A 112683-nucleotide genomic window follows, 5' to 3' on the forward strand; every position below is an offset into this window, starting at 1 on the left:
GGCCGAGGGACGGGGTTGGATACGTGCAAGCCCTTATCGCGCCGCGCAATCGCCGCGGCCTAGCCTTCGCGCGGGGCGGCAACCCCGGGCACGGCCGTTCCGCGCCCGGGGTTCGCCCGGAACAGGGTGGGCTCGCGGTCTCATGACGCTTGATGCTGGACGCTACCGGATCGGCTTCGACATCGGTGGCACCTTCACCGACTTCATCCTGCTCGACCGCCGCAGCGCGACGATCCGGCTGCACAAGTGCCTCACCACCCCGCAGGACCCCTCGGTGGGCGCGCTGGCCGGGCTGGGGGAGCTGGTGGAGGGCGCCGGGCTCGCCCTGTCCGACATCGCCGAAATCGTGCACGGCACCACGCTGGTGACGAACGCGCTGATCGAGCGCAAGGGCGCGACGCTGGGGATGATCACCAGCGAGGGCTTCCGCGACATCCTCGAGATCGGCACGGAGCAGCGCTACGACATCTACGACCTGTTCCTGCAATACCCGGACCCGCTCGTGCCCCGCCGCCGCCGCCTGGAGGTCGCCGAGCGCATGGACCGCGACGGGCATGTGGTGACGCCGCTCGACCTCGCCGCCCTGCGCCGCGCCGCGGCGCGGCTGGTGGCGGAGGGGGCCGAGGCGATCGCGGTTTGCTTCCTGCACGCCTATCGCAACCCCGCGCACGAGAAGGCGGCGGCGGCGGCGATCCGGGCGGATTTCCCGGGCCTCGCCATCTCCGTTTCCTCCGAGGTCGTGGCGGAGCTTTGGGAATACCAGCGCTTCGTCACCACCTGCGCCAACGCCTATGTGCAGCCGCTGATGGACCGCTACCTGCAGCGGCTGGAGCGGGAGCTGTGGACGCGCGGCTTCCGCGGGGCGCTGCGCCTGATGCAGTCCGACGGCGGCCTCGTCTCGCCTGAGACGGCCCGCGCCTTCCCGATCCGCCTGCTGGAAAGCGGCCCGGCCGGCGGCGGCCTGGCCACCGCCTTCTTCGGCGGCCTGGTGGACAAGACCGACATCATCTCCTTCGACATGGGCGGCACCACGGCCAAGGCCTGCATGATCGAGAACGGGCGCTGCGAGATCGCGCCCATGATGGAGGCGGCGCGGCTGCACCGCTTCAAGAAGGGCTCCGGCCTGCCCATCAAGGCGCCGGTGATCGACATGATCGAGATCGGCGCCGGCGGGGGCTCGGTCGCCGCGATCGACGAGGTGGGGCTGCTGAAGGTCGGGCCGCATTCGGCGGGCGCCGATCCCGGCCCGGCCTGCTACGGGCGCGGCGGCACGGAGCCCACGGTCACGGATGCCAACCTCGCCCTCGGCTACTACGACCCGGGCTTCTTTCTCGGCGGCCGCATGGCGCTCGACAAGGCGGCGGCGGAGGCGGCGCTGGAGGGGGTTGGCGCCAGGCTCGGGCTTTCGGCGGTGCAGACCGCCTGGGGCATCCACCGCACGGTGACCGAGAGCATGGCGGCGGCCGCCCGGATCCACATCATCGAGAAGGGCAAGGACCCCCGCCGCTACGCCATGGTGGGCTTCGGCGGCGCGGGCCCGGCCCATGCCGTGGAGGTCGCGCGCATCCTGGGCGTGGAGGAGGTGCTGATCCCGCCCGCCTCCGGCGCCGCCTCGGCCCTCGGCTTCCTCGCCGCGCCGCTGTCCTTCGAGCAGGTGCGCTCCTTCCCGCTTTCCATGGACGATGCCGGCGCGCCCGCGGCCATGGAGGCGGTGCTGGCCGAGCTGTCCCGCGAGACGGCGGCGATGCTGACCGCGGCCGGGGTTCCGGCCGCCGAGGTGACGGTGGAGCGGAGCGCCGACATGCGGCTCGCCGGGCAGTTGCACGAGATCAGCGTGCCGCTTCCCGCCGGCCCGATCACGGCGGCGGCGATCCCGGCGGTGCTGAGGGCCTTCCGCACGGTTTATTCCGCCCGCTTCGCCTCGGTCTATGAGGGGGTCTCGGCCGAGATCATCTCCTTCCGCGTCCGCGCCTCCGGTCCCGTGCCGGCGCTGGCGGTGGAGCAGTCGGGCACGCCGGCCGGCGGTACCGCCCGCAAGGGCAGCCGCATGGCCTGGTTCGGCGAGGCCTTCCACGACACGCCCGTCTATGACCGCTACGCCCTGGCGATGGGCGAGAGGGTGCAGGGCCCGGCCATCATCGAGGAGCGGGAAGCGACCACCATCCTCGGCCCGAAGGACAGCGTGACGGTGGGCGCCGCGGGCATGCTGCGCATCGCGGTGGGCGTGCCCGCGCCGATCGCCGCGCGCATCACCCCGGCGACGCCGATGGCGGAGGCCCGCGCGCTGATCGAGGCCGATCCGGTTTCGCTCGAGATCATGTGGAGCCGGCTGGTCACGGTGGTCGAGGAGATGTGGCACACGATCTGCCGCACCGCCTTCAGCCTCATCGTCTCGGAGGCGCAGGACTTCGCCTGCGACCTGCTGGACGCGACGGGCGAATCGCTGGCCCATTCGCCGCGCGCCATGCCGGTGTTCAACCTGACCCTGCCGCGCGCGGTGAAGGCGATGCTGGCGAAGTTCCCGGCCGAAACGCTGCGCCCGGGCGACGTGCTGATCACCAACGATCCCTGGCTCTGCGCCGGGCACCTCTATGACATCGCCGTCGTGACCCCCGTCTTCCATGAGGGGCGGCTCGTGGGGCTGCTCGGCACGGTCGGGCATGTCGGCGACATCGGCGGCATCAAGAACGGGCTGCGGGCGGAGGAGATCTTCGACGAGGGGCTGCAGATCCCGCCCAGCAAGCTCTACCGCGCGGGGGAGGCCAACGACACGCTGTTCGACCTGATCGGCGAGAACGTGCGCAAGCCCGAGGAGGTGCTGGGCGACCTGCACGCCTTCGTGGCGGCCAATGCGCAGGGCGCCGACCGGCTGCTGTCCTTCATGCGGGACTACGGCATGCACGACCTGCGCGCCCTGGCCGCCGTGGTGCAGGGCCGCGCCGAGCGCGCCATGCGCGACGCCATCCGGGCGCTGCCGGACGGCATCTACCGCTCCAGCGTCAGCAACAACATGCTGGGCCGCACGCTGCACTACCCGCTGGCGCTGACGGTGAAGGGCGACGAGATCGAGCTCGACTTCGCCGGCGCCCCGCCGCAGCTTCCGGTGGGCGGGCTGAACTGCACGCTCAGCTACACCATCGCCCACGGCTCCTATCCGCTGAAATGCATCCTCAGCCCGCAGGTCCGCAGCAATGCCGGGTGCTACCTGCCGATCACGGTGAAGGCGCCGGAGGGGTCGGTGCTGAACTGCCAGCGCCCGGCGGCCGTCGCGCTGCGCACCCGCACCGGCTGGTACCTGGCCCCCAACATCTTCCGCGCCCTGTCCGGGGCCGCGCCGGACCGGGTGCAGGCGCATACCGGCCTGCCCGTCTCGGTGAAGGTGCACGGGCTGGACAAGGAGGGACGGCTTTATGCCGACCATTTCTTCATGGGGGGCGGCCAGGGCGCGGGGGAGCGGGGGGACGGCAAGTCCGCGCTGCTCTGGCCCACCTCCGCGGCCAACACCTCCGTCGAGCTGTTCGAGACGCGTTCCCCCGTGCTGGTGGTGGAGAAGTCGCTGGTGGAGGATTCCGGCGGGCCGGGCCGGCACCGCGGGGGGCTGGGCACGCGCACCCGGATGCGCAAGCTCTATGACGACGGGCTGCCCACCCAGGCCAGCGTCGCGGCCGAGGGGGTGGGGGTGGACTCCCCCGGCCTGTTCGGCGGGCTCCAGGGCGGTGCCGCGCGGGGTGCCGTGCTGGACCGCCGGGGCAACCTGATCCGCGACTGCGGCACCGGCGAGCTGGTGACGCTGGCGGACACGAGCGAGATGATCGAGATCCGCCTTTGCGGCGGCTCGGGCTTTGGCGACCCGTCCGGGCGTCCCGCCCGGCTCGTGGAACAGGACGTGCAGGACGGCTATGTGAGTGCCGGCACCCTGCAGGCGACACAGGCGGCCGAGTAGCGGCACCGCGGAACAGGAGAACGACGCATGCATCGCCGGAACTTCCTGCTGGGCGCGAGCGGCCTGGTGGCCGCATCCTCCCTCGATCCCGCCTTCGGGTTCGAGCGCGAGGGGAACCGCCGCATCCTCGTGTTCTCCGGCAACCAGCCGGTGCCGATCCTGGACCCGCACCAGCGCTACGACTGGTCCACGCGGATGATGCAGCGCTGCCTCTATGACGCGCTGGTGCGCTACGAGGGCAGCCCGGCCAAGGTGATTCCCTGGCTGGCCGAGCGCTGGGAAACCAGCGAGGACGGCAGGGGCTGGACCTTCCACCTCGTCGGCAACGCGAAGTTCCACAACGGCGACCCGCTGGATGCCGAGGCCGTGCGCTATTCCTTCGAGCGCGGGCTCAAGCTGAACAAGGGCATTTCCTGGATGCTGTCCAAGCACCTGCGCCCCGGCAGCGTCGCGGCGGTGGATGCGCGCACCGTGCGCTTCACGCTGGAGCAGCCCTATCCCGACTTCCTGTCCTTTCTGCCACTCTGGTTCGTGGTGAACCCCAGGCAGGTGGTGGCCAATGCGGAGGGCGAGGACGAGGGCCAGAAATGGCTCACCAACGCCGAGGCCGGCTCGGGGCCCTTCCGGATCAAGCGCTGGGACGGGCAGACCGTGATGTCGCTGGAGGCGGTGCCCGACTACTGGAAGGGCTGGCCGATGGCCGAGGCGGACCGCCCGGCCGGCGTCATCTACCGCGTGATGCGCGAATCCGCCCCGCGCAAGGCCGCCCTCCAGCGCGGCGAGGTGGACGTGGCCGCCGGGCTGACGCCGGACGACCTGGAGCAGCTGGAGAAGATGCCGGGCATGGTCGTGACCAACGACCCCGGCGCCGCGCCCTTCAGCATCATGCTCAACACCCAGAAGGGGCCGACGGCGGACGTGAACTTCCGCAAGGCCCTGGCCCATGCCTTCGACTACGAGGCGCTGATCACCATCCACAAGGGCGACGCGCAGCTGATGGACGGGCCCTTCCCGCCGGTCACCGCGGGCCGCATCGCCTGCGACATGCCCCGTCAGAACCTGGAGCTGGCGCGGCAGTATCTGGCGAAGACCCCGACGCCGGAGGGCGGGATCGAGCTGGAGTTCCTGCACATCGCCGGCCACGAGGTGCAGCGCCAGATCGGGCTGGTGCTGCTCGCCGCGCTGCGGCCGCTGAACATCAAGGTCAACCTCGTCGCGCAGCCCTGGCCCACCCTGATCGGCCGTGGCGCCTCTCCCGAGACGGCGGCGGCGATGACGGCGGTCTATGTCACCCCCGTCACCACCTCCCCCGACACCGTGGCCTCCCAGTACGCATCCTCCGCGGCCGGGCAGTTCTGGGGCATCCACCACCTGCGCGACGCCGAGATCGACCGCATGGTGGCCGAGGCGGCGGTGGAGCTGGACCAGGCGAAGCGCATGGCCACCTATGCCGCGATCCAGCGGCGGATCGTGGACCTGCAGCCAGTGATCTTCGGCATGACGGCCAACCAGCGCTGGGCGCTCCGCCCCTATGTGAAGGGCTTCGCCCACCAGCCCCTGAACCTGACAGGCGAGGTGGACCTTTTCCCGCTCTTCGCCGCCCGGGCCTGACCATGCTGCGCCTCCTCGCCCGGCGCATCGCCTATGTCGCGCTGATGCTGGGCGGGCTGGTGCTGATCACCTTCGTCATCTCCAACGTCACCCCGGCCGATCCCGCCGCCCTCGCGGCGGGGCCGGACGCGACGCCGGACATGGTGGCCACGCTGCGTCAGGAGTACGGGCTGGACCGCCCCTTGCCGGAGCAGTTCGTCCGCTATGTCGGCGACCTCCTGCATTTCCGCCTCGGCCGTTCCATCCAGAGTGGCAACGAGGTGACGGACGACCTGGCGCGCTATCTTCCGGCGACCCTGGAGCTCGTTCTGCTGGCGATGGGCTTCGCCTGCGTCGTGGGCATCCCGCTCGGCGTGCTCTCCGCGGTGCGGCGGCATTCGGCTTTCGACCACCTGATCCGCGTGCTGGCCGTCTCGGGCGTGGCTCTGCCGGCCTTCTGGATCGCGCTGCTGCTGCAACTGGTGCTGGCGGTGTGGATGGGGTGGCTGCCCACGGGCGGGCAGCTTTCCATCGCGGCGGATCCGCCGCCCGTGGTCACGGGCATGGTGCTGCTGGACGCGCTGCTGGTCGGGGAATGGGCCACGGTTTCGGACGCCGCGGCCCATGCGGTGATGCCGGCCTTCGTGCTGTCGCTGCCCTGCCTCGCCTCGGTGCTGCGCGTGAACCGGGCGGAGATGATCGAGGTGCTGGGTTCCGACCATGTCACCGCGGCCCGCGCCCATGGGGTGGCGCCGGGGCGCGTGGTCGGGTTGCTGGCGCTGAAGAACGCCATGCTGCCCACGATGGCCATGATCGGCCTGCGCTTCGGCTGGATGCTCGGCAGCACCGTGCTGGTGGAGACCGTGTTCGACTGGCCGGGCCTGGGCCTTTATGCCGTCAGCTCCGCCATCGCCTCGGACTTCAAGCCGGTCATGGGCGTCACCCTTTGCATCGGGTTGCTCTTCATGCTCGCCAACCTCCTTGTCGACCTCGCCTATGGCTGGCTCGACCCGCGGACGCGCGGCGCATGAGCGCCACGGCCGCGCCGGGCCCCCGCCTCGCACGGTTCCGCGCGGAATACGCGGGCGTGCTGCGCCAGGGGCGCTTCTTTGCCTGGACCTTCGCGCGCAGCCCCTCCGCGCTGCTGGGGCTCGCGCTCGTGGCCGCCTTTCTGCTGCTGGCGGCGATCGGCCCCTGGATCGTGCCCTATCCCGAGGACGCGCGCGGCGCGGTGCACCTGGCCAACCGTCTGCAGCCGCCCTCCGCCAGCCATCTCTTCGGCACGGACGAGATGGGGAACGACATCCTCACGCGCGTCATCACGGGCACGCGCACCAGCTTCTGGATCGGGCTGACCATCACGGGGCTGGCCGCGCTGGTCGGCGTGCCGCTCGGGATCATGGCAGGGTATTTCGGCGGGAGGGTGCGCTCGGTCATCATGCGGGTGACGGACGTGTTCCTCGCCGTGCCCGGCCTGGTGCTGGCCCTGGCCATCGTGGCGTCGCTGGGGCCGGGCATCCTGCATGGGGTGCTGGCGCTCGCGGTGGTGTGGTGGCCCGGCTATGTCCGGCTGATCGAGGCCAAGGCGCTGACCCTCCGTTCGGAGGCCTATGTGGAGGCGGCGCGCACCATGGGCGCTTCCCACCGCTGGATCCTCTGGCACCACATCCTGCCCAACTGCGTCAGCCCGCTGGTGGTCAAGGCGAGCATGGACATGGGCATGGCGATCCTGGCCGCCGCCTCGCTCGGCTTCGTCGGGCTCGGGGCCAAGCCCCCGGCGCCGGAATGGGGGGCGATGATCTCCGTGGGCCGGACCTTCATGCCGGACTGGTGGTGGTACCCGGCCTTTCCGGGGCTGTTCATCTTTCTCACCGTTCTCGGCTTCAACCTCTTCGGCGACGGGCTGCGCGACACGCTCGACCCGCGGAGCGCGAGGGGATGAGCCTGCTCGAGATCGAGGACTACCGCCTCGCCTTCGACGGCTTCGAGGGGCGCGCCCATGTTCTGGACGGCATCAGCCTTTCCGTGGAGGCCGGGGAGGCGGTGGGCGTCGTGGGCGAGACCGGCTGCGGCAAGTCGGTGCTGGCCCGCAGCATCCTGCGCCTGAATCCGGCGCCGCCCGCGCGCGTGACGGGCGGTGCGATCCGCTACGACGGCGCCGATATCCTGGCCATGGACAAGGCGGCGCTGCGGAGGATGCGGGGCTCGGACATCGGCATGGTGTTCCAGGATCCCGTCACCTACCTCAACCCCGTGTTCACGATCGGCCAGCAGATGGCCGAGGTGCTGCGGGCCCACGACCGGCGCCTGTCGCGCGCCGCCATCCGGGCGCGCAGCGTCGCGCTGCTCGAATCCGTGCGCCTGCCGGAGGCCGGCGCGCTGCTCGGCCGCTATCCGCACGAGCTGTCCGGCGGCATGCGCCAGCGCGTGCTGATCGCCGAGGCGCTGGCCGGCAACCCGCGCCTGCTGATCGCCGACGAGCCCACCACGGCGTTGGACGTCACCATCCAGCGCCAGGTGCTCGCCCTGATCGCCGATCTGGTTCGCCGCATGGGCCTGACGCTGATCCTGATCAGCCACGACCTCGGCGTGATCGGTGCCATCTGCCGCCGCATCGTCGTGATGTATGCGGGCAACATCGTGGAGGACGCGCCGGCGGAGGCGCTGTTCGGCCGCCCGCTGCACCCCTACACGCGCGGCCTGCTGGCCGCGATCCCCGACCTGAAGCGGCCGGACCACCTGCCGGCGAGCATTCCCGGCAGCATCCCCAACCTGCGGCAGCCGCCGCCGGGCTGCCGGTTCCACCCACGCTGCCCGCTCGCCATGCCGGTTTGCGCGAAGGTGAAGCCGGTGCTCGCCCCCGCCGGGGATGAGGCCTCGCACCGCGTCGCCTGCCACGCGGTGGCGACGGGGACGGCGCTGGGGGCGGCGGTGCCCAGCGCGGTTCCGGCATGACGGCGCCGCTGCTCAGCACGGAGCGCGTTTCCGTCCGCTTCGGCACGAAGCTGGCGGTGGAGGATGTCTCGATCGCCCTCGCGCCCGGCGCCACGCTGGGGCTGGTGGGTGAGTCCGGCTCGGGCAAGTCCACGCTGCTTCGTGTTCTGTTGAAGCTTCAGCCTGTCTCGGCGGGACGCGTGCTGCTGGACGGCGCGGACATCACCGGGATGCGGGAGCCCGACCTGCGGCCCTTGCGGCAGGCCGTGCAGGTGGTGTTCCAGAACCCGCACTCGGCCCTGGACCCGCGCAGCACGGTGCATGATTCGGTGGCGGAGCCGCTGCGGATCCTGGGCGGCCGGAACCGCCGGGCGCTGCGCGACGACGTGCTCGGGCTGCTGGCGGATGTGGGCCTTGGGGCGGAGTTCCTGTGGCGCTACCCCCACGAGCTTTCGGGCGGGCAGAAGCAGCGCGTCTGCATCGCCAGGGCCCTGGCGCCCAGGCCCCGCGCCCTGCTGCTGGACGAACCGACCTCGGCCCTCGACGTTTCGGTGCAGGCGCAGATCGTCGATCTGCTGCAAACGCTGCAACGCCGCCATCAGCTCACTTACCTGTTCGTTTCCCACAATCTGGCGGTGGTTCGGCTCCTTTGCCGGCAGGTCATGGTGCTGCGCGAGGGCAAGGTCGTGGAGGAGGGGCCCGTGGAACAGGTCCTGGAGCAGCCGCGCGAGGCTTATACGCGCGCTCTGCTGGATGCCGTGCTGTCTCCCGGGATCACGTCGCTCCCCTGAGGCGGCTTGCCGTGAGGTGAGGGTCGGATGGACTGTGCCCCGGCATTCCCGCACGTCCCGATTTTGCCATATCGGATCAACCCATTGTTTTGCGTAAAAAAAGGCCTTTGATGGAATGCCGATTGCGCGAGTTTATGTGAGATAATGCACGGACCGGTTGAAAATTAAAAAATGATAGAATACTGATCACATCTTGGAGATTGCGCTTGGGTTACGAGCGATGTCTGCTCGTTTCGTTCACGCGATCAGCAGGAGGTGCTAATGGCCTACATCGGACATGTTGCCCCGGCCAAGGGCCAACTCGCCTGGGGCAGCGCAGGCGTCAGCCCGCAGGTTATCCTCCCTTCTTCGGTTCGCTACGCCAACCTGCAAGGCGAGTTCGACGCATCCGCCGCGATCTGGTGGGCCCGCATGGCACCGCTGGGCCGGCCCAGCTTCACGGATGGCCTGCTGAGCGACATCGGCCAGATGCACCGCGACCTGACCCGCATGATGGAGGCCGCGCCAGGCTCCGTGCGGCACGTGGTGCTCGGCTCCTCCGTGCCCGGCATCTACAATCTCGGCGGCGACCTCGCCCTTTTCGCGCGGCTGATCCGCGCGGGCGACCTCGAGGGGCTGCGCCATTACGGCCATGTCGCCGTCGAGGCGATCCACCGCAATCACACGGCCTTCGGCCTGCCCGTGACCACCATCGCCCTGATCCAGGGCGACGCCCTCGGGGGCGGATTCGAGTGCGCGCTGGCGCATGACGTGATCGTCGCGGAGCGCAGCGCGAAGTTCGGCCTGCCGGAGGTGCTGTTCAACCTGTTTCCCGGCATGGGCGCCTATTCCTTCCTTTCGCGCCGCATCGGTCGAGTGGCGGCCGAGCGCATGATCCTTTCGGGAACGATCTACGGCGCCGCCGAGCTGCACGAGATGGGCCTGGTCGATGTGTTGGCCGAAGATGGGCAGGGCGAGCAGGCGGTGCGGGACTACACGGAGCGGACGGGACGCCGGTTCAACGCCCATCGCGCCCTTTTCGAAACCCGCCGGCGCGTGGAGCCCGTGACCCTTCACGAGCTGCGCCACGTGGTGGATGGCTGGGCCGAGGCGGCGCTGAACCTTGGCGAGGGCGACCTGCGGAAGATGCTCCGCCTCGCGGGCGCGCAGGACCGCCGCATGGCGGGCCTCGCTTCCGGCTGAAGCCCGGCTACCCGGCGCGGAATTGTGCCAGCGCCGCGCGCACGCGCTCGAACTCCGCCGCGATCGCGCCGGCGTCGTCCTGGCCGCGGCTGCGCAGCTCCGTCCCCGGGAGCTTCTGCGCGTCACGGCACAGCCGGTGCAGGCGGGCCGCGCCGATATTGGCGGAGATGCTGGACAGCGCGTGCGCCTGCCGTCGGAACGCCGTGTCGTCGCGGGAGGCGGCCGCGCTCGACAGCCCGTCCAGCAGCTCCGCGCCTTCGGCCAGGAAGTCGCCGGTCACCTCCGCCACGAAGACCTTGCCGCCCAGGCCGCCGAGCCGCTGCACCACCTGGGGGTCGAGCACGGGGAGGGGAGGTGGCGCGGCCTGCTGGGCCCACCCGCGCGCGTGGGGCGCGGCGGGCAGGGCGCCGTTGATCGCCTCCAGGAGCGCCTCGGGCTCGACCGGCTTGGTGATGAGCCCGTCCATCCCGGCGGCCAGGCAGCGCGCGCGCGTCTCCGGCGTCGCATCCGCCGTGAGGCCCAGGATGAGCAGCCGCGGGCCGGCCCCGACCTCGGTGAAGCGGTGCAGCTTCGTGGCCTCGATGCCGTCCAGCACGGGCATGTTGACGTCCATCAGGGCGAGGTCGTAGCCCGCCCCTTCGGCCGCCAGCGCCTCCAGCGCGGCTTCCCCGTCATTCACCAGCACGGCCTCGTGGCCCGCGCGCTGCAGGATGCGGGCCACCACCTTGCGGTTCACCTGGTTGTCGTCGGCGACCAGGAGGCGCAGCCGCGCGTCGGGTGGCGGAACGGGCTGTTCCCTGGCGATCGCGGGTTCTGGGGCGGCGCCCGCCATGCGAAGCGCCAGGGTGAGGTCCTGCGGCGTGCAGTCCGGCGGGACGACCCCGCCGGCCCAGCGGGCGGCCCCTCGAGGCAGGCGGTCGCGATCGGGCATGCCGACCAGCACGACCGGCCGGCCCGCCCAGGCGGGGAAAGCCAGGCTGGTCCCATCCAGGCCCGCCCCTGCCGCGACGGGCCCTGGCGGGAGGAGCCCGGCCTCGGCGATCAGGGGGCGGGCACCGGCCTCGGTGGCCTCCGCCACGCGCCGTGCGGCAATGCCGGCCTGCGCCAGGATGGGGTTGAGGCGTCCCGCGACGTCGTCCGAGGCGAGCAGCGCCACCTCGCCGGCCGGCGCGGCGAAGGTGGCGGCCTCCTCGAGCGGCTCGGCCTCGATCATGAAGCGGAAGGTCGCGCCCTGGCCGGGCATGCTCTCGACGCCCATCTCGCCGCCGAGCAGCGTGACCAGCCGGCGGCAGATCGCCAGGCCGAGCCCCGTGCCGCCGAAGCGGTGAACGATGTCCGCGTCGGCCTGGGCAAAGCTCTCGAAGATGCGGCCCTGCGCCTCCTGGGCGATCCCGATGCCGGTGTCGGAGACCTCGAAGAACAGCTGCACCAGGCCGCGGCTCGAGGGCGCGCCCCGCACGGCGATGGAGATGCCGCCCGCCTCCGTGAACTTGAGCGCGTTGCCGGCCAGGTTCAGCAGGATCTCGCGCAGGTGCCGGCGGTCCGCGCGAAGCCTCGCGGGCGAGCCGGTGGCCAGGTGAAGGCCGAAGGCAAGGCCGCGCTCCTGTGCCTGCGGGGCAAGGAAGCTGCGAAGGTCGAGCAGGAGGTCAGGCAGGCTGAACGGCTCCAGCTCGACCTTGATGCGTCCGGTCTCGATGCGCGACAGGTCGAGCAGGTCGTCCACGAGGTCGAGCTGCGCGCGCGCCGCACCGAGGATGGTGCGTGCCATGTCGCGCTGGTCCGCATCGAGGCGGCTGTCGCGCAGGAGGGCGCCCATTCCGACGATCGCGTTCAGCGGCGTGCGCAGCTCGTGGCTGACCGAGGCAAGGAACAGGCTCTTGGCCTGGTTCGCCTCCTCCGCCGCGCGGCGCGCATCCGACAGCTTGCGGATCAGCACGCCCGCATAGAGCGGCAGAACCACGAAGCCGCAGAGCAGACCGGCCGAGAGATGCGGCTGGCTGGACCAGAAGGGCGTTGCGGCGACGACCGCGGCGAAGCCTGTGACCGCCGCCACGGTCGCCACCCGCAGCCAGGGCAGGCCGAAGCGGAAGCCGTTGCCGAAGATGATCCAGAGATAGATGGGAACGAAGCTCGAATGCTCCTCCCCGCCGATCTGGAGGTACCAGGACAGGCAGCCGATATCGAGCAGCAGCGCCACGACCCGCCGCGGCGTGGATGTGCCGGGAAAGGCGAGGATATGGGCGAAGACCGCCGCCGCGGCGGCGCACCAGCCGGCCAGCGCGAGCAGCGCGGCATCCGGGTCGGGGCCGGGGAACAGGGCCTGGCACCCGAGCAGCAGGGCCGCGAAGCCGAGCCGGTTCAGGCTCATCTCGTGCTCGGAGTCCGGCCGTCCACGCAGGCGGGCCAGGCCCTCCCGCAGGCCGCGCATCGGGCTAGTCCCCTGCTCCGCGAAGGCCGGGCAGCTCCGAGGCCGGGTCCAGTTCGAGCGAGGTGCTGAGCACGCCGACCACCGTGCCGTCGGTCCCGCGCAGGGGAGCCTTCGTGGTCAGCAGGAAGGAGCGGTCCTCCGCGACCTCCCAGAAGGCGGCGACGCGCTGGCCGGTCTCGATCACGGCGCGGTCCTTGGCGCGGCTGAGGGCGGCGCGCTCGGCGCTCAGGAGCCGGGCCATGTCCTGCCCCACCAGCTCCGCGGCGGGCCGGCCGAGATGCCCGGCCATCCGGGCGTTCACGAACAGGCAGCGCCCGTCGCGGTCGGTCGCGGCGACGAGGGCGGGCAGGTCGTCGATTCCCGGGGACGCCACCGGCCGGGGCGCCACGGCCGCCGGCGGCAGCGCCAGCAGGTTGCGCGCCCGCGCGACGAACTCGAAGTGGTCCACGGGGCTCTGGAGGAAGTCGGTGGCGCCCGCCTCCATGGCCGCCTGCCGGAAGCCGCGGTCGTCATAGGCGGTGACCACCAGCACGGGCGCGGCCACGCGGGTGCGCAGCCCGCGGAAGCGCCGCGTGAACTCCGCGCCGTCCATTTCCGGCATCGAGTAATCGGTGATGACGAGGTCCACCGCGTTGCTTTCGAGCCACTCGAGCGCGTCGATCGGATTGGCGAAGCTTTCCACGATCACGTCGTCGGCGATCAGCCCGGCCAGGCGGGTGAAGATCGCCCGGTTGGTGGCGCGGTCGTCGAGGATGAGGATCAGGGGCATGGCGCGGACTCCTGTGCCGCTGTCTAGGGCTGCGCCGCGCCGGGCAGCGGGAGATCGATATGGCAGTCCAGCCCCGCTTCCAGCCAGTGCTGGGCCAGGTGCCCGCCGAGCTGGTTCTGAACCGTGGTCTGTAGCACGCGCGAGCCGAAGCCGCAGCGCGCCGGCTGCGCGAGCAGGGCAGGGCCTCCCGTCTCCTGCCAGCGCAGCGTCAGGCGGCGCCCGGCGTCATGGGTGACCGACCATTCGATCCGCACCATGCCCCCCGGCACCGACAGGGCGCCGTGCTTCACCGCGTTGGTCGCCAGCTCGTGCACCGCCATGGACAGGGGCTGGGCGATAACGGGCGGCACCATCACGGCGGAGCCCGAGATGACCGCGGTCGGCCCCAGGCCCCCGCTGGTCAGGAAGGGCGCCAGTTCCCCCTCCAGCAGCGTCCGCAGGTCGGCGCCGGACCAGCCGCTCAGCGTCAGCAGGGTCTGCGCGCGGGCCAGCGCGGCCACGCGGCCCTCCACTGCCCGCACATAGGTGGCCTGATCGGGCGCGCGGGTCAGGCGCAGGATGGCCTGGACCACGGTCAGGGCGTTCTTCGCGCGGTGATCCACCTCCCGGATGAGGAGGGTCTGGCGCATCTCGGCGTCCTTGCGCGCGGTGGTGTCCACATGCATGCCGACGATGGAGCCGCGGCTGCCCGCCCGGCCCGGCATCCGCCGGCCGCGGCCGTAGAGCCAGCGCGTTTCCTCCCCTCCGTCGCGGGTGCGGCGCCGGATGCGGAACTCGGCCTCGTATTCGCCGGTTTCGTCGGCATGGGCGAGGGCGGCGCGGAGGGGCGCCTGATCCTCGGGCACCACCAGAGCGACCAGGCGCTCCACCGTCGGGCGGGCCTCGGCCTCCAGGCTCGTGCCGAACAGGGCGTGCTGCTCGGGCGACCAGTCCTGCTCCTCGGTGCCCGGGTGCCACTCGAAGGTGCCGATCTCGGCCACCTCCTGCGCAAGGCGCAGCCGCCCTTCGGAGGCGCGCAGTTCCTCCTCCGCGGCCTTCAGGCCCAGGGCCTCGGTGCTCGCTTCCACGACCAGGGGTTCGGGCCCGCCGTCGCGCAGGTCCCAGGTCGTGGCGACGGTTGTCTGCTCCCCGTTGCGGCGGCGGTGGCGAACCTCGCCCTGCCAGCGGCCGGCCCGCATCAGCTCGGCCATCGCGGTGCGGCGGCCGCCATCCATGAAGCGCGTGCGGAGCAATTCATGCGCGACGCGGCCCACCGCCTCCGCCGCCGTGTAGCCGAACAGGCGTTCCGCCCCAGGCGACCAGTAGCGGATGACCCCCTCGGGCGTGCGGACAAAGACGGCGGCGGCTTCGAGCGCCATGCGTTCCGGCGAGGTCGGCAGGGCCTGGCCGCGGCCGGTGCGCGTGGCGGAGACGAGGCCGGTGCCGAGTGCGAGGCCGGCGACCGCCCCGAGTGGCGCGACGGTGGCGAAGGAGGCGGAGAGCGCCAGGCCGAGCGGCACCAGCGCCAGGCCGGTGAACAGAACCATCAGGCCGTGGCCATGGGACGCCGGGAGGAGCTTCCGGCCGTGGTCCGGGCGCGCCCGGGGCGGGATGGGCGTGGCGCGCCCTCCCGTAGGGCGCATGCCGGACATGAGGTTCCGCATCATCTCCGCCTGCCGCGAACGGCGTTGCCGGGAGCAGCAATGCCGTCCGGAGGGAAGAGGACGCGGGTCGTCATGCGGATGCACTCCTTGCGCGAAAGCCTCCGGGAGCACCGCCCACCTCCCCCAAAGCCGACAACTTCCAGAGATCAGAATCACAAGTTTGTGCAAATTATGCAAGTAAAAGCAGCAACGTTATATATTTAAAACAATCACAAGGACGCAATGAGGGGTGGGTGCTCCGCTCTCCGAACTCGGATGCTGGAACGCCCTTGTGGGGGAAAGGTCCGGTTCCGTGCGGCGATTCCTCGCGGAAGCGGCCCATGGTGGTTCCCTAAGGCGCGTTGCCGGCGTCGGTCATGACCGCGCGCCAGATCTGCGCCGGCAGCCCTCCGCCCGATACGCCGAGCATCGGCCTGCTGTCGCTGTTTCCGAGCCACACGCCGGCGACGTACTGCTCGGTGAAGCCGATGAACCAGGCGTCCCGGTTGGCGGTGGTCGTCCCGGTCTTGCCCGCTGCCCAGGCACCGGGATCCGCGGCCCTTCCGGTTCCCCGCTGCACGACGCCGGCGAGCATCTGCCGCATGAGTTCGGCATGCTGGGGCGGCATCACCTGCCGGATGTCCGACCGTGCCGGCGGGGTGCGGGTCAGCGTCTCGGTTCCTTCCGAGTCCTGGGCGCGGAGCACGGCGTAGGGCACGACCATCCTGCCGCGATTGGCGACGCTGGCGAAGGCGGCCGTGAGATCGACCAGCCTGGCCTCGTAAGTGCCGAGCGCGAGGTCACCCGCCTCGCCCGCCACCGCGCGCGCCACGTTCAGCCGCTCGATCGCCGTCCGGACTTCGGAGATGTTCTGCACCGCCAGGCGGACCGCGGCCGTGTTGGACGACTTTTCCAGGGCTTCGGCGAGGGTGATGTCGCCGAGGTAGCGGTTGTCGAAGTTCCTGACGGGCCGGCCTCCGAGCGTGAGCGCGGCGTCGCTCACCTTTGTCTCGGGGGTGCTGCCTTCCTGAAGCGCCGCCAGGTAGACGAACAGCTTGGCGATGGAGCCAGGCTGCCGCCTTGCCTGGGTGGCGTGGTCGAACTCCTTCAGCCTGTAGTCGCGCCCACCGACCAGCGCGACGACCGCTCCGTCGTACCGCATGACGACGACCGCGCCTTCCTCGATCTGCCTGGCCCGGGCGTTCTGCCGCAGGCCTTGTTCAAGGTGCCGTTCCGCCGCCGCCTGGATCCGCAGGTCCAGCGTCGTCGTGATGGTTCTCGTGCCCTTTCTGCCGGTGACCGTGGAATTGGCGCTGGCCTCGTTCTCCGCCCAGCGGGCGAACCATCCGATCTGCGTGCTGCGGGGATAAACGCCGCCCCAGGCGGACCTGGACGCGGCCACCGTCACGCCCTGTGCCTTGGCACGGTCCGCCACGCGCCGCGTCAGGTAGCCGGCGTCCACCATCTGCTCGATGACCCGGAAGCCCCGGTCACGCGATACCTCGAAGTTCCTGTGCGGATTGAAGCGGTTGGGTGCGGGCAGCAGCCCGACCATCATGGCGGATTCGAGGAGGCCGAGGTTGCGGGCATACTTGTTGAAGTACACGCGTGCCGCGGCCTCGATGCCATACGCGCTGCCGCCGAAGAAGACCCTGTTCAGGTAGACGAAGAGAATGTCCTCCTTGCTCAGGTTGAGCTCAAGGATCGGGGCGAGCACCGGCTCCTCCAGCAGCTTGCGGATGATCGGGCTGTGTTCCTTGAGGTAGATTTCCTTGATGGTCTGCTGCGTCAGCGTGCTGCCGCCCTGGGTGCGACCGGTGATCGTCGACCACACCGCGCGTGCCATGGCCCTCGGGTCCAGCCCCCAGTGCTCGTAGAAGCGGCGGTCCTCGCTGGCCACCAGCGCCTCGACCAGATGCTTCGGCAACTGAGCGAATGGCACGGGGGGGCCGTAGTACGCACCGCGCGCGCCAATGAAATCCCCTTGCTGGTTGAGCAGCCTCACTCCGTCCGCGCGGTTGTCGGTGATCAGCCGGCTTGCGTCAGTGAGCTCGAGCGCGTCGGCGGTGCGGGGAGCCGCGGCTGCGAGGCCCAGCAGCGCAAGGAAGCGTCTGCGATCCAAGGTGCTGTCACGTGGCGTGGACACGGGCTGTGCATGCCTATCGAGGAAGGAGGGATGTCGGAGGTTCTCAACACCATGCGGCATCGGACGGTGGAAGGCGCTACGACGCCGGTCAGCACATCGTGAAGTGATCATGGCCATGCCGCATGCGCCGGCTTGGATGCGGGGGCGTGGACCTGTTCGGCAGCCAGCCGGCATCAAGGATCGCAGCCGAAGCTCGGCCGGCGGCGCGGTGCCACATGGTTGCGTGGCGCCGGATGGGCCGCACCTTGCCCGCGACCGTGCCGGGCCGGTGCCGAAGGGACGCGGTGCCAGGTGCTGGTGGTTTTGTCAGCGTGGCGGCGACAGGCCTGCTGGCGCCTCACACAGGCGAGGATGCGATCTTCCTGGCCCTCGCGACGATCTCATCCCTCAAGGGCAGTCTGATCCGGTGATGGATGCCTGGAACCCCGTGGGCCCTCGGGGTGGCTGCGGCGCAGGCCTTCGCGGAGGCTGGCGCTTTGCTCATGCAGGGAAACGCCGCGCATGTGAGAACTGCTTCGGCGATCCAGCCAGGCAAGACGGCCATGGTGGACGGCGGAGCGGGAGAGGACGCGGCCCTCAGCGATCACCCGTCTTGCGGCTGCTTTGAGTGGCCTTGCTCACGCCGCCTTGCTTGCCGCCGTCGTTGTGGCTGCCGCCGGGGCGCGCGTCCTTGGCGTTCGGCTTGCCACCACTGGCATTCTTGCCGCCCTGAGGAGCGCGGCCCGCGGGCGGGAGCGGGGGAAGGTTCGCCATGATTGTGCCTCGTGAATGCCGTGGACGTGAAAGGCGCAGCCAACGAGGCGAAGATCGCCTTGTTCGAGCTGGAAACCGCCGCTGTGCGGGCGTGGGCTTGCAGGCGAACGCTTCACCATGGACAACCATAGCCTGCGTCATGCGGAACGCCAACTCGGACCGCGGCAGGCCTTGGACAAGGATGGTGCCGGAAGAGATCGGGAGGCCACGGGTTCGTCGCGGGCGGTGTGCCGCGATGATCGCGCACGGGCGCGAGTGGCCGTGATGAGAGCGGGGTCGTGCGGCGAGCTCGAACAGCCAGGCGGTGAGCATCGTTCAAGCTCCACCATCCGTCGCGCTGCGTTTCTCCGCCTGTTGAGCCAGCACCCCCGGGATGACGTTTTCCTCACGGTGCGTGAACAGGCCTTCCCGAGGATACCGCACGGGCGCGCAGCGCTTCGTTCTGCGGCATTCATCCCGGACTTACCTGCATCCACTCGCGAAGCTTGGACCACCTCCTTCGGGTGTTCCTGTTCTTGACGGCGATGCCGAGCGCGCGCCGTTGCCCCACGAGCACGACGAGGCGCTTGCCGCGGGTGACGCCGGTGTAGAGCAGGTTTCTGGCCAGCATGGCGTAGTGCTGGGTGGTGAGCGGGATCACCACGGCCGGGTACTCGGAGCCCTGGGCCTTGTGGATGGTGGTGGCGTAGGCCAGCACCAGCTCGTCGAGCTCCCCAAAGCCGTAGGCGACCTCGCGCCCCTCGAAGCGGACGGTGAGCTCGCCCTCCTCCAGGTCGATGCCCGAGATCACGCCGAGGTCGCCGTTGTAGACATCGCGGTCGTAGTCGTTGGCCACCTGCATGACCTTGTCGCCCGGGCAGAAGGTCCAGCCGAAGCGCTCCACCCGCAGCTCGCCCGGCGGGTTCAGCGCGGCCTGAAGCTCAATGTTGAGCGAGCGCGCGCCGAGGCCGCCGCGGTTCATCGGGCAGAGCACCTGCACGTCGCGCACGGGGTCGAGCCCGAAGCGGGCGGGGATCCTCTCCCGCACCACGGTCAGCAGCTTGCGCACGCCCTCCTCGGGGTCGGCAGCGTCCACGAAGAAGAAGTCCGACCCCTCGCCCTGGCGGAGCTCGGGCATCTGGCCCTGGTTGATGCGATGCGCGTTGACGATGACCTGGCTCTCGGCGGCCTGGCGGAACACCTCTGTGAGCCGCACCACCGGGAGGGCGCCCGAGCCGATGATGTCGGCCAGCACCTGCCCAGGCCCGACGGAGGGCAGCTGGTCCACGTCGCCCACCAGCAGCAGGGCGGCCTCGTCCGGCAGCGCCCGGAGAAGGGCGCGCATGAGCGGCACGTCCACCATGGAGGTCTCGTCCACCACCAGGAGCTGGCACTCCAGCAAGCGCTCCTCGCCTCGTTTGAAGCCACCGGTCTTGGGGTCGGTCTCCAGCAGGCGGTGGATGGTCCGGGCCTCCAGCCCCGTGCTGTCGGACAGGCGCTTGGCGGCGCGGCCGGTGGGGGCGCAGAGCGCCACCTCCACACCCTTGGCCCGGAGCACCCGCAGGACCGAGTTCACCAGCGTGGTCTTGCCCACGCCGGGGCCGCCGGTGATCACCAGCAGCTTGGAGCGGGTGGCCAGCGCCAGGGCCTCGCGCTGGCTGGGGGCGAGCAACAGGCCGGTTCTGCCCTCCACCCAGGGGATGGCGCGCCCGGCATCGATGGCGGGCCAGGGTGGCGCCCCCTGAGCAAGCGCCCGCAGCCGCTCGGCAATGGCCTGCTCGGCGCGGTACAGGCCCGCCAGGAAGACGCAGCGCTCGCCCTCCAGGGTGTCGGCCACCACCTCGCCGGCCTCGAGCTCCAGCTCGAGCGCGGTCTCGATGAGGGGAGGAGGCACCTCGATGAGGGCCGCCGTTTGGGCGGTGAGTTCCGCGAGCGGCAGGCCGCAGTGGCCCTCGCCGGTGGCCTCGGCGAGCGCGAAGGAGATGCCGGCGCGCACCCGGATCATGGCGGTGGGCTCGATGCCGAGTTTCTGCGCCACGAGGTCGGCGGTGCGAAAGCCGATGCCGCGGATGTCGCGGGCAAGCCGGTAGGGGTTCTCGCTGATCACCTGCACCGCATCGGCGCCGTAGGTCTTGTAGATCCGCACCGCCCGCGAGGTGCCGACCCCGTGGGCGTGCAGGAAGAGCATGATCTCGCGGATCACCTTCTGCTCGGCCCAGCCCGCGACGATACGGGACGCCCGCTTGGGGCCGATGCCCGTGACCTCGCGCAGCCGCCCGGGCTCGGCCTCGATCAGGTCGAAGACCTGCTCGCCAAAGGCGCGCACCAGCTTCTTGGCGTAGACCGGGCCGATGCCGCGGATCATGCCGGAGCCGAGGTAGCGCTCGATGCCCTCGAGCGTGGTGGGCGGGCTCGCCTTGAGGAAGCCGGCGCGGAACTGCAGGCCGTGGGCGCGGTCGTTGAACCAGGTGCCGGAAAGCTGGACCCATTCGCCTGCGGCGATGGTAGCGGCGTGCCCCACCACCGTGACCAGGTCCTTGTGCCCGCGCGCCTTGACCCGCAGCACGCAGAAGCCGTTCTCGCCGTTGTGGTAGGTGACCCGCTCCACCAGGCCAGCCAGCGCTTCGGTGGGCGCGGCCTGCGCGACGGCCTGGCTCACCTGCTTACCCAACCAGCAACAAGGCCTTCGGAGCAGGGGAGGGCAGGGATCTTGGCCATGTTGGTGGAAATGCGCCTGACGGGAATGCCATGTGATTCATCTCGCCTATGTGGGCTGCAGCGCCCTCTTCATCGAGGGGCAGACGGTCAACACCGTGGGCATGGTTTTGCTCGCTGCTTAAGAGCCTGACCGGGTGAGGTGCTTCAATGGCCGATCGGCAGCCGACTGATCTCACAGGTGGTCAAAACGCCTGTGCCACACGGCCTGCGCCTGTTCGGGTGCAGTCGGGTCTGACGCAGTTCAGCACGGCGCGGCAGCGTTGCGCGGCTGTGAGTGGTCCTTCCGATTTGCTGGCAGATCGCCCGTTATCTGACTGGTGGTTGCCGTGTTGAACAGACTTCTATCAACCTTAATTGGAACGCCCTGCCCCTATCCTGTTCCGCGCCGAGACGGCTTGTTCCATCACCGTTGTCACAACACCGGCCACGCCCGCTGGACAGAGTTGTGGTCCGTGATTGACGAGGTCCTGCGGTCGCCGTCGGTTCCGCAGGAAGAGGCTACGCTGCGCCGAACTCCTGAATGATGGCGGCCCTTACCAGGGGCTGGTCGCGCGGCGTGACCATGGAAGGGGAGGGTTCATCCTCCGCTTCCACCATGAAAGTGAAGAAGCCGACTTTGGTGCGGCGTGCCGCTGACCCAGGATAGCGGGGGCCCAGAGCCCGAATATTTATCGAGGCAGGTGGGCGTCTGTTTGAACAGGCACGATCAATGCGCCGGGGGGACGAGCAACGATGGTCGCCACCTCCCCGCCCCCCGATGCATCCCCGCCACATGCCAGGCCGCAAGCGGCGGGGCCGACCCTTCTCCTACTTGAGGTGCTGAGCCAGGTGCTTGTTCATCTCGAACATCGTCACCTTGTCCTTGCCGAACACCTTCTTCAACTTGTCGTCCGCAAGGATCTCTCGGCCGTCCTTCGGATTCTGCAACTTGTTTTCCTTGATGTAGGCCCAGACCTTGCTGACCACTTCGCCGCGGGCGAGCTTCTCGCTGCCCACCACCGCCGCCAGATCCTCGGACGGCTGGAGGGGCTGCTGGAGCGCGTTGGGCTTGTTGCCCTTCGCGGGCTTGGCAACCTTGGTCGCTTTCACGGTTCCGGCATCTTCGGATGCCTTCTTCTCGGATGCCTTGGGGGCTGCTTTGTTGGGCATTGTTGTACTCCTGCGCACTCATGCTGATGCTGCCCTGAGGTCCGCTGTCAGCAGGGATAGGAGCGCAACGGCTGCTCTCTCCGCCGGTTGCCCTTGCGTGGTGGTGGTCGCCAAATCCTCCCGAGAACCATGGAGGGGGGCCTGAAAGCGGGTCTGGTCGTGGCTGTTGATCACGGGGGTATGGCCCCGCGGCGCTTGCCGGATGTCGGAATGCAGCCAGCGCACCTCGTTTGCAACATCTGTCGAAAGGATCCTCGCCACCTCCCTGCGGTACGCACCTCCGCGACACGTGGTTTGATGATTGTTGGCGGCGGTGCTGCGTGGGCAGGGCGTCGGCGGGGGCAGATGCCCCGAGATGCGGTCACGGGCGCGAACTGGGCCGGGCCTCCCGACGCGGCTACCTCAAGCCAGGCGGACCGGCGTCGCCGGCGGCGATGGCGCCCGAGGCGGCCGCGGGGTCCACAGGCTCGCCGCCTCCCACAGGCGTGGCCTTGTCCGCCGCCGCGACGAAGCGGCGAACGCACAACAGGGGCACGGCTTCTGGCCGGCCTGGAATTCCACAGATGGTGCCGGGCTGAACGGCGGCCTGTTATGATCCAGTGCCCGGCGAGCCGGCGCGCCTGGTCTCCGCCTGTGCCTCCAGCTCGGCTGCGCGCGACAGTTCCTCGTTGAAGCCCATCAGCCGGAAGTCCGTCATCCGCATGGGATAGAGGATGCCGTCCAGATGATCGTTCTCGTGCTGGACGACCCCTGCATGAAAGCCGCCAACCTCGGCCGTGACGGTGCGGCCGTCACAATCCACGCCGGTGTAGCGCACTCTCTTGAAGCGGGGGACGGCGGCTCTCAGCCCGGGAATGGACAGGCACCCTTCCCAGCGGAGATGCTTCTCCTCCGTCGCGGGCTCGACCTTGGGGTTGATCAGCACCGTGTTCCCGACGGGCGTGTCATCCGGCACTCCCGTCGCACGGGATGGAAGGACCCGGAAGACGAACAGGCGCAGTGGCACATGCACCTGCGGCGCGGCCAGCCCGGCCCCGGGCGCATCCTCCATGGTCTCGATCATGTCCTGCACCAGCCGGCGGATCTCCGGGGCGCCGGGATCAGGGACCGGCTGACATTGTTCCAGCAGAACGGGGTGCCCCATGCGGGCAATCTTCAATATGGCCATGGGGGCAGCATAGGGTCCAATCGGTGTGCGCGCACCCAGGCGGAATGCCGCTCCGGACCGGCGCGGCGGGATTACCCGGGTCGCGCATCTCCGTCGGCCCTGAGGCTTGTTCCCGATCAGGGCTGCCGGGAGGCCCGCCGCGAACACCTGATGGCGCCCGGCTCCGCGGCCGTGGCGTGGAAGGAGAGGGAGCGCACCCGATGGATGCATGGGGCGGCGCCACCGGGGATGGCCGCCTCGTCGATCGATGCCGAGCCATCCCGGCCTGGGGCTCACCGGTCCCGGTCTAAGTTTCTGTGGGAAAGAATAAAACTGTCCCAGCCGATCGGGTGGGACAGTGCCCGGATGATTGTACCGAACTGCACCTTTCCCTGTCCCCGCCGGCGCCACACCCTGCGGGCAACCAACAAGCCAAACCGGGAAACGTCCGAACATGAAGCGCCGCATCCTCCTCGGCTCCACCCTTTCCCTGGCCGGGCTCTCCGCGCGTGCCCAGCCGGCAGGCTGGCCGGACCGCCCCATCACCATCGTCGAGGGCTATCCACCCGGTGGCGTCACCGATCTCGCCTCCCGCGCGGTGGCGGAGCCGATGTCGCGCAGCCTCGGCGTTGCCGTCGTCGTCGAGAACCGTCCGGGCGCGGCGACCTCCGTTGCCGCCACATACGGTGCGCGCGCCCGGCCGGACGGCAACACGCTGGTGATGGGCACGACCACGCTCGCCATCAACCAGACCCTCCAGCCCAACCTCACGCCCAAGGACCCGGCGAAGGAGCTGGACGCGGTCGGGATGGTGTTCCGCACCCCTTTCATCCTCCACGTGCATCCCTCCGTGCCGGCGCGGAACACGGCGGAGCTGATCGCCCACTGCAAGGCAAACCCGGGCAAGGTGCTCTTCGGCTCCCCCGGAACCGGCTCGGTCAGCCACCTGGCATTGGAGATGTTCCGCGCGCGGGCGGGCATCGACATCGTCCACGTTCCCTACCGTGGCGGTGCCCCGGCGGCGCTCGACCTGCGCCAGGGCCGCATCCACGCGGTGTTCCAGGCAATCCAGGAGGCGAAGACCACGCTGTCCGACGGCGGCACGCGCGGACTGGCCGTGACCGCCAGCGCTCCCATTGCCGGCTACCCGGACCTGCCGCCGGTGTCCGCGACGCTGCCTGGCTTCGAAGTGTTCTTCTGGCAGGGTCTCTTCGCACCGGCTGGCACCCCTGCCGCCATCGTCACCCGTGCTGCCGCGGCGCTGCGGACGGCCACCGATGATCCGGTGCTGCGCACCCGCATGGCCGAGCAGGGCGTCGAGCTGGTGAGCGGCGATGCCGCGATGCTGCGCGCGGCCCTGGCCGACGATACGCGCCGCTGGGGCGACGTGATCCGCGAGGGAAACATCAAGCTCGAATAGGCGGCGATGGCGCCTGCCTCCCTGCCGACCACTGCACCGGAACCGCTCCATGTCGATCAGCAATCTCACCGCCCGCATCCCGGGCTTCCACCGCATGAGCACGGCCGAGCGGCTGGAGGCCGTGGCGGCCTTCTCGGGCCTGGACGGCAGCACGGTCGCGCAGCTCTCGGCACCCGGGAACATCGACCCGCACCTGGCCGACCACATGATCGAGAACGTGGTCGCGACCCTCTCCATCCCCATCGGCGTTGCCACCAACATGCGCGTGGACGGGCGGGACGTGCTGGTGCCGATGGCAACCGAGGAATCCTCCGTGGTCGCGGCCGTCTGCAACTCCGCGCGCCAGTGCTACGATTCCGGCGGCTTCGTCACCTCGGTCTCGGGCAACCTGATGATCGCCCAGGTGCAGCTCACCGGCGTGACGGACCCGGAGAACGCACGGCTCCGGATCCTGGAGCGGCGCGAGGAGATCGCCGCGATCTGCGACGGCTGCGATCCCATGCTGGTGCAGCTCGGCGGTGGCTTCCGCGACCTGGAGGTGCGCGTCGTCGCCTCACGCGGCGGGCCGATGGTGGTGACGCATCTGATCGTCGACACGCGCGACGCCATGGGCGCCAACACCGTGAACACCATGGCCGAGACGCTGGCGCCCAGCATCGAATCCTGGGCCGGCGGCCAGGTCTTGCTCCGCATCCTCTCCAACCTCGCCGACCGCCGTCTCGCCCGTGCCCGCGCCACCTGGACCGCCGAGGCCATCGGCGGCGAAGCGGTGCGCGACGGCATGATCTCGGCCTACCACTTCGCCGAGGCCGATCCTTACCGTGCGGCCACCCACAACAAGGGCATCATGAACGGCATTTCCGCCGTGGTGCTCGCAACCGGCAACGACACGCGCGCGGTGGAGGCCGGCGCCCATGCCTATGCCGCCCGGCATGGGCGCTACTCCAGCCTCACGACCTGGGAGGTGACGGCCGATGGCGGGCTCGCCGGCTCGATCGAGGTGCCCATGCCTGTCGGCCTCGTCGGGGGGGCGACGAAGATCCATCCCACGGCCCGCGCCTGTCTGAAGATCCTCGGCGTCACCACGGCGGCGCAGCTCGCGCGCATCATCGCGGCTGTCGGGCTGGCGCAGAACTTCGGCGCCATGAAGGCGCTCTCGACCACGGGCATCCAGAAGGGCCACATGGCGCTGCACGCCAACAACGTCGCCATCGCCGCCGGTGCCGTGGGCGAGGAGGTGGCGCGCCTGGCCGCGATCCTCGTGGAGCGGCGGCAGGTGCGGCAGGACGTGGCGGCCGCGGAGCTGGAAAGGATGCGCGGCGGCTGACCGTCACGGCGCGGCGCGGAGATGCGCGCGCAGAAAGTCCAGGAAGCGGGGGTCGCTGGTATGCGCCACGTTCAGCCGCAGCATGGCCGGGCCCGGGCCGCGCTCCGGGCTGAACACCCCGCCCGGCGCCAGGAAGATGCCGTGCGACGCGGCTTCCCTCACGATCGCCGCCTCCTCGATCCCCGCCGGCAGCGGCGTCCAGAGATAGAAACCGCCGCCGGGCGGCCGCGGCGGGTGCAGGCCCACCGCCGCGAGCTCGGTCAGCGCGGCATCCGTGGCGCGTTCGACGCGCGTGCGCAGGCGGCGGAGATGCCGGAGATAGTGGCCGCCCGCGATCAGCCCCGTCACCATCCGCTCCGCGTATTGCGAGGTCGCCACCACCGTCAGGAGCTTCATGTGGGCGAGCGCCTGGACGGTGGCGGGTTGGGCCGCCACGAAACCGACCCGGAGCGAGGCGGAAAGCGTTTTCGAGAAGGTGCCGACGTGGAGGACGCGCCTCAGCCCGTCCAGGGCCGCGAGACGTGTGGCGCCCGCCGGCAGAAGGTCCGCGAAGGGATCGTCCTCCACGATCTGGAAGCCGTGCCGCTCCGCGGCCTGCAGCAGGCCGTAGGCAACGGCGGGCGACAGCGTGCCGCCGGTCGGGTTGTGGGCCAGGGACTGCGTGAAGAAGAGCTTCGGCCGCGCGAGCGCGAGCTTGGCCGCCAAATCCTCCAGATCCGGCCCGTCCGCCCGCCGCCGCACGCCGATGATCCGGGCGCGCGCCAGGCGCAGCTTGCCGAACAGCGGGTAGTATCCGGGATCGTCCACCAGCACGGCGTCGTCCGGCTCGACCATGTGCCGGACGATCAGGTCCAGGGCGTGGTTCGCGCCTTGCGTGAGCAGGATCTGCTCCGGCGCGCAGGGGATCGACCGTTCCTGGAGGGACAGCGCGATGCGCTCCCGCAGCGGCGCGTATCCCCATGTGCTGCCATAGTCATGGGCCGGCCCGCTGCCGCCCAGGCGCGCCGCGCGCGCGAAATGGGCGCCGAGCTCCGATTCCTCCATCCAGGCGGGCGGCGGCCGCCCCTCTCCCGGCCTGACGGTGTAGCGCGCCTCGGTCTGCTCGCGCAGGAGAGAAACCAGGTCGAGCGCTTCCTCTACCCCGGGGCTCGGGCGCTGGATGGTCGGCCGCGATCCGGTGGCGACGAAGTATCCGGCACCCCGCCGTGCCTCCAGGTGTCCCGATGCGACGAGCTGGTCGTAGGCGCCCGACAGGGTGTTCTTGGAGACGTTTTGCGTCCGGGCTCCTTCCCGTACCGACGGCAGGCGCTCACCGGGCCGCAGAACGCCGGCCTCGATGGCGCTGATCAGCCGATCCATGATCGCGCGCGTCTTGAAGCTGGAGGCCATGGCGCAGGGTGGGGCGGAAGGCCGTCGGTTGGAATACCCCTCGTTCGGGGTGCCGCCCATCCCGGGTGGCCGGCGAGTCCCGTTCCGGAAACGGGTCGTCCCCTGTTCGGCATGGGGCAGCGATGTCCGGCGGGTGGTGGATCCGGCATGGGGCCGGCGCGACGCGTCCCGAGGACGGGGTGCGCAGAGAAAGCGTGGGTTTTCGTTGGAGCCGCGTGCTTTGTCGCTCGTGCGCCGCGATCCTCGGAAAGCATGGACGTGGCGACGTGCAACGGCGGGGGCGGGGGCGGGAAGGAGGCGTGTTGCGCGGCTGCTTCCCGGTCATCATCGTGAGCGCAATCGGCTGATGCGAAGCGGACGCCCCGAGAAAAGGAGATTGTGCCTTGGAAACCATCCGGATCGGTGGGTTGGAACTGCGGTTCCTGCGGACGAAGGATGAGACCGGCGGCGGCCTCGATTTGTTCGAGATGACCGTTCATCCCAATGCGCGCATGCCCGTGCCCCACTATCACGAAACCTGGGACGAGACGATCTACGGGCTGGCGGGCATCACCACCTGGACTGTGGAGGGGCGTGACATCGAGATCGGCCCGGGCCAGTCCGTCTTCATTCCGCGAGGGGTGGTCCATGGCTTCCGCAACGCCACGCAGCAACCGGCGGATTGCCTGTGCATCCTGACCCCGGGTGTTCTCGGCTGCGGCTATTTCCGTGAGCTGGCGGCTCTTCTGTCCGCCGGTTCGCCGGACCCGGCGAGGATAAAGGAGACCATGATGCGCCACGGATTGATGCCGGTTCCTGCCGCCTAGGCAGCCGAGGGGATCAGGCCGCCTTCCGGAGCCTGCGCGCCTCGTCCCGGCCTGAGGCGAACGCGACGTCGCTCCCGCCCCGACATGGACGGGACCGATGAGCATCGGCGGGGACCCGGGCCTGCCGGGGCTCGCCCGGATTGGCGCATCAGGCCAGGCTCTGGCGACGCGGCTCCGGCTCGCCGGGGAAGTAGGCGGTGCGCGGACGGAGCCCTGCGGAGGATCCCTCGGCGGGGCACGGCACGGCTTGGCGGAGGTGGTATAACGGCGGTATACCAGTGCCGTGAAGTGTCTGGGATAGGAGGCGCATGCAGGCCAGGGAAGTCGCGACCGTTGCCGCGGCGTCGGCCGGCAGCATGGCCGATGGCGCCTACGCGCACCTGCACGAGATGCTCCTGACGCACCGGCTGCCGCTGGACCGGCCGATTTCCGAGCGGCACATCGCCGCCGAGCTCGGTATCTCGCGCACCCCGCTGCGGGAGGCGCTGCGGCGGCTGGAAGGGGAGGGGCTGCTGGAGCGCCTGCCGGGCGGTGTGCTCCGTGCCCGCCAGATCACGGTGGAGGAGTTCCTGGAAATCCAGCAGCTCCGCCGGCTGCTGGAGGGTGAGGCCGCCGCCGCAGCGGCCGGAGCCGTTGCGGCCGAGGTGCTCGCTTCCCTCCGCGCCCGCATCGCGGCCCTCCTCGCCGCGCCGGAGCGTCCCCGGCCCGACAGGGAGCGGGACCGCCTGGCAATCGACATCGACCTTCACCGGGCCATCGCCACTGCGGCCGGCAGCGCCACCCTGGCGCGCCTCCTCGATGATCTGCGGCGGCGGATGCTGCTTTTCGCCACGCCGCGGGGGCCGGAGCGGCTGGAGGAGGTCTGCGCGCAGTACGGCGCGATCATCGACGCCCTGGCCAGGGGCGACCGCGAGATGGCGCGGGCGGCGATGGCGTGTCACGTGGATTCCCTGCGTGCCGGCATTCTGCGCCACCTGACTGCGCTGTGAGGACGGTGCTGTGAGCGGCTGGACGTCGATTGCCACCCGTATGCCCCGGTCCCACCGCGGCGGGCTGCGCCGATGATACGCCAGGAGCGAACCGCCATGCCCGACGAGAATCCCGCCCCGCTCCTCTTCACGCCCATGGCGATGCGCGGCGTGACGCTCCGCAACCGGGTCGTGGTCTCGCCCATGTCCCAGTACTCCGCCGTAAACGCGGAGCCGACGGACTGGCACCTCGTGCATCTCGGCAAGTTCGCGATGGGCGGCGCGGGGCTGGTCTTCTGCGAGGAAACCTCCGTTTCGGAGCGGAGCCGCAAGACCTATGACTGCCCGGGCATCTACACCGACGCCCAGGCGAAGGCATGGCGCCGCATCACCGACTTCATCCGGGCGCAGGGCGCGGCCTCCGCGATCCAGCTTGGCCATGCCGGGCGCAAGGTGGCGACGCGCGCCCCTTGGGACGGCTTCGCGCCGCTGAGCGAGGAGGACGCGGCGCAGGGGCGCGCCCCCTGGTCCGGGCTGGCCCCCAGTCCCATTCCCTTCCGCGAGGGCGCGATGGTGCCCAGGGAGATGGATGCGGACGACATCCGTGCCGTTATCGGGGCCCATGTGGAGGCGGCGAAGCGCAGCCTCGACGCCGGCTTCGACGTGATCGAGATTCATGGCGCGCACGGCTACATCATCCAGCAGTTCCTCTCCCCCGCGACGAACCAGCGGAAGGACGGCTACGGGGGCGACCGCCAGGGCCGGATGCGCTTCGGGCTGGAACTGATCGAGGCGGTGCGCGCCGCCCTGCCCGATGCCGTGCCGCTCCTCTTCCGCGTCTCCTGCGTCGATGGCGGCGGCTGGGGGATGGACGACACGGTTGTGCTCGCGGCCGAACTGAAGGCGCGGGGCGTGGACGTGCTGGACTGCTCCTCCGGTGGCATCGAGGGACCGCTGACGCTGCACATCGTGCCGCGCGTGCCCGGCTACCACGTGCCTTTCGCGGACCGGATCAGGCGCGAGGCCGGCATCCCCACCATGGCGGTCGGCCTGATCACCGAAGCGCACCAGGCGGAGGGCTACCTCCAGGCCGGGTCCTGCGACCTCGTGGCGCTCGCGCGCGAGATGATGTGGGATCCCAACTGGCCCGTTCACGCCGCCGCCGCCCTGGGCGTGCCCAGGCCCCACGAGCTGCTGCCCCGCCCCTACGCCTGGTGGCTGCAGCGGCGCGAGGACGTGCGCGCGCTGGATCGCGGCGCCTGAGAGCGCTCCGGGCCGCAACGGGGCGAGGCACCGGCTGAGGCGCTCGATGCGCGCGGCCACCTGGCGCTGCCAGGCTTCGTCAACGCGCGCCACCACTCCCACGATGGGCTGGCGAAAGGCACGCCGGAGCCGTGGCGCCTTGAAGCCTGGTTCCCGCCGCGCGGTGGCGTGGCTGCGGGCGCGCATCACGCCGGGTGCGCGGGAATGCCGCGGGGCCGGACCTGGTGCGGGTGCCGGGCTTTTCCGGGCACCGGCTGCACATCGTCGCGCCCAAGGCGGGTGGCGGCCTTGGCGGGAAGAACCGGCAGGGGCCGGAGGAGACCGTGGTCTGCGCTCTCGCGTCGCAGTGCTGCATGCCCGTGCGATGGCTCGGGGCCCACGGGGAGAGCTTCCTCGCCGCCCTGGCGCTGCACGCGGAGGAAAACCTCCTGGCGCTCGAGGGCGAGGCGCCGATCGTCCCAGGCGCCTGCCATCGGAGGCTGAGGCACCGGCCCGCAGGCTGGGTGGCGTCGGCGCGCTGGCCGGCATGCGAAGCCTCTGGCCGGCCTGAAACAGGGCGGGGCATCGCGGCGCCGCGCGTGCCGCCGCATGGGCCAACGCTCCGCGAGCGAGCCCGGCGCCGCACCGGGCGGGCCGGGGAGAACCGGAGGTCAGCCGCTGGCCTGGCCGAGCCGCAAAGCCGTGGCCGGCTCCGCCGCGACCCGGAGGGGGGGCTCGCGGAGCGCCGTGGCGGCGGCGTCCAGGCCTTCCACGAGCCGCGCCAGTGGCGCGAGATCCTCGGCCGGCATGTTCAATCCGATGGCGGCGAGCCTGCGCGCCAGGGCGGCGGTTGCCGCGGGATCCGTCGTGCTCATGCCGCCATCGCCTCCAGTACCGGCCGCCGCGCCCGGGTGCCGAGAGCCCGTTCCACCGAATCGCCGATCCGCAGCACCGTCGCGTCCTGGAAGGGACGCGCGGCGATCTGCAGGCCGATCGGCAGCCCCTCGGCGGAGAAGCCGTTGCAGACCGAGAGCGCCGGCCCGCCGACCAGGTTGAAAGGGCGGGCATAGAAGGCGGGGAGGCCATCGGGAGACAGGGAGTCCACCCCCATCGGCCCCGCCGTGTCGCGTGCCGTGGGAAAGACCACGGCGTCCAGCCCCCGCATCGCCTGGAAGGTGCGTGCGATCACCTCCGCGCGCCGGCGCTGGGCCTGCAGGAGGTCGGCCGCGGTGAGGAAGGCGCCGGAGGCGAGGCGCTGGCGGCCATAGGCGCCGTAGCGTGTCGCGTCCTGCTTCAGCCAGGCCTCGTGGATCGTCCAGGATTCGGCGCGCGAGATGATGTTGCCGGGGGCGCCATACTCGTTGAAGGACGGCAGGGTCAGGTCGCTCACCGCCGCGCCGAGGTCGCGCAGCGCGCGGATGGAATCCTCCATCGCGGCCAGCACCGTGGGCGTGCAGGGCACGTCCGTCTCGAAGAAGTGGCGCACCACGCCGATGCGGAGCCCGGCGAGGGCGTGGCGCCGGCCTTCCCCGATGGCGGCCGCGAAGTCGGGGGCGGGAACATCGGCGCTGGCGGGGTCCTCGGGGTCATGGGCCGCGAGGACGCTCATCATCAGGGCGCAGTCCTCGGCGGTCCAGGCCATGGGGCCGGCATGGTCGAGCGACCAGGCCAGCGGCAGCACGCCCCGGCGGCTGACCAGGCCGTAGGTGGGCTTGTGGCCCGCGATGCCGCACCAGGCGGCGGGGTTGCGGATCGAGCCGCCCGTGTCCGATCCCATGGCGCCGGGCAGCAGCCCGGCCGCGACCGCGACGGCCGAGCCCGAGGAGGAGCCGGTGGGATCGCGCGTGCGGTCCCAGGGGTTGCGCGCGGGTGGCCAGGGCAGGTCGAAGGAGGTGCCACCGATGGCGAACTCCCAGGTGGAGAGCTTGGCCGGGATCACCGCGCCGGCCGCGCGCAGCAGGCGGACGGTGGTGGCGTCCTCGGCCGGGACATGGTCGCGCAGCACGGCGGAATGGGCGGTGGTGCGGATGCCCGCCGTTTCGTAGATGTCCTTCAGGCCGATGGGGATGCCGTGCAGCGGGCCGCGGCGGCGCCCGGCGGCGATCTCGGCCTCCGCCGTCCGCGCCTCGGCCATGGCGTTCTCCTCCAGCAGCAGGAGGACGCTGTTCAGGGCGGGATCGAGCGCCTGGATGCGGGCGATGCAGGATTGCGCCAGCTCGACCGGCGAAAGCTCGCGGGCGGCGATCCGGCGCGACAGCTCGGCGATCGTCGCCTCGTGCAGCGGGGCGGTCATTGCAGGTCCACCGTGGTCAGGTCCTGGAACCAGGACTGGGCGGAGGTGAAGCCGCGCACCCTCCGCGTCATCGCGCGCGGGTTCAGGTCGTGCACGATGTAGAGCCAGGGGGCGCCGTCCACCAGGCGTTCATGCGCGCGCGCGACGGCGGCAGCGGCCCTGGCCGGGTCGGTCGAGGTCTCGACCTCCGCGAAGGCGGCGTCGAAGGCGGGATCCACCCAATGGCCGGCGTTGGAGCCGCGCGGCGAGACGTTGGCGCCCAGGAACCAGCGCGCCATCTGCGAGGGATCGGATGAGACGAGGGAGATGTTCAGCGCGTCTGCCCCGAGCCAGGCGGGCTGGTCCGGCGCGGCGCGGAGCCCGGCGAGAAGCGTGTTCCACTCCACCGTGCGGAACTCCACGGCCACGCCGCAATGCTCGCGGAGCGATTCCTGCAGCAGCTCGTTCATCGGCAGCGGCAGCATCTGGCCGGAGCCGGAGGTGGAGATGCCGACGGTGAGCCGCAGCGGGCGCTGCGGGCCGTAGCCGGCCTCGGCCAGCAGCGCCTTGCCGCGCGCGGGATCGAGCCGGTAGCTGTTCTGCGGATGGCCGAAGAGCGGGTTGGACCTGTTGTAGAAGCCGGTCGAGGGCTCGCCCGTGCCGTTGAGCAGCGCGACCAGCCCGTCGCGGTCGATGCAGTAGTTCAGGGCCTGGCGCACGCGCAGGTCGGAAACCGGGCTGCTCGCGCGGCCGGCGGCGAAGACCCAGGGCCAGGCATGCGGGTAGGAGTTTGTCACGATGCTGAACCCGGCCGCGCGCAGCGGCGCGATGCCGTCGGGCGGCGGGACCTCGATCCAGTCCACCTGTCCGGCACGCAGCGCGGCGAGGCGGGTGTTCGCCTCGGGGATGGGCAGGAGCAGGATGCGGTCCAGCTTGGCGCGGTGCGCGGTGTCCCAGTAGTTGTCGTTGCGCGACAGCTCGACGCTCTGGCGCGGGGTGAAGCGGGAGATGCGGAAGGGGCCGGTGCCGGCGGCACCGTTGGCGGCGACCTTGGCCCAGTCGCGCCCCGCATCCTCGAAGGACTTCGGCGAGGTGAAGAGGATGAGGGTGGCGAGATAGGGGAAGTAGGAGAGGGGGCGGGCGGTCTCGATCTCGACCGTGCGGGCGTCGACCTTGCGGTAGGCCGCGAGCCCCGCGACGCGGCCGCGCACGATGGCGGCGGAAGCGGGCTCGGCCTGCGGCGCGCCGTCGCGCAGAAAGCGGTCGAGGTTCCAGATGACGGCATCGGCGTCAAAGGGCGTGCCGTCGTGGAACAGGACGCCCTGGCGCAGGTGGAAGCGCCACGTCCTGGGATCGGCCGGATCCTGTTCCCAGCGCTCGGCGAGGCCGGGGCGGAGGCCGGCGGGTGCATCGGCGCGGGAAAGGTCCCAGAGGACGAGGCTCTCGAAGATCGGATAGCCGAGGAAGCGCAGCCCTTCGTAGCCGTTGTTCGGCATGCCGTTGGTGGTCGGCACGTCGGAAGCGGTCATGGCGATGCGGAGGGTCTTGCCCCCGGCAGCGGGCGGGGCGGGCTGCGATGCCGCATCCCCGGGCGGAGCAAGAAGGCCCAGGGCCAGCAGGCCCATGGGCAGCAGGCGGGCGGCGAGGGAGCGCGGGCTGCTCAAGATCGGTCGTCCTTGCGCGGGTTCGGCGGCTTGCGGCCGGAGCCGAGCAAGACTCGTGCCCGTCGGGCGGACGGCGGCACGGCCAGGGGAAGGCGCGCGGAATGGCTTCCCGCGGGGCGGCCCAGATCCGGCCTCGCGAGCGGGGCGGGCGGGGCGTGCCGCGGATGGCGGGCAGGCAGCCGCAGATACGATGATGGAAGCCGATCAGGAGGCGGGATCGGTCCTGTGCCGCCTCGTCCTCCGGCACGCAGAGCGCGTCGGCGACGTGGTCCGCCATCTCGCCCGCGCGGAAGAAGCGCTGCTGCCGCCGATCATGCCGGGGGGCGCGGCCGGAGGATTCCTTGTCTTGGTGTTCGTCATGGCCAAGATGCCGGTGTCGCCGCTCCTGCGCTCGGCCGGGAACGGCATGCTGCCGATCGGCCTGTCGGGCATGGCATGATCCTCGCTCGGCATGCGCCTGACGGCTGCCTCCGGCGTGGCGATGGCCTTGGACTTCGTGGTGCTGGTGGTCATGGACGGGGTGATGCGTCTGGTGCGGAAGAGGGCGGGCTGATGCGGATCGAACCCCTGACCGCCGAGGGCTTCGCGCCCTTCGGCGAGGTGCTGGCGGTGCCGGACGCGCCGGGGCGCGCGGTCTTCGAGCGGGCGCTGCTCTCGACACGGCCTGAGGCCCGGCCAAGCCTCTCGCTCAGTCTCAAGGAACCGGCCGGTGGTCCGCTGGCCGTGCAGGTGATGGAGCGGCACGCCTTCTCCTCCCAGAGCTTCGTGCCGCTGGGGCCGGCGCGGTTTCTCGCGCTCGTCGCGCCGCACGCGGCGGATGGGACGCCGGACATGGCGCGGGCGCGGGCCTTCCTCGCTGGCCCCGGGCAGGGCATCACCTACGGAGCCGATGTCTGGCACCACCCGCTGGTGGTGTTCGATGCCCCGGCGCGCTTCGCGGTGTTCATGTGGCGGGACGGCACCGCCGGCGACGAGGAGTTCGTGGACGTGGCCCCTTTCACGCTGGAGTGTCCTTGATGGCCTATGAGGTGCGCCGCGACTTCCGCGGCTATGGCGCCAACCCGCCCGACCCGAAATGGCCGGGCGGCGCACGGATCGCGGTGAACTTCGTCATGAACTACGAGGAAGGTTCGGAACCCTCGATCCAGGACGGCGAGGGGTACACCGAGACGGGACTGACGGAGGCCCTGGGGCCGGGGCAGATCCCGAGGGGGCGCGACCTCGCGGCCGAGGGGATGTTCGAGTACGGCTCGCGGGTCGGCTTCTGGCGGTTGCTCCGCCTGTTCCAGGAGCGTGGCATGCCGATGACGGTGTTCGGCTGTGCCCTGGCCCTGGAGCGCAACCCGGAGGCGGCGGCCGCCATCCGCGCGGCGGGCTATGACGTTTGCTGCCACGGCTGGCGCTGGGTGAAGCACTTCGAGCTGCCCGAGGAGGAGGAGCGCGAGCACATCCGCCGCGCCGTTGCTTCCCTGGAGAGGACGGTCGGCCACCGGCCGGACGGCTGGTACTGCCGCTACGGGCCGGGCGTGAACACGCGGCGCCTGGTGGTGGAGGAAGGGGGCTTCCTCTACGACAGCGACAGCTATGCGGACGAGCTGCCCTGGTGGGTAACGGTGGAGGGGAAGGGGCACCTCGTCGTGCCCTATTCGCTGACGCACAACGACGGGAAGTATGCGGGCCCGGTCGGCACCTCGGACGACTGGTTCTCCTTTGTCCGCGACGGCTTCGACATGCTGTACGCGGAGGGGGCGAGGGCGCCGAAGATGATGTCGGTCGGGCTGCACATGCGGCTGATCGGGCACCCCGCGCGGGCGGCCGGGCTGGCGCGCCTGCTGGATCACATCCAGCGCCACGACGGCGTCTGGGTGACGCGGCGCATCGACATCGCGCGGCACTGGATGGCGACGCACCCCTATCCCGGGCGGGGACTGAACGAGGGCGAGGCGTGACGCGCCGCGTCCGGCTCGGGATGCTGACGCCGTCATCGAACACGGTGCTGGAGCCGGTGACGACGGCGATGCTGGCCGGGCTGCCGGAGGTGTCGGCGCATTTCGGGCGGTTCCGGGTCACGGAGATCGCCTTGTCGGAGGATGCGCTCGGACAGTTCGAGGATGCGCCGATCCTGGCCGCCGCCGAGCTGCTGTCGCACGCCAGGGTGGACGCCATCGCCTGGAACGGGACGTCCTCCGGCTGGCTGGGCTTCGATGTGGACGAACGCCTGTGCCGCCGCATCACCGAGGCCACGGGCATTCCCGCAACAACCTCCATGCTGGCGCTGAACGAGATCCTGGCCTCGACGGGCGTGCGGCGGCTGGGCCTGGTCACGCCCTATACCGATGACGTGCAGGCGCGGCTGGCCGCCAACTACGAATCCCTGGGATATGTCTGCGCGGCGGAGCGGCATCTGGGATTGCGCGACAACTTTTCCTTCTCCGAGGTGCAGGACGGGCCGTTGCGCGACATGGCGCGTGCCGTCGTGGCGGAGGGCGCGGAGGCGGTCGCCGTGGTGTGCACCAACCTGCGGGCGGCGCCACTTGCGGAGGCGTTGGAGGCCGAGCTCGGTGTGCCCGTGCTGGACAGCATCGCCACTGCGGTCTGGGGAAGCTTGCGGCTGGCCGGGCTGGATCCGCGGCGGGTGAGCGGGTGGGGGCGGCTGTTTCAGGGCGTCCGGCACCGGTTCTGACATTGGTGCGGCTTGTGAACCGGAGGCGCGGATCGCCGTGCGCGCGGAACTCGCGACGGGGGCATGGCCGCTGACGCGCGGGTTGTTCCGGTCGCCGGGACGCAGGGCCTTCGCAAGGCAGCGACCGTTTGCTCATGCGGCGCGGGGCCGGCCGTCGGGTGGGCGGGCGCAATGCCTGGCAGCGCATGGGCACGACCCGGATGCGCCGGGGGCTCATTCCCCGTTCTCCCTCCCCCCCCCCCGCACCGAGCACGGCCGGAGAGGTGGGTGGGCTGGCTGTGGCACAGGCGACATTGGTGCGCACCGGCAGCCTCGTCCGGTCCGTGTCGAGGACTCCCATCCCCTGGGTCCGGGTGTCGGGCGCGACCATCGTGTGCGGAAATCCCGTCACCGCGCCGATCTTCTTCAGGGCCAGCATGGTCACGCACCGCCTGCGCCACCGCTGGTGGCGAAGGCCTCCAGGACTTCGCTCAGGATCCGTACCCCCCGGTCGATGCTCCCCTCGCCGAGGCTGGCATACCCCATCACCAATCCGGCGATGCCAGGCCGGTCCGCCGCCGCAGCGGAGGCATACAGGGGGCTGACGGGATACAGGCCGAGCCCCGCCGCCTGCGCGTGGGTAACCAAGGCGTTCTCCTGCGTCTCCGGCACCCGGTTCAGCCAGACGACGACGTGCAGCCCGGCATCCGCGCCGACCACCGTCGCGGCATCGCCCAGCCTGGCCGACAGGGCGGCCAGCAGGGCGGCACGCCGCTCGCCGTTCCGGCGGCGAACGCGCCGGATATGCCGCTCGTAGGCACCACTGCCGATCAGCTCGGCCAGGGCTTCCTGCTCCAGGCCGGGCGAGTGCCGGTCCGCGAGGCGCTTGGCCCTGGCGAAGGGTGTGGAGAGCGCCGCCGGGACGACGAGATAGCCGAGGCGGATCGTCGGCGAGAGCGTCTTCGAGACCGTTCCGAGATAGATGACCCGCCCGGCATCATCCATGGCCTGCAGGGGCGGGATCGGGGCGATGTCGAAGCGGTACTCGCCGTCATAGTCATCTTCGATCACATAGGCGCCCTCGCGCCGCGCCCAGGCGAGGAGGTCCCGCCGGCGGGCGGCCGACATGACGCTGCCCAGCGGAAACTGGTGGGAGGGCGTGACATAGGCCAGCCGTGCCGCGGGAAGCCCTTCGGTCCGCATGCCCTCGCGGTCGACCGCGGCGGGGACCACCGCCGCCCCGGCCGCGTGGAAGACCTGGCGCGCGAGATTGTAGCCCGGGTTCTCCATCACGGCCTGGTCACCCGGGTCGAGCAGCAGCCGCGCGCAGAGATCGAGACCCTGCTGCGAGCCGCTGACCACGATGATCTGTTCCGGTTCGCAGCGAAGCCCGCGAGCCCGCCACAGATAGCCTCGAAGGGTCTCCCGAAGGCCGGATGAGCCGCTCGGATCGTCGTACCGCAGGCGTGGCCGGCGGCGCAGCAGGGCGCCGGTCATGGCTCTTTTCCAGGCGAGCAACGGGAAGTCGGCGGCCGCCAGGTCGCCGTAGCGGAAGTCCGCCACCAGCCCCTCCGCGCCGGCGGCGGGTGGGAGCGGGGCACCCCCCAGCCGCCGGGCGAAGGCCGACAGCCGGTCAGGGCTCGGCGGAGGAGCCGGGAGGTCGGGGGGCGCGGAAGAGCGGCCAAGGCCATGGGCCACCTGGGCCCGGGCACCTCGGCGGGTCTCCAGATATCCCTCCGCGATCAGTTGCTCATAGGCAGCCGTCACCGTCGTTCGCGAGACGCCCCAGTCCATGGCCAGCGACCGGGTGGAGGGCAGGCGGGCGCCGGGGCCGAGCAGGCCGGAAGCGACCTGTGCCTTGATCGCCTCGCAGATCCGACGGGTGACCCGTTCGGGTGGTTCCGATGCCACAGCCATGACTGGCCCACTCATCCTGCGGAGAACTGGACGTTTTTTGTGGGCCAATCCTGGGGCAAGGTCCAGGCATCCAGGAGCCACGCCGATGTATGTTCCGCCCGCCTTCCATGAGGATGACCTGACCGCCCTGCACGCGGCGATGCGGGACGCACGCCTGTCGAACCTCGTCACGGCCACGGCCGAGGGCCTGGTCGCCACGCCGCTGCCGCTCCTCCTCGCCCCCGACGAAGGTCCCTTTGGCACGCTCTACGGCCATCTGGCGCGCGCGAACCCGCAATGGACGCTGCCGCCGACGGGGGAAGCCATGGCCCTGTTCATGGGGCCGGACGCCTATGTCAGCCCCTCCTGGTATCCTTCCAAGCTGGAGCACCAGAAGGTGGTGCCGACCTGGAACTACGTTGCCGTCCATGCCTATGGCCCCATCGGGTTCTTCGAGGATGCCGACCGCCTGCTCGAGGTGGTCACACGGCTGACGAACCTGCACGAGCAGCCCCGTGCGAAGCCCTGGTCCGTCGCCGACGCGCCGGAGGCCTTCATCCGCGCCCAGCTCAGGGGCATCGTGGGACTGCGGATGCCGATCACCCGGCTGGAGGGCAAGCGGAAGATGAGCCAGAACCGGTCCGAGGCAGACCGCCGGGGCGTCGCCGCTGGCCTAGCCGGAAGCGAGCGGGCACCGGAGCGCGACGTGGCAAAGCTCATCCCGGTCTGACCCGTCCAACACGTCGCAACTCAACGAAGGCTCATCGCGGTGCCGGATCTTGCTCAGTTCGCCCTGTATTTCGCCGCGGCCCTGCTGCTCGCCGTCACGCCCGGCCCTGGCATCTTCTATGTCGCCGCGCGCACGCTCGCCGGCGGGCGTGCGGAAGGGATGGCATCCAGCTTCGGCACCGGGCTGGGCGGCATGGTCCACGTGCTGGCGGGCAGCCTGGGCGTGTCCGCCATCGTGCTCGCCAGCGCGGAACTCTTCACCGCGCTGAAGCTGGCCGGTTCCGCCTACCTCATCTGGATCGGCTTCCGCACGTTCCGCGCCGCGCGCCGCGAGGCGCTGGCGGCGTTGAACGGGGGAGCGGCGGCGCTGCCTGTCGGGCCGCGACGCGCATTCCGCGAGGGCGTGCTGGTCGAGGCGTTGAACCCGAAGACGGCGGGATTCTTCCTGGCCTTCGTTCCCCAGTTCGTGGACCCGGCCCAGGGAAGCGTGGCGCTGCAATTCCTGGTGCTTGGCTTCGTGTCGGTCGCGCTGAACACCCTCGCCGATGTCGGCGTCGCCTTGGCCGCCGGCGGGATCCGGGATGGCGCGGCAACACGCCCCGCGCTGGTCCGCCGCCTGCGGGAGGCATCGGGGGTGGCGATGATCGCGCTCGGCGCCGGCCTGGCCCTGGCGAGGCGGCCTGCGACCTGAGGGCCGGGCGCCCGCGGGAGGACGCGGACCGGCTGTCGCCATGCGGCGGCGCGGCCGGCGGCAACAGGGGCGGGCATGTGGGTGAGCGCCTGAAACCCTGGAGTGGGTGGCCGCCGCGCGGTGCATGTTCGAGGACGCCCAGCAGGCTGGCGGAGCCGGGGTCATCGACTCAGGGCAGTTGTGGGGCCCTATCCCAGGGAAGGCTCCATCCTTTGGGGCCGCCGCTCCACCGAGCCGCCTTGATTTCACGCAACCATTCACCCGGTGCATCCACGATAGGCAGATGTGACCACGATGGCCGGTAATCGCGTGGCGTGACGAGGGCATATCCCCTTGACCCCGCGCAGGAGACCTTCAAGCTTCCGGATCATTGCCGTGGAGATGACGATGCTGCGCTTCTTCGCCGTGCTGCCCGGCCTTGCCCTTGCCGCAGGGCTGCTCGCCTTCGGGGCGCAGGCGCAACAGCCTGCCGCATCGGTTCCGCCGGGGCCGCGGGTGAACGTCGTCGCCATCACCCAGCCTGTTCCCACCAACACGCAGTTCACCCTGGTCGACGTTCCCTTTCTCCGCGACATGGCCTCGCGCACGGGCGGCCGCGTGAACGTCACCCTTGCCTCGCACGCCGAGCGCAACCTTGGTGGAGCGGAGATCGTGCGCCTCGTCCGCTCCGGCCAGGCGGAGATCGGCGCCGGCACCCTTTCCACGCTTTCCGGCGACGTCCCGATCCTCGACGGCGTGGACCTCTCCGGCATGGCGCCGCGGATCGGCGATGCCCGCCGCATCACCGAGGAGCTGATGCCCATCGCCAACCGCGACCTCGAGCGGTTCGGCGTGCGCCTTGTCATCATGTACCCCTTTCCCGCGCAGGTGCTCTTCTGCCGCTCGGCCTTCCGCTCGCTCGATGACCTGCGCGGGCGCAAGATCCGCACCTTCGGCGCATCCCTGGTGGATCTCGTCGGCGCGCTCGGCGCCCAGCCCGTCTCCATCGGCTTCCCCGAGGTGTATTCGGCGCTGGAGCGCGGCGTGGTGGATTGCGCCGTCACCGGCACCGGCAGCGGCGCCGCCGCGCGCTGGCCCGAGGTTTCCAGCCATATTTCCGACCTGCCCCTCTCCTGGGCGGTGGCCGGCTACATGGTGAACCTCGCCTGGTGGAACCGGCTGGATCCCGCGGTGCGCGCCCACTTCGAGGCCACCTTCAAGGAAATGTCCGACAAGCTCTGGCAGCTCGGCGACGAGGGCACGCGCGACGGCATCGACTGCAACATCGGCAACCGCGAGGCCTGCCGCCTGAACCAGCTTGCCCCCCGCCCGATGACGGAGGTGAAGAGCACGCCCGAGGAAGCCGCCCGCCTGCGGGGCATCTTCGAGCGCACGGTGCTGCCGAACTGGGTCGGCCGCTGCGGCGCGCGTTGCGGCGAGATCTACAACCAGGTGATCGCCCCGATCAGCGGCGTCCGCTTCGGCGGATGACGCATCCCCTGCTGCGCGCGGCGCGGGGCCTTTCGGCAGGCACCGCGCGCGCCGCCTCGGTCATGGCGCATGTCGCCGGCTGGAACTACGTGGCCTGCGCCGTTTTCATCACCGCCGACGTGCTCGGCCGCAACCTTTTCGGCGTTTCCTCCGCCGCCACCATCGAGGTCACCGGCTACATGCTGGCCGGCGGCATCGCCTGGGGCCTGGCCCACACCCTCGCCCGCCGCGCCCATATCCGGGTGGACGCGCTGGTGAACCGCCTGCCGCCCCGGCCGCGCGCCGTGCTGCATATCCTCGCCCTGGCGCTGCTCGGCGTCTTCGCCGGCTTCTGCGCCTGGGCCGGCTGGTCACTGCTGGATGAGAGCCTGCTGTTCGACGCCCATGACAACAGCGCCCTGCACCTGCCGCTCGCCATCCCGCAGGGCATCTGGGTGTTCGGCCTCGCCGCCTTCTGCGTGATGATCACCGTGCTGCTGCTCGAATCCATTCTCGGCCTCCTGCTCGAAGGGCCGGCGGCGGTGGACGCGCTGCTCGGCCCGCGCGGGCTGGACGACGAGACGGAAGAGGCGCTGGAGGCCGTCGCCATGGCCCGGACCGGAGGGCCCGCCCGATGATCGCCGTCCTCTTCCTCCTTCTTCTGCTGGGTGCCGCGGTTTTCGCCGCGGCCAGTGGTGGCCAGGCCGTGCCGGTGGTGGAAATCCTCGCGTTGATCGGCGTCTTCCTCGTCTTCTTCGGCGCCGGGGTCTACGTGGCGGCGGTGCTCGGCCTGCTCGGCATCCTCGTCGGCCTCGCCTTCTCCGACCGGCCCTGGTGGCTCTTCGCGGGGCAGACCCTGTGGTCGCCTTCCAGCAACTTCGTTCTCGTCGCGGTGCCGCTGTTCCTGCTGATGGGCGAGATCCTGCTGCGCGCGGGCCTGTCGGACCGGCTCTACAAGGCGCTGAACCTCTGGCTCGGCCGCCTGCCCGGAGGGCTGCTCCACACCAACATCGTCGCCTGCGCCGTCTTTTCCGCCATCTCCGGCTCCTCGGTCGCGACGGCCGCCACCATGGGTTCCGTGGCGCTCCCCTGGTTCTCCGGCACGCGCTACAGCCAGCGCATGGTGCTGGGCTCGCTGGCCGCCGGCGGCGCGCTCGGCAACCTCATCCCGCCCGGCATCACCTTCATCATCTACGGCCTCATCACCGAAACCTCGGTCGGCGCGCTCTACGTCGCGGCCCTCATCCCGTCCCTCCTCGTCACCGGCCTGTTCCTCGGCGTCATCCTCGTCCACGGGCTGCGGCACCCGATGGAGAAGGGAGCGCCCGTCCCGCTGCGCGAGAGGCTGCGCGGCCTGGCGGATCTGGGCCCCACCATGGCGCTCATCGTCCTCGTCCTCGGCAGCATCTACGGCGGCCTCGCGACCCCCACCGAGGCGGCGGCGCTCGGCGTCGTCGGCGCGGCCGGGTTCGCGGCGCTGGACGGCAAGCTGAGCTGGCGCATGCTGCACGCCTCGGCCGAGGCCACGGCGCGCAACACGGCGCTGCTCGGCCTCATCCTCTTCGGCGCCTACCTGCTGAACTATGTCCTCACCGGCATCGGCGTGCCCCAGGCGATGGCGGGGATGATCGGCGGCCTGCCGCTGCCACCCTGGGCCATCATGGCCGCGATCATGATGCTCTACTTCGCCCTCGGCACCTTCATGGAGGGCTTCTCCATGATCATCACCACCGTGCCCGTGGTGTTTCCCATCGTTGTCGCGCTCGGCTACGATCCCATCTGGTTCGGCGTTATCGTCACCATGCTGGTGGAGATCGCCCAGATCAGCCCGCCCGACGGCACCGTGATGTATGTGCTGCAGGGCATGCGCCGCCCGCCCGGTCCGATCGGCGACGTCTTCACGGGCGTGCTGCCCTTCCTCGCCGCCTATCTCGCCGCGGTGGCGATGCTGCTGGCCTGGCCCGGCCTCGCGCTGTGGCTGCCGGGCCTGATGAACTGAACCGACGGTCCGAGAACGGGAACCCACGCTTGTCCGAATCAACGAGGCCGGTCCGCATCGCCGTGGACATTGGTGGGACCTTCACCGACCTTCAGGTGCTCGACCTGCGCGACGGCGCCGTGCGCGCCTGGAAGACGCCCACCACCCCGCTCGATCCGTCCGAGGGCCTGCTGCGCGGCGTGCGCGAGGCGGCCGCGCGCTTCGGCTTCGCGCTGTCCGATGTCGGCCTGCTGCTGCACGGCACCACCATCGCGACCAACGCGGTGCTCGAGCGCCAACTGGCCCGCGGTGCGCTGCTGACCACCGCGGGCTTCGAGGACGTGCTGGAGATCACGCGCCACTACCGACGCGACCTCTACGCACTGGACCCCGACCCCTTTCCCGTGCTGGTGCCGCGCGACCGCCGCCTCGGGGTCGCCGAGCGCATCCGCGCCGACGGCAGCGTGGAGCGTCCGCTCGATGAGGTCGCCATCCCCGGCCTTCTCGCGCGGCTCGACGCGCTGGAGGTGGAATGCGTCGCCGTCAGCCTGCTGCACGCCTATGCCAATCCCGCGCATGAGCGGCGGCTGCGCGACCTCATCCTTGCCGCGCGCCCCGGCCTCGCGGTCTCGCTCTCCAGCGAGATCAGCCCGGAGATCCGGGAATACGAGCGCAGCTCCACCACCGTGCTGAACGCGCTCCTCATCCCGGTCGTGCGCGCCTATCTCGAACGGCTGGAGCGCCGCCTGGGCGAGGACGGCTTCGCCCCCACCGTCTTCCTCGTGCAGTCCAACGGCGGCGTCTGCGGCCTGCGCCGCGCGGCGGAGCAGCCGGCGCGCCTCCTTCTGTCCGGCCCCAGCGGCGGCGCCCTGGCGGCGGAGCGCCTGTCCCATCTGCTGGACCGGCCGGACCTGGTCGCCGTGGACATGGGCGGCACCTCCTACGACGTCTCGGTGGTGCTGAACGGCCGGGTTTCCGTCGTCACGCAGGGCGAGGTGGACCGCCTCCCGGTCCGCCTGCCCATGGTGGAGATGCGCACCATCGGGGCTGGCGGCGGCTCCATCGCCTCGGTGGGATCGGGCGGCCGGCTGACGGTGGGCCCGCGCTCCGCCGGCGCGCGGCCAGGGCCCGTCGCCTACGGGCGCGGCGGGACGGAGCCGACGGTGACGGACGCCAACCTCGCGCTCGGCCGGCTGGATCCCGATTACTTCCTCGGCGGCACCATGGCGCTCGACATGCCCTCCACGCGCCGGGCCATCGCCGAGCGCATCGCCACCCCGCTGGGCCTTGGCGAGGAGGCGGCGGCCGAGGGCATCCTGCGCGTCACCGACGGCGCGCTGGGCGCGGCCGTGCGCCTCTCCCTCTTCGAGAAGGGGCTGGACCCCCGCGACTTCACGCTTCTCTCCTTCGGCGGCGCCGGCGGGCTGCACGCCACCGCCGTGGCCGAGGAGGTGGGCATCCGCGAGGTCGCCTTTCCCCGCGAGCCCGGCACCCTCTCCGCCTACGGCATCCTCTTCGGCGACCTCGTGCAGGACATCTCCCGCACCCGTGTCACCCCCGCCGCGCGGGAAGGCCTGGCACCGCTCTCCGCCCTGCTCCACGAGCTCCGTGGCGAGGCCGGGGCGCGGCTGGCGGCCGACGGCGTCGCACCGGAGGACCGCGCCATCGAGGTCTCGGCCGACATGCGCTACCACGGCCAGGCCTTCGAGCTGCTGATCCCCTGGGGCGACGTCGCCGCCCCCGACGAGGCGGCGCTGTTTCGCCTGCTCGCCGCCTTCCACGACACGCACCGCCGCCGCTTCTCCTATGCGGACGAGGCGGAGGCGGTGGAGATCGTCACCCTGCGCGTCTCCGCCATCGGCCGCCTGCCCCGCCGCGCGGCCGCCGAGGCCCTCGCGGCCGACCGCCCGGCCCGCAAGGGGACGCGGCGCAGCTGGGAGGGCGGCGCCTGGCAGGAGATTCCCGTCTGGGACCGGGAGGCGCTGACCGCCGCCGACCGGATCGAGGGACCCGCCCTGGTGGAGGAAAGCTTCGCCACCCACTGGATCGGCCGCGGCTGGACCGCCTCCCTCGGCCCCGCCGGCGCCCTGGTCGCGCGGCGCGAGGCGGGGGAGGTCCCCGCCGCCCAGGCCGCCATGCTCGGGCCGGTGGAGATCGAGGTGATCCGCAACGCCCTCACCGCCGCCGCGGCGGAGATGGACGTGACGGTCTGGCGCACCAGCCGCTCCACCATCGTGCGGGAACTGCTGGATTATTCCACCGCCGTCTTCGACGCGCAGGGCAACAACCTTGCTCAATCCGCCCGCATTCCCGGCCACCTCAACTCCATGAGCCACCTGCTGCGCGAGTTGCTGGACAAGCACGTGGACGCGGAAAGCTGGGGCCCGGACGACGTGGTGGCCACCAACGACCCCTATTGCGGCGGGCAGCACCTGCCGGACATCGTCACCTACAAGCCCGTGTTCCACGAGGGTCGGCGCATCGCCTTCGTCGGCACGCTCTGCCACCACATCGACATGGGCGGGCTCGCCGCGGGCTCCTATGCCGCTACGGCGACCGAGATCTTCCAGGAAGGGCTGCGCATCCCGCCGCTGAAGATCGTCGAGAACGGGGTGCCCAATGCCGGAGTCTGGGCGATGATCCGCCAGAACGTGCGCAAGCCCGCGCTCGTGCTGGGCGACCTCGCCTCCCAGCTCGCCAGCCTGGAGGTGGGTGCGGCCGCCATCCGCCGCCTCGCCACCCGCTACGGCGCGGAGGGCATGATCGAGGCCGGGGGCCGCATCCTCGACAACAGCGAGGCCGCCATGCGTGCCGCCATCGGCCGCATGCCGGACGGCATCTACGAGTTCGAGGACTTCCTCGACGACGACGGCGTGGTGCTGGACCAGCCGCTGCGCCTCCATGCGCGCCTGGAGATCGCGGGCGACACCATCACGGCCGACCTTTCCGGCTGCTCGCCCCAGGCCAAGGGACCCGTGAACGCCACCCTCGCCTCCTCGGCCGCGGCCGTGCTCTTCGCGGTGATGTCGGCCAGCGACGAGCCCCTGGCCGCGAATGCCGGCTGCTACCGCCCGGTGAGGATCCTGGCGCCCGAAGGCCTTTGCGTGAACGCCCGCCACCCCGCGCCGGTGGCGCACCGGGTGGCGGTCAGCCACCGCCTGCTCAACGCCGTGCACGGGGCGCTGCACCAGGCGGTGCCGGACCGCATTCCGGCCGCCTATTACGGCAACTCCTATGTCTGCACCTTCCAGACCGTGGCGGCGGACGGCTCGCGCGAGGTGCTTGTGGAGATCGAGATCGGCGGGTCGGGCGCACATCCACGCAAGGACGGGGTGAACGCCTATGCCTCCGGCATGCACAACAACAGCAACATCCCCGTGGAGATGATCGAGAGCGGCATGCCGCTCACCATCGCCGCCTACGGCTTGCTGCCCGGTTCGGGTGGGGCGGGCCGGCGGCGCGGCGGGCTCGGCCTGTTCCGCGCGTGGCGCGTCGATTCGGAGAGCTGCATCCTCACAACGAATATGGACCGCTTCCACCACGCGCCCTATGGCCTCGCAGGCGGGCAGCCGGCCTCGCTCGGCCGGTTGCTGCTGGTCCGCGACGGGGTCGAGACGCCGATCCGCCCCAAGACCGACGGCCTGCTGCTTCGGCGCGGGGACGTGGTGCGGCTGGAAACCTCCGGCGGAGGCGGCTTCGGGCCGCCGGAGGAGCGGGATCCCGAGCTCGCCGTGAAGGATGTGGCGCTGGGCTATGTCAGTGCGGGGGCGTCGCGGCTCCTGTAGCGGTCAGGAAGGAGCGTTCTCAGGCTTGATGCCGATGAGGATGAGCATCCTCCGCGTCGGGCGCCGGATGCTTCGCCGCAGGTTCCGATGGTGCCGTCTTCTCGCCGGGGTGGGTGGACGGACCACGGGCCAGCCTCTCCACCGCGGCGCCATGACAACGGAGGCAGCCCGCGGAGCGGCACGGCACGGTCAGGAGGGACTGGTCCTGGCTGGCGGTTCGGGCCTCACCGCTGCCCGATGCGCCACCGCTCCCGCGGCTGCCTGGATACAGCCGATGGCGTGTTGAAGGACCTTCCCCCGGGCGCCTCGTGAGGCTTTGCCAACGGGCGCTTGCCATCGCCGCCGATCCGGGCCAGCCTTTCGATGTCATCGCCACGCTGAAGCATGAAGCGGGGGCCAAGCACGTGGCCCACAAGGGCCGGCAGGAAACGGACCTTCGAAGGCAGAGCCATGATGGAACAACCCGACCGAGCGGGCGCCGCTGTCGCCACGATGCCGGCAGGCTGATGAACTACGTCTTCGAGTTCAGCCAGGTTTTCGCGGCCTGGGACGAACTGCTGGCCGGGGCCCTGCGTACCCTCTGGCTTTCCGCCATCTCCATGGTGCTGGGACTGGCCGTCGCGGTGCTCGGCGCGCTGGCCAAGGCCAACGGGCCGACCTGGCTCCGCCGGATCATCGATGGCTACATCGAGGTGATCCGCAACACGCCCTTCCTTATTCAGATCTTCATGGTGTTCTTCGGACTTCCCGCGATCGGGCTTCGGCTGGAGGCGGATGAGGCCGCCTTGCTGGCCATGGTGATCAATGTCGGTGCGTATGGAATCGAGATCATCCGTGCCGGCGTTGAGAGCATTCCCAAGGGGCAGATCGAGGCAGGACGCGCCCTGGGACTCAGGCCGTTGCAGATATTCCGGCTTGTCGTGCTCAAGCCCGCTCTGCAGGCGGTCTACCCCTCCCTGACCAGTCAGTTCATCCTGCTGATGCTCAACTCCTCGGTGTGCTCCGCCATCGCCGCCAATGAACTGACGGCCGCGGCAAACGACATTCAGGCGCGTAACTTCCGCAGCTTTGAGGTGTATTTTGTTGTGACCGCGATCTACTTCGCCATGTCGGTCATGTTCTGGGGCATCTTCACCTGGATCGAGCGCACCTTCCTCGCCCGACCGGCATCGCGCTGAGCTGGGGCGGAAGTCATGCGCAGCTTCGGCACCAACGAGGTCTGGTTCATCCTTTTGTCCGTGCGTTGGACCCTGCTTCTTTCGGCGGCCGCCTTCGCCGGCGGTGCGGTGGGCGGGCTTCTGGTCGCCCTGATGCGCACCAGTCGCTTCGCGTGGCTGCGCTGGGCCGCGATCGGGTACATCAAGCTGTTCCAGGGCACGCCGCTGCTGATGCAGCTGTTCCTGGCCTTCTTCGTGCCGGGCATCTTCGGCATCAATGTTGATCCCTGGGGTGCGGCGGCGATAGGCCTGTCGCTGCACGCAAGCGCTTTCCTGGGTGAGATCTGGCGCGGCTGCATCGAAGTGGTTCCGCAAGGCCAGTGGGAAGCCTCTTCGGCTCTTGGCCTGCGCTACTGGCGGCAGATGCGGCACATCGTCCTGCCGCAAGCCTTCCGGATTGCCATTCCGCCGACCGTCGGCTTCCTGGTGCAGCTGATCAAGGCGACGTCGCTTGCCTCCATCATCGGCTTCGTCGAGATCACGCGCGCGGCGCAGGTCATCAACAACGCCACCTTTCAGCCCTTCACGATCTTTGGCCTGGTGGCGCTGACCTATTTCGTCATCTGCTGGCCGCTGTCCCTTTATGGACGTCGGATGGAGCAGAAACTCGCCCTGGCCACGCGGTGAGCCCGGCGCAACAAGAGGGAAACGCAAGCATGACCGTTCCGTACTCCATCAGCCGTCGTCGCCTGGGCAGCAGCGTTGCGCTGGGCGCCGCAGCGGCGTTGCTGCCGCCCGGCCTGCGGACCGCCCATGCGGCGACACCCGAGGAGATCAAGAGGCGTGGTCGGCTCATGGTCGGCGTGCTGACCGACTATCCGCCGTTCGGTGGCACCGATAGCAGCCAGAACCCCGCCGGGTATGATGTCGACGTCGCCCGGCTGCTCGTGAAGGAGCTGGGTGTGGAGCTGCAGCTCGTGCCGTTGACCGGTCCGAACCGCATTCCCTTTCTGTTGACCAACAAGGTCGACATGCTGATCGCGACCTTCGGCATCACCGAGGAACGTGCAAAGCAGGTTCTGTTCTCCAACCCCTACAGCGCGCTCACGACCTACATTCTGGCGCCGAGATCGACGCGCATCACCGGGCCCGAGGACCTGAAGGGCGTGAGAGTCGGGGTCGCCCGCGCAAGCACGCAGGACATCGCTGTCGTTGCCATCGCACCGCGGGAGATCCGCCTCATGCGCTTCGATGACGATGCGACCACCACGCAGTCCATCATCTCCGGACAGACCCAGGCGATCGGAGCCAGCAACACCGTCCTGGCGCAGCTTACGGCTGGCTACCCCAACCTGCAGATCGAACCGAAGTTCACCCTGCGCGCGCAGGCCAACGGCATGGCCTTCCGCAGGCAGGACGAGGCGCTGCGCGATTGGTCGAACACCTTCATCAAGTCCATCGTGGACAACGGCGAACTGGCGAAGATTCACCAGCGCTGGTTCAACGCGCCAATGGAGCCGCTGCCGCCCATGCCGCAGTTCTAGGCAGAGGCCCTGTCGATCGGCGCTGGCCCCGTGATGCCGCGGGACGGGGAACGGCCCGGCGAAGGGAGTACGACGGCGGGCGCACCGATTGGGCGCTCGCCTCCGTCGGCCGTTCCGGGCAGGTGATCCGCCCCGCCGCGATCACGGCGGAGGAGGGGAAGCCGCCGGTCCGGAGCGCGGCGCCCTGACGTGAAGGCCCGCATCGCGACCCTGACCGTGGGTGCCGAGCTGCGCGCCCCTCTCCGCCCTATGCCCGCGAGCGGATGCACTGGTGCGTGGACCTGCCGCCCACGGCGGAGGCGGATGACGGCCGCGTCCACCAGGCTGAACACCACCCTCCACGACGACGACGCCCATGCCCGTTCCCAAGGCCTGCCCGGGATCATCGCGGACGGGATGCTCTCCACCAACTGGCTGCTCTCCCTGCTGCCGGGCGCCTTCGGCGAGGGCGCGCTGGCGCCGGGCGGGTTGCGCACCTGCTACGTCGCCCCGGTCTTCGGGGAGGCGGTCATCACCCCGTCGCCAGGGTGGCGGGCGTGAGCGAGGCGACGGATAGCAGCCCGCGCTCCAAGCTGGAGCTGTGGTGCGGGGATGCGACGGGCGGAAAGCGCACCGTCGGCAGTGCCAGCGTGCGGCCGACGGAGGATACCGCCGCCCGCGCCGCCATCACATGCGGCGGGGATCTCATGCTGCTGGCCTCGGCACGTGTTTCATGCCGTCAACAATGGCCACCATCCATCCAGCAGATCGGGCGCGAGGTGAGGGGCTGGCGGGCACGTTCCTCTCGCGGCAGCTACGGCACCAGCACCACGAGCAGCCAGGCCGCAAAGACCACCAGCAGCACGCTGCCTTGCAGCAGGTTGGTGATGCGCCCCGACAGCGCCAGCATGCCCGTGACGATGGCGAGCACCAGCAGCACGGTGTCTGCCGGTGAGATCCCGAGCTCCAATGGCTGGCCCAGCCAGGCCGCCACTCCCACGAGAATGGGGACGGAAAGCCCGACGGTCGCGATGGCACTGCCCAGGGCCAGGTTCAGGCTGGCCTGCAAGCGGTCCGCCAGGGCGGCGCGCAGGGCCGTTGCCGTTTCCGGCATGAGCACGATGGCTGCCACCACCACGCCCTCCACCCCGGGCGGCAGGCCGGCCGCCGCCACGGACTGGCCGATCACCGGCGCAACCGTCTTGGCGAGCAGCACCACGGCCACCAGGGCCAGGAACAGCATGCCGCCCGCCAGAAGCGCTTCCCGCCCGGTCGGGCGGCCGGTGACCGCCTCCAGTGCCTCGGCCGTGCCCACGAGCACCGCCTGATCCTCGGCCGGCACGAAGTAAGCCTTGTGCAGCACCGTCTGCACCAGCACGAAGACCAGCCAGAGCGCCAGGCAGAGCCCGGCGACCGTGGCCACCTGAACCGGTGCGAACTCCCCGCCGGGTGCGGCCCGCACGTGGTTCGGCAGCACCAGCGCCAGGGTGGCCATGGCGCCGACGACCGACAGCAGGGCAGTCGCTCCATCCGCGTTGAAGCCAGGCTCGCGGTGCCGCAGCGCGGCCAGCACGATGCAAAGGCCGGTCAGCCCTGTGACCACCAGCATCACCACCGCGTGGATCGTGTCCCGCACGAGCGTGACCTTTGGCGGATCCGCCGTCACCATCACCGAGGCCACCAGCGCCACCTCGATGATGGTGACGGCCAATGCCAGCACCAGGGTGCCAAGGGGCTCTCCCACACGGGCCGCGACGGTTTCCGCGTGGTGCACGCCCGCCCGTACCGTCAGTAGCAGCAGCACGAAGGCCGGCAAGGCCAGCCAGCCCGTCGCCGACAGGCCCATGGCCAAGGCCGCCCCGAGCCCGAGCACGGAGGGAGCCCAGCCGTCCCAGCGGAGTGGGTGATGATGGATTGAGGACATGAAGGCGGTGTAACTCGGTAAAGGCGTGCCGTCATCTTGGGGCGGTTCCGCAGGATTTGCGGCTGCGAGGCGTGGATGGGCCCGGTGGTGCGGGTTCAGGCGGCCACGGGGCGCGGCGGATCGGGTGGCCTTGCACCCATCCCCGCCCCTGATCCGCCGCGAGCGCCTTTTGAAGATCGGGGCCCCTGCACTGGCTGGCCCATGGCCAGGCCAGGTGAAAGGCCGGGGCGCCCCGGTCGTCAGACGCGGATGGAGAGCGCGCGCTGGTACATGGCGGGATCGACGTTCGCACCGGTGAGTGCCACGGCGACGGTGCGGTCCACGACGGGCAGGCGTCCGGACAGCGCGGCCGCGAGCGCGACGGCCCCGCCCGGCTCCACCACCAGCCCGAACTCATCGAACGCCACGCGCATGGCCGCGAGCGCCTCGGCGTCGCTCACCACCAGCCCGCCCCCGAGGCGTGGCGCGTTGATCGAGAAGGTCAGGGCACCGGGCATGGGCGCCAGCACGGCATCGCAGATGGAAGCCGCGCCGGGCGCGTTGCCCAGCCGCGTGCCGGCCGCGAGGCTGCGGGCGGTGTCGTCGAAGCCTTCCGGTTCCACGGCGAAAACCCGGGCGGTGGGCAGCAAGGCCTCCCAGGCCAGGGCACAGCCTGCCGTCAGGCCGCCCCCCGCGCAGCACACCAGGAGCGCGTCCGGCACCGCTCCCATGGCCTCGGCCTGACGCGCGACCTCCAGGCCGAGGGTCGCCGCCCCGGCGATCATCCGGCGGTCGTCGTAGGGGGGCACCAAGATCAGGCCGCGCTCCGCCGCGAGCCGGCGCCCCACCGCTTCCCGGTCTTCGGTGGCCCGGTCGTAGAGCACGACCTCCGCGCCCCAGCCGCGGGTCCGCTCGATCTTCGCCGCTGGCGCGTCCGCGGGCATGGCGATGACCACGGTGCCGATGCCCAGGCGCTGCCCGGCCCAGGCGACGGCCTGGGCATGGTTGCCGGAGGAGAAGGCCACCACGCCGTGTGCCCGCTCATCCGCGGACAGGAGCGAGAGGCGGTTCCAGGCGCCCCGTGCCTTGAAGCTGCCGGTTCGCTGCAGCCCCTCGGCCTTGACCAGGAGGCGCCCGCCCAGCCGCGCGTTCAGGCGCTCGCTTTCCAGGAGGGGCGTTTCGACGAGCACGCCCCGGATACGGGCGGCCGCCTCCTCGATGTCCTGGAAGGAGGGGGCGGTCAGGTGCCCGGGTGTGGGAGCGGTGTTGTCCATGGCCGCCAGGTTGAAAGCCTGGCGTGCCTGAGGCAATCGGGGGATTGTCGCAGCGACAATGATGGACGGATGGGCCACGGCGCGGAAAACATCGCAGCGATCCTGGAGGCGGAGATCCGGGAAGGGGGGCTTCTTCCGGGCGCGCGGCTGCCCACGCACCGGGAACTCGCCTTTCGCCATGGCGTGGCGCTCAACACCGCATCGCGCGCCATGCGCCTGCTGGAGGCGCGCGGCCTGGTGGTGGGAGAGGTCGGGCGCGGCAGCTTCGTCCGGCCGCCAGGCCATATCGACGCTGGGTCCTTCCGGATCGAGGAGGGCGCATCGGGCTTCGTCGACCTCGCCCGCAACGTGATGCCCCTGCCCGGGCTGGCCGACCGCTTCGAAAGGGCGGCCCGGCTTGTCCTCCGGCGTGAACGCGCGGCTGTCGCAGACTACCAGCCCCATGCCGGGCGGGCAGTGGACCGGGCGGCCGGGGCCGCATGGCTGTCGCGCCGTGGGTTGCCCGACGATCCCTCCCGCGTCGTGATCTGCGCGGGCGCGCAGCACGCCGTCACCATCGCCCTCATGGCGGCCACCCGGCCCGGCGACACCATCGCGGCGGAGGCGCTGAGCTGGCCCGGCATCAAGGCCAGTGCGACGGCCCTGGGGTTGAAAGTCCTGCCCGTGCCGATGGACGGGAACGGGCTGCGCCCGCGCGCCCTGCTGCGGCTGGCCCTGCGCCACCGGATCGCGGCGCTCTACTGCATGCCGTCGCTGCAGAACCCGACGGCCACGACGATGCCCCTGCGGCGGCGCGAGGCGGTGGCCGCGGTCGCGCGGCGCCTGGACTTCCGCATCATCGAGGACGACGCCTACGGCTTCCTGACCGAGGACGACCCGCCGGTGCCGCCACTGGCGGCGCTCGCCCCGGAGCGGACCTGGCATCTGCGTTCCACCTCGAAAAGCTTCACCCCGGGCCTGAGGGCCGCCTGGATGCTCGTGCCGCCGGGGTGGGAGGAGCAGGCCGCGAACCTGATCCGCGCCACCATCTGGACCGCGCCGCCCCTGGGTGCCGCGATCGCTTCCCTGTGGGTCGGGGACGGGACCGCCGCCCTCCTCGAGGCGGCGAAGCGCCGCGAGGCACGGGTGCGCCAGGAACTCGCCGCCCACCTGCTTCCGCTTCGTCCGTCCTCCTCGTCCCACCCCGCTTCCATGCATCTCTGGCTCGAGCTGCCGCGGAAGACGACGGCGCAGGATCTCGTGCGGCGCGTGGCCACTCTCGGCGTGAGGATCACGCCCGGCGCGGCCTTCGGATTAGACTGTGCGCCGAACAGCATACGGCTTGCGCTGGGCACCCCCGAGCAGCGCGGCGACCTGGAGCGGGCCCTGCACCTTCTCGGCAGCGTCCTGTGAACTGAGGGGCCGCAGGCACCGCCCCGGGCGGGCGCCGGAAGGGCGCCGTGGACCGGGCGCGTCCACTTGGCCGCCGTGCTTGCCCGCTGGCCCCCGCGCGCGAGACGCCCGCGCTTCCGGGGAAGCTCAACTGAACTCCTCCGGTTCGCCCGGACGGACCGCTAGGCCCGGTGGGCTGGTTTCTGCATCCGGCCGGGCTGAGCTGCGCCGTGTTCCCGGTGACCGTGATGGCCAGGATGATCGTCGGCATCTCCGCCCGCGGGTTATCCGGCCAAGCTCGCGGTGCGAAGGTGGGCGGCCGGCGGCTGCCCGCCTAGCTTCCGAGGACGGCCTTCACCTCGAGATACTCCTCGAACCCGAAAACCCCGAACTCGCGCCCGTTGCCGGATTGCTTGTAACCGCCGAAGGGAAGGCTGCGGTCGAATGCGGCTCCGTTGACGTAGACGCGCCCCGCCCGGATGCGGTTGGCGATGGCCCGTGCTCGATCCGGATTCCGGGATTGCACGAAGCCCGCCAGTCCGAAAGGCGTATCGTTGGCGATCTCGACCGCCTCGTCCTCCGTGTCGTAGCTCATGATGGACAGAACGGGGCCGAAGATCTCCTCCCTCGCGATCCTCATCTGCGGCCCCACGTCGGCGAACACGGTTGGCCGGACGTAGTACCCGCGGTTGCTATCCGCCGGCTGCCCCGGTCCGCCGGCCACGAGGGTCGCACCCTGGTCGATCCCGGACCGGATGAAGTCCTGAACCTTCTCGAACTGTGCCCGGCTCACCAGCGGGCCCATGGTCGTGGCCGGATCGAGCGGGTCGCCGAGGCGAATGGCGGCGACGGCCTCGCGCGCCGCCTCCATCGCCGCCTCGCGCCCCGCGCGGGGAATGAGCATGCGCGTGGGGGATTGGCAGTTCTGGCCGGCATTGGTGTAGCAGGCGTGGACGCCCTGGATCACGGCGGCGTGGAGATCCGCATCGTCGAGAATGATGTTGGCGGACTTGCCGCCAAGCTCCTGTGCGACGCGCTTGACCGTGTCCGCCGCCAGCTTCGCCACGCGTATGCCGGCGGCCGTGGACCCGGTGAAGGAAACCATGTCGATCCCCGGATGGGCGGCGATCGCTTCCCCGACGGTGGGCCCGTCGCCGTTCACGAGGTTGAAGACGCCGGGCGGCAGGCCCGCCTCGTGGACGATTTCCGCGAAGAGCATGGCGCTGAGCGGCGCGACCTCGCTGGGCTTCAGCACGACGGTGCAGCCGGTCGCCAGGGCCGGGGCGAACTTCGAGGCCACCTGGTTCAGCGGCCAGTTCCAGGGCGTGATCAGGCCGCAGACGCCGATCGGCTCACGGCGGATCACGCCGTGGCCCATCCGCTCCTCGAACCTGTACCCGGCCAGCACGCGCACCGCCTCCTCGAAGTGGAAAAGGGCGACGGTCGCCTGGCGCTCGGTGGCGAAGGTGATGGGCGCGCCCATCTCGAGCGTCATCATTCGGGCCAGCTCCGGCAGGCGCGCGCGGAAACCCGCGATGATCCGGTGGAGATAGCCGAGGCGTTCTTCCACGCTCGTCAGGGAATAGGTCGCGAAGGCCCGGCGGGCGGCGTAAACGGCCCGGTCCACGTCCTGGGGGGAACCCAGGCTGATCTGGCCGAAGGTCTCCTCCGTCGCGGGGTTCTCGACCTTCAGGACCGACGGCGAGACCGGATCCACCCAGGCGCCGTCGATGTAGAATTTCTGCGTGTCCATGGCGTCCTGGCCTTAGAGGTGCCTGCCCTCGTCCACGGGCAGGACGATGCCCGTCGAACTGGTCAGGCTGACGATGCAGGCGATCACGGCCCGTGCGACATCGTCGGGTGTCGTGACGTGGGCGAGCGGGAGCCGCTCGGCCGTTCTGCGGAGCTGCTCGTGCGTGCGGCCGGGAACGAAGCCCGTGTCGACGCCGGCCGGTGAAACGGAGAAGACGCGCACCTTCGGCGCGAGCACCTTGGCGAGCGCGATCGTGAGCGCGTCGACGCCCGCCTTCGCTGCCAGATACGCCAGGCTGCTGCCGAGGCCCGTGCGGGCCGCGATGGAGGAGATGTTCACGATCGCCGCGCGGTCGCCGCGCTCCAGCAGGGGGCGGAAGGCGCGGATCACCGCGAAGGGGCCGCGCAGGTTCACGGCGACGGTCCGGTCGAAGATGTCGTCGGTCAGGCCGTCCAGGTCGTCGGCGGGAACGGGCGTCGTCGCGCCGCCGCAGTTCACCAGCGCGTCGAGCCGCCCGTGGCGCCGCTCGACGGCCGCCGCGGCCTCGGCGATCGAGGCCGGCTCGTCGATCGCGATGCGCAAGGCCAGGTGCCCGGTGCCATCCAGCGCGGCAGCGATGTCGTCCGCCTCGGCCCGGCGGCTGTTGTAGCCGAGGACGACCGCGGTACCCAGGGCCGCGAGGCGGATCGCCGTCGCCTTGCCGATGCCACCGCTGGCGCCCGTCACCAGCGCAACCGCGGGAATGGGCAGCGTGGGGATTTCGGCACCGGTCATCGGCGCGGGCACGCGGCGCCATGCGCCCGGAGGTCCGCCGGCCTGCGCCTTCTTTCCGCCCCGTGGTCCATTGCGGTTCCTCCTCCCCGGTTCGGCCGCGAAATTAGTCGATGCCGGAGGGGCGTCGATCCGCGATTGGCAAAATTCCGCATCCCGGAAAGCGAGCACATTGGCGAACCACCATCCATGCTCTCGGCTAGGGTGCCCGCAACACGAAGCGCGCTTTCTGCGCCGCAAGGGAGAACACCATGAAGACGCGCGTCACTCGCAGGGTCGCGCTGGCCATCGGCACGGCGGGCCTCTGGGCGCCGCCCGCCGTTCAGGCGCAGGCCTGGCCGTCGCGGCCGGTCACGATGATCATGCCGTTCTCCGCCGGTGGCGGCACCGACCTCCTGGCGCGGGCATTGGCGCAGTATCTGGGCGAGACACTGGGGCAGCAGGTCATCGTCGACAACCGCAGCGGGGCGGGCGGCAACATCGGCGGTGCCGCCGTCGCCCGGGCTGCACCCGACGGCTACACGATCCTGTTCGGCACGCCGGGGCCGCTCGCGAACAACAAGCTGATCTACCGGAACCTGCCGTTCGACCCCGAACAGGCCTTCTCGCCGGTTGTGCTGATCGCCAAGTCGCCCCTGGTCGTCGCGGCCAGGACGTCGATCGCGGTGAGGAATATCAGGGAGATGGTGGCACACGCGAAGGCGGACCCCGGCAAGCTCACGGTTGGCGTTCCCGGGAACGGGACGCTGGGCCACATCACCGCCCTGCTGCTGGAGAAGGAGCTCGGGATCAGCCTGACGAGCATCCCGTACCGTGGCACGGCGGACGTGGTGAAGGACCTGCTGGGCGGGCAGATCGATCTCGCGATGGACTTCCTGCCGTCCTACGTGCCGCTCGCGCGGGAGGGGAAGATCCGCGCCCTTGCGGTCACCACCGCCCAGCGCTCAAGCGACCTGGCGGATGTCGAGACCGTGCAGGAGGCCGGGTTCCGCGATTTCGAGGCCTCCGCCTGGTACGCACTGGCCGCGCCGGCGGGCACGCCGAACGAGGTCGTGGAGCGGCTGAACGCCGCCACCAACGCGTTCCTCGGGAGCGCCAGGGGCCAGGAGGCTCTCGCCAAGCTGAGCATGCAGGCCGTCGGCGGCACGCCGGCCGAGCTGAGGACATTCATTGCCGCGGAACTCAGGAAATGGGGTCCGGTGGTGCGGGAAGCGAATATTTCCATGTGACGCGTCCGGCCCTGCGGCAGGCGTGCTCCGCACGTCGGGAGCGGAGCCGTGCCCCTGGCCCGCCCCCTTTCCGCCCAAAAGGGGAGGACGAGAGGGGAGAAGGCGATGCGCGCGATCGAGATCAGGGGCAAGGGCGGGCCGGAAGTGCTGGCCCTGGTGGACAGGCCGGTTCCGGCCTGCGGCCCGGGGGAGGTGCTGGTGCGGGTCGCCGCCGCCGGCGTGAACCGGCCGGACGTGCAGCAGCGCAAGGGACTCTACCCGCCGCCGCCCGGCGTCACCGACATTCCCGGCCTCGACATCGCCGGCATCGTGGAGAAGGTGGCACCCGGTGTCGCCTGGCCACGGCCCGGAGACGCCGTTTGCGCCCTCGTGGCCGGCGGTGGCTATGCCGAGTTCTGCGCCGTCCCCGCGCCGCAATGCATGCCGGTTCCGCGCGGCCTCTCCTTTGCCCAGGCGGCGACCCTGCCGGAGGTGTTCTTCACGGCCTGGAACAATGTCTTCTGGCTCGGCCGCCTGGCGGAGGGAGAGACGCTGCTCGTTCAGGGCGGCACCAGTGGCGTCGGGCTGGCCGCGATCCAGATGGCGCGGCACCTGCGGGCCGCGAGGGTGATCGCGACGGCAAGCTCGGCGGAGAAGCGCGCGGTCTGCCTGGCACACGGTGCCGATGGGGTGGTGGACTACCGCGAGGCGGACTGGCCGGAGCGGGTGCGCGACCTGGCCGGCGGCTGGGGCGTGGATGTGATCCTCGACAGCCAGGGTGGTGACTATACGCCGATCGAGATGGGGTTGCTCGCGGTGGACGGGCGCCTTGTCCTGATCGCCAGCCACCGCGCCCCGCGGGCGGAGATCAGCACGCGCGACGTGTATATCCGCCGGCTGACCCTGACCGGCTCCACGCTGCGGGGCCGGCCGCCGGCCTATAAGGGCCGTATCGCGCGGGAGCTGGTGGAGCAGGTCTGGCCCCTGCTGGAGGACGGCCGGATCCGCAGCCATCTCTGCGGCGTCCATCCGCTGGAGGAGGCGGGGGCGGCGCAATCCGTGCTCGACGCGAACGCTCAGATCGGCAAGCTGGCGCTAACGGTGTCCGATCTCGCCGGAACCGTCCCGGAGCCTCCCCCCTGAGCGATCCTCCCGTCCAATCCGTCCTGCGCGCCGTGTCGCTGCTGAAGGAGCTGAACCGGCAGCGCAGCACCACGGTGGAGGAGCTCTACCGCGCCACGGGGCTGCCGAAGCCGACGATCATGCGGCTCCTTGGAACCCTGGTCGCCGCGGGGCTGGTCACCAGGGCGAGCCGCGCGCTGGGCTATCAGGTCACCTCGGACGTGCTTTCGCTCAGCGCCGGCTATCATGGCGGACCGCTGGTGGCGGAGGCCGGGCGCCCCTGGGCGGCGGACCTGACGCGCCGGCTGCGCTGGCCCGCCGCCATCGCCGTGCTGGACGGCGCGCGGATGGCGATCAGCGTCAGCACCATCGCGGACAGCGCGGTCTCGCCCTTCCACAGCTCGGTCGGGTCGCACCTCAGCCTTGTCACGCGTGCCCTCGGCCGTGCCTACCTCGCCTGGTGCCCGGATACGGAGAGGCGCATCCTGCTGCGGATGCTTTCCGCCTCCCCCGACCCGGAGGACAGCCCGCCCAACCTGGAGCGCGTGCTCCGGGGCATCGTCGGCACCGCGCGGCAGCAGGGCTACGCGCAGCGCGACCCGAAGGTGGAACCGCGCTCCTCCGACACCGTGGCGGTGCCGATCCTTCAGGGCGGGATGGTCGCGGGCACGATCGGCCTCAGCTACTTCCGCTCCGCCGTGAACCACCGCGCCCTGACCGAGGAGCTGGTGCCGGCGCTGAAGGAGGCGAGCCGGGAGATCACCGCGTCGATGGAGCGCCTGCAGAGGGGCGGCGGAGGAGGCTGAGGCGCTTCCAGGCGGCTATCGCGCCAGATCGGCCTTGAGGGCCTGCATCGCGCCCACCAGCATCGCCGTGGTGTTGAAGCAGACCATGCCGGTGCCCGCCGCCTCCAGCCGGCGGACGTCCTCCGCCGTGCGGCCCACCGTCGCCCATGCCACCCCGGCGCGCTTCGCGGCTTCCGCGATGCGCGCCACTGCGTCCTGCACCGCCGGATGCTGGATGTCGCCGGCATGGCCGAGCGAGGCGCCCAGGTCGCCCGGCCCGATGAAGACCGCGTCGATTCCGGGCACCGAGACGATCTCGTCCACCACGGGCAGCGCCTCGGCGTCCTCGACCATGACGATCGCGACGGTGTGGCGGTTGCGCGTGGCATAGTAAGCCTTGCTGTTCCCGGTGCCGTAGGCGGACGAGCGGGACAGTGCCACCCCCCGCTTGCCTTCCGGCGCGTAGAGCGCCCGCTCCACCACCTCGCGCGCGATGGCGGCGCTGGAGACGTGCGGCACCAGGATCCCGTCCGCTCCGGCGTCCAGCACGCGCTGGATGCTCGCCACCGATCCGTCCGGCACGCGGACCAGCCCGGTCATGCCGTGCATCGCGGCGGCGCGCAGCATGTCCTCGATGGACTCGATGCCGGCCGGGCCGTGCTCGGTGTCGATGATGACGAAATCGTAGCCGCAGAAGCCCGCCATCTCGACCGTCGCGGCCGAGGGGGTGCCGACGAAGAAGCCGAGCAGGCGGTCGCCCCGGCGCATCCGGTCCTTGAAGCTGTCGGGCATGCCTATGCTGCCTCGTCGAGGCCGACGAGGCGCGCCGCGTTGGATGAGACGAGCTTGCGGATGTCGGCTTTCGGCACCTGCTGGTCGAGGAGCAGCCTGACCACCTGCCGGAACCCCTCCACCGGGCGCGGGGACCCCACCAGCCCGAGGTCCGAGGACAGGATGGTGCGGTCCACCCCGGCCACTTCGATCAGGTGCACCAGCTCCTCCGGCGTGAACTTCTTCGCCTTGCCTTCCACCCACATGCAGATCGAGTGCTCGATATGGGCGCCGATCGCGACCAGCTCCCGGATGTCGTCGTCCGTGCACCCGATCAGGTAGGTGGGGTGGTTCACAAGGAGGCGGTTCACCCCGCGGCGTCTCGCCTCCTCGAAGACCTTGATCATCTCCGCCGCGTCGAGATGCCCGCCGGAGAGGATGATGTCGGCCTCCGCGATGATGTCGAGGACCTTCTTCGTGTCGTCCAGCAACTCTCCGTTCGCGTCGGTGGCGCGCAGCGGGATCGGGTCGAGCATCTTCTTCGCCGTCTTCGGGAAGCTCTTGCCCTGGCCCAGTGCCTGCTCGATGTGGTTCGCGGCCGAAAGGGTCGGCATCCAGACGATCTTGGCGCCGAGCTTCGCCGCGTGGTCCACGGCGTGCGGGTTGATGCCGCCCGAGGCGTTGTTGAGCGCGATACCGGAGAAGAGCTTCACCCCCAGCTCGGGGAAGAGCTTTTCCAGCACCATCGCGTGGGCGGTGCCGAGATAGAAGTGGTCCTTGTAGAGCAGGGCACGGAACCCGGCCGCGGCGCAGTCCAGCAATGCCTCGTGGTGGTCCAGTATGCGGGGCATGGCGGCGGGGCCGCTATGGCAATGCAGGTCGACGGCGCCGACCAGAAGCTCGGCCGCTTCCGTATCGCGTGCCAGGGTGTTTTCGGCGATGTCGCTCATCGGGATGTCCTGCTCAGGCCCTTTCGGGCATCGGGTAGTCGTCGGCGTTCAGGACCCATCCCGGTTTCTTCGAGAAATCGAGCCGGGGCGGACAGAAGATGTCGACGAGCTGATTGAGGCCGTGAAGCTGGGCCCGTGTCGTGTGGATGGATGGCGGCGGGATCACCGCGACGGAAGGAGAGCCGCAGAAGGCGTGCTCGTCCTCACGCCAGTGATTCATGTTCGGCGTCCAGGGCCAGCGCAGGTCGTGAATGAACTCGCCATCGAGGGCGAGCGAGCACTGCTCGAAGTCGTCGTGGTGGTGCGGAGAGAGTTTCGTGATGTCGCGCGGCTCGTGCCGGGGGTCGAGGTAGTTCACCATGAAGGTGGAGCCGCGGAAGATCCGCCCGAAGCGCCCGCTCTCGACCTGCACGTCCAGCCCGTAGCGGCGGATGCGGTGGCCATCTGCGGGTGCCGGCCAGGCCTGGAACGGCGGGATGAGCGGGTTCGGCGTGGCATAGGCGTTGTTGTTCGGACAGCGTGCGACCAGGTCCTCAGCCAGGGCGGTGAAGAGGCGAACCACCCGGCCGGCACGCGGGATCTCGATGCTGCTGTCACCCGGTGGGATGAAGACCACCGCGTTGCCATCGCAAGTCAGCCGCTCGTCGCCTGCGGTCACCACTGCGGTGGTCGCGGCGTCCGGGAGGATGAGGACGTACTCGTCCTTCTGGTTCCTTCGCTCGAGGCGTGCACCGTCGCGGGCTTCGGTGTGGGTGACGACGAAGTTCTGGCCACGCGCGTACCAGGTCCTGCCTTCGGGGCCGTCATCCCCGGGCGGGGTCTCGTAGAACCGGACATAGCTCGGCGGCGCGTAGCCGGCAGGCGGAACCCCTTGGCTCGTTCCGGGCGGCGCGAGGGATGCGCGCGGATCTGACTTGTCATACATGGTCCATGGTCCTCAGTCGGCGGCGGACGAACGCGCTCCCGCAAGCTCGGCTGGCGACCGGCGGCACCGTGGAGCACGTTGCCCGGAAGGGCATTTGCAGGCCAGGACGAAGGTCATTCGCGACGCCTCTGCTTTCAGCGGAGTTGCGGGAGCCAGCAGTCAGCATGCTAGTCACGGTCCACCGCGACGCTGGACCAAATCTTTGGACATTCCGAGATGCGGAATTGCGGTGTCCATTCGGGCGTCCCCAGGAGCAAAGGAACCGGGGCAGCATGACGGCCCATCGGTGAGCACTGGAGTGGGTCGTTCCACGGCTTGCGGATAGCCCCGCGTGTCCTGTGCCGGCGCCACCGGCAGAGCGACCCCGGGTCGTTCGGCGCCCCCGGGTCCTCGCGCTTTCCCTTGACGCCTGCGGGAGTGCTTGGACAACACGGAGGTTGCAGGACAGCGGCCTGGATGTCGGACGCTGGCAGAACGCCCCGCTTGAGTCGGGAGCAGGCGCTTCGCGTGCGGCAGGGGCGATGGTTGAAGCGGGGCGGCGGCAGCGATCGCATCTGAACCCGCGAGCAAGGCACCAGGATCTGGTGTCAGGCGAGGGGGGCCGCTTCGGCAAGGACGGTGTCTGCGAATTCCGCCGGGAGGCAGGGATCAGAATCCGTCGGGCGCGCCATGTTCAAGACCTGCGACGACGCCAGGGGAGGACATCGGCCGCTCCATGCAGCGCTGTCCGTGCTTCCCTTGCTGGGTCCTGCCCCTTCGAGAGGATCGCCATCAACCCATCCGATGCCTTTCCCCCGAGATGGCGCAAGTCCCACCCCGGCACTCGCGCAGTTGCTGATGGGGAGTGGGCATCGGACGCCGCGGGCGCATGTGCGCTTCACCCGACGGCGGATAGGGCCAGCCCCAGCTCGCGGGCGCGCGCCAGGAGCGGTGCTTTCGCCCGGTGGATGATCTCGGCCTGGCTGGTGCGCATCGCCGGTGCGGCAACGCTGATCGCCGCCACTGCATAGCCGTCCGGATCGAGCACCGGCGCGGCGAGTACGCGCAGGCCGTTCGCTTTGGCCCAGTTGGCGACGGCGCTGGATGCTCATCTTTCGGAGATCATGCGCGATCCGGCGACAGTGAAGCGGTTCGCGGCACTTGGCCTGGAACCCGTTTATGCCGGCGCGGACGAGTTCCGCCGGTTCATCGCGGCCGACGTGACCCGGAACAGCGAGCTGCCGCGCAGCGCCAACTTCCAACCGGACTAGGAGCCCCACAGAACAGAGGACCACCCTTCCGGCTCTCCCGCCCCGAATGTCCTGGGCTGGTGCTCGGTGCAGTTCGCGGAAGATGGCCTGCGGCCCGACACGCGGGTGCTGCTCTCCGCCGGCTCCGGGCGGTCAGGCTTTGCCGACCCCGCCATGGTGCAGGTGGCAGGCGGCCACCTGGCCCGGCAGGACCGGGAGAAGCGCGGGTGTCTCGATGCGGCAACGTGGGCCGGCATGGGGGCAGCGGGGATGGAAGTGGCAGCCCGGCGGGGGGGCGAGGGGCGAGGGGATTTCGCCCGCGATCGGCCGGAAGACGCCGCGGCCCTGGCCCAGTTTCGGGACGCTGTCGAGCAGCGCCCGGGTGTAGGGATGTGCGGGGGCGGCGTAGAGGACCGGCATGGGCGCGAGTTCCACGATGCGGCCGAGATACATGATGGCGACGCGGTCCGAGACATGCCGGACCACGCCAAGGTCGTGCGAGATGAAGAGTCCGGTCAGCCCGAGGTCCCGCCGCAGGTCGGCGAACAGGTTCAGCACCTGCGCCTGGATCGAGACGTCGAGCGAGGCCACGGGCTCGTCCAGCACCAGCAGTTCCGGCCCGAGGGCGAGGGCGCGCGCGATGGCCACCCGCTGTCGCTGGCCGCCGGAGAACTGGTGGGGATAGCGGCGGCGCATCGCCGGATCGAGGCCGACGCGTGCCAGCATGTCGGCGACGAAGGCATCGGCCCCCGCGCGCCGCACCAGACCGTGCGCCAGGGGGCCCTCGGCGACCGTGTCGCCGACGCGCATGCGGGGGTCGAGGCTGGCGAAGGGGTCCTGGTGAATCATCTGCACGCGGAAGCTCCGCTTGCGGCCGCCCGACATGATCGGCGCGCCGTCGAAGCTCACGGTGCCCTCGCTGGGCTCATGGATGCCGGCGACGATGCGGCCCAGGGTGGACTTGCCGCAGCCGCTCTCGCCCACCAGCCCCAGCACCTCGCCGCGCGCGATCCGGAGGTCCACGCCGCTGACGGCCTGGACCGCGCCCGGTGCGGCATGGCCGAGGAGGCGCGCGAGGCGGTCGCCCAGGCTGACCGGGCGGGCGAAGCGCTTGCTGACGCCCTCGACGCTCAGCAGCGGCGTCATGCCGGTGCCTCCAGCGGGTGGTGGCAGAGGGCGGACTGGCCGGCGCCGAAGTCGAGGTCGGGCGGCGGCAGGGCGCAGTCCGGCTGCGCGCGCGGGCAGCGCGTGCGAAAGGAGCAGCCGGGATCGGGGCCGCCATCCGCCCCGCGCGGCGGGGCGCCGGCCGCGAGCTGGGGCAGGCGCGTGCCGGGCTCGTGGCCGGAGGGGACGGAGCCGATCAGGGCGGCGGTGTAGGGGTGGCGCGGGGCGGCGATGACGCGCGCGGCCGGGCCGCGCTCCACGACGCGGCCGGCATACATGACGCAGACATCGTCGGCGAGGGAGGACACCACCGACAGGTCATGCGTGATCCAGAGAAAGGCGGTGCCGGTCTCGTCCGCGAGGCGCCGGACCTCGGCCAGGATCTGGCCCTGGATGGAAACGTCGAGCGCCGTGGTCGGCTCGTCCGCGATAATGGCGGCGGGACGGTGGAGGAGGGCGGTGGCGATGGCGACGCGCTGGCGCATTCCGCCGGAGAGCTGGTGCGGGTAGGCCTCCAGCCGCTCCGCCGGGCTGGGAATGCCGACGGTGGCCAGGGCGTCGCGCGCGCGGCCGAGAGCGGCCTTGCGGGAAACGGGATCGTGGGCGCGCACGGCGGCGGCCATCTGCGTGCCGATGCGGAGCACGGGGTTGAGCGTCATCAGCGGGTCCTGGAACACCATGGCGACGCGCGCCCCGCGGAGGCAGCGCATGGCGCCCTGGGGGAGGCCGGCGATGTTCACCCCCTCCAGCAGCACCTCCCCGCCCGTCACGCGGCCGGGCGGTTCCACGAGGCCCAGGATGGAGAAGCCGGTGACCGATTTGCCGGAGCCGCTTTCCCCGACCAGGCCGAGGATGCGGCCGCGCTCGATGCGGAGGCTGACGCCGTCCACCGCGCGGACGACGCCGCCGCGCCCCGGAAACTCGGTTCGGAGGCCGCGGAGTTCAAGCGCGGGAGGCACGGGGCCGCTCATCGGCGGCGCCGGGGGTTGATGACCTGGCGGAGTTGGTCGCCGACGAGGTTGATGGCCAGCACCGTCACCATCAGCGCGATGCCGGGATAGACCGAGATCCAGTAGCGGCCGGAGAGCATGAACTGGAAGCCGTTGGCGATGAGCAGCCCGAGGGAGGGGCGCGTGACGGGCAGGCCGAGGCCGAGGAAGCTCAACGTGGCCTCGAGCGAGATGGCGGTCGCGATCTGCACGGTCACCACCACGATCAGCGGCGGCAGGGTGTTGGGCAGAAGGTGGCGCCAGAGCACGCGGGCGCCGGAGAGGGGGGTCGAGAGCGCGGCCTCCACGTAGTCCTTGCGGCGCTCGGCGGAGGCGGCGCCGAAGGCGGTGCGGGCGAAATAGGCGTATTGCGCGGCCACCAGCGCGGCCATGAGCTGCGGCACCCCCTGGCCGAGCACCGCCACGAGGACGAGGGCGAGGAGGATGGCCGGCAGGGAGAGCTGCAGGTCCACCACCCGCATCGCCACCGCGCCGAACCAGCCGCCGTAATAGGCCGCCGACAGGCCGATGGCGGTGCCGACGGTGAGGGCGACGATACCGGCCGTGACCGCGATCGCGAGGCTGAGGCGCAGGCCGTAGAGGATGGCCGAGAGAAGGTCGCGCCCGGCATTGTCGGTGCCGAGCCAGTGGACGTATTCGCCCGAGCCGATGCTGCCGGGTTCGAGCCGGGCGTCCATCAGGTCCAGCGCCGACTGGTCGTAGGGGTCCTGCGGCGCGATCCAGGGGGCGAGGAGCGCGAGGAGCGCGATGGCGACGACCAGCGCGAGCGCCGCGACGGCGACGGGGGATCGGCGGTATTCCTGCCAGCCCTCCACCAGGGCCTCACGGTTCATCGGGCGCGCACCCGGGGGTCGAGCAGGCCGTAGGTGAGTTCGACGAACAGGTTGATGGCCACGAACAGAAGCACCACGAGAATGAGGTAGGCCACCATCACGGGCCGGTCGAGCGAGGTGATGCTCTCGATCACCAGCTTGCCCATGCCGGGCCAGTTGAAGACGGTTTCCGTGACCACGGCGAAGGCGAGTGTGGAGCCGAACTCCAGCCCGAAGATCGTGACAATGGGAATGCCGATGTTCTTCAGCACGTGGAGCCCGACGACCTGCCGTTCCGGCAGGCCCTGGGCACGGGCGAAGCGGACGTGCTCGCTGCCCATCACCTCCTCCGTTCCGGCACGGACGAGGCGGATGAGGAGGCCGAGCTTGAAGAGGGAGAGGTTCAGGGCGGGGAGAAGAAGGTGGGTCCATCCCTCGCGCGTCCAGATGCTCAGGCCCAGCCAGCCAACGGGGCCGCGTCCGCCGGAAGGAAGCCAGCGCAGCTCGACCGTGAAGAAGAGGATGAGCAGCAACCCGATCCAGAAGGTCGGCACGGAGAAGCCGAGGGTGGAGAGGGCCATGATGGCGCGGCTGGAGCGAGCCTCCGGCCGGTAGCCGGCCCAGATGCCGAGCGGGATGCCGAAGGCCGCCGCGATCAGCAGCGCCAGCACCGTCAGTTCCAGCGTGGCGGGCAGGCGGGAAAGGATGAGCGGCAGGACGGGGATGCGGAAGACGAAGCTGTTGCCGAAATCCCCGCGCAGGACGTTGCCCAGGAAGTGGCCGTACTGCTGCCAGAGTGGAAGGTCGAGCCCGTACTGCCGGATGATGGCCGCGCGCATCGCCTGCGTCGCGGCCGGATCGATCAGCACGTCGATGGGGTTGCCGATGGCATAGACGCCGAGGAAGACCAGCACCGACATCACGAGCATGACGAGGGCGGCCTGGGCGAGCCGCCCCAGCAGGAATGCCGTCACGCGCCCTTCGGGGTGACGAGTTGGGCCAGCGTCTCCTGGTCCACCCTTGGGGTGAAGGACAGCTTGTTCCTGCCCATGGCCCAGACGGTCTGCGGCATGACGATGGGGAGCATCGGGCGGTCGTTCATGCTGATCTCGGCGGCGCGGGCGAACATCTCGCGCCGCTTCGCGTCATCGAGCGTGCGGGAGCCGTCGAGCAGCAGCTTGTTGACCTCGGGGTTGCTGTAGCCGGAGCGGTTGAAGTTGCCCAGGCCGACGGAGGGATCGGGACCGTGGATCATGGCACCGTAGGTATAGGCGGCCTCCCCGGTCAGGGTGCCCCAGCCCGACATCTGCAGGCTGTAGTCGCCGCGCGTGCTGGCGGGGAAGAACACCGTGCCCGTGACCGCGTTGGGGTTGGCCTTCACGCCGATGCGCGACCATTGCTGGGCCAGCGCCTCGCAGAGGGCGCTGTCACCGGGCAGGCGGTTGCTGGTGGAGTGGAAGTCGATCTCGAAGCCGCGGGGATATCCGGCCTCCGCCATCAGGGCGCGGGCGCGGGCGAGGTCCGGGCGGCGCTCGGGCAGGTTCGGGCTGGCGCCGAAGAAGCTGTCGGGCATGAGCTGCGACATGGGCTTGGCCAGGCCCTCGAAGACCACGCGGGCCAGCGCCCGGCGGTCGATGGCGAGGTCCATGGCCTGGCGCACGCGCGGGTCGCGGAAGGGGTTCGCCTCGATCTCCCGCCCGTCCACCTTCGCCAGGCGGGGGAGCTTTTCCGCGAGGGTGAAGTAGACGTTGAAGACGTAGACGCTGTCGCCCACCACCACCTCCATGGTGGGGTCCCGCTGAAGGGAGGCGACATCCGTGGCGGGGACGTAGTTGATCATGTCCACCTGGCCGCTCTTCAGCGCGGCGATGCGGGCCGCGTCGTTCGGGATCTCCCGCCGGATCACCCGCGCCCAGGGCTGCGTGGCGCCGTCCTTCAGGGCCCACCAGCCATCGAAGCGTTCCATCACGAGGTCGCCGCGCGGTTCCCAGCGGGTGAAGCGGAACGGTCCGGTGCCGATGGCGGCGGCGCCCGAGTTGAACTCCTCGTTCCGCGGGGCCGCGCCGATCTTGCGGGGGACGATCATCAGGCGGGTGAAGTCGTTGGGCAGGGTGGGCGCCGGGCCGTCGGTGACGAAGCGCACGGTCAGGGGGTCCACCACCTCCGCGCTTTTCGCGCGCTTGGTGTAGAGGGTCATGGACATCGGGCCCGTGACCTGGGGGATGCGTTCCAGCGAGAACTTCACGTCCTCGGCGGTGAAGGGGGAGCCGTCGTGGAAGGTGACGCCCTCGCGCAGCTTGAACTCCCAGGTGGTGTCGTCCACGGCGCGCCAGGAGGTGGCGAGGCCGGGCCTGAGCACCAGGTTCTCGTCCTGCGCCACCAGGCTGTCATAGACGTGGCGCAGGGCCTCGATGTGGCCGCCGAGGGTGGACCAATGGGGGTCGATGCTCTCCGGGCCGCTGCGGACGCCGACGGTCAGGGTTCGCCCTCCAGCCCCCTGGGCGCTTCCCTGGGCCAGGGCGAGGCTGGCGGGCGAGAGCGCGGCGGCGGTGGTGGCCGACAGGAACTGGCGACGGTTCATGGAGCGACCTTTGCGAGGAAGGGGGACGCGGCGGGAGATGGCTGGCCTTGCCGGTCGCCCACGGCGATGATGCGGTGCGGCAGCGTAGGAAGGGCCTTTGCCATGCGTCAACCGGAGTGCGCGCGATGAGGATCGCCGGGATGGACTGGCGGGCTGTGGAGGCATGGCTCGCCCATGACGACCGCTGCGTCCTGCCGTTGGGCAGCACGGAGCAGCATGCCGGGCTGAGCCTGAGCGTGGACAGCATCCTGGCCGAGCGCGTGGCGGCGGAGGCGGCCGGGCCGCTCGGCGTGCCGGTGTTTCCGGTGCTGGCCTATGGGATCACGCCGTCCTTCGCCGCCTATCCCGGGACGGTCAGCCTGCGCGCCTCCACCTACCTCGCGGTGCTGAAGGATGTGCTGCGGGGCCTGTATTCGCAGGGGTTCCGGCGCATCCTGCTGTGCAACGGGCATGGCGGCAACGCGCCGGGGGCGGCGGCCGCGCTGGAGTTCATGGGGGATTACCCGGATTGCCGCGCCCGCTGGCACGACTGGTGGCGGGCGCCGCGCACCCTGGCGGCCGTGACGGCGATCGACCCCGTGGCGAGCCATGCGAGCTGGATGGAGAACTTCCCCTGGACGCGGCTGCCGGATGCGGCGCCCCCGCCGGCGGAGGCCAAGCCGATGACGGATCTCGCCCGCCTGCGCGGCCTGCCGCCGGATGGGGTGCGGGCGCAGCTTGGGGATGGCAACTTCGGCGGGCTTTACCAGCGGCCGGACGAGGAGATGCTCCGCCTCTGGGACGTGGCCGTGGCAGAGACGCGGGACCTGCTGGAAGGCGACTGGGGTTGACGTGATGGGGGCTAGCGCCCGCCATCCACCGAAAGGACCTGGCCGCTGACGAAGCCGGCAAGCGGGCTGGCGAAGAACAGGACCGCATCCGCGATGTCCTGTGGCGTGCCCAGGCGGCGGAGCGCGATGCGCGAGACGAGGTCGCGCTGGCCCTGCTCCCCGTAGCTCTCCCACTGGGCGTTGCTGGCGGGGTTGGAAGGAATGAAGCCCGGCGCCACGCTGTTCACGGTCACTCCGTACGGGCCGAGCTCATGGGCGAGCTGGCGCGTCAGGCCGACCACCGCGTGCTTGGCGCTGCAATAGCTCTGGATGCCCGTGAGGGAGGCCTGGAGGCCGGCACCGGAGGAGATGTTGACGATCCGTCCTCGCCCGGCCCGCTTCATCCCCGGCGCGGCCGCGCGGCAGAGGGCGAAGGCGGCGCCGAGGTTGATCGCGAGGATCCGGTCCCAGTCCTCGTCCGACACCTCCTCGACCGGCTGGAACACCTGGCCTGCCACGCCGCCCGCGTTGTTCACGAGGATGGACAGGGGGGCGCCTGCCTCTTGCTCCACCGCGGCGACCCAGCCGGCGGCGGCGGCGCGGTCGGTCAGGTCCACCGCAGCGATCGTGATGCCGTCCTGCGAAGCGCCGGTCACTGAAGGAGCACAGCCCCAGACCCGCGCGCCGAGGCGGGCGAAGCTTTCGGCGATGCAGCGCCCGAGGCCGTGGCCGGCGCCGCTGACCGCCACCACCTCGCCGTCGAAGCGCAGCGTCATGGGATCAGCTCCAGCAGGTTGTCGTCGGTCATCGGGCGGCGGCCATCCTCGATCTCGTGGATCATGGCGGCGAGCTTGCGGAGGCCAGGGCAGGGGATGCCGTGGGCGGCGCCGGCCTCGATCACCGGCAGGACCTGCATGTCCACCTCCGTGCGCCGGCGGCGCACGGCCAGGTCGCGCCAGATCCCCGAATGCGTTTTCGCGCTGCCGCGGTTGAAGTGCTCCATCGCGGCGATGGAGGCGCGTGCTGCGGCGGGCGGGGCGCCCGGGCGGAAGGCGTCTGGGTCGAAGCCGTTGAAGCCGCGGGGGGTGGCGCCCTCGGCGAGGGCGACGGTGACGGCTTCCTCGCCAAGTCGGCGGAAGGCGGATTCCAGCTCCGGGCGGGCGAAACTGTCGGCGATGCCTGACTGGCCCAGCGCCTGGGCGAAGAGCATGGCCCCGTAGCCCAGCTTGCCCCACAGATAGGCGTGGATGTCGTTTGTGAGGATGGCGTCCGGCTCGAAGCGGCGGAGGGTGGCCAGCAGGGCTTGCAGCCGGGGCGTTTCCTGGCCGTCCAGCTCGCCGAGCACCACGGCGGCGCGGTTGCCCAGCAGGATGTGGCCGGGCTCCATATAGTCCGCGCCGAAGTTGACGAAGGCGCCGATCGTCCGCGCCGGACCGACGATGCCGGCGATCACCCTTTCGCAGAGTCCGTTCTGCAGCGAGAGGACGTAGCCTTCGGGCGAGAGGTGCGGGGCGAGGGCGCGGCAGGCCTCCTCGGTGTGATGGGCCTTCACGCAGAGGAAGATGCGGTTCCAGCTTCCCCGGACCTCGGCCGGCAGCATCGCCGGGGCGGAGACGGTGAACTCCGCCACCGGGCCGGAGATGCGCAGCCCACGGGCGGGGTCGCGGATGGCGGCGACATGTTCGGGAACCACGTCCACGAAGCACACGTCGGCGCCATCCCGGCGGAGAAAGGCGCCCACCGTGCCGCCAATGGCGCCCGCACCCCAGATGAGGACCCTTTCGCCCGCCGCGTCCGCCATCGCCCTCGCCCCTGGTATCGTCATCCGGCATCGTGCCGGGGCGGCAGGGTTACCCGATCCGGGCGCGCTGGGAAGGGTGGCCCGTGTTGCCTTTCGCAAGGGGGCACCCGAGGATCGTGGGCCGAAGCGGAGCGATCCCGATGAACGAAACTCCCCATCCCGAGGGCGAGCCCTGGCAATGGCCCGAGCCGACCTGGCGCCGGATCGTCGGGCGCGCACGGGCCGGGCGCAGCCTGGCGCCGCGCGCCTGGCCGGAGGGAGCGCGCTGCGCCGTCGCGCTCTCCTTCGACGCCGACCACGACACCATCCCGTTGCGCGACGCCGACGAGAGCCCGATGCGGATCAGCCAGGGGCAGTACGGCAACCGCCGGGCGATGCCGCGCATCCTGCGCCTGTTGGAGCGGGAAGGTGTTCCGGCGAGCTTCTTCTACCCCGCCGTTTCCGCCCTGCTCTACCCAGATGAGGTGCGCGCCGTGGCGGCGGCGGGGCATGAGATCGGCATCCACTCCTGGATTCACGAGGCGAATACCCGCTTGCCGGAGGGCGTGGAACGCGAGCTGACCTTCCGCGCGGCCGACACGCTGGAGAAGATCAGCGGCACCCGGCCGGTCGGCATCCGCACCGCGAGCTGGGATTTCTCCGTGGACACCATGTCGATCATCCGCGAGCTGGGGCTGCTTTACGACAGCAGCCTGATGGCCGACGACGATCCCTATGAGCTGGTCGCAGACGGGGAGCCGACGGGGGTGGTCGAACTGCCGCCCGAATGGATCCGGGATGATGCGGTCTACTACAACTTCGTCCGCTTCAGCGCGCTCCGCCCCTATACGCCGCCTTCCGCGGTGCTGGAGATCTTCACGGCGGAGTTCGACGCGGCCTGGGAGGAGGGCGGGCTCTTCCTCCTCACGCTGCACCCGCATGTGTCGGGCCACCGTTCCCGGATGCCGGTGCTGGAGCGGCTGATCGCCCATGCCAGGGCACGCGGCGGCTGCTGGTTCGCCACCCATGCCGCGATCGCGCGCTGGTGCAAGGAAAACCCTGCGGCGCCCTGAGCGCGACCGGCCTTCTGCGCAGCGAGGATGGTTTCCAGGCCGCGCCACCGAAAAGACGCTCAACCCGCGGCCAAGCCGCCGGCGAGAACTGAAGGGTTTCTGATGCGAACCGTCCCGAACCTCCTCCGGCCCGTCCTGCTCACCGCCGCCCTGGCCTCGGCGGCACTCGTGCCCGCCATCGCCCCGGCGCGGGGCGCGACGGTTCTCAACATCGGCCTGGCCGGCGATCCCGGCCCGCTGGATCCCGCGCAGAGCGGCAACTTCGTCGACCGCAACGTCTTCGCGGCACTCTGCGACAAGCTGATCGATACCGACGCCGAGATGAACTACGTGCCGCAGCTCGCGACCCGGTGGGAATGGTCGGACGACCAGCGCGTGCTCACCCTGCATCTGCGGGAGGGCGTGAAGTTCCAGGACGGCACGGGCTTCGACGCGGAAGCAGCCAAGGTCAACCTGGATCGCTTCAGGACCATGCCGCGCAGCCTTCGCCGGGCGGAGCTGGCGGCATTGGAAGCCGTCGAGGTCGTCGAGCCCCTCACGCTGCGCCTCCGGCTCTCGGTGCCGTCCGCGCCCTTGCTGGCGGCGCTGGCGGACAGGTCGGGCATGATGCTTTCGCCCGCGGCCATCCAGCAGCGCGGGGATGCGATCGGGCAGCGGCCGGTCTGTGCCGGGCCTTTCGCCTTCACCGAGCGCGTGGCGCAGGACCGGATCGTGGTGGACCGGTTCGACGGCTACTGGAACGCCGGTGCCGTCACGGTCGACCGGATCGTCTACCGGCCCATCACGGACAGCACCGTGCGGCTGCTCAACCTGCGGTCCGGGCAGTTGCAGATCGTTGATCAGATCGCCCCGACCGACGTGGCGGAGGTGCAGGCGAATCGTCGTCTCCGGCTGGCCCGGCATGTCGCGGCGGCCTATCGCACCTTGCAGTTCAACGTCGCGCATGGCCCGCGCGCCGAGACGCCGCTGGGCCGCGATCCGCGTGTTCGGCAGGCCTTCGAGAAGGCGATCGACCGGGAGGCGATCAACCAGGTCGTGTTCAACGGCCTGTTCGTGCCGAGCAACCAGACCGAGCCGCCGCAAGCACAGTACTGGAACCCGATGCATCCGGTCGGGGGCGCGGACCCGGCCGCGGCGCGGGTGCTGCTGAGGCAGGCAGGCGTGGGGCGGGTTCCTTTCACGCTGCAACTGGCGAACACGCCGATCGACGGGCAGATCGGAGAAGTGATTCAGTCCATGGCGCGTGAGGCGGGCTTCGACGTGCGGCTCGAGCAGGTGGAAAGCAATGCCGGCACCCAGAAGAACCAGGCGGGCGATTTCGATGCGGCGCTCCTGACCTGGAGCGGCCGGTCGGATCCGGACGCCAACCTCTCGATCTGGTTCGCCTGCAACGGGCCGTTCAACTTCGGCCGCTACTGCAACCCGCGTATGGAGGCGCTGCTGAGCGAGGCGCGCGGGCTGGCCGATCCGGCGAGGCGGATCCCGCTGTACCGGCAGGTGGTGGATCTCTACCGCGCCGACATGCCGCATGTGATCCTCTACCACTACACCTGGCTCTGGGGCCTGAGCGAGCGGGTGGAGGGATTCGTACCGAACGCCGATGGGTTGATCCGCGTGCAAGGCTTGCGGCTCCGGCCCTGACGCCAGCGTGGCTCGTGGCGAGGTTCGGGGCTTTCCGGCCGGGCCGGGCGGACCGCGGTCGGGCGGGGCGTCGCGCCAGAGCGGCCCGGTGCGGATGACTTGGAGGACGCCGCGGACCTCCCGCTGGTCATCCACCCGCGGCACCTCGTGGGAGAGCGGGACGTGGGGGCGCGGTCCGGCGCAGCCATGCCCTCACCAGCCAGGGCAGGTCCGCCATGGCGGCACCTCCGGCCGCCATGGAATCCGCCATTCGGATTCAGCGCCCGCCCTGTTCGGTGGGGTCGGGCCCGGATTGTCTCAGTGCTGGTCCACTTCCGAGAAGCGAAGCACGACGTTCTCAAGCAGCCGCGAGACAGGGCCGCCGAATGCTCCGTCCTTCCAGAGGCTGCCGAGAAAGGTGATGGAACCGACGGCAAAGACGGCGCCACCGCCGGGCACGTCGAAGTAAACGATCTCCGCCCGCTTCAGCGCCTCCGGGCTCTCGCCCGTGACGGTCGCGATGTGGGAGAGCAGTTCCTCGGGCACCGTCACGAAGGAGTCTGGCGGTGGCCCCGAACGCGCCAGGATGACAGTGCCGGGTGGCGTGCCGAGACGCTCGTCGGCGCGGTCCAGCTCGAAGCCGGCCGCGCCGCCGCCGGAGAGCCCATGGCCTCCGAAAACCTCCGGCACGTCCTCGAACATCCAGGCATGTGCGGGGTCGTGGCTGACCGGCAGGCGTTGGTAGAAGGTGCCCTCGAACAATCCCTGCGCGCTGAAGCCCACCCCTGCCAGGGCTTGCGGCGGCCGGCGGTTGCGGCGCCAGAGGCCGCCGAGCGTGCCATCCAGCTGGTGGTGGTACTCGCCCGGCTCGGCGGCCCAGGCACGGATGCCGCCTTCCGCGCGGCGGACCTCGATCAGGTGCGGGCGGGCGGGATCGCGCGCGATGCGCCAGTAGAACCCGTTGCCGCCGAGATAGCAGAGCCTGCCGCCGGTGTCGCGATAGGCGGTCAGCGCGTCGAGCATCCGCTCCGTGTGGTACTCGGGATGCGAGCCCGTGAGCACCACGCGGTACGGGCGGAGAAGATCCGTGCCTTCGTCGTCCAGATCTTCATCGGTGATCACGTCAAAGGCGATGCCACGTGCCTCCAGCCAGGCCAGAAGATGCGTGTCCGCGGGGTAGTGGCGCAGACCCGAACCCTTGGCGTCGTTGAAGGTGAGGAAGCCCGGCCGCATCGTCAGGACCGGCCGCCGGCGGGAGGAGAGCGCGACGCCGCTGCCGTCGGGATGGCGGTTGTAGGTCGAGTGCGCGAAGTCCGGAACGTCGTCCGGGTTGAGGGGATAGGCGCCCCATTCCGCCACACGCTCCCGGTAGGGATCGTCGGCGTTGCCGCGCGTGTGGTTGGCATAAGCCTGGTAGGTGAAGGTGGAGGCGAGGAAGGCGACCGGTGCGTGCGGCCCCTCCCGCGGCGCCAGTACGTAGAAGGGCAGCCAGTCCTCGCCGCCCGCGCAGGTCAGGTGGAAGGCGTAGGCGCCGCTCCGCAGATCCGCGGGAATGTCGAAATGGAACGAGGGTGTCCAGCCCAGGTCGTCCAGATCGTCCGCGTGGAAGTGGACGGCGGCGTAGTCGGCCAGGGCATGCCGCCAGCATGTCTCGGCGCCCGACCAGCGCGCGCCGATCACGGCGCGGGTCGGGGCGTTGTGGAAGGTGCCGTGCAGGGCGTCCGGGCCGCGGTCGGCGAAGGACCAGCCCCCGATGCCCACGGAGAAGTCCCAGCGGGCGCGCAACTCGCCCGGCGGTGGCTCCAGCGCATCCGGCCAGGAGGCGACAAAGGCGGCGAGAAGCAGCGGATCCTCGACCTTGCCGGTGAAGTGGTCCGAGCAGACCGCACCCCCATGCGCGCCGAAGGTGACGCTGTCCGCTACCGGCGCATCGCCCTGCGGCAGTTCCGCCCCGGCGCTCGCCAGGCCGCCGCCCAGGGCGGTCTGCCCGAGCAGCACGCGCCCCGTGCCGGGGTCATGGGATAGCCAGAGGCGGTACCAAACCCCCGGGCGCAGCGGCACGCCCGTGGCGAGCCGTGCCGAGGCCCCACCCACCGCGATCTCCGCCTCGGCGCCCCCGGCACCGGCGCGGAGGGTGACGCCGCCGGCCGAGAGGACGGTGGCGGAGGGCAAGGCAGCGAGCTGCTGCACGAGCACGGCCCAGCATCTGGGCTCCGCACCGGATAAGCGCGGCGCCGGCGACACGTGCCCGAAGGAGCCGAGCCGTGCCGGCTGGTGCATCCCCTTGAAGGCGTGGTCGAAGGCTTCCGGCATCGGGCGGAGATCCATGCCTGGCCCCTGCGGGTTCGGATCGCCGGAGACGACGCGCACGAGCCGGGCGCGGCAGGGGCCTGGCTCGCGCAGGCTCACATGAGCGGTGACCCGGCCGCCGGGGCGGCGGGACAGGCGATCGAGATAGCCGCTGACCGGAGGGAGCATCTCAGGCGCGCCGGATGTTCCAGGGCACGGGGCGTGGCCCTTCCAGCATGCCGGTGAGCGAACGCCGGTAGGCCGTGCGGATGAAGAACTGGCCGAGCGGCACCGTGGGCACGTCCCGGAACGCGAGGTCCTGCATCCGCTCGCCAAGTGCCATCCGTGCCGCCTCGTCCGGCGCGGAGAGCCAGCGCTCGTTCAGGGCCTCCATTTCCGCGCTCTCGTACCAGCCACTCCAGCCGCCAGCGCCCTGGCCGCGGAGGATGGCGTTCTGCGTCGGCGTAACGATGCCCATGCCGCTCCACCAGACAGGGTACAGGTTCCATCCGCCCTGGGCCGGCGGGTTCCGGTTGTTGACGCGCCCGAGCACCGTTCCCCAGTCGGTGGACACGAAATCCATGTTGAAGCCGATGCGCTCCAGCAGATCGTTCGCGATCAGGCCGAGCGGCGCGATGGAGGTGAAATCGGACGGGTTGAGAAAGGTGACCTTTTCTCCGTTGTAGCCGCTGGCCCGCAGCATCTGACGCGCCTTCTCCAGCCCGGCTCCCGCCATCGGGTCGGGTGACGGGGCGCGGCCGTAGGGCGTGGTGCAGGGAAAGAAGGAGTGGCAGACATTGTAGGCACTGGGATCGTTGTTGGTGACGGCCGCCATGAAGTCCGGCTGGCTGATGGCAGCCAGCACGGCGCGCCGCACCTCCGCCTTGTCGAACGGCGGGTGCAGGTGGTTGAAGCGCAGCACGCCCATGTAGCCGGCGGGATCTCCGTTCCCGATGGCGATGTCGCGGTTGCGGCGCAGCAGCGGGATCAGGTCCGCCGCCGCCTGCTCCCACCAGTCCACCTCGCCCGACTGGATCGCCGCCGCCGCGGTCGCCTGGTCGGGCAGCATGATCCATTCCACCCGCTCGAAGTTCACCGCCTTGCCGCCGGCGGTCCATTCCGGCGCCTCCGGGCGCGGTGCGTAGCGCTCGAACTTGCGGTAGGCGGCGCGGCTGCCGGGGATGAACTCGTCGGCCACGAAGCGGTAGGGACCGGAGCCGACGATCTCCGGAAGGGGCCGCAGCGCGTCGGTGGCGGCGAGGCGCTCGGGAATGATGAAGGCGGGCACGGTGCCGGGCTTGGCCAGCGCGTCCAGGAGCAGCGGGAAGGGGCGTTGCAGGCGGATGACGAGGGTGCGGTCATCCGGGGTCTGGTACTCGGCGACCGCCGCCGCCAGCGTCCGGCCGAAGGTGTCGCGATTGCCCCAGCGGCGGATGCTGGCGGCGCAGTCGCGCGAGCGCACCGGCTCCCCGTCGTGGAAGAACAGGCCTTCGCGCAGGCGGATGGTCCAGGTGAGCCCGTCATCCGAGACGCTGTGGCCCTCCGCCATCTGCGGCTGCGGGCGCATCCGCGCGTCCACGCCGTAGAGCGTGTCGAAGACGTAGAAGCCGTGGTTCACGGAGACGCCGGAGACGGAGGAAACCGGGTCGGGATTCGACAGGGCCGCCTGCGGCACGAAGCGCAGCACCCGCGGATCGGCGCGCTGGGCCCGCGAGAGGGAAGGCGCCGCGAGGAGGGCGCCTCCGGTCAAGAGCGCGCCGCGACGCGTGACGGTGGTACGCATGTCCTGAACCTCGCTGTCCCGGTTGGAAGGTGTCAGGGGAGGATGCCCTCCGCCCGCAGTTCCGATGCATAATCGTCGAGCACGGCGGCGAGGCGCCCGACGAGAAGCTCCACCTCCTCCGCCGTGATCGTGAGCGGCGGTGTGATCATCAGCCAGTCACCATAGGCCCCGCGCGAGGTGCGGCGACAGTAGAGTGCCAGCCCGTGCCGCATCCCCAAAGCCTTCACCCGCTCCGGCGCCACGCGCTCCAGCGGGATCATGGCCTTCGTTTCCTTGTCCGCCACCAGCTCCACGGCCAGCAGCAGTCCCTTGCCGCGCACGTCTCCGATCAGCGCGCTGCGGCTGGCCAGGTCCTCCAGCCTGTCGCGGAGCAGGCTTCCCATGCGCGCCGCGTTGCCGACGAGATCGGCCTCCTCCACTTCGCGCAGCACGGCGGCGCCGACGGCGCAGTTCATCACATGGGCGTTGTAGGTGAAGCCGTGCATGAAGCCGCCGGCCGCATTGACGGCCTGCACCATCTCCGCAGAGACCAATGCGGCGCCGAGCGGCGCGTAGCCCGCGGAGAGGCCCTTGGCGAGCACCGCGATATCCGGCCGGGCACCGGGCCAGTGATCGGCGGCGAGGAAGCGGCCGGTCCGGCCCGCACCGCTCATCACCTCGTCGAAAATAAGCTTCACGCCGTGCCGCGTGCAGATCTCCCGCACCAGGGCGTGGTAGATGTCGGGCGCGACCAGCGCGCCCGTCGCCAGGCCGCCGACCGGCTCCATGATGAAGGCGAGCACCGTTTCCGGCCCCTCGCTTCGGATCGCCTCGTCCAGGGCAGCGGCGCAGTTGCGGGCATGGCTTTCCACCGTGTGATTGGGCGGCAGCCGGTAGGTGAGGGGCGCCGGCACGCGGGGCACGGTGCGCATCATGGGCCCGAAGATTTCGTGCGCGTGCGCGTCGCCCGACACGCCGAGCGCCCCGAGCGTGTTGCCGTGATAGCCGGGCTGGCGCCCGATCACCTTCCAGCGCGAGGCCTGTCCTGTGACGACGGCGTGCTGGCGGACGAACTTGATGGCGCTCTCCACCGCTTCCGATCCTCCGGACACGACGAAGGCGCGGTCCAGGCCAGGCCCCGCGAGGCGCGCCAGGCGTTCGGCGAACTCGATGTTCGCCGCGCTCTCGAACTGGCTGGGATAGGCGAACACGGCCTGACGCGCCTGCGCCTCGATTGCCGCGATGATGCGCGGGTGGCCGTGGCCCAGATTGCTGGCGACCGGTCCGGACGAGGCGTCCAGATAGCGGTTGCCCTCGGTGTCGATCAGCCAGATTCCCTCGCCACGCGCGATGCGCGGGAGCGGCGGCGCATCCACGGGGCGGGAGAAGGCCTGGAGGCCGTAGCCCGGCCCCTTCGGTGCGGTGGTCGGCAAGGCAGGCTCCCCATCGGTCAGGCGCAGTCTGACGCAGTTCTTGAGCGACGATCAAGAGACTTTCGTGGCGGTGCCATGGGCGTTAGATGGAATGCATGCCGAGAGAGAAGGCGAGGCGCCGGGCCGCCCCTGTCGCAGTTGGGCTGAGTCGATCGGCGATCATCGAGGCCGCGCTCGCCGAGATCGACCGCGGCGGGCTGCCGGCCTTCAGCCTGCGCGGCCTGGCGCGCGCGCTCGGGGTGAATGCGAACGTCGTTGTGTGGCACGTCGGCAACCGGGATGCCGTGATTGCCGAGGTGGTTGCACATGTGCTGCACGGCGTCGTGCCGCCCGAAGCGCCGGAGGAGGGTTGGGAGGCGCGGCTGCGCGGCCTGTTCACCCGGTTCCGCGCGGCCATGCGAAAGCATCCGCACACAGCGCCGCTGATCGGCGCCGACGCGGTTTCGAATCTTCGGCCCGACCTGCCTCTCGTGGAGGCGATCCTCTCGGCGCTGGAGGAAGCAGGCGTGCGGCCGGAACGAATCTGCGAGACCTACAACACCGTGCAGGCCGCCCTGGTGGGCTTCGTGACCCAGGAACTGGCGCGGCTGCCGACCGAGGACCTTCCGGGCTGGCAGGCCGGGATCCGCGCCGGTCTGGAGGCGGTCGATCCCGAGCGCTTCCCAACCCTGGTGCGCCATCTGCCGCGCCTCGTGAACCGCGCATTCATCCTGCGCTGGCAGAATGGCGCGGAGATGCCGATGGAAAGCAGCTTCACAGCCTTTGTGGATTGCGTGATCGCGGGCATCGCTGCCTCGCTGACCCAATCCCGGTCTCCGGATGAATAGAGCACCGCCGGAATGCGTGGATGGGTCGGGCTCTTGAACACCTGGGTAACTGTCTCTCGGCCCGTGCTTTCCTGCCAGGTGGCCGCGGCATGGATCCATCGTGCCGATCTCAGTGCCGTCAGACCTGGGACGTCTGGCCGCTCGGCCTCCACCCGTGGGAAGAGGCCGGCCGGATCAACTTGCCTCCAGACCGGGGGCGTGACCACGCCGCGCAAATGGATCGATGGACGGAGGAAGTTTTGCCCCTTCGCCTCTCGAACCGGTGTGCCCAAGCGACAATGGTTTCTGTGCAAGTATTCTTTGGAAGCTCGGTGGCACCATCCCTATCGAACCCCGCCAGGCCAGAAAACGACGCGAAGTGTCTGCAGGATGATGCGAAGGTCAAACAGGATGCTGAAGTTCTTTATGTAGAAGAGGTCGTAGCTGAGCTTGGAGCGCGCATCGTTCAGCGACGCGCCATAAGGATAGTTGACCTGAGCCCAGCCGGTCAGGCCAGCACGCATCAGGTGGCGGTCTTCGTACAGCGGCAGCTTGGCTGCGAGTTCATGAATGAATTCAGGGCGCTCGGGCCTTGGTCCGACAAATGCCATGTCGCCGCGCAGGACATTGAAAAGCTGCGGCAACTCGTCCAGGCGGGTTCGACGGAGCAGAGAGCCAACCGCGGTGATGCGCGGATCGGCCTTTGCCGCCCAAACCGCTCCGCCCTGCTCCGCATTCGTTGTCATCGTGCGGAGCTTGACGATGCGGAACACGCGCCCTCCGCGCGATACCCGATCCTGCCGGTAGAACACCGGGCCGCCATCGCCGAGCTTCACGGCCAGAGCGGCGACCAGCAGCGTGGGAGCCGTGACAAGCAGAACTGCGATGCTCACCGCGAGGTCGAGCATTCGCTTGAGAATACGGTCCATGGTCCCGATCACGAAACCATCGGCGTAGAGAAGCCAGTTGAGATCCAGGCGCTTGAGATCGATCCGCCCGATCTCCCTTTCGAGAAACTGCGCGTACTCGCTCACGGGATAGCCGGCCATCCGGCAGGCCAGCAGGCCCTCCATGGCTAAGCCCCGCCGCTCGTCCGGAGCAACCACAATCTGATCCGGGTTTATTCTGTGGACAGCGGGGAGGAGGCTCTCCAGCCCAGAAACGATCTCGTGGGCCGGGTTCGCCGCCAAGCGGGCATCAAGCTCTCCCATGCGGGCGTCATGCACAAAGACGACGTCAAAGGCGAGCGTCCGCGCCTCATGCCGCAACAGCCACACGAGGTCCCAGGCGCGCCGGCCAGCGCCGATCACCAAGAGGCGACGCCGAAAGGCACCCCTCCGGCGGAGCAGGTGGAGCACCAGGCGCGCGGTCAACCCAGCTGCGGCAAAGCATGGTACGGCGGCGGCGAACAGCAGGTGCGTGTCAGGGGTGCCAAGCGGCGCCGGCAAGGCTGCCGTGACAGCCCAGCCGACAAGGCCGGCGATACCAGCCGCAATGGGTACGCGGCCGAGGGTCTCGCCGGTCTCAACCAGCGCCTCGCGGCGGTACAGTCCCATGGCATACAGGAAGAGCAAGTCGGCCGCGGGGAAGACCAAGGCTGCCGGGCCAACAGGGTGTTCCCAGCCGACGAGAAGCAACCCGCCGAGGCAGGCGAGAACAAGGAAGCCGGCATCCAGCAGGGACAAGGCGAGAGCGGCAGTAGGGCGAGCGTGTATCTGGGCGAACACGGCACGGCTCCAGGAGGAATCGGGCATTGCATACCACGTCCCGGCGAAAGGGCCTCAATCGCATCACGGCTGAGCGGCGCCCGCTCCGGCCTGATCGGCGGGCGGGCAGGCGGGGTGGGGCATGGTGCTGGCGGATGTGCTGTGGGTGGCCTTGGAGCCGCTGATCGAAGCCTGTCAACCGTGCCACAAAGCCGCTGCATCACGACCTTCGCCAGAGTATCCGGGGGACCATCTGGCATGGCCGGAAGGGGGAGCGCAGCGCGACCAGCCTGGGGACCGGGGCTGGAGGGGACTCTCGGTTTTGTCCTTTTTTGTCGTCCTGCGGCGGTGCTGAGCTATTCGCAGCCGTGTCGTGCCGTGCCCGCCCGTCATGGCGCGGCCGGGGATCTCCAACCTTCACGGAGTTCCCGGTGCGTCCTCACCCATAAGTTCCTGCTCCAACGTCATCGCAGCGGCGCCAGGATCGGGTTGGCACTTCCCCTTGGGCTTCTCAGAAGCCCACCCTGTCGCCGCCCTTGAGGGACAGTATCTCGCGCGCCTCGTCAGGCGTTGCGACCTCCAGGCCCAGCCCCTCGATGATCTGACGCGCAGCGCGAACCTGCTCGGCATTCGTCTGGGCCAGGCGGCCGGGCCCGGCCCAGAGGCTGTCCTCCAGCCCCACGCGAACATTGCCGCCCATTGCGGCAGCCATGGCGGCGATGCTCAACTGGTGTCGCCCGGCGCCGAGCACGGACCATTGGTAGCTGTCCCCGAACAGCCGGTCGGCCGTGCGCTTCATGTGCAGCACGTCCTCCGGGTGATTGCCGATGCCGCCCTGCAGGCCGAACACCGTCTGGATGAACAGCGGCGCTTTCACGAGTCCCTGGTCGTGGAAGTACTTCAGGTTGTAAAGATGGGCGGTATCGTAGCACTCGAACTCGAAGCGCGTGTCGTTGCCGGCGCAGGTCGTCAGGATATGCTCGATGTCGCCGAAGCTGTTGCGGAAGATGATGTCCTTGTTGCCGAGGTAGTCGCGTTCCCACTGGTGCTTCAGGTCCTTGAAGCGATTCAGCATGCCAAACAGGCCGAAGTTCATGGATCCGAGGTTCAGCGAGGCCACCTCCGGCCTGAATGTCGCGGCCGGTCGCACGCGCTCCTGGATCGTCATTGTCGGCGCGCCGCCGGTGGTGAGGTTCACCACCACGTTGGAGCGCTGCTTGATGACCGGAAGGAACTTGGCGAAGGCTTCGGGCGACTGGTCGGGTTGGCCCGTTTCCGGATCGCGGGCGTGCAGGTGGACGATGGCGGCACCCGCCTCGGCGGCACCGATGGCCGCTTCCGTGATCTCCTCAGGCGTTACCGGCAGGTAAGGCGACATCGAGGGGGTGTGGATCGCGCCCGTCACGGCACAGGTGATGATGACTTTGCGCTTGGTCGCCATGATGGTCAGCCTTCCTTCTCAGCGGATGCCTTGTGAGCCCGCAGCGCCGCCAGCCGGCGGTCGCGCCACCGCATCTTGGCCGGCAGGTCCTGTTCCGTCGTCCACTGCCGCATGATCGCGGCCACCGCTTCACCCTCATAGACGGCGGGTGGCGCCGGCTCGGCGGCGAGGCGCTTGTAGAAGCCGGTGTAGCGCGCGCAGTAATCCTCGATGCCGCCCGGCGCGTTCAACTCGATCGTCGCGAAGGGACCGAGGAAGCTCCAGCGCAGCCCCAGCCCTTCCGAAACCGTCAGGTCCAGATCCGCCGGGGTGACGTAGCCTTCCGAGACCAGCCTGAAGGCTTCGGCCAGCAGCGCGCCCTGCAGGCGGTTGAGGATGAAGCCTTCCACTTCCTTCAGGACCGTGATCGGCACCTGGCCGATGGCCTGGTAGATGCCGCGCGCACGGGTGATGGTCTCGGGCGCCGTCCAGGCCGCGCCGGAAAGCTCCACAAGCGGAATAAGGTGCGGTGGGTTGACGGGATGGCCGATCAGGCAGCGCGCGCGGCCGGAAAGATCCTGCGTGAACAGGGAGACCCGGATGGCCGAAGACGAGGAGGCGATGATGGCTTCCGCCGGGGCTGCCGCGTCCAGCCGCGCGAAAAGGTCGCGCTTGACCTCCAGGGTTTCCGGCCCGTTCTCCTGGATGAAGGCGGCCGCGCCGGCCGCGTCCTCCAGCGTGGCGCTGGCCACGATCCGCGCGGCGGCGCCCGCGGGATCCTCGCATAATCCGTGGGCGGCAAGGTCCCGCAGCCCCTCGGCGCAAAGGACGACGGCTGAGGCTGCCACCCCTTCCGCCGGATCCCAGAGCCGGACATGCCATCCGGCGCGGGCGAAAATCATTCCCCAGGCACGACCGATCAGGCCGCTCCCGATGATGGCGACGGTTTGCTTCACAGCCACAACACCTTTCTGCGCAGTTCCTCGTCCTCGCGCAGCAGGCGGGATTCGCCGCTCCACTGCACGGTGCCGCGTTCCAGCGCAACGGTGCGGTCGGAGATGGCGAGCGCCAGGTCGAGGTGATGGTCAACGATGATGATGGAGACCTCCTGCCGCAGCTTATCGAAGGTTTCGAAGAGTTCCTCGGTAACGGCGGGCGACAGGCCCTCGAAGGGCTCGTCCAGCAGCAGCAGCCGCGTGTCGCCCGAGAGCGCGCGGGCCACCGCCACCATCTGCTGCTCACCACCCGAGAGCCGGTCCGCCGCCACGTTCCAGCGCTCCCGCAGGCGCGGGAAATACTCCAGGATGCGATCCTCCTCCCAGTGGATGCCGGCGCCGGTGATGCGCTTCAGCCGGCCGAGGCCGAGGTTCTCGCCCACCGTCATGCCGGCGAACAGCGCCCGGCCCTGCGGCACGAAGCCGACGCCGCGCCGCGCCACCTTGTCCGGCGTCATGCCCGCGATCGGATGGCCCGCCAGGGTGATGCTGCCGGAAGCCGGCCGCGCCGTGCCGATCAGCGTCTTCAGCAGCGTCGACTTGCCGGCGCCGTTGCGGCCGAGCAGCGCCACGACCTCGTTCTGCCGCACGGTCAGCGAGACGTCGTTCAGGATATGCGACTTGCCGTAGAAGGTGTTGACCTTCTGCAGATCGAGCAGCGGCGTGTCCCTTACGGCGCTGGGGCGCGGCTTCTCGGCCAGCGCATGCGCGCCGGAGCCGAGGTAGACCGCCTGCACACGCGCATCGTCCCGCGCATCGGCGACGCCGCCATCGACCAGCACCTCGCCGTCCGCCATCACTGTCACCCGGTCCGCCATGCGGAAGACGCGGTCGATGTCGTGCTCCACCAGCAGCACGGGAATGTCGGCCGACAAAGTCTTGATCAGGTCACCGACGCGCTCGCGCTCCGCGGCGGCGAGGCCTGCCAGCGGCTCGTCCAGCAGCAGGATGCGCGGCTTGGTGGCCAGTGCCAGCCCCATGTCCAGCAAGCGTTGCCCACCATAGGAAAGGCTGCCGGCTTCCGCATCTTCCACGCCCGCCATGCCGGTCCAGCGCAGCAGTTCGGTGGTGTCGTCCCGCAGGTCGGCAATGCCGGTGGCATCGCGAAACAGGGAGAAGCGTGCGGGGTGCCGGGCCTGAACGGCCAGGCGGATGTTCTCCTCCACCGAAAGGCCAGGGAAGAGATTGGTGATCTGGAAGGAACGCCCGAGCCCGGCGCGGGTGATGGCATGGGGCGGCATGCCGTCCACCCGCTGTCCGTCCAGCAGCACCTGCCCCTGGTCCAGAGGGAACATGCCAGAGAGGAGGTTGAAGGCGCTTGTCTTGCCGGCGCCGTTGGGGCCGATCAGCGCGTGCAGCCGCTTGTCGTCCACACTGAAGGAAACGCCGCGCACGGCCTTCACCGCGCCGAAGGACTTCTCCATGTCTTGCGCGACCAGCACAGGGCCTTGCGACCTGCCCTCGCGGATGAAGCGGGTGGGGATGCGGCCGGACGCGCCGGCGCGGCGTGCGGCCATGGCGGCGGCATCGGCCGGTGGCTTCGGGCGCACCAGCCCCAGCACGCGCTTGCCGATCCCGACCAGACCGTCCGGCGAGAAGACGATGAAGCCAACGAACAGCAGGCCGAAAACCAGCAGCCAGTTGACCGTGTAGATCGAGAGGAACTCACGAAACAGGATGTAGAACAGCGCGCCCAAGGCGGGGCCGAGAAAGCTGCGCATGCCGCCGATCACCACCATCGCCAGTAGCTCGCCCGAGAAAGCGATGCTCATCGGGTCCGCGGAAGCGAAGCGATGGTTGTACACGCTCAGCACGCCCGCCAATCCGGTGATCCCGGCGGAGATGGTGAAGGCCAGCAGCTTGTAGCGGTTGCTGTCATATCCGAGGAAGCCTGTCCGGCCCTCGTTCTCACGGATCGCCACCAGCACCGTGCCGACCGGGGAGCGCCGCAGCCGCCAGAGCCCCCAGACCACCAGCAGCGCCACGGCGGAGACCACCCAATAGTAGCTGCCCGCATTCTGTAGCGAAGCCCATCGGGTGACATTGCCGAGCCCGTTCTCGCCGCCTGTCAGCTCCGTCCAGCGGAAGGCGACCGAGAACAGCATGGCGGTGAAGGCCAGCGTCAGGAGGGAAAAGTATACCCCGCGCCGGCGCAGGATCAGCAGGCCGGCCACGGTGGACAGCGCGGCCACGATGATCAGTGCGCCGATCCCTGGGAGCAGCATGCCTGCCGGCAGGTAGTGGCGCTGGATCAACGCGGCGGCGTAGGCGCCGATGCCGAACCAGGCACCGTGGCCGAAGGAGACCAGCCCGGTCCAGCCCACCAGGATGTTCAGCCCCATCACAGCCAGCGCGAAGACCACCACGTCCGTGGCCGTGGTCATGGTCAGGCCGAGCGCATCCATCAGGAAGGGCAGCACCGCGAGCCCGGCTACTGCGATGAGCAGCGGGCGCAGTTCGAGCGCCCATGCGTTCCGCATCATGTTGGCGGTGCCTTATTCGAAGCGCTGGATACGTTCGCCGAACAAGCCGCGCGGGCGCAGCAGCAGGACGAGCACCATCAGCAGGTAGACGGCGGCCTCGGTGGCCGGGGGAAAGGCGTATGCGGCAAGCCCGCGCACGACGCCGACGATCATGGCCGCGCATACCACGCCCCAGAAGGAGCCTAGCCCGCCAATGACGACGACAACGAAGGCGAAGGTCAGGATCTCGGCGCCCATGGTGGGCGTGACGCCAGTGACCGGCGCCATCATGGTGCCTGCCAGGGCGGCGAGGCCCACCGCGATCATCACCACCGCCGTCATGTACGGCTTCAGCGAGATGCCAAGCGCCGCCACCATGTCCGGGTTCTGCACGCCGGCCCGCACCACGCGGCCGAAGGCAGTGCGCTTCAGCAGCAGCCACAGCCCACCGACACAGACGGCGGCGACCAGCAAGATCAGCAGCCGGTACCTGGAGTAGATGAATTCACCCAGAAAGACCTGCCCGCGCAGGAACAGCGGAATGGAGAAGGGCACCGGCGCGGCGCCGAAGATCATGCGCAGCGACTGCTCGGCGACCATCGCCAGCCCGAAGGTCAGAAGCAGGCTGAGGATCGGGTCCCCGCGGTAGAACCGGCTCAGCAGGAGGCGCTCGATCACCAGCCCGAGCAACGCCACCAGGACCGGCGACAGGATGACGGCGCCGCCAAAGCCGATGCTGGGCGCAAGGGCCACGGTCAGGTAGGCGCCGATGGCATAGAAGGCCCCATGCGCTAGGTTGACCACGCCGCCCAGGCTGAAGATCAACGAGAGGCCCAGTGCGATCAGCAGGTAGTTGGCCCCGATGAGCAGGCCGTTCAGCACCTGCTCCAGGATAAAGACGAATTCCAAGACGGACCTCCCGGGGTGGCGGGGCGCCCGCGCCGTTCAGCGCGGGCGCGGTCGACGCATCAGGCCGGGAATGTGCAGGCGTTCTCTTCCTTTGCGGCGGCCATCGTCTCCAGGCTTTCGCTGCTGACGGGCATGGCGGCGGAGGCGGTGAAGATGTCGTAGGCGTTCCTCGCCTGTCCGGCCGGGAGCGCGGTGATCGCGAACATTTCCATCATCAGCTGGTGATCGGAGGCGCGGAAATAGCCCTCACGCGACTTGGAGATGTCGAACTTGGCGCCGCTCTCAAGGTGCTCCACCACCTTGGTCGGGTCGATGCTCTTGATCTCGTTCATCGACTGCGCGATCACCTTCATTGCCGTGTAGTCGCTCCAGCCCTGGTTCTCCGGCGGGCGGTTGTACTTGGCGCGGAAGGCGGCGGTGAAGGCCTTGGCGGAGGGCGCTTCCAGCAGGTGGTGCCAGACGACAGGCCAGGTGCCAAGGAAGTTGCCTGGCCCGGCACCCCAGGCCAGCGCCGTGTCGAAGCCGAAGCCTGCGACAGGGAAGCGCAACCCGAACTCGCTGTACTGCTTCAGGAAGTTGGTGACCTGCGCGCCCGCGAGGTTGCAGATGACAACGTCCGGCCGCCCCTGCCGCAGCTTGAGCAGGAAGGGAGAGAAATCGGTCAGTTCGGTCGGGACGAGGTCGGAGCCTGCGATCGAACCGCCGTTCTCGCCCAGGTACTTGTTGGCGACACGCAGCAGGTCGTGGCCGAAGGCGTAGTCGGCGGTCAGCGCGTAGTACTTCTTGCCGCGGACAAGCCCCTGGTCGAGGATCGCGCGGCCGGCAGCCTTCACCATCATCGTGTTCTGGGATTCGGTGTGGAACATGTAGCGGCGGCAGTCGCTGCCGCGGAGTGCGTCCGAATTGGCGCCGGTGTTGATAAACAGCACCTTCTCCCGCTGCACCACCTGGCCGATCGCCAGCGCCGATGCGGAGTTGATCTCACCCACGATGCAGGCAACCTTGTCGCGCTGCGTGTAGCGTTCGGCCTTCGACGAGGCGGTCTGCGGGTTCACGCTGTCCTCGAACAGCACCTCGACCTTCCGGCCGTTGATTCCGCCGGCGGCATTGATCTGCTCGGCCGCCAGCGTCGCGGCCTGCACGGCGAACTCGCCGAGTGGGCCGAGGAAGCCGGTGCGAGGCGTCAGGTGCCCGATCTTCAGCACATCGGACTGGCCGTATGAGATCGAGGGCATCGCCAGAAGGCCGGCGCTCCCGGCCAGCAACGCGCGACGGGTCGGGCGAAGAAACTCGGTCATGGACATTCCCTTCCGGCCCCTCTTGGGAGGCTCGTTACTGCGATCTGAGATCACAATCATCATGGCAAGACCGTTCAGCCCTGTCTATGGTCATCTCGATGAACCCAGCGATCGCCGAACTGCCTCCGATGGATCGCCGCACGTTGGGCGGCACCATCTATGCCCACCTTTCGGAGCTGCTGATTTCCGGTCGCCTGGCTCCTGGCGAGAAGCTATCGCTTCGCGACAGCGCGGCGGCACTTGGTGTCTCGGTCATGCCGGTGCGCGAGGCGGTGTCGCGGCTGGTGGCCGACGGCGCCTTGGAATCTCCGCCGAACCGCGCCGTGCGCGTGCCGGTCATGACGGCGCCGCGCTTCCGCGAGCTGGCGGACACCCGCATGGCGGTCGAAGGCATGGCGGCCGGGCGCGCCGCGGTGTTGCGCACTCCGCAGCAGCTGGCTGCCATCCGCCGTGCTGAGACCGCATTCCGTACCCTTGCCCGCGAGCCGGATCCGGCACTGGCCGTGGCGCTGAACCGTGACGTGCATTTCGCCATCTATGCCGGCTGCGGCTTGCCGACACTGATGGCCATCATCGCGGGGCTGTGGCTGAAGGCAGGGCCTGTGATCAACCTGGACCTGCGTGCCAACAGCGACCGGCTGAACAGCGGCCATGCGCTACGCTGCCATGCCGAGGCGCTCGCGGCCATAGAAGCCGCCGACCCTGGCGCCGCTCAGGCCGCCATCGCCGCCGATATCAACGAGGCGGCGCAGTTCATCATCGCCCGAGGCATCCTGCCGGCGGAGCCGTGACGGAGGAAACGACAGAACATGGATCTCGCCATCGAGGGTTTGCGCGTGCTGGTAACAGCCGGCGCCAACGGGATAGGCCGCGGCATCGTCGAGGCCTTTCTGGCCGAGGGTGCCAGGGTGTTCACCTGCGATGTGGATGAAGTCGGTCTTTCCACCCTGCCTGCCGGGGTGGGTCACCGCATGGCCGATGTGGCCGACCGCGTGCAAGTGGCGTCGCTGGTGGAGGATGCGGTTGCATACCTCGGCGGGCTGGACGTGCTGGTGAACAATGCGGGAATTGCGGGGCCTACCGGCCGTGTGGAGGAGATTGCGCCGGAGGACTGGGATCGCTGCATCGAGGTCTGCCTGACCAGCCAGTTCAACTGTGCGCGTCTCGCGGTGCCGCACCTGCGGGCGAGCACGAACCCATCCATCATCAACCTGTCCTCGGCCGCTGGGCAGTTCGGCTTTGCATTGCGCAGTCCCTACTCTGCCGCGAAGTGGGGGGTGATCGGCTTCACCAAGTCGCTTGCGATCGAGCTTGGGGATGCCGGCATCCGCGTCAACGCCATTCTTCCCGGGTTGGTGGCCGGCGACCGCCAGCGGCGCGTGCTGGAGGCCAAGGCGCAGCAGCGCGGCATGCCCTTCGCGGAAGTCGAGAAGGCCGCATTCTCCTACGTCTCCATCAAGGATTATGTGACTCCGCAACAACTGGCCGACCAGATCTTGTTCCTGTGCAGCCCACGCGGGCGGACGATTTCCGGCCAGGCCATTGCTGTGGATGGTGACACACGCATGCTGGCCTGAAGGCCTATCGAGCCGGACCCGGGCCGGGTTTATCAGGGCTGCCGCAGCGGCGAGGGCGGCTGTGCGACCGTTGCCTGCGGCGGCCACGTCGGGGCGCTTGGGACCGGTTGTCTTTCTGGAAGGAGGCGGCGCTCGCTCCGGGCCTGAAGCATAGTGATACATGGAGAATGCCTGCGGAACACATGAGAAGGGGGATCGGGGTTCCGCCAGCGGAGAGCTGTCCTGGAGAAAACTCGATCGGGGAGCCCTTTGTCGTGCCAGGCGCGACCCGCACACCACGCCTCTGGCGTCCCGACCTCGCCCTGCTGTCACGCACGCGCGATCCGCACCCGCTCCTGCGAAGTGACGGTTCAACGGTCATCGAGGTGATCCGCTCCTTGCACGTGCCTTCGGGCTTGACCAACGCGGTGCCGGACCGGCAGGACCGAGAGGATGCGCGCGGCGCTGCGATTGAAGCGCCACTCGCTACGCGGCCCTTGCTGCTCGGCGGCTCACATGACACCGCTGTTCGGCGGTTTCTCAGCACTTTCGCCAGCCGCTCGACGCCAGACTACGCGATCGGGGAAGACCGCGTTGCAGGGATCGACTGGAACTTCTCCTACAATAGCACGCCCGGCAACCTGGAGGGCGTGACGGCGCCGTTGCTGGTGGTGGGGGTGACCGGCCACTATTGGATCGTCTCCGCCGGGACCGCTTACGAGCACGCTGCGAGCCGGGACAAGTCGATTGCCTTTGTCGAGGGCACAACGCATGGCTTCACGCCCTGCGAGCCTTGCGCACGATCGCCCCGACAGTTCGGCGACACGATGGCCCGCACCTTCGACCACGTCGCCGCCTGGATCGCGGCGCGCTTCGTGCCGGGTGGCGCCATTGTGAGGGAGCGGGCACTGTGAGCCCTCGCCTGGCACTGGCGCGCCGGCAGGTTCTGGCCAGCCTGGGCATTCCCGCCCTGGCGGCGCGGGCGAGGGCGCAAGCCACCTTCATCGACCGCCCGGTGCGGGATCTTGGTCGGCTATCCCGGCGGCAGTGCGACCGACATTTTCGCCCGTCTCTGCGCCGAGCGCCTCGCAGGCAGCTATGCCCCCTCTGTGGTGGTCGACAACCGTCCTGGGGCCTCCGCCAGACTGGCCGTCGAGGCGGTACGAGCCACCAATCCTGACGGAACGGCCGTCCTGTGCAGGCCGGAGAGCGTCCTGACCATCACGCCGCACATCCACCCGGCGACCACGCGCTACAACGGTCTGACGGACCTGACGCCGGTCTCGGCGGTTGCCTCCGTCCCCTTCGCCTCCTGCGTCGCCGCCAGCCATCCGTCCCGCTCGATCGATGAATTTCTCCGTTGGGCAGAGGACCAGCCGGAGGTTCCGTATAGCAGCTCAGCCACCGGCTCCACGCCGCAGCTGCTGGCTGAGTTGCTCGCGAAGCAGTGTGCCTAGCGCATAACCCACGTGTCCTATCGCGGTACGGCAGGCGCGCTCGTCGATCTCGGCGCTGGCCGGATCGCTGCTTTCATGGGTACGCTGGGTGACGTCGTCGGTGCTCACCGGGTCGGCACGCCAAGGGACCTTGCCTTGCGGCTCCATGCCAAGCGAGACCGCTGGAAGGACATCGTGCAGAGGGTCGGCTTCATTGGAGACGGGGAGTGAGGTTGCATGCCGATCCGCGGAAGGGGCGGCGGGTGTGGACTTGGAGGGGCGACAAGATTAGCACGGCGTTGTGCCTTGCGTGAGGACAGTCGGTCCGAAGAACAGCGCACCGCTGCTGGGGCAGGAGGATCTCCGATGCATCATCGTGTCACCAGTTCGGCCCGTTGCCGGGCTCCTGAAGGTAGGGTCACCAAGATGGGCTATTTCCGCCGTCGTCAGATTCTCGCCGCGGCAGGAGCGATCGCCAGCCCTTCCGTTGCCCGTGCCCAGGATGCTGGCGGCTATCCCTCCAGGCCGATCCGGATCGTGGTTGGGTTCGCCGCCGGCGGGCTGGCCGACATCACCGTGCGCATCATTGGTGAAGCGCTGTCGCAACGCCTTGGCCAGCAGATCGTGATCGACAACCGTCCGGGTGGAGCTGGTACGCCAGCCGCCATGGCGGCTGCCTCGGCCGCACCGGACGGCCATACGCTGGCCGTCCTGAGCACTGGCAACGCGATCAACAAGACCCTGTTCCGCCACTTGCCCTACGATCCCGTCGTGGATTTCGTGCCAGTGTCCTGCCTCGCGAACTTCGACCTGCTGCTGCTTGTCGCGGCGAGCTCGCGCTTGCGCAGCGTAGCGGATGTGCTCTCCGCGAAACGCGAGGGCCTTGCCATTGGCACGATCAGCCCGGGCAGTACGCAGAACCTCGCGGGAGAATGGCTGCGAGTGGCGACGGGGATCGACGCAACCATTGTGCCCTATCGTGCCACCGCAGATGTGCTGACGGCGGTGCAGCGTGACGACGTGCAGGTTGGTTTCGAGTCCTATGCGGCGGCCCGCAGCCTTCTGGACGGCGGGCAGCTCCGCGCCATCGGAAGCACGGGAGCCAAGCGCTCCAGCCTTCTTCCTGATATCCCGACCCTGCAGGAAAGTGGGTTGGCCGACTACGCGGTGGTGGGATGGAACGCGTTGTTCGCTCCAGCCCGCACGCCCCGGCCCATTGTCGAACTGCTGAACCGCCACGTTGTTGACGTTCTTCAGACGCGGGAAGTCAAAATGCGCCTGCTGGACCTGGGTATCGAGCCCGCGCCGGGCACGGCAGCGGCGATGGGCGAGCTCCTGCATCGCGATGTGGCGACCTGGGCGAGCGTCATCGAGAAGGCGAACATCCAGCGGCAGTGAAGCGCCGCACCGGAGGAAATCCCAGAATGAGCGAATTCACCCTTGCCCGCCGGACGCTGTTCGGCGCGGCCGGTATCGCGCTTGCCTACCCGGCGCGGGCCGCGAGCTATCCCGACCGCCCGATCCGGCTGGTGGTGCCGTTCCCGCCAGGTGGCACGGTGGATGTCACCGCGCGGCCCATTGCTGCAGCCGTGTCCGAGACGCTGGGACACCCCATTATCATCGACAATCAGCCAGGCGCCGGCGGTAATGTCGGCACGCAGCGTGTCGCGCGTGCGGCGGCGGACGGATACACCCTGCTGTTCACGGCACCTAACCACACGATCAACCCGGGGTTGATGCCGAATGCTGGGTTCGACGCGCAAAGGGATTTCGTGCCGATCTCCCTTTGCGCGCAAATTCCCGAGATCCTGGTCTGCCACAAGGACGCACCGTTCCGGACTTTCCAGGAGTTTGTCTCCTACGCCCGCGCCCATCCGCGTGAGTTGACCTACTCCTCCGCCGGCATCGGTTCGCATCCGCACGTGACAATGGAGCTGATGCTGCACCGTCTGGGCCTGGAGGTGCTGCACGTGCCGTATCGCGGCGCCGCGCCAGCTTTTACGGACCTTGTCGCGGGCCGCGTGCAGCTGAAGCTGGACTCCTATGCCACTTCCACGGCGCAGATTGAGGCCGGTGCCATTCGCGTGCTCGCGATCGCCAGCCCGCAAAGGTCCGCTGTCGCCCCGGATGTGCCGACGGTCGCAGAGATGGGCCTGCCTGGATTTGAAGGCATCTTGTGGATGGGCTATCTCGCGCCCGCCGGCACGCCACCCGAGGTTGTGAGCCGCGTCGCGAAAGCGGTGCAAGAGGCTGTCAGGTCTCAGGCGCTCGGGACGGTACTTGCCCAGCAGGGGGCGGAGGCCGTCGGCAGCAGCCCCGAAGCCTTTGCCGCCAGGATCGCGCGGGAGATCCCCCAGTGGCGCGACGTGATACGCGACGCGAACATCCGCCCGGAGTAGATCGATGAGCCCACCACTGACCCCCCCGCCCGATCCCAACCCGAGAACACCACGGTTGCGCTGTCCGCCCGGTTCGGTCGACTGCCAAGTTCATCTGTTTGGACCGGCGACCGAGTATCCGTTCGATCCCGGCAGCAAGTATGTGTCGGCAGACATGCTGCCCGAAGAATCGATCCGTATCCAGGACATCCTGGGGCTGGACCACGCCGTGATCGTAAGCGGCGGAGGCTACGGAATGGACACGCGCCACCTTTGCGACACGCTGCAGCGTTTTCCCGAGCGCTTCCGGGGCGTGGCCCTGCTGCCGGCTGACACGCCGCAGGCGGAAATGGAGCGCCTGCACGGCCTCGGGGTGCGCGGAACCCGCTTCGTCAGCCCGCGCCACGGCACGCATCTTCCGCAGATATCCGAACGCGTCGCGGCTATCGCGGCCGAGCTTGGCTGGGTTACACAATTCTACCCGGGCCAGGGCGAGCTGGAGGGCTTCGCTGACCGGCTCCTTGAACTGCCTGGGCGCATCGTACTGGACCACTTCGCGGCCATTCCGGCGTCGGGCGGGACGGGGCAGGCCGCGTTCACGACCTTGCTTCGCATGCTCGACACCGGGCGGGTCTGGGTGCGGATATCTGGCCCGATGCGCTGCACAAAGGAGGACTTTCCCTATCCCTCCGTCACGCCGATTGCCCAGGCGCTTGTCGCTCATGCACCGGAGCGTCTGGTCTGGGGGTCAGACTGGCCCCATGTGAACATGGCTGGCAGGGTCATGCCCAATGACGGCGACTTGCTCGACCTCTTGCTGGAATGGGTGCCGGACGAGGTTGTGCGCAACCGTATCTTGTCGGACCAGGCGCGGGACCTATACGACTTTCCCGCACCATCCGTGTGACAGCGCCGGTGAAGTTCCTGGCCGGCGCCGTCAGATGAACCCACGGAGTGTCAGTCGCTGAAGTACAGGCGGAGTGGCGTTTCTCCCGCGATCTGCTGGCGCACGCGCTCATCCTGTACCCAGTCGGCCAGCGTGGCGATCGCGTCGGCGTAAGTCACGCGGTCCTCGAAGGCGGCGAACGGCCAATCGCTTCCCCAGACCAGGCGTTCACCCCCGGCCACGTTTAGCAGAGCCGCCGCGTAGTCGCGGGCGGCCTGCGCGGATGGCATGCGGTAGCCCGCGGAAATCTTCACCCATGTATTGCCTCGCTCCACAGCCGCCAGCATCGCTTTGAAACCGGGTGCGTTTACCCCCTGGTGGGGATCCGGCCGGCCGAAATGATCGATCACCAGCTTCACGCCCGCCGCCTCCGTTCCCTCGATCACAGCGGGCAGGTCATGGCTTTCCGCGAGAACGTGCACATGCCAGTCCAGGTCACGCACCCGGCGCAGCAGGCGTTGATATTCCGCGGACCTCAGGTCGGGCGGGCTTGCGACGTGCCGATAGAAGATCCGGATACCGACGATACCGTCCTCTTTCATCCTCTCCATACGATAGAAGTCTGCGTCGGGTGCGAGGATGACGGTACCTCGCAGGCGTTTGTGCTTGCGCGTCGCGCGGATTGTGTAGTCGTTGTATTCTCCATACATGCTTGCGGCCGCGATCACGCCGAAGGTGACACCGTGGGTGTCCATGATCTTCAGGAACCCTTCTGGTGTGGCGTCGAAGGGCGGCTGATGCCAGGCGCTGGCCACGCGGGGCATGTCGGTGGTGTAAAGGTGGAAGTGGCTGTCGATAATCGGGTGTGTCGTCATACGCGTTGGGCCTTGCCCCTCCCCAGCTTGCGCCGGCACTGCGGGCGGCGTGTGAGACAGGACTAGATCAGTAAGGCCTCTGAGCATCAAGCCACCGACCACTCAGCGGCGGTGGTGCCGGCGCGGAGCGGCCTTGTTGCATAATCCTTGCACGTGGGCCTGCATGGGCAAGGTGCCGACATAGAGCGAGCGTCCCAGGGCGCGTTATGGCCGCGGAAGTGGCGTGAGTACGACCGAGGGCTGATCGCACGCGGTGACCTGTGTGGTCTGGACCTCGCCCGATCTGACCTGACGTACCGAGGAGGGCACGGGCAGGAGAGGTCGGCCTCAGGTCTTCACGGATGCGGCGATCCAGACGTTGCTGACGCTGCAGGTGCTGTGCCGGCGACCATTGCGGGCGGCGCAGGGGATGGCGGGGGGGGACGATCCGTCTGGCTGGACCCGGTTGGAAGGCGCCGCACCACGGCACTCTCTCGCAACGGCAGAATGGCTTGGCGGTGGAGATCCCCTAACGCGCCCGGGACGGGTTCTTGCACCTCGACATCGACAGCACCGGGTTGAAGGTGCTCGGCGAAGGCGAGTGGAAGGTCCGGAAGCATGGGACCGACAAGCGCCGGGGCCCTGGCGCAAGGTCCGCCTGATGATCGATGCAGGCAGCCGAGAGGTGCGGGCCGTTGAGATGACCGGTGACCGGCACTGTGATGGCGAGATCGTGCCGGGCCTGCTGGCGCAACGGCAAGCCATGGAAGGGGGGACCACCAGAGCGACCGAGCGCAACCAAACGCTCCGCGCCATCAGGCACCTCGGGCGACGGCTGTGGCAGCGTTGGGGCGGCTATCGCCGGCGAAGGTCTGGCCGAGACGGCGATGTCATGCCTCAAGCGCCTCGGCGAGCGTCTGGCTGCACGCGGCCCACCCCGTCAGGTCGCCAAGGTTCAGATCCGCTGTGCCGTCCTGAACACCTTCAACGCCTTCGGGATGCCCGACACCGTCGCTGAGGCCTGGTCAAACCGTCAACGACCAAAACACGTCCTCAGCTTGATTGCTGCAACCGCACCGTTTCCGGCCGTTAGTGGGGTTGGAAAAGGTTGCAAGGTCGGGCGTTGCCCTGTCCATTCGTGTGGTTCGACACGCATGGGCGGAGCTGCAATCGGTTGATCCCTGCAACTAAGCCGCTGGGCACCGCTTAAGGTTCCGATCTTGTCTGCGCATGGTCAGCGCTACTCCACTCGCTCCGCAGCAGGTTTTTGGCACAGGAAATGGGCAATGCCTCAAAAACCCGACTCCTGGCTTGAGCGCCTGCAGGGCTCGCCCAAAGCACTGCGTGTGATCAGTACGCTTGTGCTGCCGCTTCTCATCCCGTTGCTCGGTCAGGCTTATCCTGGCGCGCTTTCGCCAATACACCTTCACCTTGTTCTCCTTGCCAGCGTTGTGCTCGCCGCCCTCCTTCTTGGGCTTGCAGCGGGCTTGGCATACGCCGCCCTTGGGTTTGCGGCGATGCTTTGGTGGGCCTTTCAGATCGATGCCTCGGGCTTCCTGGCTCTCAGCGCCGGATCCGTTCTGGACGCATTCTTGTGGTTCGCACTGGCCAAGCTCATCGTGGTGCTCGTTGCCTTGCCCCAGGCCGTCATCGCACGTTTGCTGGAGGCAGGGCGACAGGCAGGTCTGGAGAGTGCTCGCAAGGAGCTGCTATTCAGCGAAATGTCCCATCGGGTCAGCAACGATATCAGTTCCGTGGTGGGCCTGCTGCATATGCAGGCCGGGATGGACCCAGAGGCAGCCACCGCGCTGAATGCCGCCGCTGACCGGGTGCTCATGCTGGGACGCGTGCACGCGCGCTTGTCGCGCAGCGGTGCGCCTGATGCTGTCATCGACAGCCGGTTGTTTCTGGAGGGTTTGCTGGCGGACCTCAGGGCGAGTTTGAATGGCGTGCGGCCAGTTTCGCTTGTCGTGGAGGCAGAGGCACATTCCTTACCGCTGGCACGCGCGGGAGACATTGGTCTCGTTGTGAATGAACTCGTCACCAACGCGCTCAAGCATGCTTTTCCGGAAGGCAGAGAGGGGGTAGTGCGCGTGACTTTTCGCCGCGTGGGCAACCTTTTTCATCTATCCGTCGCTGACGATGGGATCGGCTTGTCCCCAGGACGGCAGATGCCGCCTGGCGAAGGCTTGGGGCTCGGCAGCCGCATTCTCCGAGCATTGGCAGCCCAACTGGGCGGGCGTCTGGATATGGAGAGCGGCAAGGTCGCGGGTAGCGTCTGCCTTCTACAATTCCCTGTCCCAACGCCTTCACCCAGCGATACGGCAGATGCCGGCAGGACGCCGAAGGCGGGAATTTCCCGCCGCTTATGGAGCAATCGAGCGACACGTTTCTGGCAGTTTCGCAAGAAATACTGAGGGCGCCCCTCGTCGCTACGACAAAACTGAACGACTTCGCTTCCTGCGCCTTGATCTCGAGGTGCTGGAACGCATCACCAGCCAGACCGCTCCTCACTCCGATAAATGCCTGCCGAGGTACTCGGCGCCAACCTCAATTCAAATGCACACCGCCTGATCCCTGTTGATTGTGGCTTATGCCGGGTGAATAGCGTGCTTTCCCGCAGCTTCGAAGAAGTCGCCTTGCAGAGTGCTCTGCCTAAACTCTGCACGAAGATGTCCAGCAAGCCCCTCGATCGGGCACAGGCCCGGTCCGAACCATTGGTTGACCTGGCCGATCTTGTGAATGACATCGTCGCGGCTCTAAATTCCTGTGGCGCGAAATTCCATGGTTGTTCATGTCGAATGAGGAGGTTTGGAAGCTCCACGGGAGAGCGGAACCTCGATATCGCAAACCAGCCCGCACCGTCTCCAGGCAAGGACCACTGTTCCACCAAGTTGCTTTTGAACGGTACCCTCCAGGACCCGCGAGCCAAAACCCCGGCGTTCCGGCGCTCCGGTCAGAACAGGCCCGGCTGTTTCAGTCCAGCGCAGGTGGAGCGTGCTCCGGCGATCACCCATGAGGCGCCATGAGATCGTTAAATGCCCCGCCGGCACCGATAGAGCACCGTATTTTACCGCGTTCGTAGCGAGTTCATGCAGTGCCATCGCGAGTGGCTGCGCTGCTCCTGCGGGCAGTGACACAGCGGAGCCCCGCAACTCCGCGACGGGACCATCGACGGAGTTGCTCGTCAGGAATGGTGCCAGTTCGCCCCGCAGCAGTGTTTCCAGATCGGCGCCAGCCCATCGGTCCTCCGCCAGCAGCGTTTGTGCGCGGGCGAGTGCGCCCACACGCCCCTCGACGGCTTGTACGTAGCTCGGCTGATCCGGCGCTTTCGTCAGGCGCAGTGCGGCCTGTACCACGGACAGGGCATTCTTTGCCCGGTGATCCACCTCGCGGACGAGCAGCACCTGGCGTTCCTCAGCGAGCGCCCTTTCGATGGCGGCCCAGGTGCGCTCGGCGACACCGCGAACAAAAGCGATTTCCTCCATGGACCAGACGCGCGGTACTGCATCGTGGACGAATAGAATGGCCGCGACCCGCCCGTTGCCGATGAGAGGGACATGCAGCGCGGCGCGGACGCCGATTGCGGAGTAGCTCGCTGTAAACGCCGTTGTCCGTTCGTCGGACGCGACATCGGTCAGCGCTATGGCCTCGCCGCGCTGCATGGTCTCCACAAAGCCAGGCCAGTACTCCGCGAGGGACCATTCTCCCACAACACTTGCCACGCCGGGTGCGGTCCATTCCCGCTCCACGCGGATGAAATCTTCCGTTGCGTACATCGTCCCGTAGCCCGCGCGCGAGACGCCAAGGATCCGTCCCATGATCTCGGCTGCAGCCCCGGCGATCTCGGTGGATTCCTTGAGGTCAACAAGCTTGTCGCCCAGCTCCACCAGGCCGGCCAGTCGTGTCTCCGCAGCCTTGCGCTTGGTGATGTTAAGGAAAAGTGCAGCGAACCGTCCTGGCTCCGTGCGGTAAGCGAAGACTTCGAAATGCCGGTCCAGAGCTGCGAGCCTGAGCTCGAAATGGGCTGGTTCGCCGGTTTCGGCGACCCGCCCGCAGGTCTCAACCCAGAACGGCTCAATGCCGGGGATCGCATCACTCGCGAGGCGCCCCACGACAGCGTCCGGTGGCAGGCCGGTGAGGCGCTCCCACGCAGCGTTGATTTCGAGGTACCGGAAGTCGATGGGCGCGCCGCTCTGGTCGTGCACCATCTCGCACAGCGCAAAGCCTTCGTGCATCGCCTCGAACAACCCGCGCCAGCGGGCCTCGCTTTCCCGGAGCGCGACCTCCGTCCGGGCCTGTTCCACAGCAGCCCAGGTTCTCTCGGCCGTCTCGCCCACAAGGACTGCATCCCCGGTGGCCCAGCGCCGCGGGCCCGGATTCCGGAGGTAGAGAACGGCCCTAAGCCGTCCAGCCTTCACGAGCGGCGCGGCAATCAGCGCACGACAGCCTATGCTGCTCCAGGTCGAGGCAAAGGCGGACCCCACACGCGGGTCCAGATAGCAATCCTCGACAACAAGCGTCCGTCCCGCTTTGAGCTCTGCGATGGCTGCTGGACCGAAAGCCTCGAGAAGTCGGGTCTCGCCAGCGATCAGCGCTCCGGTGGCACCGCGCCGTCTTTCACGCTCAAAGGACACCCGCTCCTGCCGGGCGTCGATCTCACCGTAGCCTGCCAGCGCGTTGAAATGCCGGCCCAGCGCATCGGCCGCCGCTTCCGTGACCTCGCGCGCGTCGGCCAGGCCGCGGAGCCGCTCCTCAAGCGTCAGGAGGAACGTCCGCCGCCGCTCAACCAGAACCTGACCCGTGGTCTCTGTGCAGGCGCAGAACATACCGCCGATGCCGCCTGTTTCATCGCGGACAGGGGAGTAGGAGAAGGTGTACCAGGTATCCTCGGGAAAGCCATTCCGCTCCATCAGGAGGTGAAGGTTTTCCGACCAGGTGGCCTCGCCGGACAAGGCGCGCTCCGTCAGCGGCTCGATATCGGTCCAGATCTCCTCCCAAACCTTTCGGAAGGGCATGCCAAGAGCAGTCGGGTGCTTCGCACCAAGGATTGGGATGTAAGCATCGTTGTAGAGAAACGTCAGCTCGGATCCCCAGGCGATGAACATGGGGTGCCCGGAACTGATCATGAGGCTTACAGCGGTGCGCAACGACTGTGGCCATGTTTCCGGCAGTCCGAGTGGTGATGCCTTCCAGTCATGGGCTCGCATGCGGGTGCCCATCCCGCCTCCACCGGTCAGGAAGGCATGGCCAAAGAACATGAGGCTTTCAGGTCCTCGCTGCAGCCGGCCTGGTATGGCGCCGGGATGCTCGCCTCTGCGTCTTCTGAGACCGGGGACCCTCCGCATCCTCGAGAAGGCGTAATCCAGCGCGGACGACTTCGCTGGCACTGCGATAGCGTCCGATCATCACGCGCTCTTCGATGAACACCTCAAGCTCTGGCGTCAGGGAAACGTTGCGGGTCTTGCGGATGGGCATGGGTCATCACACAACTCAACCGAGGGTTGTGTCAATCTTTGCTTTGAAGGTCTGTGCCATCTGTCCTCGACGACCTCGCATGGATGGGCCCAGGGAAGCAGCCGACCCGCTGGCCTTTCTTGCGAAGGGTGGGTCCTCCTTCGCTGCTCGCCGGCTGGTGGCACCATACCGGCTGACCATCCCCATGACGGGGGCGTGTACATGGTTGGTGGGGCACGGCTGCGGCCTGGCCTGGAGCCGACCGGGCAGACCGCGTCCGGAACAGTGCCCGCAGCGGCCCCGCCGCCAGGGCGTAACACCCTCCCGGGCTGGTCCTCAGCCCAGGGTGACTATTCCGCCGAGATCTTGGCGGCGGTGATGATGCCCTTGTAGACCGCAGACTCCCGGGCGATCCGTCCAGCCATGTCCGTGGGGCTGCCGCCGATGCCGCTGATCCCGATCCTCTCCATCAATGCGATCACCTCCGGCGTTCTCAGCGCCTCGTTGATCCCCTGATTGAGGCCCTCGATGACGTGGGCGGGCGTGGAGACCGGGGCAGCGAAGCCTGTCCAGGATGTCAGGGTCAGATCGCCGTGGCCCAACTCCGTGGCGGTGGGCACGGTGGGCAGAAGTCGGGAACGGGCAGGACCAGTGCTCATCAGCGCCACGGCACGGCCGCCCTCCACATGCGGGACCACATTGGCCACGGCTTCGAAGAACAGGTCCACCTGGCCGCCGATGAGGTCGTTCATGGCGGGCGCGCCGCCGCGATAGGGCACGTGGGTCAGCTCCGCCCCCGTCGCCCGGGCGAAGACCTCGCCCAGGAGGTGCGGCAGGCTGCCGCTGCCCGCGGAGGCGTAGGTGATGCGCCCGGGCGAGCGCCGCGCGGCTGCAACCACGTCCGCAACGGAGGCGTAGCCGCTTCGGGAATGGGTGGTCAGCACCATCGGCCCCTCGGAGGCCACCGCCACGGGTGCAAAGGAGGCAGCGGGGTCGTAGCCTGCATTCGCGTACACGAAGGGGGCGATGACGAAGGTGCTGGTCGTGCCGAACAGCAGCGTGTACCCGTCGGCCGCGGTGCGCGCCACATACTGGGCGCCGATGGTGCTGCCGGCACCGGTGCGGTTCTCCAGCACGAAGGGCTGGCCTAGCCTGCGCTGCAGGTGCAGCGCCACGGCTCGCCCCAGTGGGTCTGACTGACCGCCCGCGGCGAAGGGGTTGATGATCGTCACCGGCCGGTCCGGGTAGCCGGTCGCCCGGGCACGCCGTGAAAGCAGAAGCGCTGCCGCGCTGGCGCCCAGCCCCCGCCTTGTGATCGTGGCCATGTTTCCTCCTCCGTTCTCGTCGCCCGGAACCGACCGGGATCATCCCCGGTTCCGGCATCGAGGCAAGCGGAATTCTCCATTGACTAAGCCTGTTCGCTGAAACAAAGAGGGCTGCCGGTTCATGGGCAAGGAGATGTCGATGGTGGCCAATGGCAAGCGCGCGCGGATCTTGATCGCGGGCGGCGGCCTGGGCGGCCTCACCGCCGCCCTGGCTCTCCTCCAGCGCGGGTTCGACGTGCAGGTCTTCGAGCAGGCTCCCGAACTGCGCGAGGTCGGAGCGGGCGTCCAGATCAGCGCGAACGGCTCCCGCGTGCTGCACGCGCTCGGTGTGGGCGAGGCGGTGGAGCGGGAGGCCTGCGAGGCCAGCGGCAAGGAGATCCGGCTCTGGAGTTCCGGCCAGACCTGGAAGCTCTTCGATCTCGGGGCGGAATCCGTCGCCCGTTACGGGCACCCCTACTACACCGTTTATCGCCCGGACCTGCACGGCGCGCTGGCGGCGGCGGTGCGGCGGGCCAGCCCCGGCGCGATCCGGCTTGGCGCCCGCGTCACCGGCTTTTCTCAGGACGCGGATGGCGTGAGCTTGCATCTGGCCGATGGCAGCGAAGCGAAGGGCGATGCCCTCATCGGCGCCGATGGCATCCATTCCCGCATCCGCCTTGGCCTGTTCGGCGAGGAACATCCGCGTTTCTCCGGCATGCTGGCCTGGCGGGGCGTGATCCCCATGGCGGCGCTGCCGGGGCACATGCGGAGATTGGTCGGGACGAACTGGATCGGCCCAGGGCGGCACGTGGTGAACTACCCACTGCACCACGGGGAGTTGATGAACTTCGTCGGCATCGTCGAACGCGACGACTGGCAGGTCGAATCCTGGACAGAACGAGGCACAACGGAAGAGCTGGCGGCAGACTTCGCCGGCTGGCACGAGGATGTGCAGGCCATGATCCGCGCGATCGAGGTGCCGTACAAATGGGCGCTGATGCTGCGCTCGCCGCTCGAGCGCTGGACCGAGGGGCGCGTGACGCTCCTGGGCGACGCCTGCCATCCCACGCTCCCCATGATGGCGCAGGGCGCCGTGCAGGCGATCGAGGACGGCTTCGTGCTTGGCCGGGCTCTGGAGGCGCGACCGGGGGATATCTCCACCGCCCTGCTGCGCTACGAGGCGGCCCGGCGCGAGCGGACCAACCGCATGGTCGTGGCATCAACCGAGAATGCCGCGCGCTTCCACAACCCGGCCCTGGCGGATGCGGCCGGCGCCCAGGCCTATGTGGACCGTGAGTGGGCGGAGGAGCGGGTGCGCGAGCGCTACGACTGGCTCTTCCGCTACCGTGTGGACGAAGTGGCCGTCTGATCCCGCGCGGGACCGGGCCCACGGCGATGCCGGCCTGCGCCGCTGGCCGCGCGGAACGCGGCCTGTCCGGCGAAGAGAGGCCGGCGCTTCAGGCGAGGGGCTCACCCCCGCGCCTGGCAGGCTCGTTGCTGGACTGGTCTGGCGAGGATGGACGAACGGACGCGCTCTCCGGCGATCCGACGGCCCTGGGGGGAACGTCGAGCCGCGCCGCGCGCTTCTCATCGAAGGCCTGGAGCCGGTCGGCCGCCTCGCGGTTCGCAGCCGTGGTCTGCGCGAGAAGGGATTCGAAGAAAAGCCCGTCGTCATGCGACAGGTCGCGCATACGCGGCAGGCCGTTGGTGATCGCGTAGTTGGAGAGGGGTGCGTTCTGGCCGATGCGCTCCGCCAGGGCGCGCGCCTTCGGCAGCGCCTCGCCCGCCGCGACGAGGTACTGGGCGAGGTTCAGCCGCTCCCCCTCCGCCGCAGTGAGAACGCGGCCCGTCAGCATCAGGTCGGACATCCGGGCATAGCCGAGCAGGCGCTCGATGCGGACCGAACCACCGCCGCCGACGAAGATGCCGCGCTGCCCTTCGGGAAGCGCGAAGTAGGCCGTCTCGTCGGCCACGCGGATATGGGCGGCCGCGGCCAGTTCCAGCCCGCCACCGATCACGGCACCCGCCAGGGCGGCCACGAAGGGGATCGGCCCGCGCGCGATAAGGTCGAAGGCGGCGTGCCACTTGCGCGAGCGCGGCCGGCGCGGGTCGCCAGTGCCGCGGGTCCGCAGCGCCTCGGAGAGATCAAGGCCGGCGGAGAAGTTCTCGCCGTGACCGAAGAGGACGCCAGCCTTCGCCTCGTCGCCCGCGCGCTGCACCGCCGCCATGAGCTGGGCCAGAGTCGAGTCGTTGATCGCGTTGCGCTTGGCCGCGCGGTCGAGACCGATCAGGGCGACGTCGCCGGCCAGCTCGTAGGTGACGGTCGGCGCACCGGCCGCGACGTCGCTCATCGAGCGGCCTCCCCCTGCGCCGGCTGCTCCGCCGCGCGGGCTTTCTCGCGATCCTGGAGCTCGCGCCAGAGGATCTTGCCTACGGGTGACTTCGGCAGGCTGTCCACGAACTCAACCACGCGCGGAATCTTGTAGGGAGCCATCTTGTCGCGGGCCCATTCCGTGATCTCGTCCGCGCTCACCTGCCCGGCGCGCCCGGCCTTGAGGCTGATCACGGCCTTCACCGTCTCGCCCCGGTACGGGTGCGGCTGGGAGACGACGCAGGCCTCCAGCACGTCCGGGTGCTCGTAGAGCTTCGTCTCCACCTCGGCCGGCCAGACCTTGAAGCCTGATGCGTTGATCATCCGCTTCAGGCGATCGGTCATGAAGTAGTAGCCCTCCTCGTCGACATACCCCATGTCGCCGCTGCGGTACCACCGCACCCCGTCGCGCTCGACGAAGGCCTTCGCCGTCTCCTCCGGCCTGCCCCAGTAGCCCCGGAACATCTGCGGCCCGCGCACGAGGATCTCTCCGGGCTCCCCCGGAGGAAGATCCTCGAGCGTCTCGGGGTGGACGACCGCGACGCCCGTGTCGAAGAAGGCGACGCCGAGGCATTGCGGCTTCGGCCGTTCGATCGGGTTGATGTGGGTCGTCGCGGCCGCTTCCGTCATGCCGTAGGCCTCGATGAAGGGCAGGCCTGTCACCTCCCGCAGGCGGCGCCATACCTCCTGCGGCATGGGCGCCCCGCCCGCCGTTACCCGGCGCAGCGAGGAGAGGTCGCGCTGTGCCAGATCGGGGCTCGCCAGCAGGTCGATGCAGGCGGTCGGCGCGATGGCGAGATGGGAGATCCGGTAGCGCTCGATCAGCCCAAGCGCGAGCCCGCGCTCCCAGCGCGGCAGGGGGATCATCATCCCCCCGCTGGTCACGGGGCAGTGCAGGCCGTTCCCGATGCCCGACACCTGGTACATCGGCGGCAGGCCGAGGAAGACGGTGGCCGCGGTCTGGCCATGCCACAGCGACAGCCCGGCGGCCGTGTGCATGAAGGTGCTGTGGGGATGCTCGCAGCCCTTGGAGACCCCCGTGGAGCCCGAGGTGTAGGGCAGCAACGCCAGGTCCTCCGGCGTCGCCTCCGGCGCGGGCGCCGTCAGGCCGGCGCCGATCGCCTCCGACCAGGACACGCAGCCGTCATGCCGCCGCGCGGGGGTCAGGAGCCATTCTTGAAGCGCGAAGTCTGGAGCGTCGGGCAGGTAATCGGCATAGGTGACGGCGACGATGTGCCGCAGGTCGATCCCGCTTCCCGCCGCGTCGCGCAGGACCGGCAGCAGGTCCTGCGCCGCCACGGCGGCCCGGGCACCGCTATCGGCCAGGATCTGCGCCAACTCCCCCGCGCGCACCATGGGGTTGACCGGCACGGCCACCAGGTCCGCCCGCAGGACGCCGTAATAGGCGATGAGCCATTGCGGGGAGTTCTGCATGAACAGCGCCACGCGATCGCCCCGCACCAGGCCCGCGCGCCGGCGCAGCCATCCGGCGAAGGCTTCGACCTCCCGCTCCACGTCGCGCCAGGTCATGTCGCGCCCGAAGAAGCCGATCGCCGGCCTGCTGCCATAGCGCGCGGCGGTCACACGGAGCGAGAAGGGGAGGGTGGTCTCGATCCTCGGAAGGCTTCGGGGGAGGTGCGCGGGCCAGTAGCCGGTCTTGTTATCCATTCTGATCTTCCAGGCTCTGGCCACTCGGCCTGAGCCGGGGCAGGCGGCGTTTCCACCCGGGCATCATCACCAACAAATCCACTTCGTCAAATACGAAGGTCTCGGGCGGCGCGCAGCCGCAACTTCAATTTGATATTGACGAAGGTGGTTTGTTCGAGTGCTACTTCCCGCCAAGGTCGCACCCCGGAAGGTCACTCGGGTAGAACCAATGGGGAGGATGAGCAGGTTGTTCAGCCCGAGGTCATCAGCGCACGCTCCACGCCCGCCTGCCGCTCGCCAGGTTTGCCGGCGCGGCTTCCTTGCGGCCCTGGCAGGCGGAGCCGCGGCCGCCCTGCCAGCCGGAGGGGCGACGGCGCAGGAATATCCAACCCAGCCCATCCGGGTGATCGTGACGTTCCCGCCAGGCGGCAGCACCGACATCATCGCCCGGGTGCTGAGTGGTGGCATCGAGCGGCGGCTGGGAAGGCCGCTTGTTATCGAAAACCGCTCGGGTGCTGGCGGCAATATCGGGATGGATGTTGTCGCGAAGGCGTTGCCGGACGGCTACACGCTCGGGATCGGCGCCGCGGGCGCGCTCGCCGTGAACCCCAGCCTTTATCCAGCGATGCCCTACGATCCCGTGCGGGATCTGACCGGCATCGGGATGATCGCGGAGATCCCCTTCGTGCTCGTGGCCAGCCCCAGCCAGGCCGCCCGAACGCTTCCCGAGGTTCTGGCCGCCGTCCGCACGCGGCCCGAGGGCCTTACCCTTGCGCACGGCGGCAACGGCACGGCCATGCATCTCTCCGCCGAGTTGCTGAAGCAGATGGCGGCGCCGAGGATCGTGAACGTCCCCTTCCGTGGCACGGGGCCGTCCTTGACGGCGGTTCTTTCGGGCTCGACCGATCTCGGCATGCTTGACCTGCCCTCCTCCCTGGCCCTGATCCGCGAGGGAAAGGTCCGGGCCCTGGGCGTCACCTCGGGCCACCGGCTGCCAGCCCTGCCCGACGTTCCCACCTTCGGCGAGGCCGGAGTGCCCGGCTATGAGTCGGTTGGCTGGTTCGGCCTGGTGGGGCCGGCCCGGATGCCGGAGGCGATCGTCGCCCGGCTGAACGCAACCTTCAACGAGGCGCTGCACGAACCGCAGGTGATGGAGCGGCTGCGCACCCTCGGCGTGGAGCCACGAACCGGATCGCCCGCCGAGTTCGCGGATTTCATCCGCAGCGAGACCGCGAAATGGGCCGAGGTCGTCCGCGTCTCCGGTGCGAAGCCCGAATAGCCCGCGACGGACAGGAGGAGATCGCGATGCTTCCGAGAAGGGGACTGCTGCGGGCGTCTGGCGGCATCGCCGCCTGGGCCGGCGCGGCGCGCGCGCAGGCGCCGGGCTCCGAATGGCCATCCAGGCCCGTGCGGATCGTGGTGCCCTATGCACCCGGTGGTGCGAACGACATCCTCGCGCGGCTCTATGGCCAGAAGCTGAGTGAGCGGCTGGGACAGCCCTTCGTCATCGAGAACCGGGCCGGCGGTCAGGCGATCATCGGGAGCGAGTATGTCGCGCGCGCCCCGGCGGATGGCTACACGCTGCTGCTGGGCGCGACTGGAACGATGATCTTCAATCCCGTCACCTACGAGCGCTTGCCCTACGACCCGGTGCAGGACTTCGTGCCGGTGTCGATCGCGGCCTCTTTTCCTCTGGTTCTCGCCGTCTCGGGCGAGGCGCCGTTCCGCACCGTGCAGGATCTGGTCTCGCACGCGAAGGCGCATCCGGACCGGATGACCTACGGCACCAGCAGCGCCGGCTTTCAGATGGCGACGGAGTTGTTCAATCTGCGCGCGGGAACCAAGTTCATCTACGTCGCCTATCGCGGCAGCGCCGAGAGCGTGAACGCGGCCGCCTCCCGCGAGGTGACGATGACGCTGGTGGATGTCGGCCCGGCGGCGGGCGCGCTGCAGGCCGGGCGCCTGCGCGGCCTGGCCACGACGGCGCAGGAGCGTCTCCCGGCCTTTCCCGACATTCCGACCATGAAGGAGCTGGGCTACCCCGACCTCTCCCTCGTGCTCTGGAGCGGGCTGATGGCGCCATCCGGCACCCCGGAGCCCATCCTGCGCCGCCTGAACGAGGAGATCCTGCGCGCCAACCAGGCGCCCGACCTGCGGGAGAGGCTGCGGGCGCTCTCGATGGACCCCGTCGGCAGTTCGACGGAGGAGGCGCGCCGGGCGGTGACGCAGGGCATCGCCTTCTGGCGCGGCATCGTGAACGAGGCGCAGCTTCGCTTCGAGCGGTAGCGCGGCCGAGGAGTTCAACAAGGGCCGGCGATCCGGAGCGGATGGCGCCCCATCGCGGTGACGGAAACCCTATGCCACAGCCCAATGCCTGCATCGCGGGTGTTTTCGAGCACCCCACACGCCGCGCCGACGATAAGTCACTGGCGCAGTTGCACGCCGAGGTGGCGGCCGGCGCGCTGCGCGACGCGGGGCTGAGCCATGCCGACGTGGACGGCTACTTCTGCGCGGGCGATGCGCCGGGCCTCGGGCCGCTCTCGATGGTGGACTATCTGGGACTGCGGGTGCGGCATGTCGACACCACCGACACGGGGGGCTCGGCCTATCTCGTCCACGTCGCGCACGCGGCCGAGGCGATCGCGGCGGGCAAGTGCAACGTCGCGCTCATCACCCTTGCCGGGCGGCCGCTGGCGGAGGGGCTGGGCTCCGGCCTCGGGCTGCGGCTCGACAACATGCCGGACGTGCCCTTCGAGGCGCCCTACGGCACGGCCGTGCTGAACCTCTACGCCATGGTCGCGCGGCGCCACATGCACGAGTTCGGGACAACGGCGACGCAACTCGCCTGGATCAAGGTGGCCGCCTCCCACCACGCGCAGCACAACCCGCAGGCCGTGCTGCGGAAGGTGCTGACGGTCGAGGACGTGCTGGCCTCCCCCCTGGTGGCCGACCCGCTCCGCAAGCACGATTGCTGCGTGATCAACGACGGCGGCGGCGCGCTGGTCGTGACACGGCCCGAGATCGCTCGCAGCCTCGGCCGCCCGGTTGTGTCCTTGCGCGGCAGCGGCGTCGCGCTCAAGAACCAGATGGGGGGCAAGGTGGACCTCACCTACTCCGCCGCCCGCTTCTCCGGCCCGATCGCCTTCGATGAGGCCGGCATCACCCCGGCCGACATCCGCTACGCCTCCATCTACGACAGCTTCACCATCACGGTGCTCGTCACGCTGGAGGACCTGGGCTTCTGCGAGAAGGGCAGGGGTGGCGCCTTCGTGGCGGACGGGAACCTCATCTCCGGCGTCGGCCGGCTCGCCTTCAACACCGATGGCGGAGGGTTGTGCAGCAACCATCCCGGCAACCGCGGCGGCATCACCAAGGTGATCGAGGCGGTGCGCCAGCTTCGCGGCGAGGCACATCCTGCGGTGCAGGTTCCGGACCTGCACCTGGCGCTCGCCCATGGCACCGGCGGCTCGCTTGGCACGCGGCATGGCAGTGCCACCCTGATCCTGGAGAGGAGCTGAGGCGATGGACACGCCACGCGAAATCACCCCGCCGCAGTCCTCTCCGGAAACCGCCCCTTATTGGATGGCGGCACGGGAAGGGCGCCTGCTGGTCAAACGCTGCGAGGCCTGCGGCGAGCGCCACGCCTATCCCCGGGCGCTCTGCCCCTTCTGCTTCAGCGAGGACACGGTGTGGGAGGAAGCCTCGGGGCGGGGTACGGTCTACTCCTTCAGCATCATGCGCCGTGCGAAGCCGCCCTATGCCGTGGCCTATGTCACGCTCGAGGAGGGGCCGACGATCATCAGCAACATCGTGGATGCGGAGTTCGACGCGCTTCGGATCGGGCAGCCCGTGACCCTGACCTTCCGCGACGCGACGGACGGCCAGCCGGTTCCCATGTTCAGGCCAGCCGGCGAGGGGTTGCGGGCATGAGCGGGGCGCAGGCCGCGCGCGCCTACCTCGAGGCCGCGGAGACAGAGGCCGCACGCGGCGGCGGCGATGCCGCGCCGGCTGCCGTCGGGCACGTCGCGGTGGTCGGCGCGGGCACGATGGGTGGCGGGCTGGCCATGGCGCTCGCCAATGCGGGGCTGCGCGTCACCCTCATCGACAAGGCGGAGGAGGGGCTGAACCGCGGCCTGGCCACCATCCGCAAGACCTACGAGGGGCAGGCGGCGCGCGGACGCATCACGACCGAGCAGGCCGGGGAGCGGGCCGCCCTTATCCAGGGCACGACCGGCCTGGCCGGCGCCGCGGGAGCGGACGCCGTGATCGAGGCGGTGTTCGAGAATCTCGCGCTCAAGCGCGAGATCTTTTCCGAACTGGACCGGACGATGCGGCCGGGCGCGTTGCTGGCCACCAACACATCGGGCCTGGATGTCGACGCGATCGCGGCCGCGACCGCCCGGCCGGCGGAGGTGGTCGGCATGCACTTCTTCTCGCCGGCCAACATCATGCGGCTGGTCGAGGTGGTGCGCGGGCGCGAGACCTCGGGCGCGACCATCGCCACGACCTTCGCGCTCGCGCTCCGCATGGGGAAGGTGCCCGTGCTCGTGGGCAATGCCCCGGGCTTCGTCGGTAACCGCATGATGCGCCGCCGCGGCGAGCAGGCCGAGCGGTTGTTGCTCGAAGGAGCCACGCCGGAGGAGGTGGACGCCGCGTTGCGCCGCTTCGGCTTCGCCATGGGGCCCTTCGCCATG

94 protein-coding genes and 2 pseudogenes (1 of these 96 only partly in view) are annotated in these 112683 nt (G+C 69.7%); 52 read left to right on the top strand and 44 right to left on the bottom strand.

Going from position 1 to position 112683, the window contains the following annotated elements; all coding sequences use genetic code 11:
* Positions 1–142: 142 nt before the first annotated feature.
* The 7 genes from ACFFIC_RS09905 to ACFFIC_RS09935 all read left to right on the top strand — a co-directional run bounded on the left by ACFFIC_RS09905 (position 143) and on the right by ACFFIC_RS09935 (position 10440).
* Positions 143–3943: a hydantoinase B/oxoprolinase family protein gene (locus ACFFIC_RS09905; protein WP_377050001.1), complete on the top strand. Its 3801-nt coding sequence runs from the start codon at positions 143–145 to the stop codon at positions 3941–3943.
* A gap of 27 nt (positions 3944–3970) precedes the next feature.
* Positions 3971–5554 carry an ABC transporter substrate-binding protein gene (locus ACFFIC_RS09910; protein WP_377050002.1) on the top strand — a complete coding sequence of 528 codons (1584 nt, stop codon included), beginning with the start codon at positions 3971–3973 and terminating at the stop codon, positions 5552–5554.
* 2 nt (positions 5555–5556) lie between these two features.
* Complete coding sequence (locus tag ACFFIC_RS09915) at positions 5557–6564, top strand: ABC transporter permease (RefSeq protein ID WP_377050003.1); 1008 nt, start codon at positions 5557–5559, stop codon at positions 6562–6564.
* Positions 6561–7475, top strand: coding sequence for an ABC transporter permease (locus tag ACFFIC_RS09920; RefSeq protein WP_377050004.1), 915 nt, complete (start codon positions 6561–6563; stop codon positions 7473–7475). The genes ACFFIC_RS09915 and ACFFIC_RS09920 overlap by 4 nt, the downstream gene beginning before the upstream one ends.
* Complete coding sequence (locus ACFFIC_RS09925) at positions 7472–8488, top strand: ABC transporter ATP-binding protein (RefSeq protein WP_377050005.1); 1017 nt, start codon at positions 7472–7474, stop codon at positions 8486–8488. Before ACFFIC_RS09920 ends, ACFFIC_RS09925 begins: the two co-directional genes overlap by 4 nt.
* Entirely contained in the window at positions 8485–9258 is a 774-nt protein-coding gene (locus ACFFIC_RS09930; protein WP_377050006.1) for an ABC transporter ATP-binding protein, read from the top strand. The genes ACFFIC_RS09925 and ACFFIC_RS09930 overlap by 4 nt, the downstream gene beginning before the upstream one ends.
* A gap of 261 nt (positions 9259–9519) precedes the next feature.
* Entirely contained in the window at positions 9520–10440 is a 921-nt protein-coding gene (locus ACFFIC_RS09935; RefSeq protein ID WP_377050007.1) for a crotonase/enoyl-CoA hydratase family protein, read from the top strand.
* A 7-nt stretch (positions 10441–10447) separates the two neighbouring features.
* Here ACFFIC_RS09935 and ACFFIC_RS09940 read toward each other — a convergent pair whose 3' ends face one another.
* The 4 genes from ACFFIC_RS09940 to ACFFIC_RS09955 form a co-directional block, all read right to left on the bottom strand.
* Entirely contained in the window at positions 10448–12868 is a 2421-nt protein-coding gene (locus tag ACFFIC_RS09940) for a sensor histidine kinase (protein ID WP_377050008.1), read from the bottom strand.
* Between the two features lie 4 nt (positions 12869–12872).
* On the bottom strand, positions 12873–13637 hold the full coding sequence (locus ACFFIC_RS09945) for a response regulator (RefSeq protein ID WP_377050009.1): 765 nt from the start codon (positions 13635–13637) through the stop codon (positions 12873–12875).
* A gap of 23 nt (positions 13638–13660) precedes the next feature.
* Positions 13661–15259, bottom strand: coding sequence for a sensor histidine kinase (locus ACFFIC_RS09950; RefSeq protein WP_377050010.1), 1599 nt, complete (start codon positions 15257–15259; stop codon positions 13661–13663).
* Between the two features lie 352 nt (positions 15260–15611).
* A complete protein-coding gene (locus ACFFIC_RS09955; protein ID WP_377050011.1) occupies positions 15612–17522 on the bottom strand; it encodes a transglycosylase domain-containing protein in 1911 nt (636 codons plus the stop codon).
* 29 nt (positions 17523–17551) lie between these two features.
* Here ACFFIC_RS09955 and ACFFIC_RS09960 point away from each other — a divergent pair, with 29 nt between their 5' ends.
* Positions 17552–17815: a hypothetical protein gene (locus tag ACFFIC_RS09960; RefSeq protein WP_377050012.1), complete on the top strand. Its 264-nt coding sequence runs from the start codon at positions 17552–17554 to the stop codon at positions 17813–17815.
* A 166-nt stretch (positions 17816–17981) separates the two neighbouring features.
* Here ACFFIC_RS09960 and ACFFIC_RS09965 read toward each other — a convergent pair whose 3' ends face one another.
* The 4 genes from ACFFIC_RS09965 to def form a co-directional block, all read right to left on the bottom strand.
* The gene (locus ACFFIC_RS09965; protein WP_377050013.1) at positions 17982–18158 is read right to left on the bottom strand and encodes a hypothetical protein; all 177 of its coding nucleotides are present in this window, start codon (positions 18156–18158) and stop codon (positions 17982–17984) included.
* A 451-nt stretch (positions 18159–18609) separates the two neighbouring features.
* Positions 18610–20796 carry an SF1B family DNA helicase RecD2 gene (gene recD2 / locus ACFFIC_RS09970; RefSeq protein WP_377050014.1) on the bottom strand — a complete coding sequence of 729 codons (2187 nt, stop codon included), beginning with the start codon at positions 20794–20796 and terminating at the stop codon, positions 18610–18612.
* 866 nt (positions 20797–21662) lie between these two features.
* Complete coding sequence (locus ACFFIC_RS09975; protein WP_377050015.1) at positions 21663–22004, bottom strand: SWIB/MDM2 domain-containing protein; 342 nt, start codon at positions 22002–22004, stop codon at positions 21663–21665.
* Between the two features lie 589 nt (positions 22005–22593).
* A complete protein-coding gene (gene def, locus ACFFIC_RS09980) occupies positions 22594–23172 on the bottom strand; it encodes a peptide deformylase (protein ID WP_377050016.1) in 579 nt (192 codons plus the stop codon).
* Positions 23173–23605: 433 nt separating this feature from the next.
* On the opposite strand from def, the gene ACFFIC_RS09985 reads away from it, so the two are divergent.
* Together ACFFIC_RS09985 and ACFFIC_RS09990 are read left to right on the top strand one after the other, a co-directional pair.
* Entirely contained in the window at positions 23606–24571 is a 966-nt protein-coding gene (locus tag ACFFIC_RS09985; RefSeq protein ID WP_377050017.1) for a Bug family tripartite tricarboxylate transporter substrate binding protein, read from the top strand.
* 49 nt (positions 24572–24620) lie between these two features.
* Positions 24621–25898 (top strand): hydroxymethylglutaryl-CoA reductase, degradative, encoded by a 1278-nt coding sequence (locus ACFFIC_RS09990; RefSeq protein WP_377050018.1) that lies wholly within the window; start codon positions 24621–24623, stop codon positions 25896–25898.
* Between the two features lie 3 nt (positions 25899–25901).
* Here ACFFIC_RS09990 and ACFFIC_RS09995 read toward each other — a convergent pair whose 3' ends face one another.
* The gene (locus tag ACFFIC_RS09995; protein ID WP_377050019.1) at positions 25902–27257 is read right to left on the bottom strand and encodes an aminotransferase-like domain-containing protein; all 1356 of its coding nucleotides are present in this window, start codon (positions 27255–27257) and stop codon (positions 25902–25904) included.
* Between the two features lie 413 nt (positions 27258–27670).
* Between ACFFIC_RS09995 and ACFFIC_RS10000 the strand changes: the two genes are divergently transcribed.
* From ACFFIC_RS10000 to ACFFIC_RS10015, 4 genes and pseudogenes are all read left to right on the top strand, one after another.
* Positions 27671–28093 carry a cupin domain-containing protein gene (locus ACFFIC_RS10000; RefSeq protein WP_377050020.1) on the top strand — a complete coding sequence of 141 codons (423 nt, stop codon included), beginning with the start codon at positions 27671–27673 and terminating at the stop codon, positions 28091–28093.
* A 308-nt stretch (positions 28094–28401) separates the two neighbouring features.
* Positions 28402–29082: a GntR family transcriptional regulator gene (locus ACFFIC_RS10005; protein ID WP_377050021.1), complete on the top strand. Its 681-nt coding sequence runs from the start codon at positions 28402–28404 to the stop codon at positions 29080–29082.
* Between the two features lie 96 nt (positions 29083–29178).
* Positions 29179–30324, top strand: coding sequence for an NADH:flavin oxidoreductase/NADH oxidase (locus tag ACFFIC_RS10010; protein WP_377050022.1), 1146 nt, complete (start codon positions 29179–29181; stop codon positions 30322–30324).
* Between the two features lie 230 nt (positions 30325–30554).
* A pseudogene (locus ACFFIC_RS10015) lies at positions 30555–30716 on the top strand (molybdopterin cofactor-binding domain-containing protein); the annotation flags it as partial.
* A 258-nt stretch (positions 30717–30974) separates the two neighbouring features.
* Here ACFFIC_RS10015 and ACFFIC_RS10020 read toward each other — a convergent pair.
* Genes ACFFIC_RS10020 through ACFFIC_RS10030 form a run of 3 tightly spaced genes read right to left on the bottom strand, consistent with a single transcriptional unit; the run spans position 30975 to position 34239 of the window.
* On the bottom strand, positions 30975–31178 hold the full coding sequence (locus ACFFIC_RS10020) for a hypothetical protein (RefSeq protein ID WP_377050121.1): 204 nt from the start codon (positions 31176–31178) through the stop codon (positions 30975–30977).
* Positions 31175–32596, bottom strand: coding sequence for an amidase (locus ACFFIC_RS10025; protein ID WP_377050023.1), 1422 nt, complete (start codon positions 32594–32596; stop codon positions 31175–31177). Before ACFFIC_RS10025 ends, ACFFIC_RS10020 begins: the two co-directional genes overlap by 4 nt.
* Positions 32593–34239, bottom strand: coding sequence for an ABC transporter substrate-binding protein (locus ACFFIC_RS10030; RefSeq protein ID WP_377050024.1), 1647 nt, complete (start codon positions 34237–34239; stop codon positions 32593–32595). The genes ACFFIC_RS10025 and ACFFIC_RS10030 overlap by 4 nt, the downstream gene beginning before the upstream one ends.
* A gap of 190 nt (positions 34240–34429) precedes the next feature.
* Here ACFFIC_RS10030 and ACFFIC_RS10035 point away from each other — a divergent pair, with 190 nt between their 5' ends.
* From ACFFIC_RS10035 to ACFFIC_RS10050, 4 genes are all read left to right on the top strand, one after another.
* Positions 34430–34678 (top strand): hypothetical protein, encoded by a 249-nt coding sequence (locus ACFFIC_RS10035; protein WP_377050025.1) that lies wholly within the window; start codon positions 34430–34432, stop codon positions 34676–34678.
* Between the two features lie 113 nt (positions 34679–34791).
* Complete coding sequence (locus tag ACFFIC_RS10040; RefSeq protein WP_377050026.1) at positions 34792–35256, top strand: ureidoglycolate lyase; 465 nt, start codon at positions 34792–34794, stop codon at positions 35254–35256.
* Positions 35256–36188: a polysaccharide deacetylase family protein gene (locus ACFFIC_RS10045; RefSeq protein ID WP_377050027.1), complete on the top strand. Its 933-nt coding sequence runs from the start codon at positions 35256–35258 to the stop codon at positions 36186–36188. The genes ACFFIC_RS10040 and ACFFIC_RS10045 overlap by 1 nt, the downstream gene beginning before the upstream one ends.
* The gene (locus ACFFIC_RS10050) at positions 36185–36922 is read left to right on the top strand and encodes a maleate cis-trans isomerase family protein (RefSeq protein ID WP_377050028.1); all 738 of its coding nucleotides are present in this window, start codon (positions 36185–36187) and stop codon (positions 36920–36922) included. The genes ACFFIC_RS10045 and ACFFIC_RS10050 overlap by 4 nt, the downstream gene beginning before the upstream one ends.
* A 420-nt stretch (positions 36923–37342) precedes the next feature.
* Here the strand turns inward: ACFFIC_RS10050 and pdxR are convergent, their stop codons facing one another.
* On the bottom strand, positions 37343–38818 hold the full coding sequence (pdxR, locus tag ACFFIC_RS10055) for a MocR-like pyridoxine biosynthesis transcription factor PdxR (RefSeq protein ID WP_377050029.1): 1476 nt from the start codon (positions 38816–38818) through the stop codon (positions 37343–37345).
* 85 nt (positions 38819–38903) lie between these two features.
* On the opposite strand from pdxR, the gene ACFFIC_RS10060 reads away from it, so the two are divergent.
* The 10 genes from ACFFIC_RS10060 to ACFFIC_RS10105 all read left to right on the top strand — a co-directional run bounded on the left by ACFFIC_RS10060 (position 38904) and on the right by ACFFIC_RS10105 (position 50670).
* The gene (locus tag ACFFIC_RS10060; protein ID WP_377050030.1) at positions 38904–39527 is read left to right on the top strand and encodes an FMN-binding negative transcriptional regulator; all 624 of its coding nucleotides are present in this window, start codon (positions 38904–38906) and stop codon (positions 39525–39527) included.
* 39 nt (positions 39528–39566) lie between these two features.
* The gene (locus tag ACFFIC_RS10065; protein WP_377050031.1) at positions 39567–40217 is read left to right on the top strand and encodes a LysE family translocator; all 651 of its coding nucleotides are present in this window, start codon (positions 39567–39569) and stop codon (positions 40215–40217) included.
* A 381-nt stretch (positions 40218–40598) separates the two neighbouring features.
* Complete coding sequence (locus tag ACFFIC_RS10070) at positions 40599–41687, top strand: TRAP transporter substrate-binding protein (RefSeq protein WP_377050119.1); 1089 nt, start codon at positions 40599–40601, stop codon at positions 41685–41687.
* On the top strand, positions 41684–42304 hold the full coding sequence (locus ACFFIC_RS10075; protein ID WP_377050032.1) for a TRAP transporter small permease subunit: 621 nt from the start codon (positions 41684–41686) through the stop codon (positions 42302–42304). The genes ACFFIC_RS10070 and ACFFIC_RS10075 overlap by 4 nt, the downstream gene beginning before the upstream one ends.
* Positions 42301–43665, top strand: coding sequence for a TRAP transporter large permease (locus ACFFIC_RS10080; RefSeq protein ID WP_377050033.1), 1365 nt, complete (start codon positions 42301–42303; stop codon positions 43663–43665). Before ACFFIC_RS10075 ends, ACFFIC_RS10080 begins: the two co-directional genes overlap by 4 nt.
* A gap of 29 nt (positions 43666–43694) precedes the next feature.
* A complete protein-coding gene (locus ACFFIC_RS10085; protein WP_377050034.1) occupies positions 43695–47429 on the top strand; it encodes a hydantoinase B/oxoprolinase family protein in 3735 nt (1244 codons plus the stop codon).
* Between the two features lie 404 nt (positions 47430–47833).
* A complete protein-coding gene (locus tag ACFFIC_RS10090) occupies positions 47834–48607 on the top strand; it encodes an amino acid ABC transporter permease (RefSeq protein WP_377050035.1) in 774 nt (257 codons plus the stop codon).
* A 15-nt stretch (positions 48608–48622) separates the two neighbouring features.
* The gene (locus tag ACFFIC_RS10095; protein ID WP_377050036.1) at positions 48623–49273 is read left to right on the top strand and encodes an amino acid ABC transporter permease; all 651 of its coding nucleotides are present in this window, start codon (positions 48623–48625) and stop codon (positions 49271–49273) included.
* 29 nt (positions 49274–49302) lie between these two features.
* Positions 49303–50130: a transporter substrate-binding domain-containing protein gene (locus ACFFIC_RS10100; RefSeq protein WP_377050037.1), complete on the top strand. Its 828-nt coding sequence runs from the start codon at positions 49303–49305 to the stop codon at positions 50128–50130.
* Between the two features lie 303 nt (positions 50131–50433).
* Positions 50434–50670, top strand: coding sequence for a hotdog family protein (locus ACFFIC_RS10105; protein WP_377050038.1), 237 nt, complete (start codon positions 50434–50436; stop codon positions 50668–50670).
* Here the strand turns inward: ACFFIC_RS10105 and ACFFIC_RS10110 are convergent.
* The 3 genes from ACFFIC_RS10110 to ACFFIC_RS10120 all read right to left on the bottom strand — a co-directional run bounded on the left by ACFFIC_RS10110 (position 50642) and on the right by ACFFIC_RS10120 (position 53286).
* Positions 50642–50818 (bottom strand): hypothetical protein, encoded by a 177-nt coding sequence (locus ACFFIC_RS10110; protein ID WP_377050039.1) that lies wholly within the window; start codon positions 50816–50818, stop codon positions 50642–50644. The two genes, ACFFIC_RS10105 and ACFFIC_RS10110, sit on opposite strands and share 29 nt — an antisense overlap.
* Positions 50819–50923: 105 nt before the next feature.
* Positions 50924–52033: a calcium:proton antiporter gene (locus ACFFIC_RS10115; protein WP_377050040.1), complete on the bottom strand. Its 1110-nt coding sequence runs from the start codon at positions 52031–52033 to the stop codon at positions 50924–50926.
* Between the two features lie 239 nt (positions 52034–52272).
* Positions 52273–53286, bottom strand: coding sequence for a threonine ammonia-lyase (locus ACFFIC_RS10120; RefSeq protein WP_377050041.1), 1014 nt, complete (start codon positions 53284–53286; stop codon positions 52273–52275).
* A gap of 69 nt (positions 53287–53355) precedes the next feature.
* On the opposite strand from ACFFIC_RS10120, the gene ACFFIC_RS10125 reads away from it, so the two are divergent.
* Positions 53356–54678 (top strand): aminotransferase-like domain-containing protein, encoded by a 1323-nt coding sequence (locus tag ACFFIC_RS10125; RefSeq protein WP_377050042.1) that lies wholly within the window; start codon positions 53356–53358, stop codon positions 54676–54678.
* Positions 54679–54991: 313 nt separating this feature from the next.
* Here the strand turns inward: ACFFIC_RS10125 and ACFFIC_RS10130 are convergent, their stop codons facing one another.
* Both ACFFIC_RS10130 and ACFFIC_RS10135 read right to left on the bottom strand, forming a co-directional pair.
* Entirely contained in the window at positions 54992–56410 is a 1419-nt protein-coding gene (locus tag ACFFIC_RS10130) for an aldehyde dehydrogenase family protein (RefSeq protein ID WP_377050043.1), read from the bottom strand.
* A 12-nt stretch (positions 56411–56422) separates the two neighbouring features.
* On the bottom strand, positions 56423–57196 hold the full coding sequence (locus ACFFIC_RS10135) for an SDR family NAD(P)-dependent oxidoreductase (RefSeq protein ID WP_377050044.1): 774 nt from the start codon (positions 57194–57196) through the stop codon (positions 56423–56425).
* Positions 57197–57432: 236 nt separating this feature from the next.
* Here ACFFIC_RS10135 and ACFFIC_RS10140 point away from each other — a divergent pair, with 236 nt between their 5' ends.
* The 3 genes from ACFFIC_RS10140 to ACFFIC_RS10150 all read left to right on the top strand — a co-directional run bounded on the left by ACFFIC_RS10140 (position 57433) and on the right by ACFFIC_RS10150 (position 60317).
* Positions 57433–58410: a Bug family tripartite tricarboxylate transporter substrate binding protein gene (locus ACFFIC_RS10140; protein ID WP_377050045.1), complete on the top strand. Its 978-nt coding sequence runs from the start codon at positions 57433–57435 to the stop codon at positions 58408–58410.
* Positions 58411–58515: 105 nt separating this feature from the next.
* Entirely contained in the window at positions 58516–59532 is a 1017-nt protein-coding gene (locus ACFFIC_RS10145; RefSeq protein ID WP_377050046.1) for an NAD(P)H-quinone oxidoreductase, read from the top strand.
* 23 nt (positions 59533–59555) lie between these two features.
* Entirely contained in the window at positions 59556–60317 is a 762-nt protein-coding gene (locus ACFFIC_RS10150) for an IclR family transcriptional regulator domain-containing protein (RefSeq protein ID WP_377050120.1), read from the top strand.
* A gap of 15 nt (positions 60318–60332) precedes the next feature.
* Here the strand turns inward: ACFFIC_RS10150 and ACFFIC_RS10155 are convergent, their stop codons facing one another.
* From ACFFIC_RS10155 to ACFFIC_RS10170, 4 genes are all read right to left on the bottom strand, one after another.
* Positions 60333–61088, bottom strand: coding sequence for an HpcH/HpaI aldolase family protein (locus ACFFIC_RS10155; RefSeq protein WP_377050047.1), 756 nt, complete (start codon positions 61086–61088; stop codon positions 60333–60335).
* 2 nt (positions 61089–61090) lie between these two features.
* Positions 61091–62017, bottom strand: coding sequence for a DUF6282 family protein (locus ACFFIC_RS10160; RefSeq protein ID WP_377050048.1), 927 nt, complete (start codon positions 62015–62017; stop codon positions 61091–61093).
* 13 nt (positions 62018–62030) lie between these two features.
* On the bottom strand, positions 62031–62942 hold the full coding sequence (locus ACFFIC_RS10165) for a hypothetical protein (RefSeq protein ID WP_377050049.1): 912 nt from the start codon (positions 62940–62942) through the stop codon (positions 62031–62033).
* 877 nt (positions 62943–63819) lie between these two features.
* Positions 63820–63969, bottom strand: coding sequence for a hypothetical protein (locus ACFFIC_RS10170; RefSeq protein WP_377050050.1), 150 nt, complete (start codon positions 63967–63969; stop codon positions 63820–63822).
* A 31-nt stretch (positions 63970–64000) separates the two neighbouring features.
* Here ACFFIC_RS10170 and ACFFIC_RS10175 point away from each other — a divergent pair, with 31 nt between their 5' ends.
* Positions 64001–64192, top strand: coding sequence for a hypothetical protein (locus tag ACFFIC_RS10175; protein WP_377050051.1), 192 nt, complete (start codon positions 64001–64003; stop codon positions 64190–64192).
* A gap of 132 nt (positions 64193–64324) precedes the next feature.
* On the opposite strand, the gene ACFFIC_RS10180 is transcribed toward ACFFIC_RS10175, so the two are convergent.
* Genes ACFFIC_RS10180 through ACFFIC_RS10200 form a run of 5 tightly spaced genes read right to left on the bottom strand, consistent with a single transcriptional unit; the run spans position 64325 to position 69738 of the window.
* Positions 64325–65317, bottom strand: a complete 993-nt coding sequence (locus ACFFIC_RS10180) for an ABC transporter ATP-binding protein (RefSeq protein WP_377050052.1) — start codon at positions 65315–65317, stop codon at positions 64325–64327.
* Positions 65314–66306, bottom strand: a complete 993-nt coding sequence (locus tag ACFFIC_RS10185) for an ABC transporter ATP-binding protein (protein WP_377050053.1) — start codon at positions 66304–66306, stop codon at positions 65314–65316. The genes ACFFIC_RS10180 and ACFFIC_RS10185 overlap by 4 nt, the downstream gene beginning before the upstream one ends.
* The gene (locus tag ACFFIC_RS10190; protein ID WP_377050054.1) at positions 66303–67178 is read right to left on the bottom strand and encodes an ABC transporter permease; all 876 of its coding nucleotides are present in this window, start codon (positions 67176–67178) and stop codon (positions 66303–66305) included. The genes ACFFIC_RS10185 and ACFFIC_RS10190 overlap by 4 nt, the downstream gene beginning before the upstream one ends.
* Complete coding sequence (locus tag ACFFIC_RS10195) at positions 67175–68131, bottom strand: ABC transporter permease (RefSeq protein WP_377050055.1); 957 nt, start codon at positions 68129–68131, stop codon at positions 67175–67177. The genes ACFFIC_RS10190 and ACFFIC_RS10195 overlap by 4 nt, the downstream gene beginning before the upstream one ends.
* Complete coding sequence (locus tag ACFFIC_RS10200; RefSeq protein ID WP_377050056.1) at positions 68128–69738, bottom strand: ABC transporter substrate-binding protein; 1611 nt, start codon at positions 69736–69738, stop codon at positions 68128–68130. The genes ACFFIC_RS10195 and ACFFIC_RS10200 overlap by 4 nt, the downstream gene beginning before the upstream one ends.
* Before the next feature lie 125 nt (positions 69739–69863).
* Here ACFFIC_RS10200 and ACFFIC_RS10205 point away from each other — a divergent pair, with 125 nt between their 5' ends.
* Positions 69864–70568 carry a creatininase family protein gene (locus ACFFIC_RS10205; protein ID WP_377050057.1) on the top strand — a complete coding sequence of 235 codons (705 nt, stop codon included), beginning with the start codon at positions 69864–69866 and terminating at the stop codon, positions 70566–70568.
* An 11-nt stretch (positions 70569–70579) separates the two neighbouring features.
* On the opposite strand, the gene ACFFIC_RS10210 is transcribed toward ACFFIC_RS10205, so the two are convergent.
* Together ACFFIC_RS10210 and ACFFIC_RS10215 are read right to left on the bottom strand one after the other, a co-directional pair.
* On the bottom strand, positions 70580–71323 hold the full coding sequence (locus tag ACFFIC_RS10210) for an SDR family NAD(P)-dependent oxidoreductase (RefSeq protein WP_377050058.1): 744 nt from the start codon (positions 71321–71323) through the stop codon (positions 70580–70582).
* Complete coding sequence (locus tag ACFFIC_RS10215; RefSeq protein WP_377050059.1) at positions 71320–72348, bottom strand: ketopantoate reductase family protein; 1029 nt, start codon at positions 72346–72348, stop codon at positions 71320–71322. Before ACFFIC_RS10215 ends, ACFFIC_RS10210 begins: the two co-directional genes overlap by 4 nt.
* A 140-nt stretch (positions 72349–72488) precedes the next feature.
* Between ACFFIC_RS10215 and ACFFIC_RS10220 the strand changes: the two genes are divergently transcribed.
* The gene (locus ACFFIC_RS10220; RefSeq protein WP_377050060.1) at positions 72489–73400 is read left to right on the top strand and encodes a polysaccharide deacetylase family protein; all 912 of its coding nucleotides are present in this window, start codon (positions 72489–72491) and stop codon (positions 73398–73400) included.
* A gap of 102 nt (positions 73401–73502) precedes the next feature.
* Positions 73503–75041: an ABC transporter substrate-binding protein gene (locus ACFFIC_RS10225; RefSeq protein ID WP_377050061.1), complete on the top strand. Its 1539-nt coding sequence runs from the start codon at positions 73503–73505 to the stop codon at positions 75039–75041.
* Between the two features lie 297 nt (positions 75042–75338).
* Here ACFFIC_RS10225 and ACFFIC_RS10230 read toward each other — a convergent pair whose 3' ends face one another.
* Genes ACFFIC_RS10230 through ACFFIC_RS10240 form a run of 3 tightly spaced genes read right to left on the bottom strand, consistent with a single transcriptional unit; the run spans position 75339 to position 80504 of the window.
* On the bottom strand, positions 75339–77498 hold the full coding sequence (locus ACFFIC_RS10230) for a N,N-dimethylformamidase beta subunit family domain-containing protein (RefSeq protein WP_377050062.1): 2160 nt from the start codon (positions 77496–77498) through the stop codon (positions 75339–75341).
* Position 77499: 1 nt separating this feature from the next.
* Positions 77500–79092: an ABC transporter substrate-binding protein gene (locus ACFFIC_RS10235; RefSeq protein ID WP_377050063.1), complete on the bottom strand. Its 1593-nt coding sequence runs from the start codon at positions 79090–79092 to the stop codon at positions 77500–77502.
* Positions 79093–79124: 32 nt separating this feature from the next.
* Positions 79125–80504: an aminotransferase family protein gene (locus ACFFIC_RS10240; RefSeq protein WP_377050064.1), complete on the bottom strand. Its 1380-nt coding sequence runs from the start codon at positions 80502–80504 to the stop codon at positions 79125–79127.
* A 95-nt stretch (positions 80505–80599) separates the two neighbouring features.
* Here ACFFIC_RS10240 and ACFFIC_RS10245 point away from each other — a divergent pair, with 95 nt between their 5' ends.
* Positions 80600–81331: a TetR/AcrR family transcriptional regulator gene (locus tag ACFFIC_RS10245; RefSeq protein ID WP_377050065.1), complete on the top strand. Its 732-nt coding sequence runs from the start codon at positions 80600–80602 to the stop codon at positions 81329–81331.
* A 323-nt stretch (positions 81332–81654) separates the two neighbouring features.
* On the opposite strand, the gene ACFFIC_RS10250 is transcribed toward ACFFIC_RS10245, so the two are convergent.
* The 6 genes from ACFFIC_RS10250 to ACFFIC_RS10275 all read right to left on the bottom strand — a co-directional run bounded on the left by ACFFIC_RS10250 (position 81655) and on the right by ACFFIC_RS10275 (position 90100).
* On the bottom strand, positions 81655–83064 hold the full coding sequence (locus ACFFIC_RS10250; RefSeq protein WP_377050066.1) for a TIGR03013 family XrtA/PEP-CTERM system glycosyltransferase: 1410 nt from the start codon (positions 83062–83064) through the stop codon (positions 81655–81657).
* A gap of 463 nt (positions 83065–83527) precedes the next feature.
* Positions 83528–84457 (bottom strand): BKACE family enzyme, encoded by a 930-nt coding sequence (locus ACFFIC_RS10255; RefSeq protein WP_377050067.1) that lies wholly within the window; start codon positions 84455–84457, stop codon positions 83528–83530.
* Between the two features lie 5 nt (positions 84458–84462).
* A complete protein-coding gene (locus ACFFIC_RS10260; protein WP_377050068.1) occupies positions 84463–85392 on the bottom strand; it encodes a 3-hydroxyacyl-CoA dehydrogenase in 930 nt (309 codons plus the stop codon).
* Positions 85389–87914, bottom strand: a complete 2526-nt coding sequence (locus tag ACFFIC_RS10265; protein WP_377050069.1) for a branched-chain amino acid ABC transporter ATP-binding protein/permease — start codon at positions 87912–87914, stop codon at positions 85389–85391. The genes ACFFIC_RS10260 and ACFFIC_RS10265 overlap by 4 nt, the downstream gene beginning before the upstream one ends.
* Before the next feature lie 12 nt (positions 87915–87926).
* The gene (locus tag ACFFIC_RS10270; RefSeq protein ID WP_377050070.1) at positions 87927–88775 is read right to left on the bottom strand and encodes a branched-chain amino acid ABC transporter permease; all 849 of its coding nucleotides are present in this window, start codon (positions 88773–88775) and stop codon (positions 87927–87929) included.
* Between the two features lie 86 nt (positions 88776–88861).
* Entirely contained in the window at positions 88862–90100 is a 1239-nt protein-coding gene (locus tag ACFFIC_RS10275; protein ID WP_377050071.1) for an ABC transporter substrate-binding protein, read from the bottom strand.
* A gap of 98 nt (positions 90101–90198) precedes the next feature.
* Here ACFFIC_RS10275 and ACFFIC_RS10280 point away from each other — a divergent pair, with 98 nt between their 5' ends.
* The 7 genes from ACFFIC_RS10280 to ACFFIC_RS10310 all read left to right on the top strand — a co-directional run bounded on the left by ACFFIC_RS10280 (position 90199) and on the right by ACFFIC_RS10310 (position 96377).
* A complete protein-coding gene (locus ACFFIC_RS10280) occupies positions 90199–90891 on the top strand; it encodes a GntR family transcriptional regulator (protein ID WP_377050072.1) in 693 nt (230 codons plus the stop codon).
* A gap of 18 nt (positions 90892–90909) precedes the next feature.
* The gene (locus ACFFIC_RS10285; RefSeq protein WP_377050073.1) at positions 90910–91677 is read left to right on the top strand and encodes an SDR family oxidoreductase; all 768 of its coding nucleotides are present in this window, start codon (positions 90910–90912) and stop codon (positions 91675–91677) included.
* 254 nt (positions 91678–91931) lie between these two features.
* Positions 91932–92570, top strand: coding sequence for a hypothetical protein (locus tag ACFFIC_RS10290; RefSeq protein WP_377050074.1), 639 nt, complete (start codon positions 91932–91934; stop codon positions 92568–92570).
* A 111-nt stretch (positions 92571–92681) separates the two neighbouring features.
* Complete coding sequence (locus tag ACFFIC_RS10295) at positions 92682–93113, top strand: tripartite tricarboxylate transporter substrate-binding protein (protein ID WP_377050075.1); 432 nt, start codon at positions 92682–92684, stop codon at positions 93111–93113.
* Between the two features lie 405 nt (positions 93114–93518).
* Entirely contained in the window at positions 93519–94490 is a 972-nt protein-coding gene (locus tag ACFFIC_RS10300) for a Bug family tripartite tricarboxylate transporter substrate binding protein (protein WP_377050076.1), read from the top strand.
* 26 nt (positions 94491–94516) lie between these two features.
* A complete protein-coding gene (locus ACFFIC_RS10305; RefSeq protein WP_377050077.1) occupies positions 94517–95491 on the top strand; it encodes a Bug family tripartite tricarboxylate transporter substrate binding protein in 975 nt (324 codons plus the stop codon).
* Positions 95492–95495: 4 nt separating this feature from the next.
* A complete protein-coding gene (locus tag ACFFIC_RS10310; RefSeq protein WP_377050078.1) occupies positions 95496–96377 on the top strand; it encodes an amidohydrolase family protein in 882 nt (293 codons plus the stop codon).
* Between the two features lie 50 nt (positions 96378–96427).
* On the opposite strand, the gene ACFFIC_RS10315 is transcribed toward ACFFIC_RS10310, so the two are convergent.
* A complete protein-coding gene (locus tag ACFFIC_RS10315) occupies positions 96428–97231 on the bottom strand; it encodes an amidohydrolase family protein (RefSeq protein WP_377050079.1) in 804 nt (267 codons plus the stop codon).
* A 313-nt stretch (positions 97232–97544) separates the two neighbouring features.
* Here ACFFIC_RS10315 and ACFFIC_RS10320 point away from each other — a divergent pair.
* A pseudogene (locus ACFFIC_RS10320) lies at positions 97545–98228 on the top strand (hypothetical protein); the annotation flags it as partial.
* 268 nt (positions 98229–98496) lie between these two features.
* A complete protein-coding gene (locus tag ACFFIC_RS10325) occupies positions 98497–99627 on the top strand; it encodes a sensor histidine kinase (RefSeq protein ID WP_377050080.1) in 1131 nt (376 codons plus the stop codon).
* Positions 99628–100002: 375 nt separating this feature from the next.
* Here ACFFIC_RS10325 and ACFFIC_RS10330 read toward each other — a convergent pair whose 3' ends face one another.
* From ACFFIC_RS10330 to ACFFIC_RS10340, 3 genes are all read right to left on the bottom strand, one after another.
* Entirely contained in the window at positions 100003–102471 is a 2469-nt protein-coding gene (locus ACFFIC_RS10330; RefSeq protein ID WP_377050081.1) for a GAF domain-containing protein, read from the bottom strand.
* A 7-nt stretch (positions 102472–102478) separates the two neighbouring features.
* Positions 102479–102688 carry a type II toxin-antitoxin system ParD family antitoxin gene (locus tag ACFFIC_RS10335; protein ID WP_377050082.1) on the bottom strand — a complete coding sequence of 70 codons (210 nt, stop codon included), beginning with the start codon at positions 102686–102688 and terminating at the stop codon, positions 102479–102481.
* Between the two features lie 329 nt (positions 102689–103017).
* Positions 103018–103992, bottom strand: a complete 975-nt coding sequence (locus ACFFIC_RS10340) for a Bug family tripartite tricarboxylate transporter substrate binding protein (RefSeq protein ID WP_377050083.1) — start codon at positions 103990–103992, stop codon at positions 103018–103020.
* 121 nt (positions 103993–104113) lie between these two features.
* Here ACFFIC_RS10340 and ACFFIC_RS10345 point away from each other — a divergent pair, with 121 nt between their 5' ends.
* Positions 104114–105340 (top strand): FAD-dependent monooxygenase, encoded by a 1227-nt coding sequence (locus tag ACFFIC_RS10345; protein WP_377050084.1) that lies wholly within the window; start codon positions 104114–104116, stop codon positions 105338–105340.
* 88 nt (positions 105341–105428) lie between these two features.
* On the opposite strand, the gene ACFFIC_RS10350 is transcribed toward ACFFIC_RS10345, so the two are convergent.
* Positions 105429–106322, bottom strand: coding sequence for a crotonase/enoyl-CoA hydratase family protein (locus ACFFIC_RS10350; protein ID WP_377050085.1), 894 nt, complete (start codon positions 106320–106322; stop codon positions 105429–105431).
* Positions 106319–108010: a long-chain-fatty-acid--CoA ligase gene (locus ACFFIC_RS10355; protein WP_377050086.1), complete on the bottom strand. Its 1692-nt coding sequence runs from the start codon at positions 108008–108010 to the stop codon at positions 106319–106321. Before ACFFIC_RS10355 ends, ACFFIC_RS10350 begins: the two co-directional genes overlap by 4 nt.
* 388 nt (positions 108011–108398) lie before the next feature.
* On the opposite strand from ACFFIC_RS10355, the gene ACFFIC_RS10360 reads away from it, so the two are divergent.
* The 5 genes from ACFFIC_RS10360 to ACFFIC_RS10380 all read left to right on the top strand — a co-directional run.
* Positions 108399–109268, top strand: a complete 870-nt coding sequence (locus tag ACFFIC_RS10360; RefSeq protein WP_377050087.1) for a Bug family tripartite tricarboxylate transporter substrate binding protein — start codon at positions 108399–108401, stop codon at positions 109266–109268.
* A gap of 26 nt (positions 109269–109294) precedes the next feature.
* Positions 109295–110275, top strand: coding sequence for a Bug family tripartite tricarboxylate transporter substrate binding protein (locus tag ACFFIC_RS10365; RefSeq protein ID WP_377050088.1), 981 nt, complete (start codon positions 109295–109297; stop codon positions 110273–110275).
* A gap of 71 nt (positions 110276–110346) precedes the next feature.
* Positions 110347–111507, top strand: a complete 1161-nt coding sequence (locus ACFFIC_RS10370) for a thiolase domain-containing protein (RefSeq protein ID WP_377050089.1) — start codon at positions 110347–110349, stop codon at positions 111505–111507.
* A gap of 4 nt (positions 111508–111511) precedes the next feature.
* A complete protein-coding gene (locus ACFFIC_RS10375; protein WP_377050090.1) occupies positions 111512–111919 on the top strand; it encodes a Zn-ribbon domain-containing OB-fold protein in 408 nt (135 codons plus the stop codon).
* Positions 111916–112683: the 5' portion of a 3-hydroxyacyl-CoA dehydrogenase gene (locus ACFFIC_RS10380; RefSeq protein ID WP_377050091.1), read on the top strand. Its footprint extends 561 nt past the window's final position; 768 of the gene's 1329 nt are visible here — the first part of the coding sequence; it begins with the start codon at positions 111916–111918; the stop codon falls past the right edge of the window. The genes ACFFIC_RS10375 and ACFFIC_RS10380 overlap by 4 nt, the downstream gene beginning before the upstream one ends.

Source organism: Muricoccus vinaceus, assembly GCF_042433125.1.
GTDB classification, from domain to species: domain Bacteria; phylum Pseudomonadota; class Alphaproteobacteria; order Acetobacterales; family Acetobacteraceae; genus Roseomonas; species Roseomonas vinacea.

What these genes read in the sequence shown, in the direction of transcription:
- ACFFIC_RS10250 (WP_377050066.1), bottom strand. Translation starts at nt 83,064, where the DNA reads ATGCCCGATTCCTCCTGGAGCCGTGCCGTGTTCGCCCAGATACACGCT.
- ACFFIC_RS09985 (WP_377050017.1), top strand. Translation starts at nt 23,606, where the DNA reads ATGAAGCGCCGCATCCTCCTCGGCTCCACCCTTTCCCTGGCCGGGCTC.
- ACFFIC_RS10080 (WP_377050033.1), top strand. Translation starts at nt 42,301, where the DNA reads ATGATCGCCGTCCTCTTCCTCCTTCTTCTGCTGGGTGCCGCGGTTTTC.
- ACFFIC_RS09965 (WP_377050013.1), bottom strand. Translation starts at nt 18,158, where the DNA reads ATGGCGAACCTTCCCCCGCTCCCGCCCGCGGGCCGCGCTCCTCAGGGC.
- ACFFIC_RS10075 (WP_377050032.1), top strand. Translation starts at nt 41,684, where the DNA reads ATGACGCATCCCCTGCTGCGCGCGGCGCGGGGCCTTTCGGCAGGCACC.
- ACFFIC_RS10235 (WP_377050063.1), bottom strand. Translation starts at nt 79,092, where the DNA reads ATGCGTACCACCGTCACGCGTCGCGGCGCGCTCTTGACCGGAGGCGCC.
- ACFFIC_RS10375 (WP_377050090.1), top strand. Translation starts at nt 111,512, where the DNA reads ATGGACACGCCACGCGAAATCACCCCGCCGCAGTCCTCTCCGGAAACC.
- ACFFIC_RS10140 (WP_377050045.1), top strand. Translation starts at nt 57,433, where the DNA reads ATGAAGACGCGCGTCACTCGCAGGGTCGCGCTGGCCATCGGCACGGCG.
- ACFFIC_RS09950 (WP_377050010.1), bottom strand. Translation starts at nt 15,259, where the DNA reads ATGCGCCCTACGGGAGGGCGCGCCACGCCCATCCCGCCCCGGGCGCGC.
- ACFFIC_RS10315 (WP_377050079.1), bottom strand. Translation starts at nt 97,231, where the DNA reads ATGACGACACACCCGATTATCGACAGCCACTTCCACCTTTACACCACC.
- ACFFIC_RS10305 (WP_377050077.1), top strand. Translation starts at nt 94,517, where the DNA reads ATGAGCGAATTCACCCTTGCCCGCCGGACGCTGTTCGGCGCGGCCGGT.
- ACFFIC_RS09905 (WP_377050001.1), top strand. Translation starts at nt 143, where the DNA reads ATGACGCTTGATGCTGGACGCTACCGGATCGGCTTCGACATCGGTGGC.
- ACFFIC_RS10330 (WP_377050081.1), bottom strand. Translation starts at nt 102,471, where the DNA reads ATGTTCTTTGGCCATGCCTTCCTGACCGGTGGAGGCGGGATGGGCACC.
- ACFFIC_RS10350 (WP_377050085.1), bottom strand. Translation starts at nt 106,322, where the DNA reads ATGAGCGACGTCGCGGCCGGTGCGCCGACCGTCACCTACGAGCTGGCC.
- ACFFIC_RS10010 (WP_377050022.1), top strand. Translation starts at nt 29,179, where the DNA reads ATGCCCGACGAGAATCCCGCCCCGCTCCTCTTCACGCCCATGGCGATG.
- ACFFIC_RS10225 (WP_377050061.1), top strand. Translation starts at nt 73,503, where the DNA reads ATGCGAACCGTCCCGAACCTCCTCCGGCCCGTCCTGCTCACCGCCGCC.
- ACFFIC_RS10145 (WP_377050046.1), top strand. Translation starts at nt 58,516, where the DNA reads ATGCGCGCGATCGAGATCAGGGGCAAGGGCGGGCCGGAAGTGCTGGCC.
- ACFFIC_RS10215 (WP_377050059.1), bottom strand. Translation starts at nt 72,348, where the DNA reads ATGGCGGACGCGGCGGGCGAAAGGGTCCTCATCTGGGGTGCGGGCGCC.
- ACFFIC_RS09940 (WP_377050008.1), bottom strand. Translation starts at nt 12,868, where the DNA reads ATGCGCGGCCTGCGGGAGGGCCTGGCCCGCCTGCGTGGACGGCCGGAC.
- ACFFIC_RS10210 (WP_377050058.1), bottom strand. Translation starts at nt 71,323, where the DNA reads ATGACGCTGCGCTTCGACGGCGAGGTGGTGGCGGTCAGCGGCGCCGGC.
- ACFFIC_RS10365 (WP_377050088.1), top strand. Translation starts at nt 109,295, where the DNA reads ATGCTTCCGAGAAGGGGACTGCTGCGGGCGTCTGGCGGCATCGCCGCC.
- ACFFIC_RS10355 (WP_377050086.1), bottom strand. Translation starts at nt 108,010, where the DNA reads ATGGATAACAAGACCGGCTACTGGCCCGCGCACCTCCCCCGAAGCCTT.
- ACFFIC_RS09920 (WP_377050004.1), top strand. Translation starts at nt 6,561, where the DNA reads ATGAGCGCCACGGCCGCGCCGGGCCCCCGCCTCGCACGGTTCCGCGCG.
- ACFFIC_RS10220 (WP_377050060.1), top strand. Translation starts at nt 72,489, where the DNA reads ATGAACGAAACTCCCCATCCCGAGGGCGAGCCCTGGCAATGGCCCGAG.
- ACFFIC_RS10265 (WP_377050069.1), bottom strand. Translation starts at nt 87,914, where the DNA reads ATGATGCGGAACGCATGGGCGCTCGAACTGCGCCCGCTGCTCATCGCA.
- pdxR (WP_377050029.1), bottom strand. Translation starts at nt 38,818, where the DNA reads ATGGCTGTGGCATCGGAACCACCCGAACGGGTCACCCGTCGGATCTGC.
- ACFFIC_RS10105 (WP_377050038.1), top strand. Translation starts at nt 50,434, where the DNA reads ATGACGGCCGCGTCCACCAGGCTGAACACCACCCTCCACGACGACGAC.
- ACFFIC_RS10245 (WP_377050065.1), top strand. Translation starts at nt 80,600, where the DNA reads ATGCCGAGAGAGAAGGCGAGGCGCCGGGCCGCCCCTGTCGCAGTTGGG.
- ACFFIC_RS10040 (WP_377050026.1), top strand. Translation starts at nt 34,792, where the DNA reads ATGCGGATCGAACCCCTGACCGCCGAGGGCTTCGCGCCCTTCGGCGAG.
- ACFFIC_RS10100 (WP_377050037.1), top strand. Translation starts at nt 49,303, where the DNA reads ATGACCGTTCCGTACTCCATCAGCCGTCGTCGCCTGGGCAGCAGCGTT.
- ACFFIC_RS10035 (WP_377050025.1), top strand. Translation starts at nt 34,430, where the DNA reads ATGATGGAAGCCGATCAGGAGGCGGGATCGGTCCTGTGCCGCCTCGTC.
- ACFFIC_RS10370 (WP_377050089.1), top strand. Translation starts at nt 110,347, where the DNA reads ATGCCACAGCCCAATGCCTGCATCGCGGGTGTTTTCGAGCACCCCACA.
- ACFFIC_RS09945 (WP_377050009.1), bottom strand. Translation starts at nt 13,637, where the DNA reads ATGCCCCTGATCCTCATCCTCGACGACCGCGCCACCAACCGGGCGATC.
- ACFFIC_RS10335 (WP_377050082.1), bottom strand. Translation starts at nt 102,688, where the DNA reads ATGCCCATCCGCAAGACCCGCAACGTTTCCCTGACGCCAGAGCTTGAG.
- ACFFIC_RS10300 (WP_377050076.1), top strand. Translation starts at nt 93,519, where the DNA reads ATGGGCTATTTCCGCCGTCGTCAGATTCTCGCCGCGGCAGGAGCGATC.
- ACFFIC_RS10160 (WP_377050048.1), bottom strand. Translation starts at nt 62,017, where the DNA reads ATGAGCGACATCGCCGAAAACACCCTGGCACGCGATACGGAAGCGGCC.
- ACFFIC_RS09955 (WP_377050011.1), bottom strand. Translation starts at nt 17,522, where the DNA reads ATGGCCATGATCACTTCACGATGTGCTGACCGGCGTCGTAGCGCCTTC.
- ACFFIC_RS10255 (WP_377050067.1), bottom strand. Translation starts at nt 84,457, where the DNA reads ATGGCGACCAAGCGCAAAGTCATCATCACCTGTGCCGTGACGGGCGCG.
- ACFFIC_RS10205 (WP_377050057.1), top strand. Translation starts at nt 69,864, where the DNA reads ATGAGGATCGCCGGGATGGACTGGCGGGCTGTGGAGGCATGGCTCGCC.
- ACFFIC_RS09930 (WP_377050006.1), top strand. Translation starts at nt 8,485, where the DNA reads ATGACGGCGCCGCTGCTCAGCACGGAGCGCGTTTCCGTCCGCTTCGGC.
- ACFFIC_RS10310 (WP_377050078.1), top strand. Translation starts at nt 95,496, where the DNA reads ATGAGCCCACCACTGACCCCCCCGCCCGATCCCAACCCGAGAACACCA.
- ACFFIC_RS10110 (WP_377050039.1), bottom strand. Translation starts at nt 50,818, where the DNA reads ATGAGATCCCCGCCGCATGTGATGGCGGCGCGGGCGGCGGTATCCTCC.
- ACFFIC_RS10280 (WP_377050072.1), top strand. Translation starts at nt 90,199, where the DNA reads ATGAACCCAGCGATCGCCGAACTGCCTCCGATGGATCGCCGCACGTTG.
- ACFFIC_RS09995 (WP_377050019.1), bottom strand. Translation starts at nt 27,257, where the DNA reads ATGGATCGGCTGATCAGCGCCATCGAGGCCGGCGTTCTGCGGCCCGGT.
- ACFFIC_RS09975 (WP_377050015.1), bottom strand. Translation starts at nt 22,004, where the DNA reads ATGCCCAACAAAGCAGCCCCCAAGGCATCCGAGAAGAAGGCATCCGAA.
- ACFFIC_RS10120 (WP_377050041.1), bottom strand. Translation starts at nt 53,286, where the DNA reads ATGGACAACACCGCTCCCACACCCGGGCACCTGACCGCCCCCTCCTTC.
- ACFFIC_RS10185 (WP_377050053.1), bottom strand. Translation starts at nt 66,306, where the DNA reads ATGAGCGGCCCCGTGCCTCCCGCGCTTGAACTCCGCGGCCTCCGAACC.
- ACFFIC_RS10165 (WP_377050049.1), bottom strand. Translation starts at nt 62,942, where the DNA reads ATGTATGACAAGTCAGATCCGCGCGCATCCCTCGCGCCGCCCGGAACG.
- ACFFIC_RS10070 (WP_377050119.1), top strand. Translation starts at nt 40,599, where the DNA reads ATGACGATGCTGCGCTTCTTCGCCGTGCTGCCCGGCCTTGCCCTTGCC.
- ACFFIC_RS10200 (WP_377050056.1), bottom strand. Translation starts at nt 69,738, where the DNA reads ATGAACCGTCGCCAGTTCCTGTCGGCCACCACCGCCGCCGCGCTCTCG.
- ACFFIC_RS09915 (WP_377050003.1), top strand. Translation starts at nt 5,557, where the DNA reads ATGCTGCGCCTCCTCGCCCGGCGCATCGCCTATGTCGCGCTGATGCTG.
- ACFFIC_RS10325 (WP_377050080.1), top strand. Translation starts at nt 98,497, where the DNA reads ATGCCTCAAAAACCCGACTCCTGGCTTGAGCGCCTGCAGGGCTCGCCC.
- ACFFIC_RS10060 (WP_377050030.1), top strand. Translation starts at nt 38,904, where the DNA reads ATGTATGTTCCGCCCGCCTTCCATGAGGATGACCTGACCGCCCTGCAC.
- ACFFIC_RS10020 (WP_377050121.1), bottom strand. Translation starts at nt 31,178, where the DNA reads ATGAGCACGACGGATCCCGCGGCAACCGCCGCCCTGGCGCGCAGGCTC.
- ACFFIC_RS10345 (WP_377050084.1), top strand. Translation starts at nt 104,114, where the DNA reads ATGGGCAAGGAGATGTCGATGGTGGCCAATGGCAAGCGCGCGCGGATC.
- ACFFIC_RS10275 (WP_377050071.1), bottom strand. Translation starts at nt 90,100, where the DNA reads ATGACCGAGTTTCTTCGCCCGACCCGTCGCGCGTTGCTGGCCGGGAGC.
- ACFFIC_RS09910 (WP_377050002.1), top strand. Translation starts at nt 3,971, where the DNA reads ATGCATCGCCGGAACTTCCTGCTGGGCGCGAGCGGCCTGGTGGCCGCA.
- ACFFIC_RS10045 (WP_377050027.1), top strand. Translation starts at nt 35,256, where the DNA reads ATGGCCTATGAGGTGCGCCGCGACTTCCGCGGCTATGGCGCCAACCCG.
- ACFFIC_RS09935 (WP_377050007.1), top strand. Translation starts at nt 9,520, where the DNA reads ATGGCCTACATCGGACATGTTGCCCCGGCCAAGGGCCAACTCGCCTGG.
- ACFFIC_RS09990 (WP_377050018.1), top strand. Translation starts at nt 24,621, where the DNA reads ATGTCGATCAGCAATCTCACCGCCCGCATCCCGGGCTTCCACCGCATG.
- ACFFIC_RS10005 (WP_377050021.1), top strand. Translation starts at nt 28,402, where the DNA reads ATGCAGGCCAGGGAAGTCGCGACCGTTGCCGCGGCGTCGGCCGGCAGC.
- ACFFIC_RS10285 (WP_377050073.1), top strand. Translation starts at nt 90,910, where the DNA reads ATGGATCTCGCCATCGAGGGTTTGCGCGTGCTGGTAACAGCCGGCGCC.
- ACFFIC_RS10095 (WP_377050036.1), top strand. Translation starts at nt 48,623, where the DNA reads ATGCGCAGCTTCGGCACCAACGAGGTCTGGTTCATCCTTTTGTCCGTG.
- ACFFIC_RS10125 (WP_377050042.1), top strand. Translation starts at nt 53,356, where the DNA reads ATGGGCCACGGCGCGGAAAACATCGCAGCGATCCTGGAGGCGGAGATC.
- def (WP_377050016.1), bottom strand. Translation starts at nt 23,172, where the DNA reads ATGGCCATATTGAAGATTGCCCGCATGGGGCACCCCGTTCTGCTGGAA.
- ACFFIC_RS10180 (WP_377050052.1), bottom strand. Translation starts at nt 65,317, where the DNA reads ATGACGCCGCTGCTGAGCGTCGAGGGCGTCAGCAAGCGCTTCGCCCGC.
- ACFFIC_RS10025 (WP_377050023.1), bottom strand. Translation starts at nt 32,596, where the DNA reads ATGACCGCCCCGCTGCACGAGGCGACGATCGCCGAGCTGTCGCGCCGG.
- ACFFIC_RS10340 (WP_377050083.1), bottom strand. Translation starts at nt 103,992, where the DNA reads ATGGCCACGATCACAAGGCGGGGGCTGGGCGCCAGCGCGGCAGCGCTT.
- ACFFIC_RS10230 (WP_377050062.1), bottom strand. Translation starts at nt 77,498, where the DNA reads ATGCTCCCTCCGGTCAGCGGCTATCTCGATCGCCTGTCCCGCCGCCCC.
- ACFFIC_RS09925 (WP_377050005.1), top strand. Translation starts at nt 7,472, where the DNA reads ATGAGCCTGCTCGAGATCGAGGACTACCGCCTCGCCTTCGACGGCTTC.
- ACFFIC_RS10190 (WP_377050054.1), bottom strand. Translation starts at nt 67,178, where the DNA reads ATGAACCGTGAGGCCCTGGTGGAGGGCTGGCAGGAATACCGCCGATCC.
- ACFFIC_RS10115 (WP_377050040.1), bottom strand. Translation starts at nt 52,033, where the DNA reads ATGTCCTCAATCCATCATCACCCACTCCGCTGGGACGGCTGGGCTCCC.
- ACFFIC_RS10130 (WP_377050043.1), bottom strand. Translation starts at nt 56,410, where the DNA reads ATGGACACGCAGAAATTCTACATCGACGGCGCCTGGGTGGATCCGGTC.
- ACFFIC_RS10155 (WP_377050047.1), bottom strand. Translation starts at nt 61,088, where the DNA reads ATGCCCGACAGCTTCAAGGACCGGATGCGCCGGGGCGACCGCCTGCTC.